We start from the raw sequence: 115,343 nt of genomic DNA on the forward strand, positions 1-115,343 counted from the left end.
GATGATGCGTGAGGCCGGGGCGTTGCGGCAGGTGGATGATGCGCAAGGGTTGGCCGAGGCCGTGCGCCAGTTGTTCGAGTTGCCGCAGGATGCGCGCAGGATGGGGCAGGCGGGGCTCAAGGTGATGCAGGCCAACCAAGGTGCTTTGAAGCGTTTGCTGGATGGCTTGGGCAAACTCATCACCCACTGACAACAGAGGTCAAATGTGGGAGCGGGCTTGCTCGCGAAAGCGGTGTGTCAGTCACCACATGTATTGGCTGACCTACCGCATTCGCGAGCAAGCCCGCTCCCACACAAGCCCGCTCCCACATTGGGTTTACAGTGTTATCAATATCCAGGGCGGGCTTTTAGCTGCTCGGCGGCAGCTTTGGCCAGATCCGGCGGCAGGAAATCCCGATCCGGGTTGTAGTCCGCCTTCAGATACCGCGCCAACTCCTGCAAATCCCCCGGGTTCAACGTCCCCGCCGCCTGCTTCAAGCGCAGGTTGTCGAGGATGTAGTCATACCGGCTGTTGTTATAGTTGCGCACCGACGAGTACAGCTGGCGCTGTGAATCCAGCACATCGACGATATTGCGCGTACCCACCTGATAGCCGATTTCCGTGGCTTCCACCGCGCTCTGGTTGGAGATGATCGACTGGCGGCGCGCCTGTACCTGTTCCACGTCGGTGTTCACCGCGCGGTGCAGGTTGCGCGTGTTTTCCACCACCTGGCGGCGCAGGCCTTCGCGTTGCTGCTCGGTCTGGTCCAGGCGTGAGTAGGATTCGCGCACTTGCGAGCTGGTCAGGCCGCCGCTGTACAGCGGGATGTTCAGGCGCAGGCCGACGGTGCGTTGTTCCACATCGCCCCGGTACGGCGTGCCGAAGGCATTCGGGTTGCTGAAACCGAGGGCGTCGTTGTCGCCTCTTTCGTACTGCGCCACCGCGTCGAGGGTCGGCGCGTGGCCGGCCTTGCGTTGCTTGAGGGTTTCTTCGGCGGCAGTCACGGCGAAGTTGCTGGCCAGCAGGTTGAGGTTCTGGCGGCCGGCGGTGTCGACCCAGGACTTGGCGTCGTTCGGCAGCGGCGGCAGCACCGGCAGGCTGTGGACGATGCCCTGGATCGAGTTGTACTGGCGGTTGGTCAGGGTGATCAGCGCTTCAAACGCGTCCTCCACCTGGCGCTGGGCGAGGATGCGGTTGGCGCGGGCGGTGTCGTAGCTGGCCTGGGATTGCAGCACGTCGGTCTTGTCCGACAGGCCGACGTCGAAGCGTTCGTTGGATTGGTCCAACTGGCGCTTGAAGGCATTTTCTTCGGCCTTGGTGGAGGCCAGGTTGTCCTGGGCGCGCAGCACGGCGAAATAGTTTTCGGCGCTCTGCAGGATCAGGTTCTGTTCGGTGGCCGACAGTAGCAGGGCGGCCTGCTCGTTGACAGCTTCGGCGGCTTGCAGCTGGAACCAGCGGTCGGCGCGGAACAGCGGCTGGCTCAAGGTCGCGCGCCACGAATGCGCGTCACGGTTGGCGGTGCCGGCTGGCTGCGCGAGCTGGGTGCGCACGTTGTTGCTGTCGGCGCCGGCCGACAGGTTCGGCAGCAAGCCGGCGCGGGCCTGGGGCACCACTTCTTTTTGTGCGCCGTATTGGGCGCGGGCGGCAGCCAGGTCGGCGTTGTTGTTCACCGCTTCCTGGTAGACGCTGACCAAGTCAGTGTTGGCGGACAAGGGCGCTTCTGCTGCCCAAACCATTCCATTGGTCGCACAAGACACGGCAAGAGCCAGTGAGAGTTTGCGCAGCATGAGGCGTTCCCTAGATTGAATATTACGGCGATAATTTAGCGCCCAAGGCTAAGGCTGGCCAATCCCGGCGTCAAGCCTTGAGGCAGTCCCCGAGTGTAGTGGCGCGATCACTGCACAACAATCCTGCAATTACGCCATTCATCATGCTGAATGCACCGCTATTGGCAATTTGCCCACGCCATGGTCTAGACTGGCCGCGTTCTTGTCGGGGTGCCTTGTTGGAAGGCTGAGATCGGTAAATACCGGATCCCGTTGAACCTGATCAGGTTAGCGCCTGCGTAGGGAACAAGATTTCTCGTCACCCGGCGAGTCCTCTTGTGCTTCGTCCGGGATGCTGTTCGACAATCGAACAGCCCTCGTGCGCCAAGCACAGCACTGGTTTCAGTGCGTCCATCCGTCACAGGTTCGCTCCGACAAAAATCCACCGCCTGGATAGAAAGTTGGAGAGCCCGTGATGACGACAAAACTAAAAAATACCGTGCATTTGAGTGAATCGGCCAAGGTCGACTCCGGCTCCGTGCAGCCCTTTACCCGCTCGCAAAAAGTCTACGTGCAGGGCACTCGCCCGGACATCCGCGTGCCGATGCGCGAGATCAGCCTGGACGTGACCCCCACCGATTTCGGCGGTGAAATCAACGCGCCCGTGGTGGTCTATGACACCTCCGGCCCCTACACCGACCCCAACGTGATCATCGACGTGCGCAAAGGCCTGGCCGATGTGCGCTCGCCGTGGATCGAAGTGCGTAACGACACCGAGCGCCTCTCGGGCCTGAGCTCGCACTTCGGCCAGCAGCGCCTCAGCGATGCCGAACTGACCGCGCTGCGTTTCGCCCACGTGAAGAACCCACGCCGTGCCAAGGCAGGCGCCAACGTCACGCAGATGCACTACGCGCGCAAAGGCATCATCACCGCCGAGATGGAATACGTCGCCATCCGCGAAAACATGAAGCTCGAAGAAGCCCGCGCCAGCGGCCTGCTGGACCAGCAACACGCCGGCCACAGCTTCGGCGCCAGCGTGCCGAAGATCATCACCCCGGAATTCGTGCGCGAAGAAATCGCCCGTGGCCGCGCGATCATCCCGGCCAACATCAACCACACCGAATTGGAACCGATGATTATCGGCCGTAACTTCCTGGTGAAGATCAACGGCAACATCGGCAACAGCGCCCTGGGTTCGTCCATCGAAGAAGAAGTGGCGAAACTGACCTGGGGCATCCGCTGGGGTTCGGACACCGTGATGGACCTGTCCACCGGCAAGCACATCCACGAAACCCGCGAGTGGATCATCCGCAACTCGCCGGTGCCTATCGGTACCGTGCCGATCTACCAGGCCCTGGAAAAAGTCGGCGGCGCCGCCGAAGACCTGACCTGGGAGCTGTTCCGCGACACCCTGGTGGAGCAGGCCGAGCAGGGCGTCGACTACTTCACCATCCACGCCGGTGTGTTGCTGCGCTACGTGCCGCTGACTGCCAAGCGCGTCACCGGCATCGTGTCCCGTGGCGGCTCGATCATGGCCAAGTGGTGCCTGGCGCATCACAAAGAGAACTTCACCTACACGCATTTCGACGAAATCTGCGAAATCATGAAGGCCTATGACGTCAGCTTCTCCCTCGGCGACGGCCTGCGCCCGGGCTCGATTGCCGACGCCAACGACGCCGCGCAATTCGGCGAGCTGGAAACCCTCGGCGAGCTGACCAAGACCGCCTGGAAGCACGACGTGCAAACCATGATCGAAGGCCCGGGCCACGTGCCGATGCAACTGATCAAGGAGAACATGGACAAGCAGCTGGAGTGCTGCGACGAAGCGCCGTTCTACACCCTTGGCCCGCTGACCACCGACATTGCGCCGGGCTACGACCACATCACCTCCGGGATCGGTGCGGCGATGATCGGTTGGTTCGGTTGCGCGATGCTCTGCTACGTGACGCCGAAGGAGCACTTGGGGCTGCCGAACAAGGATGACGTGAAGACCGGGATCATCACCTACAAGATCGCTGCCCATGCGGCTGACCTCGCGAAAGGCCATCCAGGCGCGCAGATCCGCGACAACGCCTTGAGCAAGGCGCGCTTCGAGTTCCGTTGGGAAGACCAGTTCAACCTCGGCCTGGACCCGGACACCGCGCGTTCCTACCACGATGAAACGCTGCCGAAGGATTCGGCCAAGGTCGCGCATTTCTGCTCGATGTGCGGGCCGAAGTTCTGCTCGATGAAGATCACCCAGGAAGTGCGTGAGTACGCGGCCAACCAGCGCATTGATGCGGTGGATGTGGATGTGGCCAAGGGCTTGGCGGAGCAGGCGGAGCGGTTCAAGCAGGAAGGTAGTCAGCTGTACAAGAAGGTCTGATCCGGGATTGTTGGAGGCTGTGCCGGCCTCTTCGCGAGCAAGCCCGCTCCCACATTTGGAATGCATTTCAAATGTGGGAGCGGGCTTGCTCGCGAATGCAATCTCCCAAACAACACATGTTCCTCAGAGATAACATCCTTGAGCATTCAACCGAGTACCTACTCCCCTGATACCGCAGTGCCGAGCGACAAAAGAGTCTTCGGCGCCCGCGACCTGTTCTCCCTGTGGTTCTCCCTCGGCATCGGCCTGATGGTCCTGCAAACCGGCGCCTTGCTCGCGCCGGGCCTGGGCTTGTCCGGTTCGCTGCTGGCGATCTTCCTCGGCACCCTGGTCGGCGTGTTGCTGCTGGCCGCCGTCGGCGTGATCGGCAGTGACACCGGCCTGTCCGCCATGGCCGCCCTCAAACTCAGCCTCGGCGCCAAAGGCGCGAGCCTGCCGGCGCTGCTCAACCTGCTGCAGCTGATCGGTTGGGGCTCGTTCGAAATCATCGTGATGCGCGACGCCGCCAGCCTGTTGGGCACGCGGGCGTTCAGCGATGGCAGCCTGCTGGCCAGTCCGTTGCTGTGGACGCTGTTCTTCGGTGGTTTGGCGACCTTGCTGGCCGTGAGTGGCCCGCTGACCTTCGTGCGCCAGATCCTGCGCAAATGGGGCATCTGGCTGCTGCTCGCCGCCTGTCTGTGGCTGACCTGGAACCTGTTTGCCAAGGCTGACCTTGCCGCCCTCTGGGTCCAGGCCGGTGACGGTTCGCTGCCGTTTGCGGTGGGTTTCGACATTGCCATCGCCATGCCATTGTCGTGGCTGCCGCTGATCGCCGATTACTCACGGTTCGGCAAGCGCGCCAAGAGCGTGTTCGGCGGCACGGCGCTGGGGTTCTTTATCGGTAATTTCTGGCTGATGAGCCTGGGCGTGGCCTACACCCTGGCGTTTGCGCCAAGTGGTGAAGTGAATGCGCTGCTGCTGGCGCTGGCCGGTGCGGGGCTGGGGATTCCGCTGTTGTTGATCCTGTTGGATGAGTCGGAAAACGCCTTTGCCGATATTCACTCGGCGGCGGTGTCCAGCGGCATCCTGTTGCGCTTGAAGGTCGAGCATCTAGCCCTTGCAATAGGCGTGATCTGTACGCTGATCGCCTGCTTTGCGCCGTTGGCCCAGTACCAGAACTTCCTGCTGCTGATCGGTTCGGTGTTCGCGCCGCTGTTTGGCGTGGTGCTGGTGGATCATTTCATCCTGCGCCGCCGTGGCCAGGGCGTGGTCGCCGTGTTGCGCTGGCCGGCGCTGGTGGCCTGGCTGGGGGGCATCGGTACTTACCATCTGCTGGCCAATCTGTACCCGGATGTCGGCGCGACCCTGCCGGCGCTGGTGCTGGCAGGGCTGTTGCAGCTTATTCTCGGTCGCGCCTTCAGCGGCGCGCGGGCACCAGTTCAGGCTTGAGAATGCCTTCCAGGCGCGAGTAGGGAATCTGCAGCTCGACGTGGCCCAGGGCGTACGGTGCGATGGTGGTGGTGGGGTATTTGAGGATCACGCCACCATAGGTCAGCGCCACGTTCGGGGTTTTCTGGAAGGGGTAGGTCTTCACGAACTCCGGCTCCAGGCTCAGGCGGGTGCTGATCAGCCAGCTGTTGTGAGCGACCTGGGCAGCTTTCCAAAAGGCGTCTTCCTTGCCGGGCAGCAGCATGTCGGTCAGCGACAGGGCTTTTTGCTGCTGGCGCGAATAGTTGATGAACGCGCGGCCCGGCTCGCCGTGGGTGGCGCCCTGGTCCAGGTAGCTGGACAGCTCGATGATCACCAAGCCGTCATGCTGCTCGCGTACCTTGGCCTGCAAGTACATGCTGTTGCGCGGCGCGGTGCTGCGCAGGAACTGCTCGCTGTACGTCGCCAGGCTAGTGGGCAGCGGGTCGGCCTGGGTCATTTCCAGCAGGCGCTGTTCGATCAAGGCATCCAGCTTGGGCTCCTTGGCGAAGTGCACGGTGTCGATATTCACCAGCGGGCAGTCGGCGCTGGCGCAACCCGGCTTGCTTTGCTCGGTGGCGTCGCGGGTGGCTTCCAGCGGCGTGCGCCAGCTCGGTTGAAACAGGCTTTGGCAGGCACCCAGGGTCAGTGCAATGCAGGCCACGGAGGCGATTTTTAAAAGCGACATGGATGTCCTTCGTCTAACGATAAGAGCGAAATGGTGCAGCTTCGACTACCGGCAGGGCAGTCAGTTCGCCACTAAGCTGATTAGAGGGGCGTTCTCAATTAGTTTCCCCGGCGCGACGGGGAAACTAATTGAGAGCGCCCCCCTGAGTTTGACGTTCGCCGTCTATCCCGGCAACCGGAAAGGGGCTGCACCAACCGCTGCGAGCGCGTTAGGATGGCGCGAATTGCACAGGCTTAACGAGGAAGGGTATGACGGACATTGCGAAATCGACGCCGAGCAAGATCGAGATTGTGAAGGAGGAAACCGTTTTCAAAGGTTTCTACCAACTCGATCGCCTGCAACTGCGCCACGAGAAATTCGACGGCGGCATGAGCCGGGAGATCAATCGCGAAGTCTTCGTTCGTCATGATGCCGTGTGTGTATTGCCCTACGACCCACAACGTGACGAAGTGGTCTTGAACGAGCAGTTCCGCATCGGTGCCATGGGCCGTACCGACAACCCGTGGCTGATCGAAATGGTCGCCGGCCTGATCGACAAGGACGAGCAGCCGGAGGAGGTTGCACACCGTGAGGCCGAGGAGGAAGCTGGGCTGACCTTCTCCGCGTTGTGGCCGATCACCAAGTATTTCCCATCGCCCGGCGGCAGTACCGAATTTGTCCACTTGTACCTGGGCCGCTGCGACAGCACAGGCGTAGGTGGCGTCCATGGATTGGAAGAAGAGGCAGAAGATATCCGCGTCACCACCTGGGCCTTCGAAGATGCCCTGCAAGCGGTGCGCGACGGCAAGATTTCCAACGCAGCCAGCATTATCGCCCTGCAATGGCTTGCGCTTAATCGCGCGGAAGTGAGGGGGTTATGGCAGTAAAGGCACGGGAACGTTACCGGGTTGACCTGATCGGGCTGCAAGCGGCCTGTGAGGCCAACTATGCGCGGCTGATGCGTCTGCTCCCCGATATGCGCCACGCCCCGGCGGCGCGGCGCATCGGCGTGACCCATGGCGACCAGATGCTCGGTGTGTTGACCCTGGAAGTCATCGTCAACTGCCCGTACACCACCACCCTGCGCGTGCGCCAGGAACACAGCCTGCCATGGCTGCCGGTGCCGCAACTGGAAGTGCAGGTGTACCACGACGCCCGCATGGCCGAAGTGATCAGCGCCGAACATGCGCGGCGCTTTCGCAGCATCTATCCTTACCCGAATGTGTTCATGCACCAGCCCGATGAGAAAGCACAGCTCAATGTGTTCCTCGGTGAATGGTTGAGTCACTGCCTGGCCCTGGGCCATGAGTTCGAAGCGGTGCGGTAGATGTGAACTGCGTCTGCTTCCTTGGGTTTCCTCTTTGTGTCCTGCCCCAGCATAATCGCGCTATTCGTCCATTCCTGTGATTGCCCTGGGAGAGCGCCTTGCCGAGCGTAGCCACCGTGAACCCCGATGCACCCGCGTTGCTGGTGCAACTGTCCGACAGCCACCTGTTTGCCGAGGCCGACGGCGCGTTGCTGGGCATGAACACCCGCGAAAGCCTGCAACGGGTGATCGAACTGGTGCGCGTGCAGCAGCCGCGAATCGACTTGATGCTGGCCACGGGGGACCTGTCCCAGGACGGTACACTGGAGTCCTACCAGCAATTTCGCGACATGACCCGGCAGATCGACGCCCCCGCGCGCTGGATTCCCGGCAATCACGACGAGCCCCAGATCATGGCCCACGCCGCCATGCGCAGTGATTTGCTGGAGCCGGTGGTCGATATCGGCAACTGGCGCGTCACCCTGCTGGATTCTGCCGTGCCGGGCTCGGTGCCGGGTTACCTGCAAGACCAGCAACTGCAATTGCTCGCCCAGGCCCTGAGCGAAGCGCCGAGCCGCCATCACCTGGTGTGTTTCCACCATCATCCGGTGTCCATCGGCTGTGCCTGGATGGAGCCCATCGGCCTGCGTAATCCCGACGCGCTGTTTGCCGTGCTGGATCGCTTCCCGCAGGTCCGGGCGGTGCTCTGGGGGCACGTACACCAGGAAATCGACCGCGAGCGCAACGGCGTGCGGCTGCTGGCCTCGCCGTCCACCTGCATCCAGTTCGCGCCGGGCAGCGAGGATTTCCAGGTCAGCGAACAGGCACCGGGGTATCGCTGGTTGCGCTTGCATGCCGACGGGCGGTTGGAGACGGGTGTGGAGCGGGTCCAGGACTTCGAATTTACGGTGGATTACGGCAGCAACGGCTATTAAACGCTGCAAACGCTGATCAAAAATGTGGGAGCGGGCTTGCTCGCGAATGCGGTGTGTCAGTACCAGATGCAGTGACTGACACTCCGCATTCGCGAGCAAGCCCGCTCCCACATGGGTTCTTCGGTGTCCTGTGGATTGAGGTCATCACACAGGGCCGCTATCCCTGTAAACTGCGCCTCTTTGGCCCACGTCATGGAGAGCCCGGCATGTCCGCTTCGATCCTGTATATCCACGGTTTCAACAGTGCGCCGGCGTCCAACAAGGCCAGCCAGTTGATCCGTGTGATGGATGCCCTCGGCCTGGCCGACCAGCTGCGCGTGCCGGCCCTGCATCACCACCCGCGTCAGGCAATTCCCCAACTGGAAGCGGCGATCGCTGAACTGGGGCGCCCGCTGCTGGTCGGCAGCTCACTCGGCGGCTACTATGCAACCCATCTTGCCGAGCGCCATGGCCTCAAGGCGCTGCTGGTCAACCCAGCGGTCAGCCCCCATCGGATGTTCGACGGTTACCTGGGCACCCAGAAGAACCTCTACACCGATGAAACCTGGGAATTGACCCACGACCACGTCACGGCCCTGGCCGAGCTGGAAGTGGCGGCGCCCCAGGACGCCGGGCGTTATCAGGTGTGGTTGCAAACCGGCGATGAAACGCTGGATTATCGCCTCGCCCAGCAGTATTACCGGGCCTGTGCCTTGCGCATCCAGGCCGGTGGCGACCATGGTTATCAGGGGTTCGCCCAGCAACTGCCGGCGCTCTTGAGTTTTGCCGGCATTGGCGCAGATCAGTATCAATCCTTCGATTTTTCGTCACTGTAAAAATCGCAGGTCACTTTTTAATCGAACGACTCACGACGAGACCCCATGGCCACTCCCAGCGCTAGCTCTTATAACGCCGACGCCATCGAAGTCCTCTCGGGCCTCGACCCGGTGCGCAAACGCCCCGGCATGTACACCGACACCAGCCGGCCGAACCACCTTGCCCAGGAAGTCATCGACAACAGTGTCGACGAAGCCCTGGCCGGCCACGCCAAGTCGGTGCATGTCATTCTTCACGCTGACCACTCCCTGGAAGTGTCCGACGACGGTCGCGGCATGCCGGTGGACATTCACCCGGAAGAGGGTGTGCCGGGCGTCGAGCTGATCCTCACCAAGCTGCACGCCGGTGGCAAGTTCTCCAACAAGAACTACCAGTTCTCCGGTGGCTTGCACGGCGTGGGTATTTCCGTGGTCAACGCCCTGTCTACGCTGGTGCGGGTCAGGGTCAAGCGCGATGGCAACGAATACGAGATGACCTTCGCCGATGGCTACAAAGCCACCGACCTGGCCGTGATCGGCACCGTTGGCAAGCGCAACACCGGTACCAGCGTGTACTTCGCGCCGGACCCGAAATACTTCGATTCGCCGAAATTCTCCATCAGCCGCCTCAAGCACGTGCTCAAGGCCAAGGCTGTGCTGTGCCCGGGCCTGCTCGTCACCTTTGAAGACAAAGGCACCGGCGAGAAGGTCGAGTGGCATTACGAAGACGGCCTGCGCTCCTACCTGGAAGACTCCGTCAGCGACTTCGAGCGCCTGCCCAACGAGCCGTTCTGCGGCAGCCTGGCGGGTAACAAGGAAGCCGTCGACTGGGCGCTGTTGTGGCTGCCCGAAGGCGGCGACAGCGTGCAGGAAAGCTACGTCAACCTGATCCCCACGGCCCAGGGCGGCACCCACGTCAACGGGTTGCGCCAGGGTTTGCTGGATGCCATGCGCGAATTCTGCGAATACCGCAGCCTGCTGCCGCGCGGCGTGAAGCTGGCGCCGGAAGACGTGTGGGAGCGCATTGCGTTCGTGCTGTCGATGAAGATGCAGGAGCCGCAATTCTCCGGCCAGACCAAAGAGCGCCTGTCGTCCCGCGAGGCGGCGGCGTTTGTCTCGGGCGTGGTCAAGGATGCGTTCAGCCTGTGGCTCAACGAACACCCTGAGCTGGGTCTGGCCCTGGCCGAGCTGGCGATCAACAACGCCGGCCGTCGCTTGAAGGCCAGCAAGAAGGTCGAACGCAAGCGCATCACTGCGGGCCCGGCACTGCCGGGCAAGCTGGCCGATTGCGCCGGGCAAGACCCGATGCGCTCCGAACTGTTCCTGGTGGAAGGTGATTCCGCCGGTGGTTCCGCCAAGCAAGCGCGGGATAAAGAGTTCCAGGCGATCCTGCCGTTGCGCGGCAAGATCCTCAATACCTGGGAAGTCGATGGCAGCGAAGTCCTGGCCAGCCAGGAAGTGCACAACATCGCCGTGGCCATCGGCGTCGATCCGGGCGCGGCGGACATGAGCCAGCTGCGCTACGGCAAGATCTGCATCCTCGCCGACGCCGACTCCGACGGCCTGCACATCGCCACCTTGCTGTGCGCGTTGTTCGTCCAGCACTTCCGCCCGTTGGTGGATGCTGGTCACGTCTACGTCGCCATGCCGCCGCTGTACCGCATCGACCTGGGCAAGGAGATTTTCTACGCCCTCGACGAAGCCGAGCGCGATGGCATCCTCGACCGCCTGGTGGCCGAGAAGAAACGTGGCAAGCCACAGGTCACGCGATTCAAAGGCCTGGGTGAAATGAACCCGCCGCAACTGCGCGAAACCACCATGGACCCGAACACACGGCGCCTGGTGCAATTGACCCTGGAAGACTACGCCGCCACGTCGGAAATGATGGACATGCTGCTGGCGAAAAAACGTGCGCCGGACCGCAAGTCCTGGCTGGAATCCAAAGGCAACCTTGCCGAGGTGCTGGGCTGATGCGCACAGGCTTCGCCCTGGCGATCCTGATGTGGAGCGGGCTGGTGGCTACCTCGGTAGCGGCCGCGCCCGTGGCTGAGCTGAAACTCGTCTCCGAACACCCGGTGGACGGCATGCGCGGCGGCAATCTGTCGGGCCTGGCCTTGTGTGGCAAGGAGTTGTGGACGGTTTCCGACCGTGATGACGACCAGATCTATCGCCTGGATATCAGCGCGTCGACCTGGCAGGCCGAAACGGTGAAGATCGACGTGCCGCCGGTGCCGGAGTCCGGCTTGCCTTGGGGGTTGCGTTCGCGCACCAAGGCCGCTTCGTTCATTCGCGGTGGCGACCTGGATTTTGAAGGCATCAGCTGCGATGCCGCGGGTAACCGCTATATCGTCAGCGAAGCGCATGCGGCGGTGCTGCACGTGCCGGTGAACGGTGCGCCCGAGTGGTTGAAGATTGCCCCAGGCATGGTGCGTGAAGCGCGGGCCAGCGGCATGTTGCTGCACTTCAATGCGTTGTTTGAAGGGCTGGCGATCAATCCCGAAAGCAATCAGATTTGGCTGGCAGCCGAGCGCGAAAGGCGCGGCCTAATCTCGATCAAGCGTGGGCAAAGCGTGTGGGATTGCGACGGTCCGTGTGTATTGCTCAGCGAAGCCGGCCAGGAAGTGCAGCCAGCCAAGTTCACCAATGCCAAGGCCGTGTCCAAGGACTTTGCCGACCTGGCGCTGTTCAACGGCAAGCTGTTTACCCTGGAGCGCAATGCGTTCCAGATTTGCCGGCGCGATGCGATCACGGCCAAGGTCGAGCTGTGCTGGTCGTTTGCCGACGAGACCCTGACGCCTGAGCGGCGCTATCCTCAGGCCTATGGCCTGGCCGAAGCCCTGGTGGTGGACGCAGACGGTGCCTGGCTGGGCATCGACAACAACTTCGGCCCCCGTGCCGATGGTGAAAAACGCCCGGTGGTCTATCGTTTCGCCGCCCCGGCCGGTGGCTGGAGTGCCCAGCCATGAACCCTGAATTTTTTGAATTGACCCGGCGCCGCGGCATTTCCGCCGCGCCTTACCCAATGATGAGGCCCGCATGAGTGACATCCTCGCAGACAGCTTAGATGGCGTAGAACGCCGGTCGCTGGCTGACTTCACCGAAAGTGCCTACCTCAACTACTCCATGTACGTGATCATGGACCGTGCCTTGCCGCATATCGGCGACGGCCTGAAGCCCGTGCAACGGCGCATCATCTACGCCATGAGTGAGTTGGGCCTGGACGCTGATTCCAAGCACAAGAAATCGGCGCGTACCGTCGGCGACGTGCTCGGCAAGTTCCACCCCCACGGCGACTCCGCCTGCTACGAAGCCATGGTGCTGATGGCCCAGCCGTTCAGCTACCGCTACACGCTGGTGGACGGCCAGGGCAACTGGGGTGCGCCGGATGATCCGAAGTCCTTCGCCGCCATGCGTTACACCGAGGCGCGCCTGTCGCGTTACTCGGAAGTGCTGCTGAGCGAGCTGGGGCAGGGCACCGCCGATTGGGGCCCGAACTTCGACGGCACTCTCGACGAACCGCTGGTGTTGCCGGCACGTTTGCCGAATATCCTGCTTAACGGCACCACTGGCATCGCCGTGGGCATGGCCACCGACGTGCCGCCGCATAACCTGCGTGAAGTGGCCACGGCGTGCGTGCGTTTGCTCGATGAGCCCAAGGCCACGGTCGAACAGCTCTGCGAGCATATCCAGGGCCCGGACTACCCGACTGAAGCGGAAATCATCACGCCGCGCGCCGACCTGCTGAAGATGTACGAAACCGGTAAGGGCTCGGTGCGCATGCGCGCCGTGTACCACATCGAAGATGGCGACATTATTGTCACCGCGCTGCCGCACCAGGTGTCTGGCGCCAAGGTACTGGAGCAGATCGCCGCCCTGATGCAGGCCAAGCCGTCGAAGCTGCCGCAAGTGGCCGACCTGCGTGACGAGTCCGACCACGAAAACCCGTGCCGCATCGTGATCATTCCGACCAACAGCCGGGTCGACCACGAAGTGCTGATGCAGCATCTGTTCGCCAGCACCGACCTGGAGTCGAGCTACCGGGTCAACGTCAACATCATCGGCCTGGACGGCAAGCCGCAGCTGAAAAACCTGCGCAACCTGCTGGTGGAGTGGCTGGAATTCCGCGTGCAGACCGTGCGTCGCCGCCTGCAATTCCGCCTGGACAAGGTCGAGCGTCGCTTGCACCTGTTGGACGGCTTGCTGATTGCCTACCTCAACCTGGATGAAGTGATCCACATCATCCGTACGGCCGAGCACCCGAAAGCCGAGTTGATCGCGCGTTTCCAGCTCAGCGAGATCCAGGCCGACTACATCCTCGACACCCGCTTGCGTCAATTGGCGCGACTGGAAGAAATGAAGTTGCGCGACGAGCAAGACGCGTTGCTCAAGGAACAAGCCAAGCTGCAAGCCCTGCTGGGCAGCGAGACCAAGCTGAAGAAGCTGGTGCGCACCGAGCTGATCAAAGACGCCGAAACCTACGGCGACGACCGCCGCTCGCCAATCGTCCAGCGCGCTGAAGCGAAAGCGCTGACCGAAACCGAGCTGCTGCCAAACGAGAAAATTACCGTCGTTCTGTCGGAAAAGGGTTGGGTTCGTTCGGCCAAGGGGCATGATATTGACGCCACCGGCCTGTCGTACAAGGCTGGCGACGGCTTCAAGACTGCTGCGGCCGGGCGTTCCAACCAGTTTGCGGTGTTTATCGACTCGACCGGGCGCAGCTATTCTGTGCCGGCCCACACCTTGCCGTCTGCACGGGGCCAGGGCGAGCCGCTGACCGGGCGCCTGACGCCGCCACCAGGGGCGAATTTCGAGTGCGTGCTGCTGCCGGATGACGATTCGCTGTACGTGATTGCGTCGGACGCGGGTTACGGTTTTGTGGTCAAGGGTGAAGACCTGCAGGCCAAGAACAAGGCGGGCAAGGCCCTGTTGAGCTTGCCGAACAACGCCAAGGTGATCCTGCCGCGACCCGTGGACGATCGTGAAAACAACTGGCTGGCCTCCGTGACCACCGAAGGGCGTTTGCTGGTGTTCAAGATCAGCGACCTGCCGCAACTGGGCAAAGGCAAGGGCAACAAGATCATCGGTATTCCTGGCGAGCGCGTAGCCAGTCGCGAAGAGTACGTGACTGACATCGCGGTGATCCCGGAAGGTGCAACGCTGGTGCTGCAGGCCGGCAAACGCACGCTGTCGCTGCGGCCTGACGACCTTGAGCATTACAAGGGCGAGCGTGGTCGGCGTGGCAACAAACTGCCGCGGGGCTTCCAGCGCGTGGATGCTTTGTTGGTAGAAACGCCGGTTTAACGCGTATTAGAGGCCTCGATCTACGGTTTAACGCGTAGATCGACGCTTTGGCGCTGGAGTCATGGCGCATATTCACGGATGATATGGCCTTTCCAGCGCCGGCGTGGCCGCGCGTGTTTAGGGTTTTTTCAGTATTAGTTGTGGTTCGCCTTGTGGCAGCCACCTGGATGGGATGATGACCGCTCCACGCGTTCCTTTATTTTTGATGCTCGCTGGCCTGTTGGGGTTGGCGGGTTGCAGCACGCACCAGCCGGTGTCGCTGTACCAGCTGGACAGCGGCAGCCCCGCGCAGCCAGCCCAGGCTACCGGCATGGCGGTATTGCTCGGCCCGGTCGTCGTGGCGGACTACCTGCAACGCGAAACCCTGCTGCAACGTCAGAACGACGGCAGCCTGCAAGGTTCCACCGATGGGCGTTGGGCGGGCAGTTTGTCGTCCGACATCAACCAGCTGATGCTGCGCCAAGTGGCCGGTCATCTGGACAGCCAGCGTGTGGTGCTCGCGCCTGCGCCGACTGGCTTCAGCCCGGATGTACAGGTGCTGTTGACCATCACGCGCCTGGACTCCGGCACCTCGCAGCCAGCGATCCTGGATGCCCAGTGGCGCTTGATCGACCGCCGTGGCCAGGTGCGTGACAGCCGCATCGTGCACTTGCAGGAAGAGCACGCCGGCACCACCGCGTCCCAGGTCCAGGCCCAGGGCGTGTTGTTGCAGCATTTGGCACAGCAGTTGTCGGTGGCCCTCAAACCATTGGCCAACCAGCCGCCCATTGCCGAGGCGCCACGCAAACAGGCCCCGGTGCAGGCGGCCAAGCCTGCTGAACCGCAGAAGCCGAAGATGCCGATGGCAACGCCGATTCGTACGGATATGGAAGTGTTCAGGTTCTGACCTGAATCGCTGACACAAAAAAAGGCCCGCTGACTCAGCGGGCCTTTTTGTTTGTGCGCGATCTGGATATCACTAAAGATCACCTGTGGGAGCGGGCTTGTGTGGGAGCGGGCTTGCTCGCGAATACGGAGTGTCAGTCGATACATCAGTGACTGAATCACCGCTTTCGCGAGCAAGCCCGCTCCCACACAAGCCCACTCCACAGTGGATGTTGCAGTGTTGCTTAAGGCTTGCGGGTCTCGTGCATCCGCGCCAGTTGGCGCTCCAGCATCGACGGATACGGCTCCATCAACCGCTCCACACAGCTCGCGCCTTCAGGGCTGGCAATCGGGCGGATACGCGCGCGCTGGCGGATCAATGTGTCTTCACTGATCTTGCGCTCCACCAGCAGCAAGTTGCGGCTGTGTTGCGACAAGGCCAGGGCATCCTGTGCGCTCTCGGTGAGCAGCAGGTCGATCTGGCTCATGCCAAACAGGTCGTCGCTCACCGTCAGGCCCAGTTGCAGTTGCAGGGTGATGCCGCTGTCCGCCACTTCGATCTGCAGGGCATGGCCCAGGGCGCGCAGCAGCTCGCCGCAGCAGATGGCGTTGGTCAGGTAGTCTTCGCCGCTGTCTTCGCTGTGGAACAGCATCAGCGTGCTGCCGTCGTTCAGGGTGTGCAGTTCGCTCTGGTACAGCGAGGCGGCCTGGTCGAGGCAGTCGCGGTAGCGTTCAAGCAATTCCGTCAGGCGGGTGCGGGGCAGGCGGCGCAGTTGATCCTGGGAGCCCAGTTGCACGGCCAGGACCGCACTGTGCTGGGGCTCGGCGTTCTTGACCGGGGCAGGCGTTGGCGCGACAGCCGGGCTGTTGGACGCGGTATCGCGCAGGTCGGCGAACGGGTCTTCGTCGTCCAGCTCGTCTTCATCGGCCTGGATCGCCTTGCGGGTGGCAGGCTTGAGGCCGGCGACCGGTGGGGCTTCATCAAAGCCCGGCTCACCCACGTCGAACTCAGGCTCGTCGTCGTATTCAGGCTCGGGCTCAGGCTCGCGCACGGTCGGTTCCGGGGCGAAGCTGGTGTGCAGTTGGCGGGCGAGGTCGCCGATTTCATCCTGGCGGTCGGTGGCCGGGGTGTGTTCGTCGATGTCCCGCAGCCAGATGCGCAGTTGCATCAGCGGCGTGGAGATATGCCGACCCAGGCGCAGGCTCAGGGCCAACGCCAGGGCCAGCAGGATCGCGCTGAGGATGCCCATGCTTTGCAGGCTGATGGTCATCGGCTGCTGGAATTGCTGCATGTCCAGGCTGATGCGCAGTTGGCCGGCCTTCACGTCCTGGAACGTGATGTTGCTCTGGTACAACCCTTCGGCTTCGCCCAGCAGGCCATTCTTCGGGCGCTGCCCGGCTTCGGCCATGATCCGGTTGTCCACGCTGTAGATGGCGGCGTGGGCCACCAGCGGGTTCTTGGTCAGGTTGTTGAGCAGCACGTTGAGGCTGAGGATGTCGTTGGACACCAACAGCTCGGTCGCCGATGTGGCGGTTTGCGTGGTCAGGCTCTCGCCCAGGGCGTCGGCCTGTTCGTGCATGGCCTGTTTGAACTGCAAACCCATCACGCAGGCGTAGATCACCAGGGCCAGGGCGACCAGGATCACGTTATGGCTGGCGATGCGTAATGCGATCGGTACACGGCGGTGGCGCAGTGCCCGGAAGATCAGCAGGAAGAAGTTATCGGTTTTTACTGGCGTGGGCCGGTTCACTTGCGCTCGGCTCTTGGTCCGTGAAGTTGACGCGCAGTATAGCGATAGGCCCCAGAGCGTCAAAGCGCTGGCTGTGCCCGATGGTCACTGAAAGTGGGTAGAATGCGGTTTTTTTCCAGCCTGGGGGTGCGCCTTGCGCGAAATTGTCCTGATAAACATCACTGGTGAAGATCGCCCGGGTCTGACGGCGGCGATTACCGGCGTTCTGGCCCAGGGTGGTGTGAACATTCTCGACATCGGCCAGGCGGTGATCCACGACACGCTGTCGTTCGGCATCCTCGTTGAGATCCCGAGTACTGAACAGGCGTCTTCGGTGCTCAAGGACATCCTGTTTACGGCGTACAAGCTTGATCAGCAGGTGCGTTTCACGCCGGTGTCCGAAGCCGATTACCAGCATTGGGTCGCCGGTCAGGGCAAGAAACGCCACATCGTGACGCTGCTGACCCGCAAGGTCACGGCTGAGCAGTTGCAGCGCGTCAGCTCGATTACTGCGCAATACGGCTTGAATATCGACCATATCGACCGTCTGTCGGGTCGCATGCCGCTGGACACTCCAGCTGACAAGGGCAAGGGCTGCATCGAGTTCTCCGTGCGCGGTGAGCCGGCTGACCCGCAAGCCCTGCGCGCCGAGTTTCTCAGCGTGGCCCAGGAGCTGAATGTCGATATCGCTTTCCAGGAAGACTCGCTGTTCCGCCGCAACCGTCGCCTGGCGGTGTTCGACATGGACTCCACGCTGATCGAAGCGGAAGTCATCGACGAGTTGGCCAAGGCGGCCGGCGTGGGCGAGCAAGTCTCCGAGATCACCGAGCGCGCCATGGCCGGTGAGCTGGACTTCCGGGCGAGCTTCAAGGAGCGCCTGGCGCTGCTTAAAGGCCTGGATGTCAGCGTGCTGGACTCCATCGGCGCCTCGCTGCGCCTGACCGAAGGCGCTGAAACCCTGTTCGCCGAGCTCAAGCGCCTTGGCTACAAGACCGCGATCCTGTCGGGCGGCTTCACTTACTTCGCCAAGCAATTGCAGGCCAAGCTGGGCATCGACTACGTGTTCGCCAACGAGCTGGAAGTGGTGGATGGCAAAGTAACTGGCGTGGCGGTCGAGCCGATTGTCGACGCGCAGCGCAAGGCTGACCTGCTGAAGGAACTGGCGCACAAGGAAGGTTTGCGTCTGGAGCAGACCATTGCGGTCGGCGACGGCGCGAATGACCTGCCGATGCTGGCGATTGCCGGGTTGGGTGTGGCGTTCCGCGCCAAGCCGCTGGTGAAGCAGTCGGCGAAGCAGGCGATTTCGACCTTGGGGTTGGATGGGGTGTTGTATCTGCTGGGCTTCCGCGACCGCGACGGTCAGCTGTAACTCTCCTTCCCCTGCTGGAATGGGATCAAAAATGTGGGAGCTGGCTTGCCTGCGATAGCGGTGTTGGATTCACCACCGTCATCGCAGGCAAGCCAGCTCCCACATTGATCGGGTTCCAGCTTTAAATCTATTGTGAATCAGGCTTTTGGCAGTGCCATACCCTGGCCCATCTGCACCGGCGTGCCGGCTGCCAGCTCTTCAGCCCACTTCACCTGATCCGGCCCGAACAGCACGATTGCAGTCGAACCCAGTTTGAAGCGGCCCAGCTCAGCGCCTTTCTCCAAGTGAATCGGCGCACGCGCGGCCTCATCGTAGCGGAAGGTTTTCAGCTCACGCTTCGGCGGTGTCACCAAGCCAGCCCACACGGTTTCAATCGACGCCACAATCATCGCGCCCACCAATACCACGGCCATCGGGCCGCGTTCGGTGTCGAAAATGCAGGCAACTCGCTCGTTACGCGCAAACAGCTCCGGTACGTTTTCGGCGGTGGTCTGGTTGACCGAGAAGATGCGCCCCGGGATGTAGATCATCTCGCGCAGGGTGCCGGCCAGCGGCATGTGCACGCGGTGGTAGTCCTTCGGCGACAGGTACACCGTCGCAAAATCACCGCCCATGAACGGAGCCGCCACGGCGGAATCACCGCCCAGCAGTTCCAGCACGCTGAAGCTGTGGCCTTTGGCCTGGAACACGCGACCATGTTCGATCGGGCCAAGCTGGCTGACCGCGCCATCGGCGGGGCTCAAGATCGCGCCTGGAGTTTGGTCCAGCGGGCGAGCGCCGTCTTTCAGCGCGCGGGTGAAGAACGCGTTGAAGTGCTCGTAGGCGGTCACGTCTTCAACCAGGGCCTGGGACATGTCCACTTGATAGCGCTTGGCGAACCAGCTGGTGAAGGCGTTCTTGAACCAGCGCACGCGGCACTCGGCAATGCAGCCGGCCAAGCGCGACAGCAGGTGGTGCGGCAGCAAGTACTGGCTGAGGATAAACAACTGCTTTTTCATTTACTGTCCTTAAACCTTAAATCTCAACGGGGGTGTCGGGGTGGTTGCCCCATTCGCCCCAGGAACCGGCATAACCTTTGACTCGCGGATAACCGAGCGCCTTGGCCACCAGGTAGGTGAAGCCAGAGCGGTGGTGAGTCTGGCAGTGGGTGATGATTTCTTTGTCGCGGGTCAGCCCGAGGTCTTCGAGGATCTGCGGCATGTCGCGGCGGATGCGCAGGTTGCGCGCAGGGTCCATGCCGGCGGTCCATTCGAAGTTCACGGCGCCGGGGATGTGCCCACCTTTGGCGGCGAGGACTTTCTCGCCGGAATACTCCAGCGGGCCGCGTGCGTCCCAGATGCCCAGGTCGGCAGCACCGAGGCGGCTTTGCAGGTACTCGCGGGTGGCGGTGGGGCCATCGTGCAATGTGAGGCTGACCGGGCCGCCGACGGGCGCGGGCACGTCGGTGCTGACCGGGTGCTGGCCTTCCAGCCAGGCCAGCAGGCCGCCGTCGAGGTAGTGGTATTTCTGATGGCCGATCACGTCGAGCATCCAGATGAAACGCCCGGCCCAGCCGCCGCCTTCGTCGTCGTAGACCACGTAGGTCGCGTCCGGGGTGTGGCCCAGTTCGCCGAAAAGTTTTTCCAGGTTGGCCTTGTGGGGCAGCAGGCCCGGTGCAGGCGGCTGGCCCAATTGGGTACGCTTGGGGTCAACGAAATGCGCGCCGGGGATATGCCCCTGAGCGTAGCGGGCGGCACTGGTGAGGTCCACCAGAATCAGGTGTTCGGCATCAAGGCGACCTTGCAGGTCGCTGGATTCGATCACCAGCGGCAAGCCAGAGAAGTCAGGCATGTGAGGTCTCCTGGGCACAAATGTTGGCGATAAAGGACCGCGATTGTAGCGCAAGCATCAGGCGCTGCGGTTGGTAAAGCAGTGCAGGGCCTTCTCGATGCATTGTGCCGTTTTGCCGAAGGCTTGCACGGTGGTTTCCGAGAACGGCCCGCCGCCCTGGTCGGCCACCATCAGCATCACCACCTTGCCGTTGCAGCTCAGGGAGCGCAGCAGCAGGTGTTCGCCGGTGAACAGGCGGCGCAGGATCGGCGGCAGCAAGGCCGAGAACTGCGCGTGGTTGTCCGGGGTGAGGCGCACCTGCGCGGACTTTTCCAGCAGGCGTTGCAGCAGGGTGCTGTTGGTCACGTCCAGGCTGAGGTTGGCGGCGTCCTTCGGCAAACCGTCGGCCTGATGCACACGCAAGGTGCTTTGGGCACGGTCGGTCATCAACAGCATGACCCGCTGCATGCCGCTGGCCACCAGGGCTTCCTTGGCGCAAGTAGTCAGGTGCATGGCGTTGGCAAAGCGGCTTGGCTCCACCAGCAACTCGGTGCAGCGCTTGCGCCATACGGCCAGGGATTCGGCGGTAGGTGGCGGCGCGGGCAGCAGGCCGCGATGGATTTTTTGCACATGCCACGGCCAGATCAGCGACAGCGCCGGGTGCCACAAGTCCGGCATCAGCGTGGTGCGGGCGCTGGTAACGGCTTGCTGATGGACCTGTTGCTGCACATCGCCCAGCGGCTGTTGCAGGTACAGCGCGGTGAGGTATTGCCAGCGTTCGGTGTGCGGGCAGGTCCAGGATTCCTGGGCCGACATCGCCAGGCCGTTGGCCAGCAGTACGGTGTTGGCCGGCTGGTTCAGCCAGCGCCGCAGGTTGGGTTCGGCGTCGAGCAATTGCTGTTGGCGCAGGGCGTCGTCTTCGCGGGCGATGTGCAGCGCCTTGACCAGCAAACGCTGCTCCTTGAGCAGCAGGTTGTAGCCCTGGGAGACCCAGATCGGCAGGTGCCAGGCTTCGGTCAAGCCCAGGCACAGGTCCAGCAGGCGTACGCCGAACAATTCCTGCTCGACCTGGCGCGCCGACTGGCCTTTGTGGATCACCCGCAGTTCCCATTCTTCGAGGAGCTTGGGGTAGGCGACCGCCATCGGCCACAGCGGTGACAGAAACAGCAGGCTGCCCCAGTGAATGTCCTGCCACAAACGCGCCAGGCGGCTGGCGAACAAACCGTTGGCCTGTTGCGAGGCGTGCTGGCTGACCAGCAGCAATTGGCGCAAGGCCACGGGAATCTCATGGGCCGGCACCGACGGCAGGCGCGCCAGCAGCTCTTCGGCGCGTTTCAGGCCGAGGCGGTTGAGCGCCACTTCGAGGTTTTCCGCAGGCTCCGTGAAACTGCCGTGGGTATGGCTGTTGGCCTCGCGCATCACGCTGAGCACCAGCGCCGGGCTGTTCTGCATCAGCTCGGCAATATCTCGCAACGAACTGCGGCTATCGCGGATGCCTTTGCACACGCGCTCATGGCTGGCCTGGGGGACGGGCAGCAGCACATCGTCCAGGCGCTTGATCCAAGCGGCGAGGGAAGTGGGTTTTGCAGTTGGGACTGTCGTTTCATTAGCCATGATTGGGGCGCGATCATCACTTGCGGTCAACACGCCCGGATCGGGCCGAACTGGCTTTTCGCCTTAACGGGCTATAGTCTGGCGCAGTTTTGCCGATAAGTAGAACAAGAGTTTTTCAGTTCCACCAAATATGTCCATGAACCCGACGGCGCAAGTACAGATCCCCTATGGCTAAAATTATCGGCATCATCGTCGTCTTCGCAAGCGTGCTCGGCGGGTACGTCCTGTCCCACGGTAAAATTGCCGCGCTGATCCAGCCTTTCGAGGTGATGATTATCGGTGGTGCGGCGTTGGGCGCGTTCCTGCAAGCGAACCCCGGCTACATGACCATGCACGTGATCAAAAAGTCGCTGGGCATGTTCGGTTCGCGCTTCACCCACACCTTCTACCTGGAAGTGCTGGGGCTGGTGTACGAGATCCTCAACAAGAGCCGCCGCGAAGGCATGATGGCCATCGAGGCCGACATCGAAGACGCCGCCGCCAGCCCGATTTTCGCCAAGTACCCGGCCGTGCTCAAAGATGAGCGCATGACCGCCTACATCTGCGATTACCTGCGCATCATGTCTTCCGGCAACATGGCCCCCCATGAGCTGGAAGGCCTGTTCGACATGGAATTGTTCAGCCTCAAGGAAGAGCTGGAGCACCCCTCCCACGCCGTGACCGGCATCGCCGACGGCATGCCCGGCTTTGGTATCGTCGCGGCGGTACTCGGTATCGTGGTCACCATGGCTTCCCTGGGCGAAGGCGACCAGGCGGCCATCGGCATGCACGTAGGTGCGGCACTGGTCGGTACCTTCTTCGGTATTCTCGCGGCCTACGGCTTCTTTGGCCCGCTGGCCACCTCCCTGGCCCACGATGCCAAGGAAGAAATCAACCTGTACGAATCGATCAAGGCCAGCCTGGTCGCGTCCGCTTCCGGCATGCCGCCATCGCTGGCGGTGGAATTCGGTCGCAAGGTGCTGTACCCGAAACATCGCCCAAGTTTCGCCGAGCTGGAACAAGCGGTTCGCGGTCGCTAAGCCATGGAAAACAACCAGCCGATAATCATCAAGCGCGTCAAGCGCTTCGCTGCGGGGCACCATGGTGGTGCCTGGAAAATCGCCTTCGCCGACTTTGCGACGGCGATGATGGCGTTCTTCCTGGTGCTGTGGCTGATGTCCACCGCCACGCCGGAACAAAAGATCGCCATCGCCGGTTACTTCAAGGACCCGATTGGCTTCTCGGAAAGCGGCACGCCCTTCGTCATCGACCTCGGCGGTTCGCCGCAGTTGGCGCCGGAGCGCACCATCAACCCCGAGATCAAGACCGAGTCGCCGCAGGAAAATATCCCGATCGAGCGCGATACCGTCGAAGCCATGGCCGAGCAGGTCGAGCAGGAACGCCTGGAACTGTTGCTGCAAGAGTTGCAGACCAAGGTGGATGAGAACCCGCAGCTGCTGAAGTTCAAGGATCAGATTTCGTTCGAAATCACTCCGGACGGCCTGCGCATCCAGATCACCGACGCCGCCAACCGGCCGATGTTCGATTCCGGCAGCGCGCGCCTGAAGCCGTACTTTGAAGACATCCTGCTGGCCATGGCCGACACCATCAAGGCGGTGCCGAACAAGATCAGTATCAGCGGCCACACCGACGCCAAGCCGTACTCGGGCCAGGGCGACTTCGGCAACTGGGAACTCTCGGCCAACCGCGCCAACGCCGCCCGCCGCGCGCTGGTGGCCGGCAGCTACCCGGACCCGCAAGTGGCGCGCGTGGTGGGTTTTGCTTCGTCGCAGCTGTTTGATCATGAAGACCCGTTCAACCCGATCAACCGCCGTATCGACATCGTGGTGCTGACCAAAAAGGCCCAGCGTGCGATTGAAGGTGAACAGCCCAAGCCAGTGCCAGCGCCGGGTGCGGGTGCGCCAGGTGAAGTGCCGGCTGATCCGAATGCGATCCCGCCGGGGCAAGAGCCGCTGCCGGCCCATGAACTACGGCAGAAGTTGAACCTGTTTGATGATGGTGGGGTGAAGGATCCTACGGTGCCTAAGGCTGGTTCTTAAGCCGCACAAACAAAAAGGCCGCGATGATCGCGGCCTTTTTGTTTGTGAGTGAGCTTTCTGTGGCGAGGGAGCTTGCTCCCGCTGGACTGCGTAGCAGTCCCCGGCTTTTTTTAGGGGCGCTGCGCACCCCAGCGGGAGCAAGCTCCCTCGCCACAAGGGTCAGTAAGTGCTTTCAGGAAGACTCGCAATAATCGACCGATAGCTATTCATCCGCTGCTGCTGCACACGCCCATCTTCCAGTGCCTTGAGCAACGCACAACCCGGCTCGCGGTCGTGTTTGCAGTCGCGGAAGCGGCAGGTGCCGATCAGGTCGTTGAACTCGATAAAGCCCGCTTCCACATCGCTGCGGCTGACGTGGCCGAGGCCGAATTCACGGATACCCGGGGAGTCGATCAGCTCGCCGCCGCCCGGGAAGTGGAACAATCGCGCCGTGGTGGTGGTGTGGGTGCCCTGGCCGGACAGTTCCGACAGCGGGCCCACGCGGGTTTCGACTTCCGGCAGCAGGCTGTTGACCAGCGAGGATTTACCCACGCCGGATTGGCCGACAAACACGCTGATGCGCCCGTCCAACTGCTGTTGCAGCTGTTCCATGCCATTGCCGTGATGGGCTGAAACCTCCAGCACCGGGTAACCCAGGGTGCGGTAGACCGCCAGCAGCGCATTCAGCGCCGGGGCGTTCTGTTCGTCGATCAGGTCGAATTTGTTCAGCAGCAACAGCGGGCGGATGCCGGCATGCTCGGCGGCTACCAGGTAGCGGTCGATCAGGTTGGCATGGGGCTCGGGCAGCGGCGCGAACACGATCACGATCATGTCGACGTTGGCCGCGACTGGCTTGAGCTGGCCACGGCTGTCGGGGCGACGCAGTTCGGTGGTGCGCGGCAACTGGGCGACGATCACGCCGATGCCCTGGTTGCCGGCACGCCAGACCACCTTGTCGCCGGTGACCAGCGCCGGCAGGTTGGCGCGCAGGTGGCAACGGAATACCTGGCCGGCCAGTTCGCCTTCCAGCGCCTCGACTTCGACCTGCACCCCAAAATGCGCGATCACCAGGCCCGTTTGCTCGGGGCCCAGGTCGCCGCCCTCAAGCGCTTCCACGGCGGAGGATTCACGTTTGGCGGCGCGAGCGGCGCGTTCACCTTGAATCTTTTCGATGCGCCAGTTTTGGCGACGATTGAGCTGGCGTTTGGCCATTGGTGTTCCGTGTCGATAATGCAAAGGTTGGGTAAAACGGTCGCGAGTCTAGCACGGCCCCGCCTGCTAAACTGCGCAGCTACGCCAAGGTGCCAAGAGAATCAAGCCATGCAAAACCCACAGAACCTGATTTGGATCGATCTGGAAATGACCGGTCTGAACCCCGACACCGACGTCATCATCGAGATGGCGACCATTGTCACCGACAGCAACCTCAACACCTTGGCCGAAGGTCCGGTGATCGCCATTCACCACAGCGACGCCGTACTCGCCACCATGGACGAGTGGAACACCCGCACCCACGGCAACTCCGGCCTGACCCAGCGCGTGCGCGACAGCCGTATCAGCATGGCCGAAGCCGAAGCCGAGACCCTTGCGTTCCTGGAGAAATGGGTGCCGAAGGGCAAATCGCCGATCTGCGGCAACAGCATCTGCCAGGATCGTCGCTTCCTCTATACCCACATGAAGGGGCTGGAAAGCTACTTCCACTACCGCAACCTGGATGTGTCCACCTTGAAAGAGCTGGCCGCGCGTTGGGCGCCGGAAGTCAAAGACAGCTTCCATAAAGGCAGCACCCATCTGGCGCTGGATGATATTCGCGAGTCAATCGCCGAGTTGCAGCATTACCGCAAGCATTTCATCAAGGCTTGAATGGGCGGCGCCTGAACTGGCGCCATCGCAGGCAAGCCAGCTCCCACAGTTGACTGCATTCGCAAATCAAAATGTGGGAGCTGGCTTGCCTGAGATAGAGGCGACGCGGTCTTTCGCCAGGTGCCCCCTTTTGGTGCCATCACCAAATGATTAGACTGCGCGCCTCTTTGCAAGGATCGCCACCATGCTGCTCATGCTCTACCTCATCGCCATCACCGCCGAAGCCATGACCGGCGCGCTGTCCGCCGGGCGGCGTGGCATGGACTGGTTTGGCGTGGTGCTGATCGCCTGCGTGACGGCGCTCGGTGGCGGTTCGGTGCGCGACGTGCTGCTGGGGCATTACCCGCTGACCTGGGTCAAACACCCGGAATACCTGGTGCTGACCTCGGTCGCGGCGCTGGTGACGATTTTTATCGCCCCGCTGATGCGCCACCTGCGTTCGCTGTTCCTGGCGCTGGACGCCGTGGGTCTGGTGGCCTTCACCCTGATCGGCTGCATGACTGCACTGGAGATGGGCCACGGCATGCTGGTGGCGTCGGTCAGCGGGGTGATTACCGGCGTGTTTGGCGGCATCCTGCGGGATATCTTCTGCAACGACATCCCGCTGATTTTTCGCCGTGAGCTGTACGCCAGCGTGTCGTTCCTTGCCGCCTGGTTCTACCTGCTGTGCCTCTACCTGGAGCTGCCCAGCGAGCAATCGATTTTGCTGACCCTGTTCAGCGGCTTTCTCTTACGCCTGCTGGCGATCCGTTTTCACTGGGAAATGCCCAAGTTCGTCTACAACGACGACGTGCATTAACGGCTGGTGTGCTGGTTCAGCGCCCATTCCACGTGTTCGCGCACCAGCTCCGACGGATACTCCCGCCGCGCCTTCAAGGCTTCCAGCACCGGAATGCTCGACGGCGCATTGCCCAGGCCCACCGCCAGGTTGCGCAGCCAGCGCTCATACCCGGCGCGGCGTAGGGGCGAACCTTCGGTGCTGCTGAGGAATTTGTCTTCGTCCCACATAAACAGCTCGGCCAGTTCGGCGTTGTCCAGGTTGTGGCGCGGCTTGAAATCGCTTTCGCTGGTGGCGCGGGCGAAACGATTCCACGGGCATACGATCTGACAGTCATCGCAGCCGAATACGCGGTTGCCGATGAGTGGGCGCAGGTCTTCCGGGATCGCGCTCTTGAGTTCGATGGTCAGGTAGGAAATGCAGCGCCGCGCGTCCAACACATAGGGGCCGACGAAAGCATTGGTGGGGCAGATGTCCAGGCACGCCGTGCAGCGCCCGCAATGCTCGGTGCTGTGGGGCGCGTCCACCGGCAAGGGTAAATCGACAAACAGCTCGCTGAGGAAGAAATAACTGCCGGCCTTGCGATTGAGTACCAGGGTGTTTTTGCCGATCCAGCCCAGGCCGGCCTGTTCGGCGATGGCTTTTTCCAGCACCGGCGCGCTGTCGACAAAGGCGCGAAAGCCAAACGGGCCGATTTGCGCCTGGATGCGGTCGGCCAGTTGCTGCACGCGCTTGCGGATCAGCTTGTGGTAGTCGCGGCCGAGGGCGTAGCGGGAGATGTAGGCTTTTTCCGGTTTGGCCAGCAATTGCGCCATCTGCGTGTCGCCGGGCAGGTAGTCCATGCGCAGCGAGACCACGCGCAAGGTGCCCGGCACCAGTTCGTCCGGATGGGAGCGTTTGCTGCCGTGGGCGCCCATGTAGTCCATTTCGCCGTGGTAGCCCGCGTCGAGCCAGCGTTGCAGGTGCTGCTCATGCTCGGCCAGGTCCAGGCCGCTGATGCCGACTTGTTGAAAGCCCAGCTCGCGGCCCCAGTCTTTGATCGATTGGGCGAGGGCGGGCAGATCGGAGGTAATAGCAGGCATGAGACACGGGAAACCACAGGTTAGATGCGTATAATTCTGCCAGACATCGGAGCTTGAAGACGCATGCCGCAGACAAAACACCCAATTACCGACGTTCAGCCCCTGTTGCCTGGCGATTTGCCGCAACTGCCTGCGCGTTCCCCGGATGCCCATAAAGGCCAGTTCGGCCACCTGCTGGTGATCGGCGGTGACCGTGGCCTGGGCGGCGCAGCGCTGTTGAGCGCCGAAAGCGCGTTGCGCAGTGGCGCCGGCCTGGTTTCCCTGGCGACGCGCTCGGAGCACGTGCCCGCCGCGTTGGCGCGCTTGCCGGAAGTCATGACCGTCGGCGTGAGTTCGGCCAACCAACTGATGGGCCTGCTGGAAAAAATCTCGGTCATCGTCATTGGCCCGGGCCTGGGCGATGCCGCTTGGGGCAAAAGCTTGCTGTCGGTCGCTGCCAGCGCGCGCCAGCCACAAGTCTGGGACGCCGACGCCTTGAACCAGTTGGCCACGGGTAGCATCAGCTTGCCAGCCAACTCGGTGATTACCCCGCATCCGGGCGAAGCCGCGCGCTTGTTGGGACTCTCGACAGCCGAGGTTCAGGCCGATCGCCTTAAGGTGGCGCGCGCGTTGAGTCAGAAATTCAATGCAGTGGCTATTCTCAAGGGGGCTGGCAGTTTGATTGCCAGCCCGGACGGACGTATTGCGCGCTGTGACCAAGGCCATCCGGCGATGGCAACGGCCGGGCTCGGTGATGTGCTGGCCGGTCTGGTCGGGGCGTTGCTGGCCCAGGGCATGCCCGCCTATGAGGCAAGCTGCCTGGCCGTGTGGTTGCACGCCACGGCGGGCGATCGCCAGGGCAGCTTTGGTCGCGGGCTGGCGGCCAGCGACCTGATACCCGCCATTCGTCAATTGCTGGAGGAGCAGTCACCGTGTCTGAAGTAGTTCTTTTCCTTGCCGATGAAGACGCCATGGTCGCGTTTGGTCAGCGTATCGCCCAAGTGACGGCCGGCGCGGGGCTGATCTTTCTCGAAGGCGACCTGGGGGCGGGCAAGACCACGTTGTCCCGGGGGATCATTCGCGGCTTGGGCCATACGGGTGCGGTAAAAAGCCCGACGTTCACCTTGGTAGAACCCTACGAGATTGGTGCGATCCGCGCCTTTCACTTCGACCTCTACCGCCTGGTGGACCCCGAAGAGCTGGAGTACATGGGCATCCGCGATTATTTCGATGAGGATGCGTTGTGCCTGATCGAGTGGCCAGATAAAGGCACAGGCTTTTTGCCAAAGCCGGACCTGACCATTACCATTACGCCGCATGAGACAGGACGTCAGCTGAAGTTGTTGCCCCAGAGCGCGCGCGGCCAGTCGTGGTGCGCCGCTTTGGCATTGGAATTCAAATAATTGGTGGGGTTAGGTATGCGCTTTCGCGCGTTGGTTGCTGTCGTAGGGGTGTTGCTTGCGGCAATGACTGTCAATGCTCTGGCTGCTTCGCAGGTGAAAAGTGTGCGCCTGTGGCGAGCGCCGGATAACACGCGACTGGTGTTCGACCTGTCTGGCCCGGTCCAGCACAGTGTCTTTACCCTGACGGCGCCCGATCGCCTGGTGATCGACATCAATGGGGCAACCCTGGCCGCGCCGTTGAAAGTCTCCACCGCCAACACGCCGATTACCGCCATGCGTTCGGCCCAACGTACGCCGACCGACCTGCGGGTGGTCATCGACCTGAAAAAGACTGTCACCCCGAAAAGCTTTGTGCTGGCGCCGAACGCCCAGTACGGCAACCGCTTGGTGGTCGACCTGTTCGACAACGCCGCCGATGCCAACCCGCCGCCAGCGCCGCCGCCGAGCGTCGCGACGGTGCCTGCGGTGCCGGTCAACCCGACGCAACCACAGGTGAAGCTGCCGCCGCTGCCACCGGCTCCGGCGGGCAAGCGCGACATTATCGTGGTGATCGACGCCGGCCACGGCGGTGAAGACCCGGGCGCCTCGGGCTCGCGCGGCCAGCATGAAAAAGACGTGGTACTGGCCATCGCCCGCGAACTGCAGCGCCAGGTCAACGGCATGAAGGGCTACCGCGCCGAGCTGACCCGCACCGGCGACTACTTCATCCCGCTGCGCGGGCGTACCGAAATCGCGCGCAAGAAGGGCGCCGACCTGTTCGTCTCGATCCACGCCGACGCCGCACCGTCCACCGCCGCGTTTGGCGCTTCGGTGTTTGCCCTGTCGGACCGTGGCGCCACCTCGGAGACCGCCCGTTGGCTGGCCGACAGCGAAAACCGTTCCGACCTGATCGGTGGGGCCGGCAACGTGTCCCTCGATGACAAGGACAAAATGCTCGCCGGCGTGCTCCTCGACCTGTCGATGACCGCCTCGCTGACCTCCAGCCTGAACGTCGGCCAGAAAGTCCTGAGCAACATCGGCCGGGTCACGTCGCTGCACAAGCAGCGCGTGGAGCAGGCCGGGTTCATGGTGTTGAAGTCGCCGGATATCCCGTCGATCCTGGTGGAAACCGGGTTTATCTCCAACGCCAACGAAGCCTCGAAACTGGCCAGCGCCAGTCACCAACAGGCCTTGGCGCGTTCGATCAGCGCGGGTATCCGCCAGTTCTTCCAGCAGAACCCGCCGCCGGGCACGTATATCGCCTGGCTGCGCGACTCCGGGAAAATCGCCCAGGGCCCGCGTGACCATCGCGTGCAACCGGGCGACACCCTGGCCATGCTGGCCGTGCGCTTCCAGGTTTCGGCCGCCACATTGCGCAGCGCCAACAGCCTGAAGACCGATGAATTGAAGGTCGGCCAGGTGTTGACCATCCCCGGCACCGAATTGGCAGCACAGTAATGAGTGAGTCAGTCTTGAACAACGGCTCGCGCATCGAGCTGCTCAGCCCACGCCTGGCCAACCAGATTGCCGCCGGTGAGGTGGTTGAACGCCCGGCGTCGGTGATCAAGGAGTTGCTGGAAAACAGCATCGACTCCGGCGCCAAGCGCATCGACGTGGACGTGGAGCAGGGCGGCGTCAAGCTGCTGCGGGTGCGCGATGACGGCAGCGGCATCTCGTCCGATGACCTGCCGCTGGCCCTGGCCCGTCACGCCACCAGCAAGATCCGCGACCTCGAAGACCTGGAACGGGTGATGAGCCTGGGCTTTCGTGGTGAGGCATTGGCGTCCATCAGCTCGGTGGCGCGCCTGACCTTGACCTCGCGGACCTGCAGCGCCGAACAGGCCTGGCAGGTGGAAACCGAAGGCCGCGACATGGCGCCCCGGGTCCAGCCAGCGGCGCATCCGGTGGGCACTTCGGTGGAAGTGCGCGACCTGTTCTTCAACACCCCGGCGCGGCGCAAATTCCTCAAGGCCGAAAAAACCGAATTCGATCACCTGCAAGAAGTCATCAAGCGCCTGGCCCTGGCGCGTTTCGATGTGGCGTTTCATTTGCGCCACAACGGCAAGACCATCCTCAGCCTGCACGAAGCCCACGACGAAGCCGCGCGTGCGCGCCGGGTGTCGGCGATTTGTGGTGCGGGCTTCCTGGAGCAGGCGCTGCCGATTGAAATCGAGCGCAACGGTTTGCGTCTGTGGGGCTGGGTTGGCTTGCCGACGTTCTCCCGCAGCCAGGCGGACTTGCAGTACTTCTTTGTGAATGGTCGCGCGGTGCGCGACAAACTGGTGGCCCACGCGGTGCGCCAGGCCTATCGCGACGTGCTGTTCAACGGGCGGCATCCGACGTTTGTGCTGTTCTTCGAGGTCGACCCCTCGGTGGTGGACGTCAACGTGCACCCGACCAAGCACGAAGTACGCTTCCGCGATGGCCGCATGGTGCACGATTTCCTCTATGGCACGTTGCACCGCACCTTGGGCGATGTGCGCCCGGATGATCATCTGGGTGCGCCGATCGTCACAGCCGTGGTGCGGCCGAGTGGGCCGGAGGCGGGTGAGTTTGGCCCTCAGGGCGAAATGAGCCTGGCCGGCAACCTGCTGCAATCGACGCCGCCGCAGCCATCGTTCGCGGCGCCGGGTTCTGGCGCGGGTGCGGGCTATCAGTATCAATACACGCCGCGTCCGCAATCGGCCGTGCCTGTGGCTGAAGCGCAGGCGGCGTATCGCGAGTTTTTCGCGCCGCTGCCGGGCGCCCAGCCGGGTGCTGCGGTGGCTTTGCCGGAAGGTGGCGGTGATATTCCGCCGCTGGGTTACGCGCTGGCGCAGCTCAAGGGCATTTATATCCTCGCGGAAAACGCCCACGGCCTGGTGCTGGTGGACATGCACGCCGCCCACGAGCGGATCATGTACGAGCGCCTCAAGATCGCCATGGCCAGCGAAGGCCTCAGTGGCCAGCCGCTGTTGGTGCCGGAATCCCTGGCGGTCAGCCAGCGCGAAGCCGATTGCGCCGAAGAACATGCCGCTGTGTTCCAGAAGCTCGGCTTTGAGCTGCAACGCCTGGGCCCGGAAACCCTGGCCATCCGCCAGATCCCGGCGCTGCTCAAGCAGGCCGAGGCCAACCGCCTGGTCGCCGACGTGCTCGCCGACCTGATGGAATACGGCACCAGCGACCGCGTGCAGGCGCATATCAACGAACTGCTCGGCACCATGGCCTGCCACGGCGCCATCCGCGCCAACCGCCGTCTGGCGTTGCCGGAAATGAACGGGCTGCTGCGTGACATGGAAAACACCGAGCGCAGCGGGCAATGCAACCATGGCCGACCGACCTGGACCCAAATGGGCCTGGACGATCTGGACAAACTGTTCTTGCGCGGTCGCTGATGAGTGCCTTGCCCCCCGCGATCTTCCTGATGGGCCCCACGGCTGCCGGCAAGACCGACTTGGCCATCGAACTGACCAAAGTGCTGCCCTGCGAGTTGATCAGCGTCGACTCTGCCCTGGTTTACCGGGACATGGACATTGGCACGGCCAAGCCGTCCAAAGCGCTGCTGGCCCAGTATCCGCACAAGCTGATCGACATCATCGACCCGGCCGAGAGCTATTCGGCGGCGGACTTCCGCACCGACGCCCTGGCTGCCATGGCCGAGATCACCGCGCGCGGCAATATTCCGCTGCTGGTGGGCGGCACGATGCTCTATTACAAGGCTTTGCAGGAAGGTTTGGCGGATATGCCGGCGGCCGACGCCCAGGTACGCGCCGAGCTTGAGGAAGAGGCTGCACGCCTTGGCTGGCAAGTCTTGCACGACCAATTGGCGGCGATTGACCCGGTATCCGCCGCGCGCATTCACCCCAATGATCCGCAGCGCCTCAGCCGCGCGCTGGAAGTCTGGCGTGTGAGCGGCCAGACCATGACTGAACATCGGCTGAAACAAACTGCGCAAAGTGCCGACGCAGGCGCATCTGGACGGTCACAATTGCCCTATACTGTGGCGAATCTGGCCATTGCCCCGGCGAATCGCCAGGTGCTGCATGACCGTATTGCACAAAGATTCACAATTATGTTGGAACAGGGGTTCGTGGACGAGGTCGTAGCACTGCGTTCCAGAGGTGACCTGCATCTAGGGTTGCCTTCGATACGTGCTGTAGGCTATCGCCAAGTCTGGGAGCATCTGGATGGCAAGCTGACGTCAGCCGAAATGCAGGAACGCGGCATCATTGCCACGCGCCAATTGGCGAAGCGCCAGTTCACCTGGCTGCGCAGCTGGAGCGATTTGCACTGGCTGGACAGCCTGGACAGCGACAATCTGTCACGCGCCTTGAAATACTTGGGAACGGTCTCCATATTGAGCTGAGTCCTTGCAATTGCCGTCTATCCTTGGGGGTGTGACGGCCTTGAGCTATCTATTTTCCGATTTTTTATTATTGATCCTTAAAGGAGTGCGGCACATGTCAAAAGGGCATTCGCTACAAGACCCTTACTTGAATACTTTACGTAAAGAGAAAGTGGGGGTTTCCATCTACCTGGTCAACGGTATCAAGCTGCAAGGCACGATCGAGTCGTTCGACCAGTTCGTGATCCTGCTGAAAAACACCGTCAGCCAGATGGTCTACAAGCACGCTATCTCGACAGTCGTTCCAGTGCGTCCAATCCGTCTGCCAAGCGCAGCGGGTGATGAAGCAGCTGACGCTGAGCCAGGTAACGCCTGATAGGAGTCTCCTTTGTTCTTTGAGCGCCACGGTGGTGGTGAGCGGGTAATCCTCGTTCACTTGGATGGACAGGACCCTGAGGCGCGCGAAGATCCGCAGGAGTTTCAGGAGTTGGCTAATTCGGCCGGCGCCGAGACCGTTGCGTTTTTTAACGTACCGCGTCATCGGCCAACCGCCAAATTCCTGATTGGCAGCGGCAAGGTCGAGGAACTGCGCGACCTGGTCCACGCCGAAGAAGCCGATCTGGTGATCTTCAATCACGTCCTCACGCCCAGTCAGGAACGTAACCTCGAACGTGTGTTCGAGTGTCGCGTGATCGACCGTACCGGTCTGATTCTCGATATCTTCGCCCAACGCGCTCGTACCCATGAAGGCAAGCTCCAGGTTGAACTGGCCCAGCTTGACCACATGAGCACCCGGCTGGTTCGCGGCTGGACTCACCTTGAGCGTCAAGGTGGCGGTATCGGCATGCGTGGCCCGGGTGAAACCCAGCTGGAAACCGACCGGCGCCTGCTGCGGGTGCGCCTGCGCCAGATCAAGGGCCGCCTCGAGAAAGTGCGCAGCCAGCGCGAGCAATCGCGCCGTGGCCGTTCCCGCGCGGATATCCCTACCGTGTCCCTGGTGGGGTATACCAACGCCGGCAAGTCCACGCTGTTCAACAACGTGACCAAATCCGACGTCTATGCGGCCGACCAGTTGTTCGCCACGCTCGACCCGACCCTGCGCCGTCTGGATCTTGACGACCTGGGGCCGATTGTCCTGGCCGACACCGTGGGTTTCATTCGTCACTTGCCCCACAAGCTGGTCGAGGCATTTAGGTCTACGCTCGAAGAGTCGAGCAATTCCGACCTGTTGTTGCACGTGATCGATGCGGCTGAACCGGATCGCATGTTGCAGATCGAGCAGGTGATGCTGGTACTGGGCGAGATTGGTGCCCAGGACTTGCCGATCCTCGAGGTCTATAACAAACTCGATTTGCTTGAAGGCGTTGAGCCACAAATCCAGCGCGATGAGAACGGCAAGCCCCAGCGGGTCTGGCTGTCGGCGCGTGATGGCAGTGGCCTGGAGCTGCTTGAACAAGCCATTGCCGAGTTGCTTGGCAGTGATTTGTTCGTCGGCACCTTGCGCTTGCCCCAGCGTTTTGCTCGACTGCGTGCACAGTTCTTCGAGCTGGGCGCAGTACAGAAAGAAGAATACGACGAAGAAGGTGTCAGCTTGCTGGCCGTTCGATTGCCGCGCACGGAGCTTAATCGGCTGGTCAGTCGAGAAGGCGTTGTACCGACAGAGTTCATCGAACAACACACTTTGCAATAAAAGCCTCCGAAAGCGGTTGTGCCGCAGTAGCAGGCATTCTGTAGCATTGGTCGGCGCGCCGTGGGTGCGTCTTTGCTTTATCAGATGGAGAGCGCTATGGCTTGGAATGAGCCGGGTGGCAACTCGAATAATCAGGATCCTTGGGGTGGTAAACGCCGCAATAATGGCGACCGCAAGGGGCCACCAGATCTCGACGAGGCCTTCCGAAAGCTGCAGGAAAGCCTGAATGGGTTGTTCGGTGGTGGAAAAAAACGTGGTGGTGACGACGGCGGTCGCACAAGCAAGGGCGGCGGCTACGGCCTGCTGGGCCTGGGTCTTGTCGTGCTGGCGTCCGTCTGGCTGTACAGCGCCGTCTACGTCGTGGACGAGCAGGAACAAGCCGTGGTGCTGCGCTTCGGCAAGTACTACGAGACTGTCGGCCCGGGCCTGAACATCTACTTCCCGCCGATCGACAAGAAGTACATGGAAAACGTCACGCGTGAGCGTGCCTATACCAAGCAGGGCCAGATGCTGACCGAAGACGAGAACATCGTCGAAGTGCCGCTGACCGTGCAGTACAAGATCAGCAACCTGCAAGACTTCGTGCTGAACGTTGATCAGCCTGAAGTCAGCCTGCAGCACGCGACCGAAAGCGCCCTGCGCCATGTGGTGGGTTCCACCGCCATGGACCAGGTGCTGACCGAAGGTCGTGAACTGATGGCCAGCGAAATCAAGGAGCGCCTGCAGCGCTTCCTCGATACCTATCGCACCGGTATCACCGTGACCCAGGTGAACGTACAGAGCGCAGCGGCACCGCGTGAAGTGCAGGAAGCCTTCGATGACGTGATCCGCGCCCGTGAAGACGAGCAGCGTTCGCGCAACCAGGCTGAAACCTACGCCAACGGCGTCGTGCCGGAAGCCCGTGGTCAGGCCCAGCGTATCCTTGAGGATGCCAACGGTTATCGTGACGAAGTGGTTTCCCGCGCCAAGGGTGAGGCAGATCGCTTTACCAAACTGGTCGCCGAGTACCGCAAGGCACCGGAAGTTACCCGTGAGCGTCTGTACCTGGACACCATGCAGGAAGTCTTCAGCAACACCAGCAAGGTTCTCGTGACCGGCAACAAAGGTGGGCAGAACAACCTGCTGTACCTGCCGCTGGACAAGATGATCGAAGGTGGTCGTAGCAGCACCAGCGCACCAGCCACCGGTTCGACAGCCGCTGCCAACGAAGCGAGCGCCCGTGCGGCCGCTGACTTGCTGCAACAGCAAACACGTAGCAGGGAGAGTCGTTGATGAGCAATAAATCGCTGACCGCCCTGATTGTGGGCGTCGTCGTGGTCATCGCGGCCTGGAACTGCTTCTACATCGTGTCTCAGACCGAGCGCGCGGTGATGCTGCAATTCGGTCGCGTGGTCCAGGCAGATGTCCAGCCGGGCCTGCATGTGAAAGTCCCCTTCGTCAACCAGGTGCGCAAGTTCGATGCTCGCCTGATGACGCTGGATGCACCGACACAACGCTTCCTGACCCTGGAAAAGAAAGCCGTGATGGTTGACGCCTACGCCAAGTGGCGCGTCAAGGATGCCGAGCGTTTCTACACGGCAACTTCTGGTAGCAAGTCTGTCGCCGACGATCGTTTGTCGCGCCGTCTGGAGTCGGGCCTGCGTGACCAGTTTGGTAAGCGCACCCTGCACGAGGTGGTGTCCGGTGAACGTGACGCGCTGATGGCTGATATCACGCGTTCGTTGAATGCGATGGCGGAAAAAGAGTTGGGCATCGAAGTGGTTGATGTCCGGGTCAAGGCCATTGATCTGCCGAAGGAAGTGAACCGCAGCGTCTTTGAGCGTATGAGCACCGAGCGTGAGCGTGAAGCTCGTGAGCACCGCGCCAAGGGTAACGAACTGGCTGAAGGTATCCGTGCGGATGCCGACCGTCAGCGCCGTGTACTGCTGGCAGAAGCCTATCGCGAGTCCGAAGTGGCCCGTGGTGATGGTGATGCTCAAGCCGCAGCGATCTACGCCAAGGCCTACGGCCAGGACCAGGAGTTCTACGCGTTCTACCGTAGCCTGCGCGCCTACCGTGAAAGCTTCGCGAACAAAACCGACGTCATGGTGCTGGACCCAAGTAGCGATTTCTTCCGCTACCTGGAAAAAGCCAAGTAATCAGCTCGTCACTGGGTAGGACGCACTCCGTCGGGCGGCTAAAACGCCTGGCGGGGTGATCCTTTCAGAAAACGGGTGTATGATGCGGCAGCCGGGAAATTCCCGGCTTTTTTGCGTCTGCATGTTTGATTCGGCAGGCGTGACAGGTTTTTCGAGGAAAGTGCCTGACGAGGCCGATTACAGGCCGTTCGTCACGTCGCTCTTGCGCGTGGTTTATGCAGGGGGCGGGTATTTTCTGCTTCACTCAAGGCTCGGCCGAGGGCTGGCCGCCCGGATCAAAGGGGATTGGCGTAATGGCAACGGTAGACCGCTGGCTGCTGCCAGATGGCATCGAAGAAGTACTGCCACCAGAAGCTGCGCGCATTGAAGTAGCGCGTCGCCAGGTGTTGGATCTGTTCCAGAGCTGGGGTTACGAGTTTGTCGTGACCCCCCATATCGAGTACCTGGAATCCCTGCTGACCGGCGCGGGCCAGGACCTGGATCTGCGCACCTTCAAGGTCATCGACCCGCAATCGGGCCGGCAAATGGGTTTCCGTGCCGACATCACGCCGCAAGTGGCGCGCATCGATGCGCACACCCTGCGTCGCGAAGGCCCGAGCCGCTTGTGCTACGCCGGCAGCGTGCTGCATGCACAGCCGCGTGCGTTGTCGTCTTCCCGTAGCCCGATCCAGTTGGGCGCCGAGTTGTACGGTGATGCGAGCCCGAGCAGCGACGTTGAAGTGATCAGCTTGATGCTGGCCATGCTGCAACTGGCGGACGTGCCGGATGTCCACATGGACCTGGGCCACGTCGGTATCTACCGTGGCCTGGCGCGTGCGGCCGGTTTGTCCGGTGAAGTGGAGCAGCAGCTGTTCGATGCCCTGCAACGCAAGGCCATCGACGAAGTGATCGCCTTGACCGCAGGCGTGCCGGCGGATTTGGCCGAGATGCTGCGTGCACTGGTCAACCTGTGCGGCGGTCGTGAAGTGCTGGTGGCTGCGCGTGAGCGCCTGGCCAAGGCGCCGGCGCCGGTGCTGGCTGCGCTGGACGACGTGCTGGCGATTGCCGAGCGGTTGTCGGCACGCTTCCCGGAGTTGCCGCTGTACTTTGACCTGGGCGAGTTGCGCGGCTACCACTACCACACCGGTGTGGTGTTCGCGGTGTTTGTACCGGGTGTTGGCCAAGCCATCGCCCAAGGCGGTCGTTATGACGACATCGGCGCCGACTTCGGTCGCGCCCGTCCGGCGACTGGCTTCTCTACCGATTTGAAAACCCTGGTGACCCTGGGGCGTGCTGAGGTCGAGCTACCGTCTGGTGGCATCTGGATGCCCGACAGTACGGACGCAGCACTCTGGCAGCAGGTTTGCCAGTTGCGCAGTGAGGGTCAGCGTGTCGTCCAGGCCTTGCCTGGGCAGCCATTGGCCGCCGCCCGTGAAGCGGACTGCGACCGGCAATTGATTCAGCAGAACGGGCTTTGGCAAGTATCGCCACTGGCTTCTTGAGTTTTCCTGCCGGCCATCGCCGGCACCAAGTTTGCGCGAATGAGGACAAGTGTTATGGGTAAGAATGTCGTAGTCCTGGGCACCCAATGGGGTGATGAGGGCAAAGGCAAGATCGTTGATCTGCTGACCGAACATGCTGCCGCCGTAGTGCGCTACCAAGGTGGCCACAACGCTGGCCACACCCTGGTCATCGATGGCGAAAAAACCGTCTTGCACCTGATCCCGTCGGGCGTGCTGCGCGAAGGCGTGCAGTGCCTGATCGGCAACGGCGTGGTGGTTGCACCTGACGCCCTGCTGCGCGAGATCATCAAGCTGGAAGAGAAAGGCGTACCGGTGCGCGAGCGCCTGCGTATCAGCCCGTCCTGCCCGCTGATCCTGTCCTTCCACGTTGCGCTGGACCAGGCCCGTGAAAAGGCCCGTGGCGAGCTGAAGATCGGCACCACCGGTCGCGGCATCGGCCCGGCGTACGAAGACAAGGTTGCACGTCGTGGCCTGCGTGTGGGCGACCTGCTCAACATGCCGCGTTTCGAAGACAAACTGCGTGAACTGGTGGATTACCACAACTTCATGCTGGTGGGTTACTACAAAGAGCCGGCCATCGAGTTCGACAAGACCCTGGCCGAGTGCAAGGAATACGCCGAGCTGCTCAAGCCGCTGATGCTGGACGTGACTGCTGAGCTGCACGACCTGCGTCGCGCTGGCAAAGACATCATGTTCGAAGGCGCCCAAGGCTCCCTGCTGGACATCGACCACGGTACCTACCCGTACGTGACCAGCTCCAACACCACCGCTGGTGGCGTTGCCACCGGTTCCGGCGTTGGCCCGATGTTCCTGGACTACATCCTGGGCATCACCAAGGCCTACACCACTCGCGTAGGTTCGGGCCCGTTCCCGACTGAGCTGTTCGACGAAGTCGGCGCGCACCTGGCCAAACAAGGCCACGAGTTCGGCGCAACCACCGGCCGTGCCCGTCGTTGCGGCTGGTTCGACGCCGTCATCCTGCGTCGCGCTATCGATGTGAACAGCATCTCGGGCATCTGCCTGACCAAGCTGGACGTACTCGACGGTCTGGAAACCATCAACATCTGCGTCGGCTACAAAGACGCAAACGGTAATGATGTTGCGCCAACCGACGCCGACAGCTACGTAGGCCTGCAGCCTGTGTACGAAGAAGTGCCGGGCTGGACCGAATCGACCGTGGGCGCCAAGACCCTGGAAGAACTGCCAGCGAACGCCCGTGCCTACATCAAGCGCGTTGAAGCGCTGATCGGCGCACCGATCGACATTATTTCGACGGGCCCGGACCGCAACGAGACCATCGTTCTGCGTCACCCGTTCGCGTAATAAGCTGTTGATGTAAAAAGCAAAGGGCTCCTTCGGGAGCCCTTTGTCGTTTCTGCCGTCCGGGCGGCACGACCTTTGCTTCGGTTGTCTCTTTCGCGGTGCTATCAATTTAATGGCACCCGTGGTGGAGGGATTCCCGATGTCTGCCGTTCTCTCATTGTTACAAAGCCGTCTTTTGCGGCCGGTGTTCGTTACCCTAGGTATCGCTCTTTTGGTGCAAGTGCTGGTGGCCGTCGCTCTGACGCGGAGCACCGTGACCGCGCTGGAAGCCGATTTGAGCAATCGCCTGGGCATCGACAGCCAGAAACTGTCTGGCGAATTGGCCCAAGCGGGCAAGGAAGTCACGTCCAGCCTCGACAGCTTGTCCACCAGCACGCGCCAGCGTCTGACCGCAGGGTTGTCGACGCGTCTGCAGGAAGAGCAGAAGCAACTGCGTGCGACCCTGGAAAAAGACCTGAAAGACTCCGCCAATGACATGGCCCAACTGCTGGCCTCGGTGGCGCCGCGCGCCATGTGGGACAGCGATGTGCCGACGTTGTCGGAATTCGCCCGGCGCGCCCAGCGCAATCCCAATGTGCTGTTCGTGGTCTACGACGACGCGGCCGGTGAGCACCTGACCCGCTACCTGAATCGGGAAAACCCGATCAACAAGGCCCTGCTGGAAAAAGGCCAGGGCGACCGCGCCTTGGACAAAGTGTTGAATGCTGCCAAGAACGATCCTTCGGTGTACTACGTCGAGGCCTCCATCAGCCCCAACGGCGTGGAAATCGGCAAAGTCCTGATGGGCGTGTCGACCGCTTCGGTAGAGGCCGACCTGCAGGCGCTGGACAAGCGCTTCGCCGCCTTGATCGCCAGCGGCGACCAACTGGTCGGCGACAGCCTCAAGGGCGCCGCTGCCGACAGCGCGACCGCCATGGGCGCCCGCCTGCAATCGGCGCAAGCCACCGCCACCCAGATGACCGCCAACACCACCAGTGCCGTACAAGAGGCCGCCGGCACCCTGCGCTGGCGCATCGGCATGGGCCTGGCCCTTGTTGGCCTGGGCGTATTGCTGCTGATCGCCATCGTGCTCGGCCGTCGTGTGGTCAATCGCCTGAAACTGTTGATTGCCGCCATGGACGACCTCGCGGCGGGCGAGGGTGACCTCACCAAGCGTGTGCAAATCAGCAGCAAGGACGAAATCGGCGACATGGCCTCGGCGGTCAATCGCTTTGTGGATAAGTTGCAGCCGATCGTGCGTGAGGCGGGCGACGTGGCCCAACGCACCGGCGTGGAAATCGGCGCCATGACCCTGCGCAACGCCGGCGCCGACGCAGCCGCCGGTTTGCAGCGAGACGAAGTTGCCGAGAGCCTGCGCGCGCTGTCGCAAATGGCCGACGAGGCCCAAGCCGAAAGCCATGCCATGCAGGCTGCCTTGCAACAGGTGGTGGATATTCGCCAGGCGACGGATGAAAACTCGCGCACGTCGACCGAAGTGGGCGAACTGATCGAAGCGCTGGCGGGGCAGGTGCAGGCCGGCTCCAAGGTCATCGAGCGCCTGGCGCAGCAGAGCGAGCAGATTGAAGTGGTGCTGACGGTGATCCACGGCATCGCCGAGCAAACCAACTTGCTGGCCCTCAACGCGGCGATTGAAGCTGCACGTGCCGGTGAGACCGGGCGCGGCTTTGCGGTGGTGGCGGACGAAGTGCGTGCGCTGGCCAGCAAAACCCAGAGCTCCACCGGGGATATCCAGGCGCATATCGTCGCGTTGCAGCAAGGTGCGCGGGAAGCGGTGGAAACCATCGGCAAGGCTGGGCGCCAGGCCAATGAAGGCTTGCTGGTGCTGCGTGACAGCGTGCGCTTGCAGCAGACGGTGCAGGCGTCGGTAGAGCAAGTACATGCCGCGATTGGGTTGGCGACACGGGCGGCGGAGCATCAGGCACAGGGTGCGCAGGCGGTGCGCGGGCGGGTCGAGGTGATCCATGCCCAGGCCGAGCGTGCGGCGCAGGCGGTGGTAGAGACGACCGCCAGTGGCAAGGTGCTGGATGGGTTGGCGGCGCAGTTGAAGGCCAGCTTGGGGCAGTTTCGAGCCTAGTGTTGCCTGTGCCGACGCCTTCGCGAGCAAGCCCGCTCCCACATTTGGAATGCATTTCAAAATGTGGGAGCGGGCTTGCTCGCGAAGGCGATCTCAGCGACTCAGATACATCCGCGTCGTGAGCAAATAAACCGGCAATCCCGACACCAAAATCAACAACGCCGCATACGGCGCCGCCGCCGCAAACTCCACATTCGAGGTATGCGCCCACACCGCTGTCGCCAGGGTATTCAACCCCGTCGGGCTCAGCAGCAAGGTCGCCGTCAATTCCTTCATCGCATCCAGAAACACCAACGCAAACGCCGCGCCCAACGCCGGAAAGATGATCGGCAAGGTCACCCGACAAAACGCACTGAACGACGACGCGCCCAAGGTGCGAGCGGCCTCTTCCAATTGCGGTGCAGCCTTGTTCAACGCCGTACGGATCGGCGCCTGGGCCAAAGGCAAAAACAGCAGCGCATACGCAATCAGCAACAGCGCCGAGGTCTGGTACAACGCCGGCACGTAATGCAGCGCGAAATACACCAGCGTCAACGCAATCACCAAGCCGGGCAGGGCGTGCAGCAGGTACGGCAAGCGCTCGGCCCAGATCGCCAGTTGGCCTTTATAACGCACCACCAGCAACCCGACCGGCACCGCCAGCACCAGGCACAACGCCGCGCCGCCGAGGGACAGCGCCAGGGAGGACAGCAGCGCCTCACTAATCGCAGCCACCGGGAATGCCGCCGACGAACCGACCGCCAGCCAATAGCCGAGCATCCCCAGCGGAATGCCGCTGCCGATGATCGCCAGCGCCAGGCAATAGACTTGCCCCAACGGCGCCCACTTGCCCAGGCGCACTTGCTCGGCATGTCGCGCCGCGCCCTGGCCGATGCGCACGTGCCGGCCCTTGCCGCGCACGCACAGCTCCAGCCACAGCAGCGTCAGGCACATCACTAGCAATACCGCCGAGAGCATCGCGGCGTTGGCGTTACTGAATTCCAACTCGAATTGCTGGTAGATCGCGGTGGTGAATGTCTGCAAGCCGATGATCGACAGCGCGCCGAATTCCACCAGCATATGCAGCGCAATCAACAGCGCCCCTGCCAGCAGCGACGGCCACAACAAGGGCAGGGTGACGCGCCAGAACACGCCCCAGCGATTCAGCCCCAGGGTGCGCGCGGACTCTTCCAAAGACGGATCAAGATTGCGCAGCGTCGCCGCCACCGGCAGGAACACCAGCGGGTACTTCGACAGGCTCATCACCAGGATCGCGCCGCCGAGCCCTTCGAAACTGGCGCTCAGCGACACCCAGGTAAAGCTGCTGACAAACGCCGGCACCGCAAACGGCAGGCACAGGATCACGCCCCAGATGCGTCGCCCCGGCAAGTTGCTGCGTTCCAGCAGCCACGCCAACGACAGCCCGACCACGCCGCACGTCAGCGTCACACCCACCATCAACGCCAGGGTGTTGCGCAGCAGGCCAAACACGTACGGACGCCACAACAGATGCACGGCCTCGGCCCAGCCCGCCTGCCAGGCCTTGAGCCCGACATACGCTAGCGGCAGCAGGCTCAGGCCCACCAGGAACAGCACGGGCAACAGCAGCCAGATCGACGGCCGTTTGCGCCGTGGGCTGAAACCCCCGCGCAGGGCGGGGGCGGGGAGCGATGGGTTCATCAGTTCAAGCCAACGTCACGTTCCAGGTCCAGGGCTTCTTCGGCGTTGCCCAGGTCGGCGGGGGTGACTTTTGGCGGTTGCAGCTCGCTGAACGGCTTGAGGCCACGGCTGGACTCCATGCCCTTGCGCAGCGGGTATTCGGCCGAGGTGTTGGTGATCACGCGTTGGCCTTCTTCACTGGCCATGAACGCCAGTAGTTGCTGGGCTTCCTTGGGGTGCTTGCTGGATTTGAGCGCCGCCGCCGAGGACACGGTGATCAGGCCGCCGACGTCGCCATCGGTGAAGTAATGCAGTTGCGAATCCAGATTGGTCTTTTCTTTTTTCAGGGCAAACCAGTAGTAGTTGTTCACCAGCACCGTGGCCACTTCGCCGTTCTCCACGGCTTTGAGGGCGACCATATTGTTGCTGTAGACCTTGCCGAAGGCGCGCAGGCCGGTCAGCCATTCTTCGGCGGCGTCGCGCCCGTGCAGCTTGATGATCGCCACGGCCTGTTCCTGGAACGCGCCGCTGGTGGGCACGAAGCCGACCTTGCCTTGCCACTCGGGGCCGGCGAAATCCAGCACCGACTTGGGCAGGTCTTTTTCGGCGATCAGTTTCGGGTTGAAGGCCACGACGCGGGTACGCGCGGTCACGCCCATCCAGTCGCCATTGGCGCCGACGTAGTCCTTGGGCAAGACGTCGAGGGTGCTGGCGTCGATCTTGGCCAGCATGCCCTGCTCGCCGAGTTTGTTCAGCGGCGGCGATTCTTCGGTGTAGATCACATCGGCCGGGGAGCGTGCGCCTTCTTCGACGACCTGGCTGGCGAGCTGGTTGCTGCTGCCTTTGCGCACGTTGACGTGAATGCCGGTCTTGGCTTCGAAGGCCTTGGCGAGTTCATCGCCGACTTCCTTGTGCTGACCGTTGTAGAGCGTGAGGGTGACCGGGTCGGCGGCCATTGCGGTGGAGGCGCCAAGCACCAGGCTCAGCAGAGAAGCGGCCAGGCCGCGCAGCAGGGGTTTGTTGCGAATCGTCATGCGGGTACATCCTCGCTTACGGCTACATATCTGGAAACAATGATAAACGATATTGTTTCTCAGGTGCCGTTCCGGGGGAAAACCGCCGACCGCATAGGAATTACTTCGTTATGCATACAAAGCCAAGTGAGATTCATTCGTATCTGCGAGTAGTATCACTGCGTCGCCCGAGAGGGCCTATCGCAGTGCATGACCACTACAGGTTCCCGCTATGTCTCCCCTTGGCCCGCCCCCGTCCCTAAGCCGCTTGAAGCCTTTGGCTTGCTCGATTCTGTTGGCGTTTTCCGCGCCGTATGTCTGCGCTGATACGCCGATCAAGATGGGTTCCAACCCCATCGAGTTGCCCGGCGGCGTCGAAGAGAAGGCCGAGCACGAACTGCAGGCCATCGAAGTCAACGGCGAGTTTGAGACCAAGGATGAGCGCGGGCAGAACAACGTGTTCGCCAAGGACGTCTCCAACGTCTACGTCGGCAAGACCGAGCTGGAGCGCTACAAGGGCACCAGCGTGGCGGATGTGTTCCAAGGCCTCAATGGGGTGTACAGCGGCGACTCGCGCAACAGCGGCGCGCTGGACCCGAACATCCGCGGCATCCAGGGCGAAGGGCGCATACCCGTCACCGTCGATGGCACCGAGCAAGCCACGGCGGTGTGGATGGGCTCGGCGGGCGTGGCCAACCGCAATTACATCGACCCGAACATGATCGGCAGTATTTCGGTGGAGAAGGGGCCGTCGCTGAACCCGGATATCAAGAGTGGCGTGGGTGGTTCGGTGGAGATCAAGACCCTCGACCTGGATGACATCCTGCGGCCGGGCGAAACCTTTGCCTTGGAGCTCAAGACTGAGACCGGGACCAATTCAGTGAAACCGGATGAAACCGGGATGAAGACCTTCGGGCGCGACTATAGGGATATTCCGGGTGCCTACGCCGGCTATGACGGGAACTTGATGTTTACCCAGGGTGGCGGGGGGACTGAGTTCAGTCCGAACACCGGCAAACACTCCGGCAACTTTGACTTCAATGACAACTCGTTTCGCCTCGCCACCGGCACGCGCCAAGAGAACTTCGACCTGTTCGGCGCCTACAGCTACCGCAAAAAGGGCAACTATTTCAGTGGCAAGGGGGGCGCCAAGCGCTACCAGACCAGCAGTTGGCTGGATGATGCCAAGGCAGATGCCAAGGCCGCGGGGCTTCCGGGAGACACCAACGTACAGTCTTATGTAGCGAACCTGTTCTTGCCTGGGCACGAAGTCGCCAACACCTCCAGCGAGATGCGTACCACGCTGCTCAAGGGCACGTTCTACCTGTCCGATGAGCAGAGCCTGAAGCTGTCCTATATGCATAACGAGTCGGAATACGGTGAGAGTTCGCCGTACCTGGTCAGTTACTACGTGGGGCTCGCCAAGGCCGGTGAGAACAATATCGGCCTGCAAATGCCCTACAGCGAGCTTAAGCAAGACACCTATAACCTGACTTACAACTGGAACCCGGAAAACCCACTGATCGACCTCAAGACCGGGCTGTGGATGACCCGCAGCAATACGCGGCGCCATCAGAACGGGGATGACGTGTATGCGATTGCTGCGCGCTCTTTTCAGGATCAGGACGTGGCCTGGAATAACTATGTGCAGTGCCAGGCGGGTGTGAACGCCGGTAATTGTGGGGAGACGCCGGAGAAACGGCCGAACACCAATGACCGTTATTCGATTTATGCCAAGGCGCTGCAAGTTTCCCAGCATGATCGTTGGGGGGTGAATGTCAGCAACAAGTTGCAGTTGAGTGATGAGGTTGCGTTGACACTCTCCAGCGACTTCAGTGAGGAAAAATTAGAACAGAAGGATGCTTCGGAAGGGCGGGCGACGACTCAATTTACCTGGGGCAATCGCTACATGGGGCCGCGCAGTGGCGAGCGCCAGCAATATAACTTTGCATTCAGCGCGGACTGGACGCCGACGTCGTGGTTGTTGTTGACGGCGGGGGCTCGGTACAGCGATTACAACTCGTTTGATACGGGGCTTAAGCGGCATCGGGAAAATCAGGATGCGGGTTGGCAGGTCAATTCTGGTTATGACCGAAAGTCGTTTGAATATCAGCGGGTCATGACGGATGCTGAGAATCAGCAGTATGTAGATGCCGCTTACCAGTCTGTCGCCGATGAAATGATTCCCGTAGAAGAACTACCCTTTCTGCTTGCGAAGGACACTGTAAACGGAGTGCGTTATACGACCGAGACGGTAGAGGTTCCGTTTAATGGATTTACTCTGGATCGCTCACAGAATCCTTTTTTGAATGGTGCTATAAATTTACAGGAGACGGTAAATAATCCTCAAGGTGCGTCGGGGGACTATGCTAAATATATTGTGAATCGTGCAAGCTCGGGGGGTGGTATATACGCTGCTGATCCGACCAATAAATGGGCGCTACCAAAGAAACGCAAGGATAGCGCTTGGGCGCCCATGGCAGGGGCGACGATTTTTTTAACCGAACATGCACGGGTCTATGCACGCTACACCGAGTTTATTCGGTTCCCGTCCATCTATGAGGACACGCAAGCGGCATCGGGTTACTCAGGGGCCAATATATCGAACAACAGTATGCGCCCTGAGCATTCGTATAATTGGGAGGTCGGCTACGTGCATGACTTGACCGGTTATTTCAAAAGCCTGCGTCATGCAGATTTTAAGATAAATTATTACGACAATACGATTCGTGATTTTGTTGATCGCGACTACTACTTCAATGTTGTGCAGTACGACAAGAAAATGTATTCGGGTATTGAATTGCAGACCCGTTTCGATAGTGGTAAGTATTTCAACAATTTTTCTGCGAGCTATCGTCTGAAGCAAAAGCTGTGCGACAAGGACTACGCGGCAACGTTGGATCCTTATTACAATTCGGCGATCTCTTCCTGTGTGACAGCCGGCTTTCCCACGACATTCTCTCGCAGCAGCTTGCAGCCGACGTACTCATTGAACATGGACGGCGGTGTGCGGTTGTTCAATGAAAGTCTGGAACTTGGCGCTCGCATGGTTTATCACAGCAGCGCTGTGAATAAGGATGAAGAAGACTGGATTCGAAATGGTGTGATGTACGTGGATGGTTATAACCGTCCGTTTAACTGGCACCCGATCTGGGTATTCGATACCTATGCCAGTTATCACGTCAATAAAAATGTCGACGTGGATTTCGGTGTCAACAACTTAACCAATCGCTATTACCTCGACCCGTTGGCTCGGGTAATGATGCCTGCGCCTGGGCGCACCCTGAAACTTGGGCTGACTGCCCGATTCTGATTTTTTGCTGTTTTTAATCAAAAACAGTGGTTTTTATCATTCTAACTAGGAAGTTGTTATGAAAAAGCTGTTTGCGTTTACTGCTCTTGCTTTGGCCGCTTCGGGTAGCTTTGCTGCCACTGTAACGGGTGGTTCTTCCACGACGTATGTCTCAGTGCTGCCGTCCAATATGCAGGGCGTTGGTGAGGTTGGGATTGCTATGCCGACGGCTGTGGGTGGCACGGCGGATGTCAGCAAGGTTGTCAGTTTCAAAAGCGGTCCTATCGCTCAAACCAACGCTTTGATCCCGACCGCCGGCACCACATCCGCGCACATCGTGATGAACGGCGTGAAGATCTCCGAAACCTGGAAATCGTCCGTCACCTATGGCACCCAAGTGTATTCCTATCGCCAGATCTCCGACCCGCTGCCTAACTTCCCGCAGTTTGGCGGTGAAGTGATCGCCAAGGTGCCGGGTGTCGAGGTGTACTTCGGTGAATGGGCGCCACGTAAAACCGGCGTTCAGCCAGATAAGGGCACGGATCTCAACCTGACGAGCGCCAACCGTACGGTGTTCTACGCCGGTGAAAACGCGACTACCGTCATGCCGGCCTTGGTTAACGCCAAGTACGACGTAGTCGGTATCAAGCGATTCGACCCAAGTGCGCCAAGCGTTTCCTCGGGGACCCTGAACGTCAACTACGGTGGCAGCGCCGGCACCATCGCAGGCTCCATTGCTGGCGGTGCAGGTACTGTGAACTTCAACGGTACCAATATTGCCTCGAACGGCTCCTTCCAGAACGCAGGCAGTATCATCAAAGGCCAGTTCTACGGCACCGGTGCAGAAGCCATGGCCGGTATCTACAACACTGGCAATACCGCCACCAGCGTCGCTTTCGGCGGCAAGAAGCAATAACTAAAACCCCGCGTCAGAAAAGGGAGAGTTGATCTCTCCCTTTTTCATCATCGTCCCTTCGCTGGATCTGACCCACATGCCCCTGTGCCTGCCCCTGCGGCTTGCTTTAACCCTATTCCTGAGTTCATTGGCCTGCACCGCCTGGGCCGATGAAGACGACACCCGGCAACTGCTGAACAAGATCGACCGCACCATGGCCGAGCGCGAGCGCGCCCATCTGGTGGATACCGACCCGGCGAAGGACAACGCCTCGCTGATCACCATCGAGGGCCGTACCTACAACGTGCAGAACACCCTGGAAGACCTCGGCCCTGCGATCTACGTCACGCTGAATCTGCAGCAGTGGTCCAAGGTGCACCAGTTTGTCGAGCGCTACCGGCAGTTGCCCGGTCATGAGCCGGCGTTGGTGTCGATGGCCGAGGGCATGCTAGCCCGCCAGGAGAAGCATTACCGTCAGGCAATTGCCGGCCTGCGCAGGGCGGTGGCGCAAAACCCGTCGTTCGCCCGGGCAAAGCTGGAGCTGGCGCGTGCGCTGTTTGAAGACAATCAATCCCGCGAAGCCAAGGCGTTGTTTGAAGAAGTGGCGCAAAGCACGGTGCCCGAGCAGGTAGTGCCGGTGCTGGAGGGGTATCAAGGCGCATTGCGCGAGCGCGACAGTTGGCACGGTTCGGTATCGATGGGCACTGGCTACAACAGCAATATCAACCAGGCCAACGGCATGACCACGCGCACTCAAGTGTGTGGTTTTTTCGAGTGCTTCGAGACCAATCGCAAGATGCCCTCGCCAATCAAATCCTCCAGCCTGGTGTATGACGCCGTGGCCGAGCGGCGCTTCCAGATCGAGGGCAACCACCACCTACTGGTGCGCGGGCTGAGTTACGGCAATTACTACCATCGGCACAAGGAAGACGAGCCGCAGACCTATTACGACGACAACACCAGCGTGATCTACGTCGGCTACAACTACCTGAGTGCGCTGGATGATGTCTCGGTCTCACCGCTGTTCGAGAGTTACTGGGGTGATCGACATAACAAGTATCAGGCGACGGGTCTGCGCACCGAGTGGAAGCACACGCTGACCGAGCGCCTGCAACTTACCGCCCAGGCGCAACAGAAGCATTTTCGTTTCCAGGGTGAAGAGCGCGATTACTTCGAGAATTACGACGAACGCATGCTGGGCGGTTCCGCGTCCTACCTGCTGGGCAGCCAGACCCTGGTGTACGGCGGCCTGACCTACACGCGCCGCACCCAGCCGCAGGAATCGGCCAGCAACAAGGAGTACATGGCCAGCCTGGGTCTGTATCGGATGTTTGATGTGGGGATCAATCTGAATGCCACCGCGCTGTACCGGCGTACGCGTTATGACGAGGCGGACACGTTTCTCGGCGGGCTGCGCGAAGATCGTCAGCAGATCTATATCGCCAACCTGGCCGTGCCGCGTTTCAAGTTCGCCGGCCTGGTGCCCAGCCTCTACGTGAAGCGCACGGTCAACGCGAGCAGCATCGATTGGGCATACACCTACCGCCAGACCGAAGTGGCACTCAAAGTAGAAAAGAGTTTTTAGGCGGTCAGAAACGAAAAAACCCGCTTTCGCGGGTTTGATCTGAATTTGGTGCCCAGGAGAAGACTCGAACTTCCACGACCTTGCGATCACCAGCACCTGAAGCTGGCGTGTCTACCAATTTCACCACCTGGGCATTATCAAACAACGTTGCCGCTGTTGATGGGGCGAACTATACGGCGGGCTTTTAGATCTGTAAACCCCTGATTTAAAAAAAATAAATCGGGATTTGCTTTAAAAATCAAACACCTGAAACGAAAAAACCCGCTTTCGCGGGTTTGATCTGAATTTGGTGCCCAGGAGAAGACTCGAACTTCCACGACCTTGCGATCACCAGCACCTGAAGCTGGCGTGTCTACCAATTTCACCACCTGGGCAACATCAACAACGTTGCCGTCGTCGATGGCGCGCACTATACGGAGGGCCTGATGAGCTGTAAACCCCTGCCATGAAAAATTCCTGGAATATTTCGCCAATGGTCGTGCAAGGTGCCTGGAAAGGGCGCCAAAGGGCTTTTAAACGCTTGTTGATGCCTGAAATTTCCCGTTTCAATACGCGTATGCCAAACTAACCCGCATATAGACAAGGTGAAAACTCTCTAATGGCCGATTGGCAGTCCCTCGATCCCGAGGCCGCTCGTGAAGCGGAAAAATATGAAAACCCTATTCCTAGCCGTGAACTGATCCTGGCGCATCTCGCCGATCGTGGTTCGCCTGCTAGCCGCGAGCAGTTGGTCGAAGAATTCGGTCTGACCACCGAAGACCAGCTCGAAGCCCTGCGCCGCCGCCTGCGTGCCATGGAGCGCGACGCTCAACTGATCTACACCCGCCGCGGCACTTATGCGCCTGTGGACAAGCTCGACCTGATCCTGGGCCGCATCGCCGGCCACCGTGACGGCTTCGGCTTCCTGATCCCGGACGATGGCAGCGACGACCTGTTCATGAGCCCGGCGCAAATGCGCCTGGTGTTCGATGGCGATCGTGCGCTGGCGCGCGTGTCCGGCCTCGACCGTCGTGGTCGCCGTGAAGGTGTGATCGTCGAAGTGGTGTCCCGTGCCCACGAGTCCATCGTCGGCCGCTACTTCGAAGAAGGCGGCATCGGCTTTGTCGTGCCGGATAACCCGAAGGTGCAGCAGGAAGTGCTGATCACCCCGGGCCGCAATGGCGCCGCCAAGGTCGGTCAGTTCGTCGAGGTGAAGATCACCCACTGGCCAACCGCACGGTTCCAGCCACAGGGCGATATCGTTGAAGTGGTCGGCAACTACATGGCGCCGGGCATGGAAATCGATGTTGCGCTGCGCACCTACGATATTCCTCACGTCTGGCCTGAGGCTGTGCTGAAAGAAGCCGCCAAGCTCAAGCCGGAAGTGGAAGAAAAAGACAAAGAAAAACGCATCGACCTGCGCCATCTGCCGTTCGTCACCATCGATGGCGAAGATGCCCGCGACTTCGACGATGCGGTCTACTGCGAAGCCAAGCCGGGCAAGCTGCGCCTGTTCTCCGGCGGCTGGAAGCTGTTTGTCGCGATTGCCGACGTGTCCAGCTACGTGAAGATCGGTTCGGCCCTGGACAACGAAGCCCAGGTGCGCGGTAACTCGGTGTACTTCCCTGAGCGCGTGATCCCGATGCTGCCTGAGCAGCTGTCCAACGGCCTGTGCTCCCTGAACCCGAAAGTCGACCGTTTGGCCATGGTGTGCGAGATGACCATCTCGAAAACCGGCGAAATGACCGACTACCAGTTCTACGAAGCGGTGATCCACTCCCAGGCGCGCCTGACCTACAACAAGGTCAGCACCATCCTGGAAACGCCGAAGACCAGCGAAGCCAAGGCCCTGCGTACTGAATACGCTGGCGTGGTGCCGCACCTCAAGCAGCTTTACTCGCTGTACAAGGTGTTGCTGGGCGCCCGTCATACCCGTGGCGCGATCGACTTTGAAACCCAGGAAACCCGGATTGTCTTCGGTTCCGAGCGCAAGATCGCCGCAATCACCCCGACCACGCGCAATGATGCGCACAAGCTGATCGAGGAATGCATGCTGGCGGCCAACGTGGCCACTGCCGAGTTCCTGAAGAAGCACGAGATTCCTGCGTTGTACCGTGTGCACGACGGCCCGCCGCCGGAGCGTCTGGAAAAACTGCGCGCGTTCCTCGGCGAGCTCGGCCTGTCCCTGCACAAAGGCAAGGACGGCCCGACGCCGAAGGACTACCAGGCCTTGCTGGCCAGCATCAAGGATCGCCCGGATTACCACGTGATCCAGACCGTGATGCTGCGCTCCCTGAGCCAGGCGGTGTACAGCGCCGATAACCAGGGCCACTTCGGCCTGAATTACGAGGCGTACACCCACTTCACGTCGCCGATCCGTCGCTACCCGGACCTGCTCACGCACCGCGCGATCCGCAGCGTGATCCATTCCAAGCAGAACACCCCGCACGTCAAGCGCGCCGGTGCCATGACCATTCCGAAGGCGCGGATCTATCCGTACGACGAAGCGGCCCTGGAACAGTTGGGCGAGCAGTGCTCCATGAGCGAGCGCCGCGCCGACGAAGCCACCCGTGACGTCGTGAACTGGCTCAAGTGCGAGTTCATGAAGGATCGCGTAGGCGAGACGTTCCCGGGCGTGATCACGGCCGTGACCGGTTTTGGTCTGTTCGTCGAGCTGACTGATATCTACGTCGAAGGCCTGGTACACGTCACGGCCTTGCCGGGCGATTACTACCACTTCGATCCTGTGCATCACCGCCTGGCGGGCGAGCGCACCGGGCGCAGCTTCCGTCTGGGCGATACCGTGGAAGTGCAGGTCATGCGCGTCGACCTCGACGAGCGCAAGATCGACTTCGGTATGTCTGACAAGCCAGCCGAATCGCCGGGTAGCCGCAAAAAAAATCGTGGCAGCACGCCGACTGCACCAGCCAGCAAAGGCAAGGGCGCCCCTGCGAAAGCAGCAGAGCCTGAGCCGGCCGCCAAGGCTGGTCGTCGTTCGTCCACCAAGGAAAAGGCCCCCGAAGCCTACCGCCCAAGCGACGCCGCGGCGAAAAACGCCGAGCTGCGCAAGAGCCGCGAGTTGAAGCAGCAGTTGCTCAACGAAGCCAAAAGCGGTGGTAAAGCGGCGTCTGGGGGAAAGTCCCACGGGGCGGAAAAGCCGTCGAGCAAGCCAAGTAAACATCGTAAAGGCCCGCCGAAAGCGGGTTCGGCCCCTGCCAAAAGCGGCGGGTCGCGCAAACCTAAGGCCAAGTCATGAGTCTGGAAAAAATCTACGGCGTCCACGCCGTAGAAGCACTGCTGCGTCACCACCCGAAGCGCGTCAAACAAGTGTGGTTGGCGGAGGGTCGTAGCGAGCCACGTGTACAAGCGCTGGTTGAGCTGGCCACGCAAAACAAGGTCGCCATCGGCCAGGCTGAACGTCGTGAGATGGACGTGTGGGTTGAAGGCGTCCACCAAGGCGTGGTCGCGGACGTAAGCCCGAGCCAGGTCTGGGGCGAAGCGATGCTCGACGAGTTGCTCGATCGCACCGAAGGCGCACCGTTGCTGCTGGTGCTCGACGGCGTGACCGACCCGCACAACCTCGGCGCCTGTCTGCGTTCGGCAGATGCTGCCGGCGCGCTGGCGGTGATCGTGCCCAAGGACAAGTCGGCCACCCTGACGCCGGTTGTGCGCAAGGTTGCCTGCGGCGCGGCGGAAGTGATTCCGCTGGTGGCCGTGACCAACCTGGCGCGCACCCTGGAGAAACTCCAGCAGCGCGGCTTGTGGGTCGTGGGCACGGCGGGGGAGGCTGAGGTCAGCATTTATGACCAGGACCTCACCGGCCCGACCATCCTGATCATGGGCGCCGAAGGCAAGGGCATGCGTCGCCTGACCCGCGAACATTGCGATTACCTGGTGCACTTGCCGATGGCCGGTAGCGTCAGCAGCTTGAACGTGTCGGTTGCCACCGGTGTGTGCCTGTTCGAGGCGCAGCGCCAACGTGGCGCCAAGGCCAAGCCGAAGAAGTAATCAGATCTGGCGCAAGTCAAAATGTGGGAGCGGGCTTGCTCGCGAATACGGTATGCCAGTCACTGAAATTGTGGCTGATACACCGCTTTCGCGAGCAAGCCCGCTCCCACATTGGTTTTGTGTTTGGTCTGATAGGGCGATTGTTCAAATAATCACCAATCACCTTGCACGCTTCCTCCCCCTTCTCTACAATTGCGCCCCTTGCCTTCCTGGCGGGCACTGATGTGTCCCCCTTCGGCAAGATCCATAAGTGTCATTCACTCCTTGTCTGACCGTTTTTGAGCGGCAGGCTACAACCCGTAAGGAGCATTCATGCGTCATTACGAAATCATCTTTTTGGTCCACCCGGATCAAAGCGAGCAAGTCGGCGGCATGGTTGAGCGTTACACCAAGCTGATCGAAGAAGACGGCGGCAAAATCCACCGTCTGGAAGATTGGGGCCGTCGTCAACTGGCCTACGCAATCAACAATGTTCACAAGGCTCACTACGTGATGCTGAACGTTGAGTGCACTGGCAAGGCTCTGGCCGAGCTGGAAGACAACTTCCGCTACAACGATGCAGTGATCCGTAACCTGGTCATCCGTCGCGAAGAAGCCGTTACCGGCCAATCCGAGATGCTCAAGGCTGAAGAAAACCGCAGTGAGCGCCGTGAGCGTCGCGACCGTCCTGAGCACGAAGGCGCTGAAAGCGCTGATAGTGATGACAGCGACAACAGCGACAACGCTGACGAGTAATCCACGGACCTTATTAAGGAGCCTATCAAATGGCACGTTTCTTCCGTCGTCGTAAATTCTGCCGCTTCACCGCTGAAGAAGTGAAGGAGATCGATTACAAAGATCTCAACACTCTGAAAGCCTACGTATCCGAGACCGGCAAAATCGTTCCAAGCCGTATCACCGGTACCAAAGCTCGTTATCAGCGTCAGCTGGCCACCGCTATCAAGCGCGCCCGCTTCCTGGCCCTGCTGGCCTACACCGACAGCCACGGCCGCTGAGACCGGGCAGTCGATAAGTAGTAAGGGATTGAATGCATGCGCGCCTTAGCTGAGTTCATCATGCGCGGTCGTGTGCAGGCCACTCTGGTAGTGGCTGGATGTGCGGCATTGCCGTTGCTTTATTGGTTGGGTGCTGCCGCGGGTTGCCTTGTGCTGCTGCGGCGCGGTTTGAAGGACGCCCTTGGCGTTCTTGCCCTGGGATTGTTGCCGGCCTTGATCTGGTGGCTGCAATTGGGTGATCCACGGGTACTTCTGGTACTGCTGGGGTCATCGAGCCTTGCGTTGGTTTTACGCGCAAGTGAGTCCTGGGTCCGCACGCTGCTGGTCAGCGTGGCATTGGGGTTGGTGTACTCAGTGATGCTTGGCGCGGCTTTCCGCCCGCAAATCGAAGGGTTGTCGCAAGAGATCGTCAAGATCCTGCCGATGGCCCTCGGGGATCTCTACCAGCAATTGTCGGTAGATGAGCGAGCGCGGTTTGCGTCACTGATTGCTCCGGTCCTGACCGGCCTGATTGCGGCATTGTTGCAGGTCGTCAGCGTGCTGAGCCTGATTGTTGGGCGTTATTGGCAGGCGTTGTTGTACAACCCGGGTGGTTTTGGTCGCGAATTTCGCAGTATCAGAATCCCTGCGGGGCCGGCGATGTTGCTGCTGGCGTGCATGGTTGTCGGGCCGAACTTCGGTCCACAGATGGCCTTGCTGGCGCCGATTTGCAGTGTACCGCTGGTGTTTGCCGGGCTGGCCTTGATTCATGGGCTGGTTGCGCGAAAGCGCCTGGCCAAGTTTTGGCTGGTGGGGTTGTACGTCACGCTGTTGCTGTTCATGCAGCTGATCTATCCGTTACTCGTGGTCTTGGCCATTATCGACGGCCTGATTGATTTTCGCGGTCGTCTGGCGTCGAAAGACGCCGATAACGCGAACGGTGAAGGTTAAAAGTTAGAGGATTTTCACATGCAACTGATCCTTCTGGAAAAAGTCGCCAACCTGGGCAACCTGGGCGACAAAGTGAACGTTAAGGCCGGCTACGGTCGTAACTACCTGCTGCCATACGGCAAAGCTACCGCTGCAACCGCTGCCAACCTGGCTGCGTTTGAAGAGCGTCGTGCTGAGCTGGAAAAAGCAGCAGCAGACAAAAAAGCTTCGGCCGAAACTCGCGCTGCCCAACTGGCTGAGCTGGAAGTGACTATCACTGCCACTGCCGGTGACGAAGGCAAGCTGTTCGGTTCGATCGGCACCCACGACATCGCTGATGCACTGACCGCCTCCGGCGTTGAAGTGCAGAAGAGCGAAGTTCGTCTGCCGAACGGCACCATCCGCAACGTAGGCGAATTCGACGTAGCCGTGCACCTGCACGCTGAAGTTGAAGCCACCGTACGCGTTGTCGTGGTAGCAGCTTAAGCAGCACCTAACTGACTGGCACCTCGCGTGCCAGGCGGTTAACATCGGGCACGATCCTGTTTACAGGTCGTGCCTTTTGTTTTTCTACACACCCCAAATTCCAAGTGGCCATGAACGATATTTCAGCTCCCGAGCAATACGATCTGCAAACCGCTGCCCTGAAGGTGCCGCCGCATTCCATCGAGGCCGAACAGGCCGTGCTCGGTGGCTTGATGCTGGACAACAACGCCTGGGAACGCGTGCTGGATCAAGTCTCGGACGGCGACTTCTATCGACATGACCACCGCCTGATCTTCCGCGCCATCGCCAAGCTGGCCGACCTGAACTCGCCTATCGACGTCGTGACCCTTGCCGAGCAATTGGACAAGGAGGGCCAGACCTCACAAGTGGGCGGCCTCGGCTACCTGGGAGAGCTGGCGAAAAACACCCCGTCGGTCGCCAACATCAAGGCCTATGCGCAGATCGTCCGCGCGCGGGCGACCTTGCGCCAGTTGATCGGCATCGCCACTGAAATCGCCGACAGCGCCTTCAACCCCGAAGGCCGTACCGCCGAAGAAATTCTCGATGAAGCCGAACGGCAGATCTTCCAGATCGCCGAAGCACGGCCGAAAACCGGCGGCCCGGTGGGTGTCAACGAGCTGTTGACCAAGGCCATCGATCGTATCGACACGTTGTTCAACACCGACAACGCCATCACCGGCCTGTCCACCGGCTACACCGACCTCGATGGCATGACCAGCGGCCTGCAGCCGGCCGACCTGATCATCGTCGCCGGCCGTCCGTCGATGGGTAAAACCACCTTCGCCATGAACCTGGTGGAAAACGCCGTACTGCGCAGCGAAAAAGCCGTACTGGTTTACAGCCTCGAGATGCCAGGTGAATCGCTGATCATGCGGATGCTCTCGTCCCTGGGTCGCATCGACCAGACCAAGGTACGTGCCGGCCGCCTGGAAGACGACGATTGGCCGCGCCTGACCTCAGCCGTCAACCTGCTCAACGACCGCAAGCTGTTCATCGATGACACCGCCGGTATCAGTCCTTCGGAGATGCGTGCGCGTACCCGCCGCCTGGTACGTGAACACGGCGATGTTGGCTTGATCATGATCGACTACCTGCAATTGATGCAGATCCCTGGTTCCGGCGGCGACAACCGGACCAACGAGATTTCCGAGATTTCCCGCTCGTTGAAAGCCCTGGCCAAAGAGTTCAACTGCCCCGTGGTGGCGCTGTCCCAGCTCAACCGTTCCCTGGAGCAGCGGCCGAACAAACGCCCGATCAACTCCGACCTGCGGGAATCCGGAGCGATCGAGCAGGATGCTGACGTGATCATGTTCGTGTACCGCGACGAGGTGTATCACCCCGAGACCGAGCATAAAGGCATTGCCGAGATCATCATCGGCAAGCAGCGTAACGGCCCGATCGGTACGGCGCGCCTGGCATTTATCGGCAAATACACTCGTTTCGAAAACCTCGCGCCGGGCAGTTACAACTTCGATGATGAGTAACCACGCCTAGGGCCTGGGAAACAGGTTCCGGATGCTGGTTTCGTCGTATTGATAGTTCCAGCGCAATTCGGTGCCGGCCGCAATATCCTCGCCCGCAAACAGGCCGGTGAGGATCAGCTGCTCCTGGGGGTTGTCACCTGTCTGGGTTTTAACCCGAAACTGCGCGGCTTCAACGTTGTAGCCCATGCTGGCCTGTCGGGACGGGAAACCCGCAGCGTCGTATTCGAAAATAGTGTTGATCCGTGACAGGACATTGTCCCCGGAGAGCACCAGTTGGGTGTTCACGGCGTACGGCGTGGTCTGCCTGACCTCCTTGACGGCCATCAGGTAGGGGTCTTTTCGGGCTCTGGCAATGAACAGGGGTAACAACTCCCCGCCATAGACGCCGAGTGCTTCACCTGTCGCGATGGGGCGTCGGGTGATGACGGTGGCTTGGCCGATCAGTGCTGCCTCTTGGGCACACTTCTGATGGGCGGCTGTGAAAGGCACGACCTCCAGCTTGTCTTCGTACTGCATCGCGACGTTTTCATAGCCCTCCCACTGGATGAACGGTCGAAGCCGGTTGCTCGCATGCACCTTGTCAGACGTGAGTGATTTCCCTTGTGCCTGCAGAAGGCGGATACGCATGGGGCGCCCCTCTTCGTCGCGTAATGGGTATCGACCATTGTTGGCGCGGTCATAAACGCCCCGGTAGTTCTGGCTGTGTTGGTAGCTGCGCAGAGTGCGCATATGGGTCAGTTCCTGGGGCGTGTATTGCACGCTCACCTGGCCCTCTTCGGCTGACGCGTATGGACTGGAGGAGTGTGCCGACTCAAATACGTCACTGGACTCCATGCTGTCATGTGAGGGCGCAGGAGAGCCTGCGCCGCCGAGCAGCTTGCCTTTGGTGGGATCAATCTCCCAGCCGCCCCCGGCTTTTTTGCGCAGGTAGGGTTGATAGAACCTGAACGGGCTGCGGGCATCAATCAGTCGGTAGCCCAGGGGATCAAGTTCGACTCGATAGTATTTCCCGTTGTCTTCTATGTAATGACGATAAGTGCCGTCCGTGAACAACGGCCCCTGATGGGTAGTGTCCGCCTGCACTGTCAGTCCGGCGGGAGGAGACGCTTCGGCGAACAATGGGTCGAGCGGCTGCCCTGTCGCGTTGGACGCCTGTGGCAAGCGCGGCAGGGCCCTGCAAGCCACTGGGTTCTCGGCAAGTGCACGTTGGCCGGTGCTGTGCAGAGCTTGCTCAAGGGAGGTTGTGCCCGATTGGCTGAGCAACGTACTGCGCTCGGCAGCGGAGAGTGCTTGCTCGATTGCATCAGTCAGCGGGAGGGGATAGCTCGGTTGTGCGTCTTCGGGGGCGTGGACGCTGTACAGTTCGCCCGCACGGATCAAACGATGGCGCACACTGGCATCGGCCCTGCCAATGCATCCAAGCAGCGCACCTTCGGGGCTGCCATCGTACAGTTCGAACCTGTGGGCGGTAGGCCAGCCGGGAATTTGTTCCAGGGTGTACAGCACCATGGGCACCGTTTCATGGCTGCGTAACGAGTCGAGAAAAATACTGCTGTTGAGTCGCGTGGCCGCTGCGGCGCAACGGCCTTCGTTCGCCTCCATGAGCTGCATGGCGGGTAAGCCTTCGCCCTTTTGCAGACGCTGGTGCTCGGCCTGTGAAAGCGTGGGCTCCATTGCTTCAAGCTGGTTCTTGGACAATTGCGGTATGAGTGCGCGAATGCTTTTCTCCACCGGTGTGACGGCGGTGTCACTCGCTGCTTTGAGTTGGGAAAATAACCACTGTTTTTTTCGTGGGAGGTGCTCGGTCAACGCCACGGCCAGGTTTTCGGTTTTGGTGAAGTAGTCGATGGGGGGCGTGGGCAGCAGCGCGTTGAACTCGGTTTGCGGCATCTGTTCTTGCACCACATGCAACAACTCGCCCCGCCTGAATCGGGCCTCACTGACATTGATTTCAATAGAACCACTGCCGAAGCGCATCAAGACATTCTGCTGCGCATCAACGACGTTGAGCGCATACGAAGAGGGCCACTCGGGCAGTGAACCGAGCAGGTGAAACTGTATGAGTGGCGAGTGCGCGGTAACAGCGACACCTTCGGCACGGTCAATGGTGAAGTCGCTGATTTCCTGGTCCAGGTTGAAGTGCTTGACCGTGTCGCGCAGCAGGGCCGGTGGGCGGACCATCTCTTGGTGGGCCTGGCGCAGTGTTGTGCTGTCTACTCCACTGAGCAGCAAGATGGATGTGACGCTGGGCTGGGTGATATTGGCGGCATCGGGCCCCAGGCGTTTGATCAGTTTGAGTTCGTCCCAGGCTTCGGGAGTCTCATGCATGTGGCGCCAGCCGCCGGCTTCGTTGCTGAGCAGTGGCGGGGTGTACGCCTTCGGATCGGTGGGGTGCGCCAGTTCCCATTGCTTGCCATCGGGTGCCCGTTGAACCGCATGGGGCTGGTCATCCAGTTTCAGGTAGTGCTGGCCCTTGTGCTGGTACAAGCCCTGTTTGTCTGTAATCAGATGGCTGGCAAGCGCACTCGGTTGGCGGTAGGGCTCCAGGTCTGGGTGCCACAAGCGCCATCCCTGATTGCGTACCTGTACTTTCAGCAGGCCCGCGGTGAAGCGCCCGGCTTTGATTACACCGGCGGTGGCGACGGCCATGGCGACATTGTCGATCACGTCCAACAGGTCGTTGAGTGCTGCCTGGCTATCGCCCCGACTCCAGGCGGCAAACCCGTTGTAGACGGTGCCGATCAATTGAGCGCCGGTGACAACCAGCAGCACCTCACCCACGATCGGTACGAATGAAGCGGCGAAAAACAGCAGGGATTTGCCGAGGTCGATGTAGAACTGCAAGCGTTTTTGCCGGCTGATGATGTCGGCTTGCGCAGTGGGCACCGCCACTGCGCAAGCGTCGCTTTCGATCTGCGCGAAACGCTTCAAGGCGATGGCTTGGAACAGGTTGCCGGTGATGCCGGTCAGTGTCAGCGCTTTCTCCAGGCTGGCAGGCCTGATTTTTCCAGGTGAGCCGACAGGTAACCAATCAACCCAGCTGGGCTTCACGGCCAGCAATGACTCGCGCAGGTGTACGGGGGCCAGGCCTTTGAAAAAAGCGAGGTACTGCGGTTGCATCAGGCGCGTGGCGAGTCGGGTTTCCAGCTCCTGCATCGTCTGGTGTAGGCGGATGGGGGCTGTCGGATCTTCGGGGGTGTAGAGGATTGGCTGGGTCTCGGCCCGGAGGTCGTAGATAACCAGAATGCTGGGCAGCACCACCCCGTCGATTGTCAGGTGGCTGCTGGTAAGCGCGACGTGATGGCCGCGTTCTGCCAGGCTGGCCAGGTCCTCGTAAAGGGTCTGCGGTATGTCGCCCTTGAGATAGGCCAAGTGGGCGGCCACGGCGAGTCGGTGTTGTTCGTGCTCGTGGAAGTATCCGCGCACCACCACGCTGGATTTGATGACCGCGCGAATATGGTTGAGGTATTTGCCACCCAGGTCCAGCCGACGACAGAAGCCGGCGAAGAGGGTGGGTGATTGCAATGTATCCAGGCGGCCGGAGGCGCTGGTGTTGAAAATCCCCGAACCTGCCTCCATGCCCTCGTCTTCAGCCTCCGACGCCTCGAAGTTCTGTAGCGCCGCTTCAAAAAGCGATTGCTCGGTGGTGCGTGCGTGGGTATGCAGCAGTCCTAGCAGGTGGCTGTTTTTCCACTCGCGAACCAGGATCGACGTCTTCGCATCCAGCAGAGTGAGGTACTCACTCTTCATGGCCTGCTCAAGCAGGGGGAGCGCGAACGCCTCCGGGCTCTGGATGCGATCGAAGACCGCTTGAAGCTGATGCCTGGATTGATTGCTTTTGAGCAAACTGTTGCGCAAGGCAGTGCGTATGTCCGCCGGCGCCCGGGCCAGCCATGTGGGGAGCTGGGTTTTGATGAAGTCTGCGTGGTCATCGGGGCCCGGGGCGGGCGGGGATAGAGCGGTGTGACTGTTCATCGGCATTTCCAACAGAATAGGGGGCGTTGCGAAAGCCTATTCATGGCGCCGTAGGGCAAGGGCCTAGCGGATTAGGCCCCGCACACCCGCAAATTAGGTTTGTTGCCGGATTAAACAGGGGGCGAGGTAAAAGCCGACCATTGTCGTCGGAATTGGTCAAAATTTGTGCTATATTCCGCGCCCGCGATTTTTCATCTCAACACCGGTCACCGTCATGCAAACAGCCAAGCCGTTATTTGACTATCCCAAGTACTGGGCCGAATGTTTCGGTCCTGCGCCATTCCTGCCCATGAGCAGGGAGGAGATGGATCAGCTTGGCTGGGATTCCTGCGACATCATCATCGTCACCGGTGATGCCTACGTTGACCATCCGTCGTTCGGCATGGCGATCATCGGCCGGCTGCTGGAGTCCCAGGGCTTCCGCGTCGGGATCATTGCGCAGCCGAACTGGCAGTCCAAAGACGACTTCATGAAGCTCGGCGAGCCGAACCTGTTCTTCGGCGTCGCGGCCGGCAACATGGACTCCATGATCAACCGCTACACCGCCGACAAGAAGATCCGTTCCGACGACGCCTACACCCCAGGCGGCATGGCCGGCAAACGCCCGGACCGCGCGAGCCTGGTGTACAGCCAGCGTTGCAAGGAAGCGTACAAGAACGTGCCGATCGTACTGGGCGGCATCGAAGCCTCCCTGCGCCGCATCGCCCACTACGACTACTGGCAGGACCGCGTGCGCAACTCGATCCTGATCGACGCCGCCGCCGATATCCTGCTGTACGGCAACGCCGAGCGTGCGATTGTCGAGGTTGCCCAGCGCCTGTCGTGGGGCCACAAGATCGAAGACATCACCGACGTGCGCGGCACCGCGTTCATTCGCCGTGACACGCCTGAAGGCTGGTACGAAGTGGACTCCACCCGTATCGACCGTCCGGGCAAGGTCGACAAGATCATCAACCCGTACGTCAACACCCAGGACACCCAGGCCTGCGCCATCGAGCAAGAGAAAGGCCCGGTGGATGACCCTGAGGAAGCCAAGGTCGTACAGATCCTGGCCAGCCCGCGCATGACCCGCGACAAGACCGTGATCCGCCTGCCATCGGTGGAAAAAGTCCGCGGCGACGCCGTGCTCTACGCCCACGCCAACCGCGTATTGCACCTGGAAACCAACCCAGGCAACGCCCGTGCCCTGGTGCAGAAGCACGGTGAAGTGGACGTGTGGTTCAACCCGCCACCGATCCCGATGACCACCGAAGAAATGGACTACGTGTTCGGCATGCCTTACGCACGTATCCCGCACCCGGTGTACGGCAAGGAAAAGATCCCGGCCTACGACATGATCCGCTTCTCGGTGAACATCATGCGTGGCTGCTTTGGCGGCTGCACCTTCTGCTCCATCACCGAGCACGAAGGTCGCATCATCCAGAACCGTTCCGAAGAGTCGATCATTCGCGAGATCGAAGAGATCCGCGACAAAGTGCCAGGCTTTACCGGCGTGATCTCCGACCTCGGCGGCCCGACTGCGAACATGTACCGCATTGCCTGCAAAAGCCCGGAAATCGAGTCCGCGTGCCGCAAACCGTCATGCGTGTTCCCAGGCATCTGCCCGAACCTGAACACCGACCACTCGTCTTTGATCCAGCTGTACCGCAGCGCCCGTGCATTGCCGGGTGTGAAGAAGATTCTGATCGCCTCCGGCCTGCGCTACGACCTGGCGGTCGAGTCGCCGGAGTACGTCAAAGAGCTGGTTACCCACCACGTCGGTGGCTACCTCAAGATCGCCCCGGAACACACCGAGGAAGGTCCGCTCAACCAGATGATGAAGCCGGGCATTGGCAGCTATGACAAGTTCAAGCGCATGTTCGAGAAGTACACCAAGGAAGCGGGCAAGGAGCAGTACCTGATTCCTTACTTCATCGCCGCCCACCCGGGCACCACCGATGAAGACATGATGAACCTGGCCCTGTGGCTCAAGGGCAACGGCTTCCGCGCCGACCAGGTGCAGGCGTTCTACCCGTCGCCGATGGCCACCGCCACCGCGATGTACCACTCGGGCAAGAACCCGCTGCGCAAGGTCACGTACAAGAGCGACGCGGTGACCATCGTCAAGAGCGAAGACCAGCGCCGTCTGCACAAGGCGTTCCTGCGCTACCACGACCCGAAAGGCTGGCCGATCCTGCGTGAAGCGCTGACTCGCATGGGCCGCGCCGACCTGATCGGGCCGGGCAAGGACCAACTGATCCCGCTGCACCAGCCGTCCACCGACAGCTACCAGAGTGCCCGTCGCAAGAACTCGACGCCGGCTGGCAGCCACAAGGTCGCCAAGGAAACCACGACCAAGATCCTCACCCAGCACACCGGTTTGCCACCGCGCGGCAGCGACGGCAGCAACCCGTGGGACAAGCGTGAGCAAGCCAAGGCCGCGGCCCAGGCGCGCAACAAGCAGGCGGCCAAGGAACGCAGCGATGCGGCCAAGGGCAAGGGCGGCAAGCCTGCGCGCAAGCCGGTAGTACCGCGTTGATCGACGCCTGAACATGCCAAACGCCAGCCTCGTGCTGGCGTTTTGCTTTCTATTCGGTGGCGCGCCTGTTTGTTAAGGTGGCGCCCATTCGATCGCCATCGCAGGCAAGCCAGCTCCCACAATTGATCGGGTTCACACGCTCAACCTGTGGGAGCGGGCTTGCCCGCGATGGCGTCAGTTCAGCCAACATCAATTTCAAGGAAGAACACCCCCATGGGCAACCCCCTGGCCAACATCGGCATGGACTCCAACCGCTCCCAGTTCATGGCCCGCCAGCGCATCGAAAGCGAAATCAACGTGCCCCGCCTGTTCGCCGCCATCGACGCCGACCCTGCCATTGTCGGCGCCGGCGTGGTCTACATTGACGCCGACTTCAACATCGTCACCCTGCGCGAATTCAAGCCCATCTGCAGCATCCTGCCCAAGCGCATCATTATCCGCGAGGCACAGAAGTACATCGCCCCGGCCCAGTTCGCCGACCAGGTGCTGAACAACCCGCGCGAATCGCGGCTGATGAGCGAGGCCTTCAACACCACCCTGGCCTGCACCGGCGCAGTGATCGGCTGGCTGGTGGTGTTGAGTGGCACCATCGCTATTCCGTTCACCGCTGGCGCCAGTACCGTGGTGACGGCTATCGGCTATACCGCGGCGTCTGCCAGTACCGTGTCCTGCCTGGTGGGCGGCTTTCGCACGCGCAACGAAATCAGCAACCCGGCGATGAACGACTACCTGGACAGCGAGGAGTGGTACCAAACCGCGACCAAGGTGCTCGATGGCGCCGCGCTGGTGGGCGTAGGTGCTTCGGCACTGACCACCGTCAAGCTGGTCAATGTCACCCGTGCCGCCACCGGCAAAAGCCTGCGCCAGGTGCTCAAGGGCCTGAACGGGCATGAGCGCGAAAAACTCACCAAAGAGCTGCTCAAAGTGGCCGACCCGCAAATGTCGACCAAGATGCGCAAACTGCTGCAAATGAGCGGCGAGCTACCCAAGCGCTTCACCCCGACGCAACTCAAACACGCCACCTATGTGCAATTGGGTGATGCGATAGGGGCGGGCGCGAGTGTGTGGGGGCTGAAGCGCTCGGACAACTACAAACAGGCCAAGACCTTCGCGATCGGCCTGTACGAGGAGGGCGAATAATGACTGGCGTGCCGTCCCTGAAGCCGTTTTTGCTGGCGCATTTTCCTGCGTTCATCGGCGTGATTCTCGCCGGCTGCCTGGGCGGCTCCGCTGCGATTTCCCTGGCGGCCAGTACGTATTTTGCCGACGTGCCCGTCGCCACCAATGCCACCGTGTCCTGGTTCGTCGTGCTCTTCGCCGCGCTGTTCGTGACCAACAGCAACTTCCTGGTGGTGCGCGGGCACGCGTGGGCGGTGTGGGGCATGGTTGGGTTTTTCGTGGTGTGCCTGCTGGTCACCCTGCCGACGCTGGCGTACGAGCCGCACTGGTTTATCTACAGCGAATGTCTGTTTTGGCCACTGCTGGGGTTGTTGCTGATTAACAGCAAGGGCTATCGGGTGATGGTCGGCAAACTGGTGGGCGTGCGCCGACTGCGAGAGGCAGCCAAGGCCGGGTTGTAGCCTTGGCTCGCGTGGTCAGATTTTCACGTTCTGACGAATGTTCCAGCCGTATTTCACGGCGCCGCCGTCCTTGCCGCCGTCCGCCTTCTGCGGTTGGTAGCTGACTTCGACGGTGGCGAAATTCAAGCCGATGACTTCTGTCAGTTCGTCGCTGTTTTTCACCGCGTCGGATTGGTAGGACGTCACCATCACCTCCTTCAGGGTGATCACCAGATATTCCACGGCACTGCTGCCCCCGGCCTTGCGCACCACCAGCCGCGCTTCCGGGTAATGCTTGCCGCTGGAGCAGGCCATCATCAGATTGGGTGAGGACTTATCCATTACCTTTGAGATAGAAAGGTTATCGATATTGACCTTGCCCGCACCACCGCCGCTGCCGCTATGCATCGAGCCTGTCTGCGACATGCCCCAGCCCCAGCGGCTGATCTCGATTTCATCGCGATGGGCCTGATCCCTGGATTCGCCCTTGATGTCGCCCAACTTCAAAAACATATCAGTTGCCATTGTCGTTCTCTGTACTGGTGTCCGCCGGTAGTGGCGCGGGGCGTACTTTTTCCTATTCGGGACATGGCCTACAAGACGCTACACCGTGATCAAGAAGTGCCTGTCGGGATAAAGCGAAGCTTCTGACATTTTTAAGCGATGCCCAGTCTTTACCCTCTGCGCTCTTGTGAAAAACCGGAGTAAAGGGATGGCTTCCAGTGTGTTGAAAGACGGGTTCCCCAGTGCGCACCTGACGACGCGGCAGTGGGTGGAAAGCAGTATTGATCTGCGTAAATTGTTTGCCGCCATCGATGCTGATCCGGCGATTGTCGGTGCGGGCGTGGTGTACCTCGATGGGCAGTTGCGGGCGATTGTGTTGCGCGAGTTTCAGCCGATTTGCAGCGTTGTACCGAAGAAGGTGATTTTGCGGGAGGCGCCCAGTTATGTCGGGCGGGTGGAGTTTGCGCGGCGGTTGGCGAATGAGCCGCGAGAGGCGGATGTGACGTTTGAGGCTGTGAATGCGGGGTTTGCGTGTGCTTCGGCGGTGATTAGTTGGTTCGTGATACTAGGGGGCGCAGCGCTGAGTCCTTTCACCTTTGGGGCGACGGGTGTGGTTGCTGCAATTGGTTATTCGTCAGCGATAGCCAGTTCAGTTCAATGCGTGATCGGTGCTCGTCGGACTTACAACGAAATGACTGACCCTGCTCGGAATGACGCTCTGGATAGTGAGCAGTGGTATCAGGCCGTAACGGCCGGATTGGATGCCGCATCGTTATTAGGTGCTGGTAACGCGGCGATGTCGACGGTTCGATTTGTCAGCATGCTCAAAAAGACAACGGGGAGAAACACGCATCAGGTACTCAAAGGGCTGAACCGACAGGAGCGCTCAAAGCTCACCAGGGAGTTGCTGAGTATCAACCATCCAGAAATCAGCCGGAAAATGATCAGGCTTAGACAAGCGGCTGGAGAGCTACCCAAGCGCTACACCGTGGCCGAAATAAAGCGTGGGACCATCGTGCAGGTGGTTGATGCCCTTGGCGCTATATCAAGCATCACTGGCAGTGTGCGGTCCGGAAACATGCGGACTATTGCGGTAGGACTCTACGAGGAAGCATCAGAATGAGATTTCTCGTGTCACTTCGCCCTTTTCTGGTTCGTAATTTTCCCGTGTTTATCGGCGTGATTTTTTCGGGTCTCTTCGGTGGTGCTGCCGCTGTCGTGCTGGTTGAAAACTATTACTTACCCTCCTTATCGAATTCGGCGGCTGAAGCTGCTGCTGTGGTGCTGGCCTGTTTTATCACGCATTGCAATTTCATGATTGCCTATGGGCGACCGAAGTGGGCCTGGGGCATGTACGCTCTGTTCGTTGTCTGTTTACTGATTGCTTTGCCCGCTTTTCAGTTTTCGCCACATCCATTTGTTTACGCCAGTAGTTTGTTTTGGCCGGTCTTTGGCCTTCTCCTGCTCCACAGCAAACGCCATCGAGAAATGCGCGCCAAGGCCGTAGAGCTGCGCCATATGCGCCGCAACGTCACGGTGGCCATCGAGAAACGGCGCAAACACGAGCGCGCAATAATCCGAATAAAGAAATCGAGGTGATTCACCCCCATTGTCGCTCCCTGTTCTGGTGTCCGCCGGTAGTGGCGCGGGGCGTACTTTTTCCTATTCGGGACATGGCCTACAAGACGCTACACCGTGATCAAGAAGTGCCTGTCGGGATAAAGCGAAGCTTCTGACATTTTTAAGCGATGCCCAGTCTTTACCCTCTGCGCTCTTGTGAAAAACCGGAGTAAAGGGATGGCTTCCAGTGTGTTGAAAGACGGGTTCCCCAGTGCGCACCTGACGACGCGGCAGTGGGTGGAAAGCAGTATTGATCTGCGTAAATTGTTTGCCGCCATCGATGCTGATCCGGCGATTGTCGGTGCGGGCGTGGTGTACCTCGATGGGCAGTTGCGGGCGATTGTGTTGCGCGAGTTTCAGCCGATTTGCAGCGTTGTACCGAAGAAGGTGATTTTGCGGGAGGCGCCCAGTTATGTCGGGCGGGTGGAGTTTGCACGGCGGTTGGCGAATGAGTCGCGTGAGTCGCAGGTGGCGTTTGAGGCGGTGAATGCAGGTTTTGCGTGTACGTCGGCGCTGATTAGTTGGTTATTGATCGCGGGTGGTTCTGTGCTGAGTCCGTTTACTTTTGGGGCTACTGGCGTAGCGGCGGCGATCAGCGTTGTGGGAGCGTCGGCCAGCAGTATTCAATGTTGGATGGGCATTCGTCGTACTGAAAATGAAAGGGATGACCCAGCACTCAACGACGCTTTGGATAGCGATCCGTGGTATCAGGCCGTAACGGCCGGCTTGGATGCGGCTTCGTTATTGGGGGCTGGTAATTCCGCGATGTCGACGATTCGATTCGTCAGCATGCTTAAAAAGGCAACGGGGAAAAACACGCAGCAGGTACTCAAAGGGCTGAATCGTCAGGAGCGGGTAAAGCTCACCAAGGAGCTACTGAGCATCAACCATCCGCAAATGAGCCGGAGAATGATCAAGTTGAAGCAAATAGCAGGCGAGATGCCAAAGCGCTATACCTCGGCACATATCAAGCGAGGGACTTTCATGCAGATGCTTGATGCCCTTGGCGGCGCATCGAGTGTTGCTGGCAGCATACGTTCTGGAATCATTGCGGTTGGGCTGCATGAGGAAACCTCAGAATGAGACTTATCGAAAGGAAATCACTCATACCGCGAGGCCCTTTTCTAATTCGGTATTTCCCCGTATTCATTGGCGTGATTTTTTCGGGCATCTACAGCAGTGCTGTCGTCGTGGTGATGGTGGAGAACTATTTTTTGCCGTCGCTATCGAACGCTGCTGCTGAACGTGTCGGCGTGGTGCTAGCCCTCTTCATCACACTCTGCAATGTCATGATTGCCTATGGATTTCCAAGGGGCGCCTGGGGCATGTATAGCCTTTTCATCACTTGCCTATTGGTTGCTGCGCCAGGTTTTATTTTTTTGCCGATCCCAGTCTTTTATGTAGATTGCATTTTTTCCTCGGTACTTGGCCTACTGCTACTAAGCAGCAAACGCCACCAGGAAATGCGTGCCAAGTACGTAGAACTTCGCCATATGCGCCGCCAGATCGGGGTGGCCATCGAGAAGCGGCGTAAACACGAACGCGCAATCATCAGAATAAAGAAACCAAGGTAATCCCCCACGCCCGCCACAAATATGTGCAACTGTTGCACCAAGGCACCAACGTTGGCGCCGTTTTGGTGCTGTACTGCATCGGGTCCTATGACAAAGCGCAATGACTGCCGCGCTGGCATAAGTCTTGCGCGCGTCAACCCCATGCCCTGGCTCGCAGGAGGCCGCCGTGTCGATTCATGTCGCGTTGCACCACGTTACGCATTACCGCTACGACCGCGCTGTCGAACTCGGCCCGCAGATCGTGCGTTTGCGCCCGGCGGCCCACAGCCGTACGCGGATTTTGTCCTACGCGCTGAAAGTGCTGCCCGAGCAGCATTTCATCAATTGGCAGCAAGACCCCCAGGGCAATTACCTGGCGCGCCTGGTGTTCCCGGAAAAGACTGACGAGCTGCGTATCGAAGTCGATCTGGTCGCCGAGATGGCGGTGTTCAATCCGTTCGACTTTTTCCTCGAACCCTACGCCGAAAAAATCCCTTTCAGCTACGCCGCCGATGAGCAGCGTGAGCTGGCGCCGTACCTGGAAACCTTGCCGCTGACGCCGAAATTCGCCGCCTACCTGGCCGGTATCGACCGCACGCCATTGCCGGCGGTGGACTTCCTGGTGGGCCTCAACCAGCGCCTGGCCGCTGATATCGGCTACCTGATCCGCATGGAGCCGGGCGTGCAAACGCCGGAGTTCACCCTGGAAAACGCCTCCGGCTCGTGCCGCGATTCGGCATGGTTGCTGGTGCAGATCCTACGCAACCTGGGGTTGGCGGCGCGGTTTGTGTCCGGCTATCTGATCCAGCTCACCGCCGACGTCAAGGCCCTCGACGGTCCGTCCGGTACTGAAGTGGACTTCACCGACCTGCACGCCTGGTGCGAAGTGTATTTGCCCGGCGCCGGCTGGATCGGCCTGGATGCCACCTCCGGCTTGTTTGCCGGTGAAGGCCATATCCCGTTGGCCTGTAGTCCCGATCCATCGTCTGCGGCGCCGATCAGTGGCTTGGTGGAACCGTGTGAGTGCGAATTCACCCACGAAATGTCCGTTGAGCGGATTTGGGAAGCGCCGCGCGTCACCAAGCCCTACACCGAAGAGCAATGGCTGGCGATCCAGGCCCTGGGCCGGCAGATCGATGGCGACCTGCTCAAGGACGATGTACGCCTGACCATGGGCGGCGAGCCGACCTTCGTCTCCATCGACGACCCCGACGGCGCCGAATGGAACACCGCCGCCCTGGGCCCGGACAAGCGCCGCCTGTCTGCCGAGTTGTTCCAGCGCATGCGCAAGCACTACGCGCCCAAGGGCCTGGTGCACTTTGGCCAGGGCAAGTGGTACCCCGGCGAGCAACTGCCGCGTTGGTCGCTGAACTGCTACTGGCGCCGCGACGGCGTGCCGATCTGGCACAACAGCGCGCTGATTGCCGATGAGCAAGAAGACTACGGCGCGAACGGCGCCATGGCCGGGCGTTTCCTCGCCAGCGTCGCCGAACGCCTGAAACTGCCGACACGCTTTGTCTTCCCGGCCTTTGAAGACAACTTCTACTACCTGTGGCGCGAAGGCGCGCTGCCGCAAAACGTCACGGCCCAGGACCCGCGGCTGAGTGACGACCTGGAGCGTGAACGCCTGCGCAAGGTGTTCAGCCAAGGGCTGGATAAAGTCATCGGCCAAGTGCTGCCGCTGGCGCGCACGGCGGCCAACGACCGCTGGCAGAGCGGGCGCTGGTACCTGCGCGATAGCCACTGTCGCCTGGTGCCGGGGGATTCGCCGTTGGGCTATCGCCTGCCATTGGCGTCGCAGCCCTGGGTGACGGCGGCGGAGTATCCGTTTGTGCATCCGACGGACCCTAACCAGGATCAGCCGGCGCTGCCCACCACCGCTCAGTTGAATAGCCACGGCGAACCTGCGCCGAGCGATGAGCGTACGCCCCGCGTGGACGAATCCGCCGACTGGCTGACCCGCACCGCGTTGTGCGCCGAAGCGCGGGAAGGCCGCCTCTACCTGTTCATGCCGCCGCTGGAGCGTGTCGAGGATTACCTGGAACTGGTCGCTGCCATCGAGGCCACCGCCGAAGAGTTGCATTGCCCGGTGCTGCTGGAGGGCTACGAGCCGCCGGCCGATACCCGGCTGAGCAACTTCCGCGTGACGCCGGACCCGGGTGTGATCGAGGTCAACGTGCAGCCGTCCGCCAGTTGGGACGAGTTAGTGGAACGCACCGAATTTCTCTACGAAGAGGCGCGGCAAACCCGCCTGACCACGGAGAAATTCATGATCGACGGGCGCCACACCGGCACCGGCGGCGGCAACCATTTTGTCCTCGGCGGCGCGACGCCCAAGGACTCACCGTTCCTGCGCCGGCCTGATCTGCTGCGCAGCCTGATCAGCTATTGGCATAACCATCCGTCCTTGTCCTACCTGTTTTCCGGGCTGTTTATCGGCCCGACATCCCAGGCCCCGCGCGTGGATGAAGCGCGTAACGACGCCTTGTACGAGCTGGAAATCGCCTTCGCGCAAATGCCCGAGCCGGGCGAAGAATGCCCGCCGTGGTTGGTGGACCGCCTGCTGCGCAACCTGTTGATCGACGTGACCGGCAACACCCACCGCGCCGAATTCTGCATCGACAAGCTCTACTCGCCGGACGGCGCCACCGGTCGCCTGGGCCTGCTGGAACTGCGCGCGTTTGAAATGCCGCCCCATGCGCGCATGAGTCTGACCCAACAGCTGCTGTTGCGCGCCCTGGTCGCCCGTTTTTGGCGTGAACCCTATGCGCCGCCGAAGTTGGCGCGCTGGGGCACCGAACTGCACGACCGCTTCCTGTTGCCGCACTTTATCGAGCAGGACTTTGCCGATGTGATCGTCGAACTCAATGCCGCCGGCTACCCGCTGCGCGCCGAATGGTTTGCCGCGCACCTGGAGTTTCGCTTTCCCAAGGTCGGCGACTACGCCGTCAGCGGCATCGAACTGGAGCTGCGCCAGGCCCTCGAACCCTGGCACGTCCTGGGCGAGGAAGGCGCGGTGGGCGGCACGGTGCGCTATGTGGATTCGTCCCTGGAGCGCCTGCAAGTCAAGTTGACCGGCCTGCCGCCGCAACGCTACCTGCTGACCTGCAACGGCATCCCGCTGCCACTGCAAGCCACCGGCCGCGTCGGCGAATTTGTCGCTGGCGTGCGTTACCGCGCCTGGCAACCGGCCAACTGCCTGCAACCGACCATCCCGGTGCACGCGCCATTGGTGTTTGATTTGCTGGATACCTGGATGCAGCGTTCGCTGGGCGGTTGCCAGTACCACGTGGCGCATCCGGGCGGGCGCAATTACGACAGCTTGCCGGTGAATGCCAATGAGGCGGAGAGCCGGCGGATGGCGCGGTTTTTCCGGTTGGGGCATAGCCCTGGAAAGCTTCCGGTGCCAACGGTCGTCATCAACGACGAACTGCCAATGACTCTGGATCTACGACGTTTCCCCAATAAAAATGACTGAATGCGGTTAAAAATGTGGGAGCGGGCTTGCTCGCGAAAGCGGTGTATCAGCCGATACATGTATTGACTGACCCGCCGCATTCGCGAGCAAGCCCGCTCCCACACAAGCCCGCTCCCACATTAGACTGTGGTGACTTTGACACCGCCCCCTTGCCTCTGCCGAGCGTTCCATGTCCAACTTGCTCGACCGCTACCCGCTGACTGCGGGCACTTATCACGAACTGCTAGACGGCAGTGGCGCGGTGCGTGCCCATTGGCAGCGCCTGCTCGACCACCTGCAACGCAGCACCCCCGCGCAACTGGCCCAGCGCCAGGCGCTGCTGACCCGGCAGATCCAGGAAAACGGCGTGACCTACAACGTCTACGCCGACCCCAAGGGCGCCGATCGCCCGTGGGAGTTGGACCTGCTGCCCCACGTGCTGGCCGCCGAAGAGTGGCAGCACCTGTCGGCCGGGATCGCCCAGCGCGCGCGCCTGCTCAATGCGGTGCTGGCCGACTTGTACGGCCCGCAACGCTTGATCAGGGAAGGTCTGCTGCCGGCCGAGCTGGTGTTTGGGCACAACAACTTCCTGTGGCCATGCCAAGGCATCCAGCCGCCGGACGGTGCTTTTTTGCACCTGTACGCCGTGGACCTGGCGCGCACGCCGGACGGTCGCTGGTGGGTCACGGCTGACCGTACCCAGGCACCGTCCGGCGCCGGTTATGCGCTGGAAAACCGCACCATCGTGTCCCGCGCCTTCCCGGATCTTTACCGCGACTTGCAGGTGCAGCACCTCACCGGCTTCTTCCGCACCTTGCAGGAAACCCTCGCGCGCCAGGCACCGGGTGATGACCAGCCGCCGCTGATCGTGCTGCTCACGCCGGGGCGTTTCAACGAAAGCTATTTCGAACACCTCTACCTCGCGCGCCAGCTCGGCTACCCGCTGGTGGAAGGCGGCGACCTCACCGTGCGCGACAGCACGGTATTCCTCAAGACCCTCAGTGGCCTGCGCCGGGTGCACGCGATCATGCGGCGCCTCGACGATGATTTCTGCGACCCGCTGGAACTGCGCACCGACTCGGCCCTCGGCGTACCCGGCCTGCTCGATGCCGTGCGCCAAGGCAACGTGCTGGTGGCCAATGCCTTGGGCAGCGGCGTGCTGGAGTCACCGGGGCTGCTCGGCTTCTTGCCGAAGATCAACGAGTTCCTGTTCGGCGAGGAACTGATCCTGCCGTCCATCGCCACCTGGTGGTGCGGTGAAGCGCCAGTGCTCGCCGAAGCGCTGGAGAAATTGCCCGAGCTGCTGATCAAGCCGGCGTTTCCGTCGCAGAGTTTTACGCCGGTGTTCGGTCGTGACCTCGACGACCAGCAACGCCAGGCCCTCGCCGAACGCATGCGCGCGCGGCCTTACGCCTATGTCGCCCAGGAACTGGCGCAACTGTCCCAGGCGCCGGTGTGGCACACCGTGGATGACCACCTGCAACACCGCGCCATCGGCATGCGCGTCTACGCTGTGGCCAGCGATGACGGCTACCGCGTGCTGCCCGGCGGCCTGACCCGTGTGGCGGCCGAAGCCGATGCCGAAGTGGTATCGATGCAACGCGGTGGCGCGAGCAAGGACACCTGGGTGCTCGGCGAACGCGCGCCCGGCGGCGAACAGTGGCGCGCGCAACGCACCATCGGCGCCCATGACCTGGTGCGCCGCGACCCGTATCTGCCGTCCCGCGTGGTGGAAAACCTGTTCTGGTTTGGCCGCTACTGCGAGCGCTGTGATGACAGCGCGCGCTGGCTGCGCATCGTGCTGGCGCGTTATGTGGACGGCGACGATCCCCAGGCTTTGCAAGCGGCGGTCGAGCTGGGTGAAAGCCTGCGCTTGTTGCCGGAGGAGGGCGAGCTGCCCGAGCGCCTGCTGGGGGCCATGCTCGGTGACGACTGGCCGTCGAGCCTGCGCGCCAACCTGCAACGCTTGCAGTGGGCGGCGTCCCAGGTGCGTGGCAAGTTGTCCCGGGAGAACTGGCAGGCGCTGGTTGAGCTGCAACGCGAAGCCGTGGAGCTGGAAAGCGAAGCACCGGACTTTGGCGAGTTGCTGGACTTTCTCAACCGTCTGGTGATGTCGCTCGCGGCGCTGTCCGGGTTTGCCCTGGACGACATGACCCGCGACGAAGGCTGGCGCTTTTTGATGATGGGCCGGCGCATCGAGCGGCTGCAATTTCTCAGCAGCAGCCTCGCCGCATTCCTGCGTGGCGTGGCGGTGTTCGATCAGGCCGGGCTGGAGTGGTTGCTTGAACTGGGCAACAGCAGCATCACCTATCGTTCGCGCTACCTGGCGGTGCCGCAGCTGATCCCGGTGCTCGATTTGCTGCTACTGGACGAGCAGAACCCTCACGCGGTGCTGTTCCAGTTGAAACTGGTGAGCCGCACCCTGCGCCGCTTGAATGATGATTTTGGCGTGCCCCGGGAAACCGGCCTTGGCCCGCTGGTGGAGCGCCTCGCGCATTTCGACCTCGGTTGCCTGGAGAATTCGTTGTTTGGCGACTCCAGTGTGCGCGCCGCCTTGGACGGCCTGGCCGACCTGCTGCAAGCGGTGGCCGATGAGAGCGGGCAAGTGTCGGATCGCCTGGCGTTACGCCATTTTGCCCACGTAGATGATGTCAGTCAGCAAACGGTGTCGTTGTGATGAGTGCGCGCTACCAGATTTTCCACGATACCCATTACCACTACGACAGCCCGGTGTCCCTGGCCCAGCAGTTGGCGCACCTGTGGCCACGGCCGTGCGCCTGGCAGCGTTGCAGCGCGCAGCAGTTGGATATCAGCCCCGAGCCGACGTCGCGGCGCGATGAGCTGGATGTGTTTGGCAACCCGATCACGCGGCTGGCGTTTGAACGGCCCCATGATGAGCTGTTGGTGAACGCCGGGCTGACCGTGGAAGTGCTGGCGCGGCCGGTGCCGGATTTCCAGCAGTCGCCGGCCTGGGACCAGACCCGTGACAGCCTGACCTACAGCAACCGGCCGCTGTCCGTGGAGCTGATCGAGGCGATCCGTTATCGCTTCGAATCGCCCTACGTGCACCTGAAGAAAAATTTCGTCGAGTTCTCCGAAAGCTGCTTCCCGCCGGCGCGCCCGTTATTGCTCGGCGTACAGGCGCTGATGCAGAAGATTTTCAGCGAGTTCACCTTCGATGCCGAAGCCACCCAGGTCGCCACGCCGCTGGTGGAAGTGCTGGAGCGCCGCCGTGGCGTGTGCCAGGACTTCGCCCACCTGATGCTCGCCTGCCTGCGCTCGCGGGGCTTGGCGGCGCGTTACATCAGCGGCTACCTGCTGACCCAGCCACCGCCCGGCCAGCCACGGCTGATCGGCGCCGATGCGTCCCATGCGTGGGTTTCGGTGTATTGCCCGGTGTCGGGCTGGGTGGATTTTGATCCGACCAACAATGTGCAGCCGGCACTGGAGCACATCACCCTGGCCTGGGGCCGGGATTTCTCCGATGTGTCGCCGTTGCGGGGGGTGATTCTGGGGGGAGGCAGCCATGACCCGGAAGTGCGGGTGACGGTGATGCCTTTAGAGTAGGGAGCGTTCCCACGCTCTGCGTGGGAACGATCAATTATTCAGCCGGATCTTTCGGTGTTTCAGTCTCGTCAGCTGCCACGTCGCCTTCTGCTTCCGGGTTCAGTGCACCCGCTTCTTCATCCGCAGCGGCTTTCTTGCGTTGCAGTTTTTCCTCTTTCTTCTGCTCCTTGGCCAAGTCTCTCTGACGTTTGGCGAAGGAGTAATTAGGTTTGGCCATGGGCGATCCTCTAGGGTCGAAGGTGAGGGTGGGCGGCGCGCAGCTGCCTTGGGTGGCTATGGTAGCAGCTTAGCAGCGCGCTTGGCCCTCACTTACCGCAGGCGTACGCGGCCAGCAGGCCGTTGATCAGTTGGTTGAGGTGCATGGCTCGGACTCCGGTGGGGGGTAGGCCGATCATAGAAAGGTCGTACGACTTTGGCTGTTAGATTGTGTTGATAAGTCTGATAGCCTAAAGTTGTATACAATCTGTTGATTCAGATCATAAGAATTTTTGCCTGCTTGAGGCACCCTTGCCGCAATCCGCGTTTTCTAAACCCTGCCTTGGAGATTCACATGTTCGCCAAACTCGTTGCTGTTTCCCTGCTGACTCTGGCTAGCGGCCAGTTGCTTGCTGCAGAGTGCAAGGTCACTGTCGACTCCACTGACCAAATGTCCTTCAACACCAAAGCCATTGAAATCGACAAGAGCTGCAAGACCTTCACCGTCGAGCTGACGCACTCCGGCAACCTGCCGAAAAACGTCATGGGCCACAACTGGGTACTGACCAGCGCCGCTGACATGCAGCCGGTTGCCACCGACGGCATGGCTGCCGGTATCGACAAGAACTACCTGAAAGAAGGCGACGCACGCATCATCGCCCACACCAAGATCATCGGTGCTGGCGAGAAAGATTCGGTGACCTTCGATGTGGCGAAACTGGCTGCCGGCACCGACTACATGTTCTTCTGCTCGTTCCCGGGCCATGTGTCGATGATGAAAGGCACTGTGACCTTGAAGTAAGCCGATCCTGGTCGAAAAAAAGCGCCTGTTCAGGCGCTTTTTTTGTGGGTGGTCAGTTGAACCGAGTCATCGTTCTTCGCAGGCAAGCCAGCTCCCACAGTTGACCGCATTCCCATGTTGTAACTCGGTCAACTGTGGGAGCTGGCTTGCCTGCGAAAGCGGTCTAACCGTTAACACTCATCTATCTGACACACCTCACGGCGCAAACGGCATGACCCGTTTGTGCTCGGTCTTGCGATACGTCTCGCAGATAATCCGGAACGCTTCCTCACGCACCGCTTCACCGTGCAGGAACGCATCGATCTCGGCATAGGTCACGCCATGTGACGCTTCGTCCGGTTTGCCCGGCGACAAGTCTTCCAGGTCCGCCGTCGGCACTTTCTCCACCAACGATTCCGGCGCGCCGAAGTGCCGTGCAATCGCCCGCACCTGGTTTTTCACCAGCCCGCTCAACGGCGCCAGGTCGCACGCGCCATCACCGAACTTGGTGAAAAAGCCCATCACCGCTTCCGCTGCATGGTCTGTACCGATCACCAAACCGCTGGCCGCGCCGGCGATGGTGTACTGCGCCACCATGCGCATGCGCGCCTTGGTGTTGCCCAGCACGAAATCACGGGACACCGCGGCCTTGCCTTCAAACGCCGCCACTTCATGGGCCAGGGCTTTTACTGCCGGGCCGATGTTGACGGTGTGGCGCTCGTCGGGCTCGATAAAGTCTACCGAGGCCGTGGCATCGATTTCGTCGAACTGGGTTTCGTAGGGCAGGCGCACCGCGATAAAGCGGTAGGCCGCATCACCGCTGTTTTCCCGCAGCTCTTTTACCGCGCGCTGGGCCAACAGGCCAGCGGTCAGGGAGTCGACACCGCCGCTGATGCCCAGCACCAACGTCTTGAGCCCGGAATTGCGCAGGCAATCCTGGATAAACGCCACGCGGCGGGCAACCTCGGCCTCAAGGGCGGCCTGGTCGGCGAACGGCGCTTGGACCTTGAGTTTTTCAGCTATCTCACGCTGTACGGCTTGCATGATTCACTCCTTGCTAGAGATGGCAGGTACTTTGAACACATGACGCAAATAGGCGACGAAATTCGGATCGGTGCAGTGGGTCTTGCCCGCTTCATCGGAGATCTTCGCCACGGGCTGGCCATTGCAGGCGGTCATTTTAAGCACGATGCTCATGGGTTCAACACCTGGAATATCGCAGGTCAGGTTGGTGCCGATGCCAAAGCTCACGTTGATTCGCCCGCGCAGCGCACGGAAGATTTCCAGGGCCTTGGGCAGCGACAGGCTGTCGGAGAACACCAGGGTCTTGCTCATGGGCTCGATGCCGAGCTTGTGGTAGTGGGCAATGGCTTTTTCGGCCCATTGCACCGGGTCGCCGGAGTCGTGGCGCAGGCCGTCGAACAGCTTGGCGAAGTACAGGTCGAAATCGCCGAGGAACGCATCGGTGGTGATGCAATCGGTCAGGGCGATGCCCAGCAGGCCACGGTATTCGCGGACCCAGCAATCAAGGGCGGCGATCTGGCTGTCGATCAGGCGCGGGCCGAGTTGCTGGTGGGCCATGATCCATTCGTGGGCCATGGTGCCCAAGGGTTTCATGTCCAACTCGCGGGCCAGGTGCACGTTGCTGGTGCCGACGAAGCGGCCGGGGAAGTCATGCTTGAGGACGCTGACCACTTCTTCCTGCACGCGGTATGAGAAGCGTCGACGCGTGCCGAAGTCCGCCACTTGCAGCTCCGACAATTCCTCGCTGCTGGCATTCGCCGTCAGCCAATCGAACTTGCGGTACAGCTGCTCACGGGCCTGTTCCAGGATCACGGTCTGGTAGCGGTAGCGGTTACGCACTTCGCTGACGATGGCCAGCATCGGCACTTCAAACAGGATCACATGCAGCCACGGCCCGCGCAGGCGGATGAACAGCTCGCCGTTTTCGATACCGGTCTGCACATACCGCAGGTTGAAGCGGAATAGCCCGAGGAAGCGCAAAAAATCCGGCTTCATAAAGCTGATGCGTTCCAGGAAGCCCAATTGGTCCGGGCTCAGGCTCAACTCGGCGAGGCGTTCGATCTGGTAGCGGATTTCCGCCAGGTACGGGCGCAGGTCTTCACTGTTACGGCAACGAAACTCCCATTCAACTTCCACGTTCGGGTAGTTGTGCAGCACCGCCTGCATCATGGTCAGCTTGTAGAAGTCGGTGTCGAGCAGGTTCTGCACGATGCGATCGGCAAACACACTCTCGCTCATAACGGGAATCTCCAGACGGGTCGGCGATGGGCGCCGGCCTTTACGCACAATTAAGGAAGGGGGCTAGTGGCGCATAGACCTGTGGGGTTTTGCCAGTGATTTTTTATTTTGGGATTGTTGTTGTGGCCACTGCCGTCTTCGCGAGCAAGCCCGCTCCCACATTCAACCGCTTTCCAACATGAGAATGCGGTCAAATGTGGGAGCGGGCTTGCTCGCGAAGGCGATACTCCAGGCACTAAATAACCTGCTCCATCATCCACTTCACAAACTCCCTGACCTTCGGCACCTCCGCCGAATGCTCCGGGTACGCCAGGTAATACGCATCCTGGCTCGGCATCGCATGTTGCCAAGGAATCACCAGCTTGCCGTCCGCCAGTTCCTCTTCCACCAGAAACCTTGGCAACAACGCCACGCCACAGCCCACTTGCGCCGCACGGATGCACATATAGAAGGTGTCGAAACGCGGCCCGTGGTAGCTGTGCTCGGTCTGCAAACCCTGGCTGGCGAACCAGTCGTGCCAGCCTTGCGGGCGCGAGGCATTTTGCAGCAGCACCAGTTCGCTCAGTTGCGTGGGGTCCGTGAAGGGCTGTGCGGGCAGGCTCTCCGGTGCACACACCGGTACAAGCTCTTCGCTGAACAGCTTCAAGCTCTCGGTGCCGGGGCGTGCGCCCTGGCCGAAGTAGAAGGCCATGTCGGCCTTGCCTTGTAGCAATTCATCGGGTTCCTGCTCGTTGCACAGGTCCAGGTGGATGTGCGGGTGGCGCAAGCGCCAGCCCTTGAGGCGCGGTACCAGCCAGCGGGCGCCGAAGGTGTAGGGCGTGGAGACGCGCAGCACTTCGGTCTCGCCGCCGTAGGAACGCAGGTAGTGGGTGGACATCTCCACCTGTGTGAGGATTTTTCGCACTTCCACCAGGTACAAATCCCCGGCTGGGGTCATCTGCAAACGTCGGCGTACACGGCGAAACAACAGGTGTTGCAGCAGCTCTTCCAGCTGCGCCACTTGCTTGCTCACCGCGCTCTGGGTGAGGTTCAGCTCCTCGGCGGCGCGGGTGAAGCTCAGATGACGGGTAGCGGCTTCGAAACATTGCAGTGCGGTGATCGAGGGCAAATGTCTTTTGTTCAGCACGGTGTGCCTCTTTTTATGCTTTGCATGAATAAACGGAATGATATCTCGCCTAATCGTCGTTTGTTGGCAAGTCTTGGGCCAGCTACAAATAAGCTCTGGATCGCCGTGCGGGCTGCGGCGCGAATTTTTAAGTTTGCAGATTGAAGGAGTGACCCATGGTTGCCGCATTGCTTGATCGTCTGGGGGTAAACCCGGCGCTGTACCAGTCGGGTAAACAGCCTGTGCATTCGCCGATTGATGGCAGCCGTATCGGCAGCGTGCACTGGGAAGGTGCCGCCGAGGTGGAGCAGCAGGTCAGTCGCGCCGAGCATGCGTTCGAGGCCTGGCGCAAAGTGCCAGCGCCGCGTCGTGGCGAACTGGTGCGCCAATTTGGCGATGTGCTGCGCGAATACAAGGCCGACCTCGGCGAGTTGGTGTCGTGGGAAGCCGGCAAGATCACCCAGGAAGGCCTGGGCGAAGTGCAGGAAATGATCGACATCTGCGACTTCGCTGTCGGCCTGTCCCGCCAGCTCTACGGCTTGACCATCGCCTCCGAGCGCCCTGGCCACCATATGCGTGAAACCTGGCACCCGCTGGGCGTGGTCGGCGTGATCAGCGCCTTCAACTTCCCGGTCGCCGTATGGGCCTGGAACACCGCCCTGGCCCTGGTATGCGGCAACGCGGTGATCTGGAAACCGTCGGAAAAGACCCCGCTCACCGCCCTGGCCTGCCAGGCGCTGTTCGAGCGCGTGGTGAAGAACTTCAACGATGCTCCGCCGTACTTGAGCCAAGTGATCATCGGCGGCCGCGACGCCGGCGCTGCGCTGGTGGATGACCCGCGTGTCGCCCTGATCAGCGCCACCGGCAGCACGCGCATGGGCCGCGAAGTGGCGCCGAAAGTCGCCGCGCGTTTTGCCCGCAGCATCCTGGAACTGGGCGGCAACAACGCGATGATCCTCGGCCCCAGCGCCGATCTGGACATGGCCGTGCGCGCTATCCTGTTCAGCGCCGTCGGCACCGCCGGCCAGCGCTGCACCACCTTGCGCCGGCTGATCGCCCACGAGTCGGTGAAGGAAGAAATCGTCACTCGCCTCAAGGCCGCCTATTCCAAGGTGCGCATCGGCCATCCGCTGGAAGGCAACCTGATCGGCCCGCTGATCGACAAACATGGCTTCGACAACATGCAGGACGCCCTGGAGCAAGCCTTGAGCGAAGGCGGCCGGGTGTTCGGCGGCAAGCGCCAGCTGGAAGATACGTTCCCGAATGCCTATTACGTGTCACCGGCCATCGTGGAAATGCCCGAACAGAGCGACGTGGTCTGCACCGAGACCTTCGCACCGATCCTCTACGTGGTCGGCTACACCGACTTCGCTGAAGCCCTGCGCCTGAACAACGCCGTGCCGCAAGGCTTGTCGTCGTGCATTTTTACTACTGATGTGCGTGAGGCCGAGCAGTTCATGTCGGCGGTGGGCAGTGACTGTGGTATCGCCAACGTCAATATCGGCCCGAGCGGGGCGGAGATTGGTGGCGCGTTTGGTGGCGAGAAAGAGACGGGCGGCGGGCGTGAGTCGGGTTCGGATGCGTGGCGTGGGTATATGCGTCGCCAGACCAATACCGTGAACTATTCGCTGGAATTGCCGCTGGCCCAGGGCATCACTTTCGACTAAAAAATGTGGGAGCGGGCTTGCTCGCGAATGCAGTGTGTCAGTCAACAGATTTACAACTGATCCACCGCATTCGCGAGCAAGCCCGCTCCCACATTTGATCGCATTAACAAATTGGAAGTGGTTTGTTGGGTCTCATCGGAGTCTGGCAATGGCATTACGCGAAACATGTTTATGGGAACACCTCACCCCCAGCCGGCCGGATCGTGCCGCGCTCAAGGGTGAGGTCAAGGTGGATGTGTGCGTGATCGGCGCCGGCATCACCGGTTTGTCGGCGGCCATTCACTTGCTGGAACAAGGCAAGAGCGTCGCCGTGCTGGAGGCCCATCGCACCGGTCACGGCGGTTCGGGGCGCAACGTCGGGCTGGTCAACGCTGGCCTGTGGATCCCGCCGGATGACATCGAAGCCGGTTTCGGCACCGAGGTCGGCAGCCAGCTCAATCGCATGCTGGGCGCGGCACCTTCGCTGGTGTTCAGCCTGATCGACAAATACCACATCGATTGCCAATTGCGCCGCGAAGGCACCCTGCACATGGCGCACAACGCCCGGGGCGAGGCGGATTTGCGTAGCCGGGAAGAACAATGGAAGCGCCGTGGCGCGCCGGTGGAATTGCTCACCGGCCAGGCCTGTGAGCAGGCCACCGGTACGCAGAAAATCGCCGCCGCCTTGCTCGATCGCCGCGCCGGCACCTTGAACCCGATGGCCTATACCAGTGGTTTGGCGAATGCCGCCGTCGGCCTCGGCGGGCAGCTGTTCGACCATTCCCCGGTCACCCAACTGGAACGCCAAGGTGCGCACTGGTCGGTGCAAACCGCACAGGGTTCGGTGCAGGCCGCTCAAGTGGTGATCGCCTCCAACGCCTACACGGAAGGCGAATGGACCGAACTGCGGCGCAACTTTTTCCCCGGCTACTACTACCAGGTCGCGTCAGCCCCGCTGACGGACGCCGCCGCCGCGCAGATCCTTCCCGGCGGCCAGGGTTCGTGGGACACGCGCCAGGTCCTGAGCAGTATCCGCCGTGATGCCGATGGCCGCCTGTTGCTCGGCAGCCTGGGCAATGGCAACCAGAAACCGGCGTGGTTCCTCAAGGCGTGGGCCGATCGGGTGCAGCAGCACTACTTCCCGTACCTCAAATCGGTGCAGTGGGAGTTCACCTGGACCGGCTGCATTGCCTTCACCCCCGACCACCTGATGCGCCTGTTCGAACCGGCGCCGGGCCTGGTGGCCGTGACGGGCTACAACGGTCGCGGCGTGACCACTGGCAGCGTGGTCGGCAAGGCGTTTGCCGACTATCTGTGTCACCAGAATCCCCAGGCGTTGCCGATTCCGTTCGCACCGATGCAGCCGTTGGCCGGGGTGGGCCTGCGCAGCTGTCTGTATGAGGCGGGATTCTCGCTGTATCACGCCGGGCAATGTCTGCGGATCGTGATCTGATCAGTGAAATACCGCTCAGAAGCCGGCATTTTCTTAGCAGGCTACTAATCTGTATTGGTGCAAGTCGTAGCAGTCACGCACTGTAAATGTGCAGTTCCGTTACGCCGTTTGTTACAGCTGTAGGAACTGTCGTTTATAGGCTTGGTTGCAGGTGTGACCTGCCAGGGTTGTACTTTTTCGGCGCGCAGGTTGCACCTATCGAGGTTGGAGGGTTGCACGTCCTGACGAACGGCGCCGAAACACCCGTAATAACAATGACACCGTGTCTTTTTGAAGAATAAAAACCTACTGGCACGCGCTTTGCTCAGGGCTTTCAGTGAAAAGTTTGAACGCAAGTTGTAGTGCCAAAAATCAAAAATATCGGAGCACCACTCATGTCCCAGACGTTTTACAAGAAAGGTTTCCTGGCCCTTGCCGTTGCAGCGGCGCTGGGTGTTTCTACGTTTGTTCAAGCTGATGTGAAAATTGGCGTGGCGGGCCCGATGACGGGTGCCAACGCGGCTTTCGGTGAGCAGTACATGAAGGGTGCCCAGGCGGCAGCCGATAAAATCAACAAGGAAGGCGGCATCAACGGCGAGCAGATCAAGCTGGTTGCCGGCGACGATGCCTGCGAACCCAAGCAGGCCGTGGCCGTGGCCAACCGCTTGGCGGACCAGGACAAGGTGATTGGCGTCGTCGGGCACTTCTGCTCGTCCAACACCATCCCGGCGTCCGAGGTTTATGACGAAGCGGGCATCATCGCAATCACCCCAGGCTCCACCAACCCACAGGTCACCGAGCGCGGCCTGGGCGCCATGTTCCGCATGTGCGGGCGTGACGACCAGCAAGGCATCGTGGCCGGCGACTACATCGTCGATGTGCTCAAGGGCAAGAAAGTCGCAGTCATCAACGACAAGGACACCTACGGCAAAGGCCTGGCCGACGCCACCGCTGCCCAGTTGACCAAGCGCGGCGTCAAGCCGGTGCTGGAAGAAGGCCTGACCCGCGGTGAAAAAGACTTCAGTGCGCTCGTCACCAAAATCCGCTCCCTGGGCGCCGACGTCGTGTACTTCGGCGGCCTGCACCCGGAAGCCGGTCCCCTGGTTCGCCAGATCCGTGAAGCCGGCTTGAAAGACGTCAAGTTCATGTCCGACGATGGCGTCGTGACCGACGAACTGGTGGCCACGGCTGGCGGCGCGCAATACGTCGACGGCGTCTACATGACCTTCGGCGCCGACCCACGCCTGCTGCCAGACAGCAAGGCCGTGGTGGAAGAGTTCCGCAAAAACGGCACTGAGCCTGAAGGCTACACCCTGTACGCCTACGCTTCGATCCAGGCCCTGGCTGCCGGCTTCAACGGCGCCAAGTCCAACAAGGGCGAAGATGCGGCCAAGTGGTTGAAAGCCAACCCTGTCCAGACGGTGATGGGCAAGAAGGAATGGGACGGCAAGGGCGACCTGAAAATCTCCGACTATGTGGTTTACCAGTGGGATAAAGACGGTAAATACCATCAGCTGGAAAAACAGAAATAAATACAAACACCGCGGACCCAATTTGGGAGCGGGCTTGCTCGCGAATGCGGCGTGTCAGTCTCTGAATGTGTTTCTGACACACCGCCTTCGCGAGCAAGCCCGCTCCCACAGGGGGACTGTGTCGTGATCGAGATCTGTCTTTTCCTCCAGAAGCGCCGCACACCCACAGGTGTGCAGGTGCTCACCGCGTGAGATTGCGTTATGGATGGTATTTTCCTGCAGCAACTGGTCAACGGCCTGACCCTCGGGTCGGTCTACGGCCTGATCGCCATCGGCTACACAATGGTCTACGGCATCATCGGCATGATCAACTTCGCCCACGGCGAGGTTTATATGATTTCCGCTTACCTCGCGGCGATCACCCTGGCCCTGCTCGCCTACTTCGGCATCGAATCCTTCCCGCTGCTCATTCTCGGCACCTTGATCTTCACCGTGGTCGTCACCGGCGTGTACGGTTGGGTCATTGAGCGTGTCGCCTACAAACCCCTGCGCAACTCCACCCGACTCGCGCCGCTGATCAGCGCCATCGGCATCTCGCTGATCCTGCAGAACTACGCACAGATCGCCCAGGGCGCCAAGCAACAAGGCATTCCCACCCTGCTGGCCGGGGCTTGGCGTGTCGATATCGGCACGGGCTTCGTGCAACTGACGTACACCAAGGTGTTTATCCTGGTCGCCGCCTTCGCGGGCATGGCCCTGCTGACCTACGTGATCAAATACACCAAGCTCGGCCGCATGTGCCGCGCCACCCAGCAAGACCGCAAGATGGCCTCCATCCTCGGCATCAACACCGACCGCGTGATCTCCTACGTGTTTGTCATCGGTGCCGCCATGGCCGCCCTCGCCGGTGTGCTCATCACCCTCAACTACGGCACCTTCGACTTCTATGCCGGCTTCATCATCGGCATCAAGGCGTTTACAGCGGCGGTCCTCGGCGGCATCGGCTCCCTGCCTGGGGCGATGCTGGGCGGGATCATCCTCGGCATCTCCGAGTCGCTGTTCGCGGGGTTGATCAACTCTGACTACAAAGACGTGTTCAGTTTCTCCCTGCTGGTGGTGATTCTGATTTTCCGTCCCCAGGGCCTGCTGGGTCGCCCACTCGTGGCTAAGGTGTAAACATGTCTGCTGCCAAACCCATCGATATCAAGAAAAGTGTGGTCGACACGATTCTCGCCGGGCTTATTTCCCTGGTCGTGTTCGGTCCGATCGTCGGCGTCGTCCTCGACGGCTACAGCTTCAACCTGGAACCGGCCCGCGTGGCCACGCTGGTCGCCATCGTCATGGTCGGCCGCTTTGCCCTCAGCCTGTTCCTGCAAACCCCCAAGGGCCTGAAGATCCTGCAGGGCTTCGAAAGCAGCGGCTCCGGTGTGCATGTGCTGGCGCCGGACTACAAGTCGCGGCTGCGCTGGATCATCCCGGCGCTGATCGTGATTGCCATCGTGTTCCCGATCTTTGCCAACAAGTACCTGCTCACCGTGGTTATCCTCGGGTTGATCTACGTGCTGCTGGGCCTGGGCCTGAACATCGTGGTCGGCCTGGCCGGTTTGCTCGACCTGGGCTACGTGGCGTTCTACGCCATCGGCGCCTACGGCCTGGCCCTGGGTTATCAATACTTGGGCCTCGGCTTCTGGACGGTGCTGCCACTGGCGGCCATCGCGGCGGCGTTGGCGGGATGCATACTCGGCTTCCCGGTGTTGCGAATGCACGGTGACTACCTGGCCATCGTGACCCTGGGCTTCGGTGAAATCATCCGCCTGGTACTCAATAACTGGCTGTCGTTTACCGGCGGGCCGAACGGCATGCCGGTGCCATCGCCCACCTTCCTCGGCCTGGAGTTCGGGCGCAAGGCGAAGGAGGGCGGGATACCGTTTCACGAGTTCTTCGGCATCGATTACAACCCCAACATCAAGTTCATGTTCATCTACATCGTGCTGTTCCTGGTGGTGCTGGCTGTGCTGTACATCAAGCACCGCCTGACCCGCATGCCGGTCGGCCGCGCCTGGGAAGCCTTGCGCGAAGATGAGATCGCCTGCCGTTCCATGGGCCTGAACCACGTGCTGGTCAAGCTCTCGGCGTTCACCATCGGCGCTTCCACCGCAGGCCTGGCCGGGGTGTTTTTTGCCAGCTACCAGGGCTTCGTCAACCCGTCGTCGTTCACCTTCTTCGAGTCGGCGCTGATCCTTGCCATCGTGGTCTTGGGCGGCATGGGCTCGACGGTGGGGGTGGTGATCGCGGCGTTCGTGCTGACCGTCGCGCCGGAACTGCTGCGCAGCTTCTCCGAATACCGCGTGCTGCTGTTTGGCGTGTTGATGGTGGTGATGATGATCTGGCGACCGCGCGGGTTGATCCGCATCAGCCGTACCGGTGTGACCCCACGTAAAGGAGTGGCGCCATGAGCAAGGAAGTCGTGCTCTCCGTGGAACACCTGATGATGCACTTCGGTGGCATCAAGGCCCTGAGCGATGTGAGCCTCAAGGTCGAACGCAACTCGATCTTCGCCCTGATCGGCCCCAACGGTGCCGGCAAGACCACGGTGTTCAACTGCCTCACCGGCTTCTATAAAGCCAGCGGCGGCAAGATCAACCTCAACGTGCGCGGCAAGCAGACCGACGTGATCCAACTGCTCGGCGAACGCTTCCAGCCTACCGACTTTGTCTCGCCGAAAAGCTTCCTCAGCCGTGTGTACTACAAGATGTTCGGCGGTACCCACCTGGTCAACCGTGCAGGCCTGGCCCGTACGTTCCAGAACATTCGCCTGTTCAAGGAAATGTCCGTGGTGGAGAACCTGCTGGTGGCCCAGCACATGTGGGTCAACCGCAACATGCTGGCGGGCATCCTCAACACCAAGGGCTACCGCAAGGCCGAAAGCGACGCTCTGGACCACGCCTTTTACTGGTTGGAAGTGGTGGATTTGGTGGACTGCGCCAACCGCCTGGCTGGCGAACTCTCCTACGGCCAGCAGCGCCGCCTGGAAATCGCCCGGGCCATGTGCACGCGGCCGCAGATCATCTGCCTGGACGAACCGGCAGCGGGCCTCAACCCCCAGGAAACCGAAGCCCTCAGCGCGATGATTCGCCTGCTGCGCGACGAACACGACCTGACGGTGGTGCTGATTGAACACGACATGGGCATGGTGATGAGTATTTCCGACCACATCGTGGTGCTCGACCACGGCAATGTGATCGCAGAAGGCGGCCCGGACGCGATCCGCAACGACCCGAAAGTGATTGCCGCCTACCTCGGCGCCGACGAAGAGGAGCTGGTATGAGTGCACCTATCCTCGAAATGAAGGATCTGGACGTGTTCTACGGCCCGATCCAGGCCCTGAAAAAAGTCTCGCTGCACATCAACGAAGGCGAAACCGTGAGCCTGATCGGCTCTAACGGCGCGGGCAAATCCACGCTGCTGATGTCGATCTTCGGCCAGCCACGGGCCGAGTCGGGGCAGATTCTGTACAACGGCGTCGACATTACCCACAAGTCGTCCCACTACATCGCCTCCAACGGCATCGCGCAGTCGCCGGAAGGGCGGCGGGTGTTCCCCGACATGACCGTCGAGGAAAACCTGCTGATGGGCACCATCCCGATTGGCGACAAGTTCGCCAGCCAGGACATGCAGCGCATGTTCGAGCTGTTCCCACGGCTCAAGGAGCGGCGTAACCAGCGGGCCATGACCATGTCCGGTGGCGAGCAGCAAATGCTCGCCATCGCCCGCGCGCTGATGAGCCGGCCCAAGCTGTTGCTGCTGGATGAGCCGAGCCTGGGCTTGGCGCCGATTGTGGTGAAGCAGATCTTCTCGACCTTGCGGGAGCTGGCGTCGACCGGGATGACCATCTTCCTGGTGGAGCAGAACGCCAACCATGCGCTGCGCTTGTCGGATCGGGCGTATGTGATGGTCAACGGTGAGATTCGCCTGACGGGCACCGGTAAGGAGCTGCTGGTCAACGAGGAAGTGCGCAACGCCTACCTCGGCGGGCACTGATCTAAAGTTTGACGCAAGACCCACTGTGGGAGCTGGCTTTGTGTGGGAGCTGGCTTGCCTGCGATGCAGACACCTCGGTCTATCTGGTGAACCGAGGCGATGTTAACGCAGGCAAGCCAGCTCCTAAAAAAAGCAGCTCCCACATTTTTTTGTGGTGTTCACAGGGCCGATACCAAATTGTGGAAAACAAATCCAGCCACCCTCCAAAGCGCGACATATAGCCGCCGCAAATCCCTGTTTTGTCACAGTTTTGACTTGTCCCCATCCACTGTGGAACCGGCTGTGGGTAACGTGGTAGTACTCTGCTGAAAGCCTTTAAAGCCGTGGCTTGCAGCGTGTTGATCGTTTTTCGATCAGTGGTTTTTTCGCGACCGGCCAAGGGCTTTGTCAACCTGTTTAAAGACACAGGTATATGACCGATTTATGTCCGCTCAGCCTGTGGATAAGTCTGTGACTAAACTCTGGAAAGACCTCCGCAGAGGCCGGAATGACTGGCCTGGAGCCATCGTTGGGATTTTCTCCCCGTTGATGGGCCTACATACGGCCCCGCCAAGGTCAAGCAAAAAACTTTCTAAAATCGCCTGCAAGCCCCGCATACAGCGGCCTGAGGTGTTTTGCACTTGCCCCCAAAGACTGTGGGCGCAGTTGTGGATAACCTGCGCGCACATGGCTGCAGGCCACGTTCTGTAAGGCTTTGCGAGATGTGGTTAAAAACTGATCAGCTGCACATGAAGTTCTGTGCATAGCGGTTGCCGCAACCGCGTCGTACGGGCATTCTGCTGGCTGATTTTTTCCCGATGCCCGCAAGGAGAACACCATGTCCAACACGCTGTTTATTACTGGCGCAACCTCAGGTTTCGGCGAAGCCTGCGCCCGTCGTTTTGCCGAAGCCGGCTGGAAACTGGTGCTCACCGGTCGTCGCGCCGAGCGCTTGAATGCGTTGGTCGAAGAACTTTCCAAGCAGACCGAAGTGCACGGCCTGGTGGTGGACGTGCGTGACCGCAAGGGCATGGAAGAGGCGATCGCCAACCTGCCGCCGTCGTTCGCCACGCTGCGCGGGCTGATCAACAACGCGGGCCTGGCCGTCGGTACCGACCCTGCGCCCAAGTGCAGCCTCGACGATTGGGAAACCATGGTCGACACCAACATCAAGGGCCTGCTGACCACCACCAGCCTGCTGCTGCCGCGCCTGATCGCTCACGGCCGTGGCGCCGGGATCATCAACCTGGGTTCCATTGCCGGCAACTATCCGTACCCGGGCAGCCATGTGTATGGCGGTTCCAAGGCATTCGTTAAGCAGTTCTCGCTGAACCTGCGCTGCGACCTGCAAGGCACCGGCGTGCGGGTGACCAACATCGAGCCGGGCCTGTGTGAGAGCGAGTTCTCGCTGGTGCGCTTTGGCGGCGACCAGGCGCGTTATGACGCGACCTATGCCGGCGCCGAACCGATCCAGCCGCAGGATATTGCCGACACGATCTTCTGGGTCATGAACACCCCGGCGCATGTGAACATCAACCGCCTGGAACTGATGCCGGTGAGCCAGACCTGGGCTGGGTTTGCCATCGAGCGCGGGGCCAAGTAAGGCTTTAGACCGCGCCGCCTGCTTCGCGAGCAAGCCCGCTCCCACACTTGACCGCATTCCAAGGATGTACTCGGTCCAAATGTGGGAGCGGGCTTGCTCGCGAAGGCGCCAAATCAGCCAAAACAGGCCATAAGGTACACTCCCCTCCTGAGAACCCCACCGCACCCAGCGGTTTCAAGGTTTTGACAGGAGGAAATGTGAGTAACCGAGGTGAGCAGGCACTGCTCAAACAATCGACCATCCTGATGTTCGCCGTCGCGATCGCCGGGATTGTCACGGGTGTGATATCCGGCGCCCAATCCATTCTGTTCGACGGCTTTTTCTCGCTGATCGCCACCGCCATCAAGGTGTTGATGCTGATCACGGCCAAGCTGATCGCCAAGAAAAGCAACGAACGCTTCCAGTTCGGCTACTGGCACCTGGAGCCCATGGTGCTGCTGATCGAAGGCAGCTTCCTGCTGCTGATCGCCATCTATGCGTTCCTCAACGGGGTGTTCGGCATTATCAATGGCGGGCGCGAGATCGAGTTGGGGCTGGTGATCATCTATGCGGCGGTGTTTACCGTCGTCGAATTTGCCTACTTCTTCTACGTGCGTTATCGCAATCGCACGCTCAAGTCCTCGCTGATCCAGTTCGACAACATCAGCTGGCTGGTGGACGCCATGCTATCGATCGGCTTGCTGATCAGCTTCCTCGCCGCGCTGTTGCTCAAGTCCCAGGGCTATGGTGAGTGGGCGGTGTACGTCGACCCATTGATCCTGATCCTGCTGGCCCTGAGCATGCTGGCGCCGGCGTTCAAGATCCTGCGCCCGGCATTGCGCGAGGTGCTGGGGATTGCCCCGGACCAGTTGGACGACAAGGTGCGTGAAGTGATGGACGCGGCCCAGGCCAAACATGGTTTCGACGACTACGTGTCCTACGTGCAAAAACACGGGCGGGCGCGGTTTATCGAGATTCATGTGGTGTTGCCGGCGGATTACCCGGTGGATAACGTCGCCACCCTCGATGGGCTGCGCGAAGAGATATCCACAGGGCTCGGCAAAGCGGATGCGGCGCGGTGGTTGACCATCAGTTTTACTGGGGATCGCAAGTGGATTGCGTGACAGGCAGTTAGACCGCGGTGAGGCCTTCGCGAGCAAGCCCGCTCCCACATTTAACCGCGTCCTACCTTTGGAATGCAGTCGAATGTGGGAGCGGGCTTGCTCGCGAAGGGGCCCTAACACTCACCCGAGATGCTGGATCAGCCCCTGATAACAAGTCGCCAAGTGATAAGGCGTAGTCGACGGCATATCCCACCGACTCACCACCCCCTGGGCATCCAGACATTCATTCCAGCCTTTGCCATGCAAAAAATGCTGCTGCAGCGCCAGCAACTGGCGCTGCAACACCGCCTCGCTGCCCGGGCGCAAGGTCAGCGCCCGCAGGTATTCCGCCTGGGCCCAGATGCGCTGGGTGCCATCGCGCACGCTGCCATCCAGCGCCAACATGCCGCTGACCGCACCGCTCAACTTATCCACACCCTTTTGCTCGGCGTAGGAAAAAGCCCGCGTCAGCGAGGCGTGCAACGGCGTGCCGCGTAGGACGTCGGAAGATTCCAGCAAAAAGAACCATTCGAACTGGTGCCCCGGTTCAAACCAGTTATCCACAGCGCCCAGCGGTTTTTCCATCATCACGCCATGCTGGCGGTCGATGAAGCGCTGCTGCATGGCCGTCGCCAGGCCCAGCAGTGCCGCTTGTACATCGGCGTCTTCACGCACGGCGAGGGTGGCCAGGAAGCCTTCGGCCAAGTGCATCAGCGGGTTTTGCAGCGGGCCGGACTTGAGGGATGACCAGTTGCGCTCCAGCACGGCTTCGTACAGGCCGTCGCCTGTGGCAAAGCGCTCGGCGACCACTGCCAGGGCGGCGTTGAGCACCGACTCCACCAACGGCTCGCGCACCTTGGCCCAGTAGTGGGCGCAGGCGAAGATGATGAAGGCATGGGTGTAGAGGTCTTTGCGCTTGTCCAGCGGTTGGCCGGCCGGGTCGATGCTGTAGAACCAGCCGCCGTGCTCGGCATCGTGGAAGTGCCGTTGCAGGGAACGGAACAATGCAGCCGCGCGTTCTTCGGCAAACGAGGCGCCGGGTTCGCCGATCAGGCTGGCGAACAGGTACAGCTGCCGGGCACAGGCCATTGCGCGGTAGCGTTGCGGTGGCAGTGGCTGATGGTTGGCGTCCAGTGCTTCATAGGGGAGCGCGAGGTCGGCATTCCAGCCAGGGCCCTGCCAGAGCGGCACGATCAGGGTGTGGAAGTGCGTGAGCACGGCGTTCAGGGTGGAGCTTGGAGCGGTGGGCATTGGCTGGCGTCGTCACGGCAGGGGTGTAGGCGCGCATGGTAGCAGGCTTGGGTTCTGTGGTGTTTTTGAGACCGCTATCGCAGGCAAGCCAGCTCCACATTTTGATCTGCGAACCCAATCAAATGTGGGAGCTGGCTTGCCTGCGATGAGGCCCTGACAGGCGCCGCAAATCAGCCCGCGAGCAACCAAACCCCAGTCGCCGCCGAAGCTGCCCCGGCAATCCGCACCAACGGCGCAGCCGCAGCCGGCAGGAAACGCACCACCGCATAACCGGCCGCGTGCAACACAGCAGTCGCCCCGACAAACCCGGCCGCATACGCCCACGGGCTGGACATGTCCGGCAACTCCAAACCATGGGCCACGCCATGGAACAAGGCGAACAATGCAGTCGCACCCACCGCGACAAACAACGGCGGCCGCACCGCCAGCGCCACCGCCAGGCCCAAAGCCAGCACCGACGCGGCTATCCCGCTTTCCATCGCCGGCAATTGCATCCCTTCAAAGCCCAGCACGCCACCGATCAACATGGTGCCGACAAACGTACACGGCAGCGCCCAGCGGGCCGCGCCTTTCTGTTGCGCGGCCCACAGGCCGACCGCAACCATCGCCAGCAAATGATCGATACCGCCCAACGGGTGGCTGATCCCGGCGAGCAAGCCGTTATCGCCATGGCCCGGGTGGGCGAATGCGAGGGCCGGGGCCAGCAGCAATGCGGCGGCGGTGAAGAGTTTCTTGAGGCTCATGGACAGGTTCCTTATGGGTTGATCAGGCGGCGGTCAGCAGGCCTTGGCGTTCGATAAAGGCGACGATTTCTTCCAGGCCAACCCCGGTTTTCTGGTTGCTGAATACAAAGGGTTTGCCGTTGCGCATACGGGTGGTGTCGCTGTTCATCAATTCCAGCGAGGCGCCGACCAGCGGCGCCAGGTCGATCTTGTTGATCACCAGCAGGTCGGACTTGCAAATGCCTGGCCCGCCCTTGCGCGGCAGCTTGTCGCCGGCGGACACATCGATCACATAGATGGTCAGGTCCGACAGCTCCGGGCTGAACGTCGCCGAGAGGTTGTCGCCACCGGACTCCACCAGGATCAGGTCCAGGCCGGGGAAGCGGCGGTTGAGCTGGTCCACCGCTTCAAGGTTGATCGACGCGTCTTCGCGGATCGCGGTGTGCGGGCAGCCACCGGTTTCCACGCCGATGATGCGCTCGGGCGCGAGGGCCTGGTTGCGCACCAGAAAGTCGGCGTCTTCGCGGGTATAGATGTCGTTGGTGACCACGGCCAGGTTGTAGCGGTCGCGCAGGGCGAGGCACAGGGCCAGGGTCAGGGCGGTCTTGCCGGAGCCCACTGGGCCACCGATGCCGACGCGCAAAGGTTGTGTATTCATGGGGTGGTTCTCCTAGGAACGGAACAGGCGGCTGTATTGGCGCTCGTGGGCCATGCACGCCAGGGACAGGCCGAATGCGGCGCTGCCGAAATGGTTGGGGTCGATACGCGCGGCGTCCTGCTGGGCCTGTTGCAGCAGTGGCAGCAACTCGCTGGTCAGGCGCTGGGCGGCTTGCTGGCCCAGGGGCAGGGTTTTCATCAGTACGGCCAGTTGGTTTTCCAGCCAGCTCCACAGCCAGGCGGCGAGGGCGTCGACGGGGCTGATGGTCCAGGCGCGGGCGGCGAGGGCCCAGCCCAGGGCGAGGTGAGGTTCGCCGCGTTGTTCAAGGAAGTGGCGCGCGGCGTCGTCCAGCTCAGGCAAACCATTGAGCAGTTGTTGCAGCGAGTAACCCATCTGCCGGCTCTCCTGATACAGCTCGCGGGTCTCACGGCTGGCGCGGTGTTCTTCGCACAGCTGTGCCAGCTGCGCCCAATCCTGTTCCGCGGCGGCGCGGCAATGGGCGAGCAACAGCGGTGCTTCAAAACGCGCGAGGTTGAGCAACAACTGATCACTGATCCAGCGGCGGGCGCTGGCCGCATCATTGACGCGGCCGTTCTCCACGGCCATTTCCAGGCCTTGGGAATAGCTGTAGCCGCCAATCGGCAATTGCGGACTGGCCAGACGCAACAGCGCCCAGGCTGGGTTCATAGACGTACGCCGAACTGGTGCAGCTTGGGCGGATAATTGAAATCTTCGTCGCCATGGCGCGAATGGTGATGGCCGCCGCCGTAGGCGCCGTGTTCCGGCTGGAACGGCGCTTCAAGGGTTTCAGTGGTGGCGCCCAGTTGATCCAGCATGGCCTTGAGCACGTAGTCATCCAGCAGGCGCAGCCAACCATCCCCCACTTGCAGCGCAACGTGGCGATTGCCCAGGTGATAGGCCGCGCGGGTCAGTTCAAAGGCGCTGGGGCAGGTGACGTGCAGCAGCTGTTCAGGACGTGCGCAGACACGTACGACACGTCCGTCTTCGGCCTGTAGGAATTCGCCATCGTGCAGCGGTGGCTGGCCACGCTCCAAGAACAGGCCGACGTCTTCACCGTCGGCACTGAAACAGCGCAGGCGGCTTTTGCTGCGGGCTTCGAAATTCAGCAGCAGCTCGGCAGCCCAGAGGGCTTGGGGGGCGATTCGGCGGTGGATCACCAGCATCAGAAGGCTTCCAGCAATGAGCGATGCAAGTGCTAGAGCAAGGGCCTTGCCAATCTCGGCGGTGAGTAGGAATCGCCTGTAAGTAGGCACTGTGGCGCCACTAAACAGGGCGTAGGAAAATTCTAGTGATGCGCCAAAACGGTGCTCATTTTGTATTTGTGCACTTGTCCTGAGCGTTTTCGGATTTGTCCTACGCACCCTGAAGATTCGCCGTTCATGGTGCTACTTGTTGAGTGTTTAGGATCCGCGCCGTGTTTAATTCACTGCGACGTTCATCATGTTCAAGTCATTTTTTTGCTTAGTCATCGCCAGTCTGTCATTCGTCATTTCAACGGCTTCGGCCAATTTACAACCGCGCCCGACCTTCGCCCCGGCCACCATCAGCAACGTGGTTGACCGTGCCCATGAACTGCTGGGCACGCCCTACAAGTGGGGCGGCACCTCGGTGCAGCAAGGGTTCGATTGCAGCAGTTTCCTGGTCTATCTGTTCAAGACCGAAGCGAATATCCAGATCCCGCGCACCACGGCGGCGATGCACCGCTCGACAGCCGCGACCATCCCGCGCAATGCACTGAAGCCCGGCGATGCGGTGTTTTTCAAAGCCAATGGGCGCGGCCAGGTCAGCCATGTCGGCCTTTATATCGGCGAGGGCAAATTCATCCATTCGCCGCGCACGGGCAAGACCATCCGTATCGACTCGCTGAGCAACAACTATTGGAATAAAAACTACACGACGGCCAAGCGTTTCCACTCGGCGGGTTGATCGTTTTACTCGGTGCTGCCCAGGCCTTGCCAGTGCTTCAAACCAATAAAGATAAAACGCAATTGCTGGGTGATTTTCGCCTGAGGCGTGAGGTGGGCCGGCAGGGCCTGGGCGGGCGGGTCGATGATGTCGGGCAGGGTGGCGAACACACTTTTGACGATCAGGTCAGCCATCACATGCAAACCTTCGCCGTCCAGGTGTTGCAGCTTGGGCATCAGTGTGAGGTCGGCCGCGAGGTCGCGGGTGATGTCTTCGCGCAAGGCGCCGATGGCTTGGCGCACGGCCAGGCAGCCGCCGTATTGCTCGCGGGCGAGGAACAGGAACTGCGAACGGTTGGCCGACACCACATCGAGAAAGATGCGCACGGACGCATCGATAATGCCGCCCATCACGAATTCGTTGTGGCGCACCAGGCGAATGGTGGCGCGGAAGGTCTGGCCGACTTCGCTGACCAGTACGAGCCCAAGCTGGTCCATGTCGGCAAAGTGGCGATAGAAACCGGTGGGCACAATGCCGGCCGTCTTGGCCACTTCGCGCAGGCTCAGGCTGCCAAACCCACGGCCACACTCCATCAGATGGCGGGCTGCGTCCATCAGGGCGAGGCGGGTCTGTTGCTTCTGTTCGGCGCGGGGCAGCATGGGCGGGGGCTTTGTCGGCAAGTTCAGCGACGCACTCTAGCAAAACAGCTTCATCGGCGTCGAACTTGCGCAGGGTGGGGCGTGACGCGGTCTACAGCAAAGCAAAAGCCCGATCGGCGGATCGGGCTTTTTTATCGGCCACCACAGGCTTAGCTCTGGGCTTCGTGCAGTTCTTTCAGGCGATCAGCGCCGCCTTCAGCAACACCTTCGGTGTAAGCGCGTTTGTTGGCTTGTTCAGCGCCGCCTTCGACCAGGCCTTTCTGTTCCAGGCGATCACGGCCACCTTCAGCAACGCCTTCGGTGTAGGCGCGTTTGTTGGCTTGCTCGGCGCCACCTTCAACCAAACCTTTTTCTTCCAGGCGGTTGCGGCCGTTTTCAGCGACAGCGCCTTTGGCGTAGTCACGGTTTTCTTCTTCTTGCGAACCGCTGCGTGCCAGCGTTTGGCTGGACTGCACGGCTTGGGCTTTGTTCTGTGGGGTCGCTTGTTCGGCAGCTGGCAGGGCAAAAGCGCTGGAAGCCAGGACGGACAACAGGACGGTAGCGAGTACTTGGCGTTTCATGATGGGTTGCTCCTTGGGAGGGCGATAAAGTGGGTACAGGGCTAATGCTACTCTCGATAAGTCGATATAAAAGTTCATAAACACAATGGTAATAATCAACAGAATTGATTGTTCTCGGCAGAGGCTCTAACTCGCACCTCTCAAGCCCGCGGTTTTGCACCGGGGTGGGTATTTTCGACACGAAGGTGGGTAACAATGGTGCGCCGTTGATGATTGATTCTGTCTGCTTGATCAGGAAAATGGCTTTTTGCGACTAAATCAGTGGTCGGGTTAAACCCCCGGGCGGTTTGCCAGTCGTACCCTTATGAGCTGTAGTTCAGCGGTAGTCGTATTCAGGAGTCCTGTGCAATGACGCGCACGCGCAAAATCGTCGCTTGGAGCTGTGCCAGCTTCGTTCTATTAATCGCCGTGGTGGTGTTGGTGCTGGCGTTCTTTGACTGGAACCGCATCAAGCCGCAGATCAATGCCAAGGTCTCCGAAGAGTTGCATCGCCCGTTTGCCATCAACGGCAACCTGGCCGTGGTGTGGGCCCGTGAGCCCGATCAAGGCGGCTGGCGCGCCTGGGTGCCGTGGCCCCATGTGATCGCCGAGGACCTGGCCCTGGGCAACCCCGACTGGTCGAAAAAACCGCAGATGGTCACCCTGAAGAAGGTCGAGTTGCGCATCTCGCCCCTGGCGTTGCTGGTGCAGCGCGTGGTGATCCCGCGTATCGACCTGACTGAGCCAAGCGCCGAATTGCAACGCCTCGCCGACGGTCGCGCCAACTGGACCTTCAAATTCGACCCCAAGGACCCGAATGCCGAACCGTCCAACTGGGTGGTCGACATCGGCGCCATCGGCTTTGACAAAGGCCATGTGACCCTCGACGACCAAACCCTCAAGACCCAGCTCGATGTGATCATCGACCCCCTGGGCAAGCCGATCCCGTTCGGCGAAATCGTCGGCGACGCGGATGCCAAGAAAGCCTTGGAAAAAGGCGCGGCGCCGCAAGACTATGCATTCGCCCTCAAGGTCAAAGGCCAGTACCACGGGCAGAAGCTCGACGGCAGCGGCAAGATCGGCGGCCTGCTTGCCTTGCAGGACGCGGCCAAGCCGTTCCCGTTGCAAGCCCAGGTCAAGGTCGCCGATACCAGCATCGCCCTCGCTGGCACCTTGACCGACCCGCTCAACCTTGGCGCCCTCGACCTGCGCCTGAAACTCGCCGGTAGCAGCCTCGGCAACCTGTACCCGCTGACCGGCGTGACCCTGCCGGACTCGCCGGCGTATTCCACCGACGGCCACCTGGTCGCCAAGCTGCACGAAGCCAGCGGCGCGTCCTTCACCTATGAAAACTTCAACGGCAAGATCGGCAACAGCGATATCCACGGCAACCTCGCCTATGTCGCCAGCCAGCCACGGCCCAAGCTCAGCGGCGCGTTGGTGTCCAACCAACTGCTGATGGCCGACCTTGCGCCCTTGATCGGCGCCGACTCCAACGCCAAGCAAAAGGCCCGTGGCGGTGAAAGCAAACAACCGGCGACCAAGGTGCTGCCGGTGGAAGAATTCCGTACCGAACGCTGGCGTGACATGGACGCCGACGTGGAATTCACCGGCAAACGTATCGTGCACAGTGCTGAACTGCCGTTCACCGATCTCTACACCCACCTGGTGCTCAACGACGGCCAACTCAGTCTCGAACCCCTGCGCTTCGGCGTGGCCGGCGGCAAGCTAGACGCGCAGATCCGCCTGAACGGGCGCATCACGCCAATGGAAGGCCGCGCCAAACTCACCGCGCGTAACTTCAAGCTCAAGCAGCTGTTCCCCACCTTCGAACCGATGAAAACCAGCTTTGGCGAGCTCAATGGCGATGCCGATATCGCCGGGCGCGGCAACTCCGTGGCAGCGCTGCTGGGCAGCTCCAACGGTGACCTGAAGATGCTGATCAACGACGGCGCCATCAGCCGTGGCCTGATGGAAATCGCCGGGCTCAACGTCGGCAACTACGTGGTGGGCCGCCTGTTTGGCGACAAGGAAGTGAAGATCAACTGCGCGGCCGCTGACTTCGGCATCAAGACCGGCCTGGCCACGACCCGCCTGTTTGTGTTCGATACCGAGAACGCCATCATCTACATCGATGGCACCGCGAACATGGCCACCGAGCAGTTGGACCTGACCATCACCCCGGAATCGAAAGGCTTTCGCCTGTTCTCCTTGCGCTCACCGTTGTACGTCAATGGCCCATTCATCAAGCCCAACGCCGGCGTGAAAGCGGTACCGCTGATGCTGCGTGGCGCGGGCATGGTGGCGCTGGGTGTGATCGTAGCTCCGGCAGCGGGCTTGCTGGCGTTGATCGCGCCGAGTGGGGACGTGCCGAACCAGTGCGCGCCGTTGTTGCAGCAGATGAAGGAAGGCAAGGCCCCGAAAACGGTAAAGGGCTAACTGAACATACAGGGACCAAAAAATGTGGGAGCTGGCAAGCCAGCTCCCACATTGCTATGTGTTGTTGGTTAGAGACCTTGCAGAATGTCGGCCATGTCGTCGGCGTGTTCTTCTTCCTGAGCCAGGATGTCTTCGAAGATCCGGCGTGTCGTTGGGTCTTTATCGCCGATGTACTGAATGATCTCGCGATAGCTGTCCACCGCGATCCGTTCCGCCACCAGGTCTTCGTAGACCATCTCCTTCAAATTCTTGCCCGCCACGTACTGCGCGTGGGAGTTCTTCGACAGCAGGTCCGGGTTGAACTCCGGCTCGCCGCCCAACTGCACAATGCGCTCGGCGAGTTTGTCGGCGTGCTCGGCTTCTTGCGTGGCGTGCTCAAGGAACTCATCAGCAGCGACTGCCGCCTTGAGGCCGCTGGCCATGAAGTAGTGACGCTTGTAGCGCAGCACGCAAACCAGTTCAGTGGCCAGCGACTCGTTGAGCAGGCGGATGATTTCTTCGCGGTCGGCGTCATAGCCTTCGGTCACCGCGCCGTTTTCGACGTTTTTGCGGGCGCGGCTGCGCAGGGTGGCAACGTCTGTCAGTTGAACTTCAGTCATCTCGATCTCCTGGGGCTAATCCGGTTTTGCGCCACGCTCTGCTGGCGTGATCGCTCAAAGTTGTGAGTCCCGGGCGGCGCAAAAAGTTTTATCGGATTGACCCACGGCGTCATCAGCCCGACTTGAGGTTGGGCTAGGCTTGCGCTCAGGTCAGCCGTTTCGAGGACGTTCGCCCCATGCCGCAGTCGTTAGCCACGCGTTACCCGTTGGTACTGGTACCCGGCATGCTCGGTTTTGTGCGTTTGGGGTTTTTCCCCTACTGGTACGGCATCGTCCCGGCGTTGCGCGCAGGCGGCGCGCAAGTGTTTGCCGTGCAGGTCGCACCACTGGATGCCAGCGAGGTGCGCGGCGAGCAGTTACTGGCGCACATCGAGCAGATTCGTGAGGAGACCGGCGCCGACAAGGTCAACCTGATCGGCCATAGCCAGGGCTCGCTGACCGCACGTTATGCGGCGGCCAAACGCCCGGAGTGGGTGGCGTCGGTGACGTCGGTGGCCGGACCGAATCATGGTTCGGAATTGGCGGACCATATCCACCTCCATTACCCCATCGACGGCGTGAAGGGGCGGCTGATGAGCGCGCTGTTCCATGTGGTCGCGTGGGTGATGGGCGTGCTGGAAACCGGCTATCGCGGGCCACGTTTCAAGGCGGACTTGCAGGCGTCCCACCATTCGCTGACCAGTGCCGGGGTGGCGCTGTTCAATCGTCAGTATCCCCAAGGCTTGCCCGACACCTGGGGCGGGCAGGGGGCCGCAGAGGTCAATGGCGTGCGTTATTACTCGTGGTCCGGCACCTTGCAGCCGGGCATCACCGACCGTGGCCGCAACCTGTTCGACGGCACGAACCGCAGCTGTCGCCTGTTCGCCCGCAGCTTTGTGCGGGAAAAGGGCCAGTGTGATGGCATGGTCGGACGTTACAGCTCACACCTGGGGTTGGTGATTGGTGATGATTTTCCCCTGGACCACTTCGATATCGTCAACCAATCCATGGGGCTGGTGGGGAAGGGGGCGGAGCCGATCCGGTTGTTTGTGGAGCATGCCCAGAGGCTGAAGGCCGCCGGAGTCTGAGAAGTTGACTCGGTCCAATTGTGGGAGCGGGCTTGCTCGCGAAAGCGGTGGGTCAGCCAGCTCATCTGTTACTGACACACCGCATTCGCGAGCAAGCCCGCTCCCACATTTTGAACTGCGTCTAGGCTGCTCTGACCGGCGTCGTCCAACGCTCCGACAAAATCACCCCTCCCAACGTCAGCAATCCACCGACCAAGTGATACAACGCCAACTTCTCCTTCAACACCACCGCCGCAATCAGCGCCGTAATCAACGGCAGCAAATTGAAAAACAGCGTGGTCCGGCTTGGCCCCAGGGTCTTCACCGAATGCATCCACGCCAACGGCGCCAGCATCGAAGCCAGCAAGCACGCATACATCACCAGCGGAATATTCGCCCAGCCCAGGCCGGCTTTTTGCGAGAACAAAAACAGCGGAAACAACACCACCACCGCCACCAGCACCTGCAAATACAGCAACACCAACGGCGGCAGGCGCAGCTGCCATTTTTTCAGCAGGGTGCTGTAGACCGCGTAGGCCAGGGTGGCGACCAGCATCATCGCGTCGCCCAGGTTGACCCCATGTTGCAGCAACGCGCCCAGGCTGCCGGACGACACCACCACGACCACGCCAGCAAACGACAGTACCGCACCGGTGAGGGCGCCGTAGGTCAGGCGCTGGCCGAGGCTGATGATTGCCGCCGTCAGCGCCATCAACGGCATCAGCGACAGGATGATGCCCATGTTGGTCGCCGTGGTCAGCGACGCGGCGTAGTACGCCAGGCTCTGGTATACCGCCATGCCCAGCACGCCAAGGATGACGATCTTGCCCAGGTTCGGGCGGATCAGCGCCCAGTTGGCGAGCACCGGCTTGAGCATGAACGGCGTAAACAGCAGCGCCGCCAGCAGCCAGCGGTAGAAGCCGATCTCTGCCGGGAAGATGGTGCCGACGGCCAGCTTGTTGACCACGGTGTTGCCGGCCCAGATGAAAATGGCCAGCAGGGGATACGCGTATTGCATCGAAAGAAACCAGATGTGTTGATGAGCCGGGATTATCCCTTGTCTGGATCGAAGCCTATACTGCGATCCAGACAAACGACCTATGTATCCAGACAACATGGCCAGACATACCGTACGCCTCGCGGATTTTGCCAGCCTGCCCAGCCCGGTCTACTTCCGCTACTCCGATTTTGCCCCCGACACCGAATGCACCCCGCACCAGCACGGCTGGGGTTCGCTGGATTATTCCGCCAGCGGCGTGATGCGCATGGAAGTGGCCGGCAACCGTTTTATGTCGCCGCCGCAGTACGCGGTGTGGGTGCCGCCGCACACCGAGCACAGCTCCTACAACGCCGAGGCCATCGTCTACCACTCGGTGGGCCTGGCCCCTGAACTCTGCGCCCAGTTGCCGCCGCAGCCGTGCACCCTGGCGATCAGCGAGATCCTCAAGGCGATCCTCAGCGACTTCGCCCAACGTGACGTGAACATCCCCGAAAGCGAAGCCGATATCCGCCTGGCCCAGGTGCTGGTGGACCAGCTCAAGCAGGCGCCGATCCACGAGTGCTTTCTGCCCTACGCCCGTCATCCCGGCCTGCTCGGTGTGCTGGAGGGCATGCAGGCCGATCCCGGCGACAACCGGCCGCTGGCCCATTGGGCGGCGCAGGTGCACGTGAGCGAACGCACCCTGGCGCGCCAGTTTGTGCGCGAGCTGGGCATGAGCTTTGGTGAATGGCGCCAGCGCCTGCGTTACCTCGCGGCGATTGAAGCGCTCGACAGCGAGCACAGCGTGCAACATGTGGCGTTCGACCTTGGCTACAGCACCGCCTCGGCCTTTATCGCGATGTTCCAGCGTCATGCCGGTTGTACCCCGGAGCAGTACCGGCGGACGAATATCCGAAGTCGGTGAAGATGTAACAGGCTTTGACTACACTGCTGGGTAGGCTGTGCCCCTCGGCACAGTAACAGGGAGAAAACTCCATGAAGATGCTGCGAATTCCGTTGTTGATGATGGGCCTGCTGCTGTGTTCCCAGGGCTTTGCCGCCACCGCCCAGCAGAACAAAATGACCACGTGCAACGCCGAAGCCACCACCAAGACCCTAAAGGGCGACGACCGCAAGGCGTTCATGAAAACCTGCCTGTCGGCCCCGGCGGCCAATGACGCCAAGACCCTGACGCCGCAGCAGCAGAAGATGAAAGACTGCAATGCGTCGGCGAAGACCAAGGCGCTGGCCGGCGATGCGCGCAAGACCTTTATGAGCACTTGCCTCAAAGGCTGATCGCGATTCTGTGGGCCCTGCAAATCAAATGTGGGAGCTGGCTTGCCTGCGATGCAGGCACCTCGGTCTATCAGTGAGACCGAGGTGATGCTATCGCAGGCAGGCCAGCTCCCACAAAAGCCAGCCCCCACACAAACCACACACACTTGATCGCATTAGCACCCTGAACTCTCGCTTGATTCCCTCAAGGCTGGCAGACTGCCCATCCTTTAACGCCGTTTGTTTTGAGGCTGTATGCCAACGTTTTCTCAGCGTCATGTGTTGTTGCTGGCCAGCTACATCATCATTTTCGGCGGACTGCTGCTGGTACTGCCGCTCAAATTACTGCCCAGCCTGCTGGCGGGCCTGTTGGTGTTTGAACTGGTCAACATGCTCACCCCGCAACTGCAACGGCTGATCGAAGGCCGGCGCGCTCGCTGGCTGGCGGTGGCCTTGCTGGGCACCTTGATCGTCAGCGTGCTGACCCTGATCTTTGCCGGTGCCATCAGCTTCCTGCTCCACGAAGCGGAAAATCCCGGTGCTTCCCTCGACAAATTCATGGGTGTGGTCGACCGCGCACGCGGCCAGTTGCCGCCGTTTATCGACGCCTACCTGCCCGCCAGCGCCGCCGAGTTCCGCGTGGCTATCGGCGACTGGATGAGCAAGCACTTGAGCGAACTGCAGCTGGTCGGCAAAGACGCCGCCCACATGTTCGTCACCCTGCTGATCGGCATGGTGCTCGGCGCCATCATCGCCCTGCAACGCGTGCCCGACCTGACCAAACGCAAACCCCTGGCCGCCGCCCTGTTCGACCGCCTGCACCTGCTGGTCCAGGCCTTTCGCAACATCGTCTTCGCGCAGATCAAGATCGCCGCGCTCAACACCGCCTTCACCGCCGTGTTCCTCGCCGTGGTGTTGCCGTTGTGCGGGATTCACTTGCCGCTGACCAAAACCCTGATCGTGCTGACCTTCCTGCTAGGCCTGCTGCCGGTGATCGGCAACCTCATGTCCAACACGCTGATCACCATCGTCGCGCTGTCGCTGTCGATCTGGGTGGCGGTGGCGGCGTTGGGTTACTTGATCGTGATCCACAAGATCGAGTACTTCCTCAATGCGCGGATCGTCGGCGGGCAGATCAGTGCCAAGTCGTGGGAGTTGTTGCTGGCGATGCTGGTGTTTGAGGCGGCATTCGGGCTGCCGGGCGTGGTGGCGGGGCCGATTTATTATGCGTATCTCAAGAGTGAGTTGAAGCTTGGGGGGATGGTTTAAGGCTTGTGTTGCCTGGGCTGGCCTCTTCGCGAGCAAGCCCGCTCCCACACTGACTGTGTTCACAGGTCGAAATGTGTAAACACAGTAAATGTGGGAGCGGGCTTGCTCGCGAAGGGGGCGCCACGGTCTTTCAGGTGAAACTCAGTGTCCGTACCGCTTGCTGGCCTCAATCGCCAGACCACTGCCGATACTGCCAAAGATATTCCCTTCCACATGCCGCGCATTCGGCAACATCGCCGAGATGCTGTGGCGCAGTGCCGGAATCCCGCTGGAACCGCCGGTAAAGAACACCGTGTCCACCTGCGCCACGCTCACCGAAGCGTCGTTGAGCAACTGCGTCACGCTACCGCGCACGCGCTCCAGCAAGGCGTCGATGGACGACTCGAACAGTGCGCGGCTCAGGTCTACGCTCAGGCCTGCTTCGATACGGTCCAGCGCCACGTGGCGGCTGTCTTCGTGGGTCAGCTGGATCTTGGTTTCTTCCACTTCCATGGCCAGCCAGTGCCCGGCACGCTGTTCGATCAACTTGAACAGGCGGTCGATGCCGCCGGTGTCTTCGATGTCGTAGCGCATGCTGCCCAATGCCAGCTGGGACTTTTGCGAGTACACCGAGTTGATGGTGTGCCAGGTCGCCAGGTTCATGTGGTGGCTGGTGGGCATGTAGGCGCCGCTCTTCATGCGGCTGCCGTAGCCGAACAGCGGCATCATGCCGTTCAGCGAGAGCTGTTTGTCGAAGTCGGTACCGCCGATGTGCACGCCGCCGGTGGCGAGGATGTCGCTCTGGCGGTTGTCGTTGTGACGGCGGTCCGGCGACAGGCGCACCAGGGAGAAGTCAGACGTACCCCCGCCGATGTCGACGATCAGCACCAGCTCTTCTTTCTCGATGGTGGACTCGTAGTCGAACGCCGCCGCAATCGGCTCGTACTGGAACGAAATGTCCTTGAAGCCGATCTTGCGCGCCACGTCCACCAGGGTGTTCTCGGCTTCCTGGTCGGCCATCGGGTCGTCATCGACGAAAAACACCGGGCGGCCCAGCACCACTTCTTCGAACTCACGGCCGGCGTTGGCTTCGGCGCGGCTCTTGAGCTGGCCGATAAACAGTGCCAGCAGGTCGGTGAACGGCATCGCCGTGCCGAGCACGCTGGTGTCGTGCTTGATCAGCTTGGAACCCAGCAGGCTCTTGAGCGAGCGCATCAGCCGGCCTTCGTAGTTTTCCAGGTACTCGTGCAGCGCCAGGCGACCGTACACCGGGCGGCGTTCCTCGAAGTTGAAGAACACCACCGACGGCAGCGTGATCTTGTCGTCCTCCAGCGCAATGAGCGTCTCCTCGCCGGGGCGGATCCAGCCGACGGTGGAGTTGGACGTGCCAAAGTCGATGCCGCAGGCACGGGCTGGGGATGGGTTTTCCATGACAATCAGGTTCCGGTTGAAAAACGGCCGCGCAGTGTATGCCAGTCGACGGCGGATGCGTAGGCCGGCTATCTATAAATGCGCCTTGAAAGTGGGGAATTCGCCCCCACATCTTCTGCATACGGCGAATGCCGATAACACTTTGACGCACCCCCAGGCCACATCAATCAACAGGTGCAATGCAGCGCACGTTGTGCCCCGGGCTGTGCGATCTCGATTAAGGATGGTGAACCGCCGATGGATTTCAAAGACTACTACAAGATATTGGGCGTAGAGCCGACGGCCGACGACAAGGAAATCAAGGCGGCCTATCGTAAGCTCGCACGCAAATATCACCCCGATGTGAGCAAGGAAAAAGACGCTGAAGCCAAGTTCAAGGACGCGTCCGAAGCCTATGAGGCGCTTAAAAGCGCCGACAAACGCGCCGAATATGACGAGTTGCGCAAATACGGCCAGCATGGCCAACCGTTCCAGGGGCCACCGGGCTGGCAGAGCCGTGGCGGCTTTGGCGGCGGTGGTGGCGGCGAGGACTTCTCGGACTTCTTCAGCTCGATCTTCGGCTCACGCGGAGACGCCTTCGGTGGCGGCCAACGCCGTCCTGCCGGGCGCAAGGGCCAGGACGTGGAGATGCAACTGACGGTTTCCCTTGAGGATACGCTGTCCACCGAGTCCAAGCAGATCAGCTTCCAGGTGCCGCAATACGACGCCTCGGGCCGGCATGTGAGCAACACCACCAAGAGCCTGAACGTGAAGATCCCCGCCGGCGTGGCCGACGGCGAGCGCATCCGGCTCAAGGCGCAGGGCGCACCGGGCATTGGCGGCGGAGCCAATGGCGACCTGTACCTGATCATCAAGTTTGCGCCGCATCCAAAATTTGAAGTGGACGGCGAAAACCTGGTCATCAACCTGCCGCTGGCACCGTGGGAACTGGCGCTGGGCGCAGAAGTAGCGGTGCCGACCTTGACCGGCAAGATCAACCTCAAGGTGCCGGCCGGCAGCCAAAACGGCCAGCGTATGCGCGCCAAGGGGCATGGTCTGCTGAACAAGGCAGGGGAGCGTGGGTTCCTGTACATCCAGCTGAAGGCGGTCATGCCCAAGCAGGCTGATGACGAGACCATCGCCCTGTGGCAGGAATTGGCCAAAAAGGCCGCGTTCAACCCTCGGGAGAATTTCTGAGGCCTCCGCGCCTGCGCTAGTTATCTAGCGCAGGCCACTCTGTCGGGCATGGTGTGCTAACGCTCTCAACCAAAGGAGCAGCACCGTGTCCGACTTCCCCCCCATCGCACCTTCCAGGGTGCGGGCGCATCCGCCCATCTCCCGTAGCCTGCACGGTGACTTCATTGAACAGGCGATCCCCGACTGGCTCATCAACGCCACTCCCGAGCGCCTCGCGGCCTTCAAGAGCGCGCCCACTCAACCGCCGAGCTGGTATCGGCAAGCCACCGCGGCACAGCGTCAGGCCCTGAATGCCCAAGCCACCGCGAGCTTCACTGCGCAGACGCGGCTGGATAAAGCCATGGCCAGCCTGCTGGATATCGATCACTTCGCCGAGCCATTGCTGGTCAAGGCTTTGAAGGATCAATTCAACGTCACCCTCGACGTCAACACCACCTTTGCACAGCTCAGGCAAGCGGTGGAGGTGGGCATCCTGGGTATTGATATCAGCAGTTACGACGTGCTTAAACTGCCGTTGTTGCAGGCTGCGCTTCACAACTTTGAAGCGACGGAGTGTGAGGCGGGAGCCTTCCATGAGTCCTCGGGGTTTATCGAGACAGATGCCACTTCCGGTGCTTTCAAACCCGTCACTACCACACTGACGGTCACGCAGTTTACTGAGCTGTGCCGCACCCTGGACATCGGTGCGAAGTACCAGGAATACCTCAAGGAGTACCTGTACCCCAAGGACGCAGCCACCGAACATGTCCTGTTCGAAAAATTCACCACCGCACAAAAGTCCGCACTACGTGCCGCAGCGGAATTGGCCCTGCTGAAACAGGATATCGAGCCTGGCGACTACCGCATGATCCTGTCAGTGGTCGCGGGTGAGCAGTTTCCGACGGTGGGTGGCAAGCCCGTGTGGTTTCGCGACTTGGCCCTGATGAAGCACCGCTTGACCGGCTGCGTAGCCTTTGTGATCAGTGAAAAGTACCGGTACACCGACGAAGTCATTATCTACATTCCCCATGATCCGCAATCGCCGCTCAAACGCTACACCTTTGCGACCCTGGCGCATGTGTTCAAGCAGCGGTTTACCGAGCGTGACGCCAATGCTCCGACTGACGGTAGCCCCACACCCTATCAGCGGTTTTTCAGCCGCTTTGTCGCCTATGCCGACCTGCCTGATTATTTCAGCCAGCTCACTGAACCCGTACCGGTCAAGTCCATTGCGCGCAAAGCGGCAGGCTATGCGCCGTTACTCAATGACATAGTCAACGGGTTCAACCCGTTCTCAATCTTTACGGGTATCCAGCATCTGCCACCAGGTCTGCCGCCCAGCAGGCGGGCCAATGCCGATCCATTCCTCGCGCCCGGCGCCTGGCCGCGTGCCGGACACGGCTTGTGGGTCGAAAATACAGACTTGTGGGCCTACTTGTACGATCAGCAACGCACCAAGCTGATCGCGGATGCCCGCGCCCATGCCGTGCCCACGGCGGATGTGGACGCCAAGGCACGCTCGGAGAAATTCGCCCGCCTGCTGAGCATTGGCATGTTGTTGCTCACTGGCGTGGCGATGTTCGTGCCGGGCCTGGGGGAGCTTATGCTGGTGGTCATGGCCGGGCAGTTGCTGTACGAAAGTTTCGAGGGCGCCATCGAGTGGAGCGAAGGCGACCGTCAGGCAGCCAAAGCCCATATGCTGGACGTGGCGCAAAACCTGGCGTTGCTTGTGCTGACGGCAGGGGTGGGCAAAGGCGTGGCCAAGCTGGCGGCGGTCAAGGCAGAACCGGTGATCGAGAATCTTGAACCGGTGACTCTACCCAGTGGCGAAACCAGGCTGTGGAAACCGGACCTGAAGGGTTATGAACAGACCGTTGCCCTGCAAGGCCACCCCAATTCACTCGGCCAATATCATCTTGACGGCAAGACCTACATCCGGCTTGACGGCAAAGCCTACGAAAAAAACTGGGATGAGGCGCTGCAAAGCTGGCGCATTCGCCATCCCAGCGACGCCGACGCCTATCAGCCGGTGCTGAGTCATAACCATGCCGGGGCCTGGCGCCACACTCTGGAGCGCCCCCTGGACTGGGACCGCCTCACACTGTTGCGACGCATGGGGCCGGTGACCGAAGGGCTGAGTGACGAAACGCTGCTCAAGGCGGCGGATATCAGCGGTGTTGAAGAGGGCGCCCTGCGCAAGATGCATCTGGACAATGCCTTGCCACCCCCGGCATTGACCGATGTGTTACGTCTGTTCGAAGCCGACCGGGGCGTCGAAGAGGTGATCGAACAGTTGGAGAGCGCCCAGCCGATCAATGGCCGCTACCTCTTCAGCCTGCCTCTGGTCACGCAAATGCCACGCTGGCCGTTGGGCCGGGTACTGGAAGTGTTCGAGGGCCCGCAACTGTCCGGGCCGTCTATCAAGTACGGTTCCGAGCGCCTGGCGGGCCTGCGCCAGCGCAAGGCAGCGATCCGCGTGAGCCGTGCCGATGTGCTCAGTGGTGAGCTGCCACGACGTATCCTGGCGCAACTCGATGAGTCGGAAATCACTGGCCTGCTGGGCGGCGAGCCGGCCCGAGTAGTCACCGCCCGCCCGCAGGAGTTGGGCAGGCAACTGGCTGATTTTGCCCGTACCCATAAACCGGCGATTTTCGACAGCCTCTACCACGGCACCGAGCCTCGTGCGCCTTGGGTCGCCCGCTTGCAGCGCGAATGCCCCGGGCTCAGCAAGCCCGGGGCGCAAGCCGTACTGAGCCATGCCAGCGCCGAGGAAGTCGCTCGGATGCAGGCCGGCAACACCGTGCCGCTGCGCCTGTTGGAGCAGGGCCGCTGGTATGCGCAGCAGGGTCGGTTGACACGGGCTTTCGCCGGTTTGCAGGGGGAGAACATGGCGTCGGCCGACAGCCGGCATCTGGCGTTGCAGACCCTTGGCCAATTGCCTGGCTGGCCGCAGGGCCTGCGTCTGGAGGTGCGTGAGGGAAACGTTGGCGCCGCCGTATTGGATGCAATTGGCAGCGAAGGGGCAGCCCAGCGCAAAGTCCTGGTCAAGCGCGGGCCGGCCTATCAGGCATTCGATGAGCGTGGCGAGGCACTCAATAGCCTGCCGACCGAGGGTGATAACTTTTACCCGTCGCTGATGCACGCCTTGCCGGATGAAGCTCGCCAGTCCCTGGGCGTTCCACACGTCAGCCAGCATGCGACGTTGCAGCGTGCGATCTTCGACTACGCCATTGAGCACCGACAGGCATCTGCCCAACTTGTGGCGGGCCGTTCTCGCCAGAAGCCCTGGTTCAAGCCACCCCAGCGTATCGCGGATAAGGTCTTCGGTTACCCCGCCAGTGGGCGTGGGGCAGGCGAGTCGCCCGACCTTATTGCGCGCGTCAAGGCGGTGTATCCGCGCCTCTCCGATGACCAGGCCAACGGTTTTATCTTGAAGCAGTTGCTAGATGGCAAGACCGACAGAGGCATCGTCCACCTGCTCAATAATCGCCTGCGGGAGTGGCAAACCCTCGAATCGACACTGGACCAGTGGGCCGGCGTACGACCGCATTCACTGGCCGGGCAGAATATGTGGACCCTGGGCAAAGGCGGTGTGGCGCAGAACATAAAAGACAGTTGGCATCTTGCGCCGTTGGCCCAGGACCCAAGGTTTGCTGCCTTGAACCTGTTTTGCAATGAGCCGCTGCCGTTGCTGGAGGCGGATTTTTCCCATGTCCGCCACCTGCGGATGGGGGGCCAAGGGTTGACGGATGCCACGTTCGAACCGTTGCTGGCAAAATTTCCCAATGTGCAGAAGCTCGACATCACGATGACCAGCCAGCAGCTGCGTGTTGTGCCGGATGCACTGGCGAACCTGAGTGACCTGACGGACCTGACCATCACCACGAGTATGCCCGCGGAGCCGTTTGCCGATGTGCAGGTCGCCAAACTCGGACGCTTGGCGCAGTTGCAGTCCCTGACACTGAACCATGCGATGGAGCTGACCCACGCATTGGATGTCAGCGGCCTCACCCAATTGCGCCGTTTGACGCTCTCGGGCGGTTTTCTCGCCACCTTGCCACCTGGTGTGGTCGAACTGCCTCATCTTGAGCGTCTGAATCTCAAAGGCATGACGATACGAGGCCTACCGCCAGAACTCCTCACGCCAGACCATGAACGCATCTGGCGCGGCCTGTCTTTGGATTGGTCGAGGATGGACGCCGAGCAGTTTCGTGCGGCTTTCGACTTTGTGCGTGCGCAGCCCGAACACTGGGTCGACCAGGAAGAGATGGTCCGAGAATACTGCCAGTCTGAACTGACTCGGCTCGCTGCGCAGAGCCGCACGGTGATCGACTATTCACGGTCTACGGAGCAGGCAACGATGTTGCGCAACGCATTCATGAACCGATGGGTCGGTGCCCAGGCCAGGTTCGAGGCCATTGAGCAATTGCGTGCGCAGCATGTCGAGCTGACTGACCGGCTGAATACATGGACGGGGATGCCGGCGTTTTCCGCAGAGTACCTGGCGCGCAATCGCGTGGCCGAGACGCTCGACATCGCCTGGTACAACGGGCTGCTGCAACGCTACGACGCAGGCAGCTATGCCACGCGTGTCGAGTTGCGGGCCCTGTCTACGCATGAACTGCCCGTGCTGCCCGCGCAAGGGTTCATCCATGTGCAAACGCTCAGCTTGGAGGGGGTGCGCGCACCGGTCGCAGAAGTGCGTAAGTTCATCGGCAGTTTTCCCGCGTTGCGCAGCCTGAACCTGAGCGACAGTGCGCTCAGCGAACTGCCGCTCCAGGCGGACACCTTGCCGCAGCTCGAGAACCTGGACCTGGGCAAGAACCCGCTGACCCTCGTTGACGTCAGCGGCATGAACCCGCTCAAGACACTGAACCTCAGCGGCACTGCGTTGCACGCCTTGCCCTCCGGCGTTGAGCAGCTTGCTCAACTGCAGTGGCTGGACCTGCGTGACACACCGCTGACCACCTTGCCACCTGCCGCATTGGCACAGGACAGGCTGCTGCTCAGCCTCAATCTGCAGGGTGTGCCTTTGGATGCGCCGACCCAGCGCGCACTGACGCAAGCCTTGCAACGCGTCGAGCGAGCCCGTGGTTTGCCTGAGGGAGGGCTGGCACGGTTTTTTGCGCAGGCGCCGGCCGATTTCCCACCCTTTGAAACCGCTACCACGGTTGCCCGCAACCTCCTGCCCTTGGCGCCTGCGGCACCGGTCGGTGAACGCACCCTACAGTTGCAGCGGCTGCGTCCGGATTTCTCCGCCGATCAGGTCCGCCAAGCGCTTGAATCGCTGCGCAACGAGGGGGTGTCGGAGCAATTGCTTGATAGCCGGTTGCACCAATGGAACCAGACACTCGATGCCCTGACTGTCGAACTCAACGGCTGGGTGTTTGTGCCTCAAAGCGTCGGTGAAAACTGGCAGATTACGTCGCAAGGTCGAGCCGTGGGTGCTTCGCGAATACTCGCGTGCTGGCGCCAGGGTGTCGCCGGCGGACCGGTCCCGGCGTACGACAGCCTGGACTTCAATGGCTTGCAACTGGGGGACCTGCCGCCGTTACCGGGCGATTTTTCCCATGTCCACCAGTTGGACCTGACGGGGGTACGGATTACGGCCCAAGGTTCTAACGCTTTTCTGCAGTCATTCACCCAACTGCGTCGGCTCATCCTCAACGGCCAATACCTGCCGGAGCTGCCTGAGGCCGTGATGGGGATGGCGGGCCTGGAGCAACTCGACCTGGCAACCGTTGAGCTCAGCGACGCCCAGCCGCTGTACCCCACCCTGCGACAACTGGCGAACCTGCGCGCGCTGGACCTGGGCTACAACAATCTGCAAGCCTTCAGCGTCGAGCAATTGAATAGCCTCGACACCCTGGACCTGAGTCATAACGTGCTGCAGGACTGGCCCCAAGGTGTACTGCAAGCCCCGCGCTTGCGCAGGCTTGACCTGTGCGCCAACGAGATCACCTCCATACCGGCGCGAGCCCTCAGCGGTGAGCATGACGCCCTGATGGCAGGTACCGATTTGAGCATGAACGCCGATTTATCCAACGCCAGCCTGGAGGCACTCAGGGAGTACGCCGACCGGCAGGGGCGGGACAGCGTATTGGAGATTGACCTGGCTGAAATGGAAGCGCGCAGCGACGACGAACCCGGAAGTGACGAGCCGGATGAGCACATTGCCGATGAAGAGACCCAGGCGATTCCCGAGCAACTGGCGCCCTGGCTGGACCCCATCCCTGCGGCGGAGGCCACCGGTTATCATGCCCTCTGGCAGCGGCTGGCCGCCGAATCGGATAACGCGGCATTCTTCCACTTGCTCCTGACCCTGCGCGACACCCAGGAATTCAGGCTGTTTCGCGCCGACCTCACGCGCCGTGTCTGGGGCGTACTGGAGGCCGCCGAGCGCGACACCGAGCTGCGCGAGACCTTATTCAGCATGTCGCGCACCCACGACACTTGCGTGGATGGGCGCACGCTGGCCTTCAGTGAATTGGAGGTCAAGGTCTTCGAGCACAACGCCCTGCGCGACATCCCGCCCGGCCTGGAACACCGGGGGCGAGCGCTGTTGAAGCTGTCTCGCCAGTTGTTCCGCCTGGATCAGGTGGAGCGCCTGGCCGCTGAGCGTGCGCGATCGAGCGGTGATCCCGCCGAAGTACGACTAAGC

92 protein-coding genes, 2 tRNA genes and 1 riboswitch (2 of these 95 running past the window's edge) are annotated in these 115,343 nt (G+C 61.2%); of the genes, 66 read left to right on the forward strand and 28 right to left on the reverse strand.

Annotated elements, in window-relative coordinates:
* Nucleotides 1–190: the final stretch of a lipid IV(A) 3-deoxy-D-manno-octulosonic acid transferase gene (gene waaA / locus DBR46_RS06780; protein WP_124525529.1), read on the forward strand. It extends 1,088 nt beyond the left edge of the window; 190 of the gene's 1,278 nt are visible here — the last part of the coding sequence; its start codon lies off the left edge, out of view; it ends in the stop codon at nt 188–190.
* A gap of 137 nt (nt 191–327) precedes the next feature.
* Here the strand turns inward: waaA and DBR46_RS06785 are convergent, their stop codons facing one another.
* Complete coding sequence (locus DBR46_RS06785; RefSeq protein ID WP_124525530.1) at nt 328–1,767, reverse strand: TolC family outer membrane protein; 1,440 nt, start codon at nt 1,765–1,767, stop codon at nt 328–330.
* A gap of 196 nt (nt 1,768–1,963) precedes the next feature.
* Nucleotides 1,964–2,069: riboswitch (TPP riboswitch) on the forward strand.
* Between the two features lie 152 nt (nt 2,070–2,221).
* Here DBR46_RS06785 and thiC point away from each other — a divergent pair.
* Nucleotides 2,222–4,111: a phosphomethylpyrimidine synthase ThiC gene (gene thiC, locus DBR46_RS06790; RefSeq protein WP_124525531.1), complete on the forward strand. Its 1,890-nt coding sequence runs from the start codon at nt 2,222–2,224 to the stop codon at nt 4,109–4,111.
* A gap of 138 nt (nt 4,112–4,249) precedes the next feature.
* The gene (cytX, locus tag DBR46_RS06795) at nt 4,250–5,539 is read left to right on the forward strand and encodes a putative hydroxymethylpyrimidine transporter CytX (protein ID WP_124525532.1); all 1,290 of its coding nucleotides are present in this window, start codon (nt 4,250–4,252) and stop codon (nt 5,537–5,539) included.
* On the opposite strand, the gene DBR46_RS06800 is transcribed toward cytX, so the two are convergent.
* Complete coding sequence (locus DBR46_RS06800) at nt 5,508–6,245, reverse strand: RsiV family protein (protein WP_124525533.1); 738 nt, start codon at nt 6,243–6,245, stop codon at nt 5,508–5,510. The two genes, cytX and DBR46_RS06800, sit on opposite strands and share 32 nt — an antisense overlap.
* A gap of 248 nt (nt 6,246–6,493) precedes the next feature.
* Here DBR46_RS06800 and DBR46_RS06805 point away from each other — a divergent pair, with 248 nt between their 5' ends.
* The 8 genes from DBR46_RS06805 (at nt 6,494) to DBR46_RS06840 (ending at nt 15,446) form a co-directional block, all read left to right on the forward strand.
* A complete protein-coding gene (locus tag DBR46_RS06805) occupies nt 6,494–7,111 on the forward strand; it encodes an NUDIX domain-containing protein (protein WP_124525534.1) in 618 nt (205 codons plus the stop codon).
* Nucleotides 7,102–7,551, forward strand: coding sequence for a DUF1249 domain-containing protein (locus DBR46_RS06810; RefSeq protein WP_017734937.1), 450 nt, complete (start codon nt 7,102–7,104; stop codon nt 7,549–7,551). The genes DBR46_RS06805 and DBR46_RS06810 overlap by 10 nt, the downstream gene beginning before the upstream one ends.
* A 98-nt stretch (nt 7,552–7,649) precedes the next feature.
* Nucleotides 7,650–8,465, forward strand: a complete 816-nt coding sequence (gene cpdA, locus DBR46_RS06815) for a 3',5'-cyclic-AMP phosphodiesterase (RefSeq protein ID WP_124525535.1) — start codon at nt 7,650–7,652, stop codon at nt 8,463–8,465.
* A 206-nt stretch (nt 8,466–8,671) separates the two neighbouring features.
* Nucleotides 8,672–9,280, forward strand: coding sequence for a YqiA/YcfP family alpha/beta fold hydrolase (locus DBR46_RS06820; protein ID WP_124525536.1), 609 nt, complete (start codon nt 8,672–8,674; stop codon nt 9,278–9,280).
* A 45-nt stretch (nt 9,281–9,325) separates the two neighbouring features.
* On the forward strand, nt 9,326–11,230 hold the full coding sequence (gene parE, locus DBR46_RS06825) for a DNA topoisomerase IV subunit B (RefSeq protein WP_017734940.1): 1,905 nt from the start codon (nt 9,326–9,328) through the stop codon (nt 11,228–11,230).
* Nucleotides 11,230–12,225: an esterase-like activity of phytase family protein gene (locus DBR46_RS06830; RefSeq protein ID WP_124525537.1), complete on the forward strand. Its 996-nt coding sequence runs from the start codon at nt 11,230–11,232 to the stop codon at nt 12,223–12,225. The genes parE and DBR46_RS06830 overlap by 1 nt, the downstream gene beginning before the upstream one ends.
* A gap of 70 nt (nt 12,226–12,295) precedes the next feature.
* Nucleotides 12,296–14,560: a DNA topoisomerase IV subunit A gene (parC, locus tag DBR46_RS06835; RefSeq protein ID WP_124525538.1), complete on the forward strand. Its 2,265-nt coding sequence runs from the start codon at nt 12,296–12,298 to the stop codon at nt 14,558–14,560.
* A gap of 175 nt (nt 14,561–14,735) precedes the next feature.
* Nucleotides 14,736–15,446, forward strand: coding sequence for a membrane integrity-associated transporter subunit PqiC (locus DBR46_RS06840; RefSeq protein ID WP_177414006.1), 711 nt, complete (start codon nt 14,736–14,738; stop codon nt 15,444–15,446).
* 223 nt (nt 15,447–15,669) lie between these two features.
* Here the strand turns inward: DBR46_RS06840 and DBR46_RS06845 are convergent, their stop codons facing one another.
* Nucleotides 15,670–17,175, reverse strand: coding sequence for an AhpA/YtjB family protein (locus tag DBR46_RS06845; RefSeq protein ID WP_124525540.1), 1,506 nt, complete (start codon nt 17,173–17,175; stop codon nt 15,670–15,672).
* Nucleotides 17,176–17,308: 133 nt separating this feature from the next.
* Between DBR46_RS06845 and serB the strand changes: the two genes are divergently transcribed.
* Nucleotides 17,309–18,523, forward strand: coding sequence for a phosphoserine phosphatase SerB (serB, locus tag DBR46_RS06850; protein WP_017734945.1), 1,215 nt, complete (start codon nt 17,309–17,311; stop codon nt 18,521–18,523).
* Nucleotides 18,524–18,660: 137 nt separating this feature from the next.
* On the opposite strand, the gene asd is transcribed toward serB, so the two are convergent.
* Genes asd through DBR46_RS06865 form a run of 3 tightly spaced genes read right to left on the reverse strand, consistent with a single transcriptional unit; the run spans nt 18,661 to nt 21,946 of the window.
* Nucleotides 18,661–19,521, reverse strand: coding sequence for an archaetidylserine decarboxylase (gene asd, locus DBR46_RS06855; RefSeq protein WP_124525541.1), 861 nt, complete (start codon nt 19,519–19,521; stop codon nt 18,661–18,663).
* Nucleotides 19,522–19,537: 16 nt separating this feature from the next.
* The gene (locus DBR46_RS06860; protein WP_124525542.1) at nt 19,538–20,353 is read right to left on the reverse strand and encodes a rhodanese-like domain-containing protein; all 816 of its coding nucleotides are present in this window, start codon (nt 20,351–20,353) and stop codon (nt 19,538–19,540) included.
* Between the two features lie 57 nt (nt 20,354–20,410).
* Entirely contained in the window at nt 20,411–21,946 is a 1,536-nt protein-coding gene (locus tag DBR46_RS06865) for an HDOD domain-containing protein (RefSeq protein ID WP_124525543.1), read from the reverse strand.
* 167 nt (nt 21,947–22,113) lie between these two features.
* Here DBR46_RS06865 and motA point away from each other — a divergent pair, with 167 nt between their 5' ends.
* Nucleotides 22,114–22,965 (forward strand): flagellar motor stator protein MotA, encoded by an 852-nt coding sequence (motA, locus tag DBR46_RS06870; protein WP_010213623.1) that lies wholly within the window; start codon nt 22,114–22,116, stop codon nt 22,963–22,965.
* Nucleotides 22,966–22,968: 3 nt separating this feature from the next.
* A complete protein-coding gene (gene motB / locus DBR46_RS06875) occupies nt 22,969–23,985 on the forward strand; it encodes a flagellar motor protein MotB (RefSeq protein ID WP_124525544.1) in 1,017 nt (338 codons plus the stop codon).
* A gap of 159 nt (nt 23,986–24,144) precedes the next feature.
* Here the strand turns inward: motB and rsgA are convergent, their stop codons facing one another.
* On the reverse strand, nt 24,145–25,176 hold the full coding sequence (gene rsgA, locus DBR46_RS06880; protein WP_122485460.1) for a small ribosomal subunit biogenesis GTPase RsgA: 1,032 nt from the start codon (nt 25,174–25,176) through the stop codon (nt 24,145–24,147).
* A 108-nt stretch (nt 25,177–25,284) separates the two neighbouring features.
* Between rsgA and orn the strand changes: the two genes are divergently transcribed.
* Together orn and DBR46_RS06890 are read left to right on the forward strand one after the other, a co-directional pair.
* Nucleotides 25,285–25,827 carry an oligoribonuclease gene (gene orn / locus DBR46_RS06885; protein WP_124525545.1) on the forward strand — a complete coding sequence of 181 codons (543 nt, stop codon included), beginning with the start codon at nt 25,285–25,287 and terminating at the stop codon, nt 25,825–25,827.
* 184 nt (nt 25,828–26,011) lie between these two features.
* The gene (locus DBR46_RS06890) at nt 26,012–26,626 is read left to right on the forward strand and encodes a trimeric intracellular cation channel family protein (RefSeq protein WP_124525546.1); all 615 of its coding nucleotides are present in this window, start codon (nt 26,012–26,014) and stop codon (nt 26,624–26,626) included.
* Here the strand turns inward: DBR46_RS06890 and queG are convergent.
* Entirely contained in the window at nt 26,623–27,687 is a 1,065-nt protein-coding gene (gene queG / locus DBR46_RS06895) for a tRNA epoxyqueuosine(34) reductase QueG (RefSeq protein ID WP_124525547.1), read from the reverse strand. The genes DBR46_RS06890 and queG overlap by 4 nt on opposite strands.
* 63 nt (nt 27,688–27,750) lie before the next feature.
* On the opposite strand from queG, the gene DBR46_RS06900 reads away from it, so the two are divergent.
* The 12 genes from DBR46_RS06900 (at nt 27,751) to DBR46_RS06955 (ending at nt 42,099) form a co-directional block, all read left to right on the forward strand.
* Complete coding sequence (locus DBR46_RS06900; RefSeq protein ID WP_124525548.1) at nt 27,751–28,611, forward strand: NAD(P)H-hydrate dehydratase; 861 nt, start codon at nt 27,751–27,753, stop codon at nt 28,609–28,611.
* On the forward strand, nt 28,599–29,069 hold the full coding sequence (tsaE, locus tag DBR46_RS06905) for a tRNA (adenosine(37)-N6)-threonylcarbamoyltransferase complex ATPase subunit type 1 TsaE (RefSeq protein ID WP_124525549.1): 471 nt from the start codon (nt 28,599–28,601) through the stop codon (nt 29,067–29,069). The genes DBR46_RS06900 and tsaE overlap by 13 nt, the downstream gene beginning before the upstream one ends.
* Nucleotides 29,070–29,084: 15 nt before the next feature.
* Complete coding sequence (locus DBR46_RS06910) at nt 29,085–30,506, forward strand: N-acetylmuramoyl-L-alanine amidase (RefSeq protein WP_026136555.1); 1,422 nt, start codon at nt 29,085–29,087, stop codon at nt 30,504–30,506.
* A 14-nt stretch (nt 30,507–30,520) separates the two neighbouring features.
* On the forward strand, nt 30,521–32,422 hold the full coding sequence (gene mutL / locus DBR46_RS06915) for a DNA mismatch repair endonuclease MutL (RefSeq protein WP_177414013.1): 1,902 nt from the start codon (nt 30,521–30,523) through the stop codon (nt 32,420–32,422).
* A complete protein-coding gene (gene miaA, locus DBR46_RS06920) occupies nt 32,422–33,393 on the forward strand; it encodes a tRNA (adenosine(37)-N6)-dimethylallyltransferase MiaA (protein WP_124525551.1) in 972 nt (323 codons plus the stop codon). Before mutL ends, miaA begins: the two co-directional genes overlap by 1 nt.
* A gap of 94 nt (nt 33,394–33,487) precedes the next feature.
* Nucleotides 33,488–33,748, forward strand: coding sequence for an RNA chaperone Hfq (hfq, locus tag DBR46_RS06925; RefSeq protein WP_016976904.1), 261 nt, complete (start codon nt 33,488–33,490; stop codon nt 33,746–33,748).
* 12 nt (nt 33,749–33,760) lie between these two features.
* A complete protein-coding gene (gene hflX, locus DBR46_RS06930; protein WP_017734959.1) occupies nt 33,761–35,062 on the forward strand; it encodes a ribosome rescue GTPase HflX in 1,302 nt (433 codons plus the stop codon).
* A 96-nt stretch (nt 35,063–35,158) separates the two neighbouring features.
* The gene (gene hflK, locus DBR46_RS06935; RefSeq protein ID WP_017734960.1) at nt 35,159–36,334 is read left to right on the forward strand and encodes an FtsH protease activity modulator HflK; all 1,176 of its coding nucleotides are present in this window, start codon (nt 35,159–35,161) and stop codon (nt 36,332–36,334) included.
* Nucleotides 36,334–37,200, forward strand: a complete 867-nt coding sequence (gene hflC / locus DBR46_RS06940) for a protease modulator HflC (RefSeq protein WP_124525552.1) — start codon at nt 36,334–36,336, stop codon at nt 37,198–37,200. Before hflK ends, hflC begins: the two co-directional genes overlap by 1 nt.
* 293 nt (nt 37,201–37,493) lie before the next feature.
* A complete protein-coding gene (locus tag DBR46_RS06945; RefSeq protein ID WP_124525553.1) occupies nt 37,494–38,681 on the forward strand; it encodes an ATP phosphoribosyltransferase regulatory subunit in 1,188 nt (395 codons plus the stop codon).
* A gap of 54 nt (nt 38,682–38,735) precedes the next feature.
* Nucleotides 38,736–40,025, forward strand: a complete 1,290-nt coding sequence (locus DBR46_RS06950; protein ID WP_124525554.1) for an adenylosuccinate synthase — start codon at nt 38,736–38,738, stop codon at nt 40,023–40,025.
* 139 nt (nt 40,026–40,164) lie between these two features.
* Nucleotides 40,165–42,099, forward strand: a complete 1,935-nt coding sequence (locus tag DBR46_RS06955; protein ID WP_124525555.1) for a methyl-accepting chemotaxis protein — start codon at nt 40,165–40,167, stop codon at nt 42,097–42,099.
* A gap of 93 nt (nt 42,100–42,192) precedes the next feature.
* Here the strand turns inward: DBR46_RS06955 and DBR46_RS06960 are convergent, their stop codons facing one another.
* Both DBR46_RS06960 and DBR46_RS06965 read right to left on the reverse strand, forming a co-directional pair.
* Nucleotides 42,193–43,758, reverse strand: a complete 1,566-nt coding sequence (locus tag DBR46_RS06960) for an iron ABC transporter permease (protein ID WP_124525556.1) — start codon at nt 43,756–43,758, stop codon at nt 42,193–42,195.
* Complete coding sequence (locus DBR46_RS06965; protein ID WP_124525557.1) at nt 43,758–44,771, reverse strand: extracellular solute-binding protein; 1,014 nt, start codon at nt 44,769–44,771, stop codon at nt 43,758–43,760. The genes DBR46_RS06960 and DBR46_RS06965 overlap by 1 nt, the downstream gene beginning before the upstream one ends.
* Before the next feature lie 211 nt (nt 44,772–44,982).
* Here DBR46_RS06965 and DBR46_RS06970 point away from each other — a divergent pair, with 211 nt between their 5' ends.
* The 3 genes from DBR46_RS06970 to DBR46_RS06980 are packed head-to-tail and all read left to right on the forward strand — an operon-like array spanning nt 44,983 to nt 50,522.
* Nucleotides 44,983–48,063, forward strand: coding sequence for a TonB-dependent receptor (locus DBR46_RS06970; RefSeq protein ID WP_256659243.1), 3,081 nt, complete (start codon nt 44,983–44,985; stop codon nt 48,061–48,063).
* A 58-nt stretch (nt 48,064–48,121) separates the two neighbouring features.
* On the forward strand, nt 48,122–48,958 hold the full coding sequence (locus DBR46_RS06975; protein ID WP_177414008.1) for a Slam-dependent surface lipoprotein: 837 nt from the start codon (nt 48,122–48,124) through the stop codon (nt 48,956–48,958).
* 28 nt (nt 48,959–48,986) lie between these two features.
* Nucleotides 48,987–50,522, forward strand: a complete 1,536-nt coding sequence (locus DBR46_RS06980; protein ID WP_256659244.1) for a surface lipoprotein assembly modifier — start codon at nt 48,987–48,989, stop codon at nt 50,520–50,522.
* A gap of 46 nt (nt 50,523–50,568) precedes the next feature.
* Here DBR46_RS06980 and DBR46_RS06985 read toward each other — a convergent pair.
* Nucleotides 50,569–50,655: transfer RNA gene (locus DBR46_RS06985), tRNA-Leu, on the reverse strand.
* 154 nt (nt 50,656–50,809) lie between these two features.
* Nucleotides 50,810–50,896 (reverse strand) — tRNA-Leu (locus DBR46_RS06990).
* A gap of 224 nt (nt 50,897–51,120) precedes the next feature.
* Between DBR46_RS06990 and rnr the strand changes: the two genes are divergently transcribed.
* The 7 genes from rnr to dnaB all read left to right on the forward strand — a co-directional run bounded on the left by rnr (nt 51,121) and on the right by dnaB (nt 58,404).
* Nucleotides 51,121–53,757 (forward strand): ribonuclease R, encoded by a 2,637-nt coding sequence (rnr, locus tag DBR46_RS06995; protein WP_124525558.1) that lies wholly within the window; start codon nt 51,121–51,123, stop codon nt 53,755–53,757.
* Nucleotides 53,754–54,509, forward strand: coding sequence for a 23S rRNA (guanosine(2251)-2'-O)-methyltransferase RlmB (gene rlmB, locus DBR46_RS07000; RefSeq protein WP_038851248.1), 756 nt, complete (start codon nt 53,754–53,756; stop codon nt 54,507–54,509). The genes rnr and rlmB overlap by 4 nt, the downstream gene beginning before the upstream one ends.
* Before the next feature lie 312 nt (nt 54,510–54,821).
* Nucleotides 54,822–55,244, forward strand: a complete 423-nt coding sequence (gene rpsF, locus DBR46_RS07005; protein WP_003217491.1) for a 30S ribosomal protein S6 — start codon at nt 54,822–54,824, stop codon at nt 55,242–55,244.
* 29 nt (nt 55,245–55,273) lie between these two features.
* Nucleotides 55,274–55,504: a 30S ribosomal protein S18 gene (gene rpsR / locus DBR46_RS07010; RefSeq protein WP_003171373.1), complete on the forward strand. Its 231-nt coding sequence runs from the start codon at nt 55,274–55,276 to the stop codon at nt 55,502–55,504.
* 36 nt (nt 55,505–55,540) lie between these two features.
* Entirely contained in the window at nt 55,541–56,434 is an 894-nt protein-coding gene (locus tag DBR46_RS07015) for a hypothetical protein (protein WP_124525559.1), read from the forward strand.
* An 18-nt stretch (nt 56,435–56,452) separates the two neighbouring features.
* Nucleotides 56,453–56,899, forward strand: a complete 447-nt coding sequence (gene rplI / locus DBR46_RS07020) for a 50S ribosomal protein L9 (RefSeq protein ID WP_003171376.1) — start codon at nt 56,453–56,455, stop codon at nt 56,897–56,899.
* A gap of 110 nt (nt 56,900–57,009) precedes the next feature.
* On the forward strand, nt 57,010–58,404 hold the full coding sequence (gene dnaB / locus DBR46_RS07025; RefSeq protein ID WP_017734974.1) for a replicative DNA helicase: 1,395 nt from the start codon (nt 57,010–57,012) through the stop codon (nt 58,402–58,404).
* Nucleotides 58,405–58,410: 6 nt separating this feature from the next.
* Here the strand turns inward: dnaB and DBR46_RS07030 are convergent, their stop codons facing one another.
* On the reverse strand, nt 58,411–62,379 hold the full coding sequence (locus DBR46_RS07030) for a DUF6543 domain-containing protein (protein WP_124525560.1): 3,969 nt from the start codon (nt 62,377–62,379) through the stop codon (nt 58,411–58,413).
* Nucleotides 62,380–62,593: 214 nt separating this feature from the next.
* On the opposite strand from DBR46_RS07030, the gene DBR46_RS07035 reads away from it, so the two are divergent.
* The 3 genes from DBR46_RS07035 to DBR46_RS07045 all read left to right on the forward strand — a co-directional run bounded on the left by DBR46_RS07035 (nt 62,594) and on the right by DBR46_RS07045 (nt 66,477).
* The gene (locus DBR46_RS07035) at nt 62,594–64,897 is read left to right on the forward strand and encodes a YgiQ family radical SAM protein (RefSeq protein ID WP_124525561.1); all 2,304 of its coding nucleotides are present in this window, start codon (nt 62,594–62,596) and stop codon (nt 64,895–64,897) included.
* A gap of 213 nt (nt 64,898–65,110) precedes the next feature.
* Nucleotides 65,111–66,037: a hypothetical protein gene (locus DBR46_RS07040; RefSeq protein WP_017734976.1), complete on the forward strand. Its 927-nt coding sequence runs from the start codon at nt 65,111–65,113 to the stop codon at nt 66,035–66,037.
* Nucleotides 66,037–66,477, forward strand: a complete 441-nt coding sequence (locus DBR46_RS07045; protein WP_124525562.1) for a hypothetical protein — start codon at nt 66,037–66,039, stop codon at nt 66,475–66,477. Before DBR46_RS07040 ends, DBR46_RS07045 begins: the two co-directional genes overlap by 1 nt.
* A gap of 15 nt (nt 66,478–66,492) precedes the next feature.
* Here DBR46_RS07045 and DBR46_RS07050 read toward each other — a convergent pair whose 3' ends face one another.
* Nucleotides 66,493–66,981: a type VI secretion system tube protein Hcp gene (locus tag DBR46_RS07050; protein WP_124525563.1), complete on the reverse strand. Its 489-nt coding sequence runs from the start codon at nt 66,979–66,981 to the stop codon at nt 66,493–66,495.
* A gap of 187 nt (nt 66,982–67,168) precedes the next feature.
* Between DBR46_RS07050 and DBR46_RS07055 the strand changes: the two genes are divergently transcribed.
* The 7 genes from DBR46_RS07055 to DBR46_RS07085 all read left to right on the forward strand — a co-directional run bounded on the left by DBR46_RS07055 (nt 67,169) and on the right by DBR46_RS07085 (nt 77,157).
* The gene (locus DBR46_RS07055; protein WP_124525564.1) at nt 67,169–68,083 is read left to right on the forward strand and encodes an NAD synthetase; all 915 of its coding nucleotides are present in this window, start codon (nt 67,169–67,171) and stop codon (nt 68,081–68,083) included.
* Nucleotides 68,080–68,559: a hypothetical protein gene (locus tag DBR46_RS07060; RefSeq protein WP_124525565.1), complete on the forward strand. Its 480-nt coding sequence runs from the start codon at nt 68,080–68,082 to the stop codon at nt 68,557–68,559. Before DBR46_RS07055 ends, DBR46_RS07060 begins: the two co-directional genes overlap by 4 nt.
* Nucleotides 68,560–68,757: 198 nt before the next feature.
* Nucleotides 68,758–69,663, forward strand: coding sequence for an NAD synthetase (locus DBR46_RS07065; protein ID WP_124525566.1), 906 nt, complete (start codon nt 68,758–68,760; stop codon nt 69,661–69,663).
* Nucleotides 69,660–70,154 carry a hypothetical protein gene (locus DBR46_RS07070; protein WP_124525567.1) on the forward strand — a complete coding sequence of 165 codons (495 nt, stop codon included), beginning with the start codon at nt 69,660–69,662 and terminating at the stop codon, nt 70,152–70,154. The genes DBR46_RS07065 and DBR46_RS07070 overlap by 4 nt, the downstream gene beginning before the upstream one ends.
* A 166-nt stretch (nt 70,155–70,320) precedes the next feature.
* The gene (locus DBR46_RS07075) at nt 70,321–73,611 is read left to right on the forward strand and encodes a DUF2126 domain-containing protein (protein WP_124525568.1); all 3,291 of its coding nucleotides are present in this window, start codon (nt 70,321–70,323) and stop codon (nt 73,609–73,611) included.
* A 169-nt stretch (nt 73,612–73,780) separates the two neighbouring features.
* Nucleotides 73,781–76,267: a circularly permuted type 2 ATP-grasp protein gene (locus DBR46_RS07080; RefSeq protein WP_124525569.1), complete on the forward strand. Its 2,487-nt coding sequence runs from the start codon at nt 73,781–73,783 to the stop codon at nt 76,265–76,267.
* On the forward strand, nt 76,267–77,157 hold the full coding sequence (locus DBR46_RS07085; RefSeq protein WP_124525570.1) for a transglutaminase family protein: 891 nt from the start codon (nt 76,267–76,269) through the stop codon (nt 77,155–77,157). Before DBR46_RS07080 ends, DBR46_RS07085 begins: the two co-directional genes overlap by 1 nt.
* 34 nt (nt 77,158–77,191) lie before the next feature.
* Here the strand turns inward: DBR46_RS07085 and DBR46_RS07090 are convergent, their stop codons facing one another.
* On the reverse strand, nt 77,192–77,374 hold the full coding sequence (locus DBR46_RS07090; RefSeq protein WP_017734984.1) for a hypothetical protein: 183 nt from the start codon (nt 77,372–77,374) through the stop codon (nt 77,192–77,194).
* Nucleotides 77,375–77,707: 333 nt separating this feature from the next.
* On the opposite strand from DBR46_RS07090, the gene azu reads away from it, so the two are divergent.
* On the forward strand, nt 77,708–78,154 hold the full coding sequence (azu, locus tag DBR46_RS07095; protein WP_124525571.1) for an azurin: 447 nt from the start codon (nt 77,708–77,710) through the stop codon (nt 78,152–78,154).
* Nucleotides 78,155–78,349: 195 nt separating this feature from the next.
* Here the strand turns inward: azu and nadE are convergent, their stop codons facing one another.
* The 3 genes from nadE to DBR46_RS07110 all read right to left on the reverse strand — a co-directional run bounded on the left by nadE (nt 78,350) and on the right by DBR46_RS07110 (nt 81,521).
* Nucleotides 78,350–79,177 carry an ammonia-dependent NAD(+) synthetase gene (nadE, locus tag DBR46_RS07100; protein WP_124525572.1) on the reverse strand — a complete coding sequence of 276 codons (828 nt, stop codon included), beginning with the start codon at nt 79,175–79,177 and terminating at the stop codon, nt 78,350–78,352.
* Nucleotides 79,178–79,180: 3 nt separating this feature from the next.
* A complete protein-coding gene (pncB, locus tag DBR46_RS07105) occupies nt 79,181–80,395 on the reverse strand; it encodes a nicotinate phosphoribosyltransferase (protein ID WP_017734987.1) in 1,215 nt (404 codons plus the stop codon).
* Between the two features lie 235 nt (nt 80,396–80,630).
* The gene (locus DBR46_RS07110) at nt 80,631–81,521 is read right to left on the reverse strand and encodes a LysR family transcriptional regulator (RefSeq protein ID WP_124525573.1); all 891 of its coding nucleotides are present in this window, start codon (nt 81,519–81,521) and stop codon (nt 80,631–80,633) included.
* Between the two features lie 155 nt (nt 81,522–81,676).
* On the opposite strand from DBR46_RS07110, the gene DBR46_RS07115 reads away from it, so the two are divergent.
* The 9 genes from DBR46_RS07115 to DBR46_RS07165 all read left to right on the forward strand — a co-directional run bounded on the left by DBR46_RS07115 (nt 81,677) and on the right by DBR46_RS07165 (nt 92,776).
* A complete protein-coding gene (locus DBR46_RS07115) occupies nt 81,677–83,167 on the forward strand; it encodes an aldehyde dehydrogenase family protein (protein WP_124525574.1) in 1,491 nt (496 codons plus the stop codon).
* Between the two features lie 148 nt (nt 83,168–83,315).
* The gene (locus DBR46_RS07120) at nt 83,316–84,599 is read left to right on the forward strand and encodes an FAD-binding oxidoreductase (protein WP_124525575.1); all 1,284 of its coding nucleotides are present in this window, start codon (nt 83,316–83,318) and stop codon (nt 84,597–84,599) included.
* Nucleotides 84,600–84,973: 374 nt separating this feature from the next.
* Nucleotides 84,974–86,110, forward strand: a complete 1,137-nt coding sequence (locus DBR46_RS07125; protein WP_124525576.1) for a branched-chain amino acid ABC transporter substrate-binding protein — start codon at nt 84,974–84,976, stop codon at nt 86,108–86,110.
* A gap of 201 nt (nt 86,111–86,311) precedes the next feature.
* Complete coding sequence (locus DBR46_RS07130; RefSeq protein ID WP_017737486.1) at nt 86,312–87,226, forward strand: branched-chain amino acid ABC transporter permease; 915 nt, start codon at nt 86,312–86,314, stop codon at nt 87,224–87,226.
* A 2-nt stretch (nt 87,227–87,228) separates the two neighbouring features.
* Complete coding sequence (gene livM / locus DBR46_RS07135; RefSeq protein WP_017737487.1) at nt 87,229–88,506, forward strand: high-affinity branched-chain amino acid ABC transporter permease LivM; 1,278 nt, start codon at nt 87,229–87,231, stop codon at nt 88,504–88,506.
* Complete coding sequence (locus DBR46_RS07140) at nt 88,503–89,378, forward strand: ABC transporter ATP-binding protein (RefSeq protein WP_124525577.1); 876 nt, start codon at nt 88,503–88,505, stop codon at nt 89,376–89,378. The genes livM and DBR46_RS07140 overlap by 4 nt, the downstream gene beginning before the upstream one ends.
* Complete coding sequence (locus DBR46_RS07145) at nt 89,375–90,091, forward strand: ABC transporter ATP-binding protein (protein WP_124525578.1); 717 nt, start codon at nt 89,375–89,377, stop codon at nt 90,089–90,091. The genes DBR46_RS07140 and DBR46_RS07145 overlap by 4 nt, the downstream gene beginning before the upstream one ends.
* Nucleotides 90,092–90,908: 817 nt before the next feature.
* Complete coding sequence (locus tag DBR46_RS07160; RefSeq protein ID WP_124525580.1) at nt 90,909–91,673, forward strand: SDR family oxidoreductase; 765 nt, start codon at nt 90,909–90,911, stop codon at nt 91,671–91,673.
* A 197-nt stretch (nt 91,674–91,870) separates the two neighbouring features.
* Nucleotides 91,871–92,776, forward strand: a complete 906-nt coding sequence (locus DBR46_RS07165) for a cation diffusion facilitator family transporter (protein ID WP_124525581.1) — start codon at nt 91,871–91,873, stop codon at nt 92,774–92,776.
* A 120-nt stretch (nt 92,777–92,896) separates the two neighbouring features.
* Here the strand turns inward: DBR46_RS07165 and DBR46_RS07170 are convergent, their stop codons facing one another.
* From DBR46_RS07170 to ureE, 5 genes are all read right to left on the reverse strand, one after another.
* Nucleotides 92,897–94,006, reverse strand: coding sequence for an AGE family epimerase/isomerase (locus tag DBR46_RS07170; RefSeq protein WP_124525582.1), 1,110 nt, complete (start codon nt 94,004–94,006; stop codon nt 92,897–92,899).
* 170 nt (nt 94,007–94,176) lie between these two features.
* Nucleotides 94,177–94,749 (reverse strand): HupE/UreJ family protein, encoded by a 573-nt coding sequence (locus tag DBR46_RS07175; RefSeq protein ID WP_124525583.1) that lies wholly within the window; start codon nt 94,747–94,749, stop codon nt 94,177–94,179.
* Nucleotides 94,750–94,771: 22 nt separating this feature from the next.
* Nucleotides 94,772–95,386 carry an urease accessory protein UreG gene (gene ureG, locus DBR46_RS07180; protein ID WP_017737493.1) on the reverse strand — a complete coding sequence of 205 codons (615 nt, stop codon included), beginning with the start codon at nt 95,384–95,386 and terminating at the stop codon, nt 94,772–94,774.
* Between the two features lie 12 nt (nt 95,387–95,398).
* Nucleotides 95,399–96,073: an urease accessory protein UreF gene (locus DBR46_RS07185; RefSeq protein ID WP_124525584.1), complete on the reverse strand. Its 675-nt coding sequence runs from the start codon at nt 96,071–96,073 to the stop codon at nt 95,399–95,401.
* Nucleotides 96,070–96,570, reverse strand: a complete 501-nt coding sequence (gene ureE / locus DBR46_RS07190) for an urease accessory protein UreE (protein ID WP_017737495.1) — start codon at nt 96,568–96,570, stop codon at nt 96,070–96,072. The genes DBR46_RS07185 and ureE overlap by 4 nt, the downstream gene beginning before the upstream one ends.
* Nucleotides 96,571–96,847: 277 nt before the next feature.
* Between ureE and DBR46_RS07195 the strand changes: the two genes are divergently transcribed.
* Nucleotides 96,848–97,333, forward strand: a complete 486-nt coding sequence (locus DBR46_RS07195) for a C40 family peptidase (RefSeq protein ID WP_124525585.1) — start codon at nt 96,848–96,850, stop codon at nt 97,331–97,333.
* Nucleotides 97,334–97,338: 5 nt separating this feature from the next.
* On the opposite strand, the gene DBR46_RS07200 is transcribed toward DBR46_RS07195, so the two are convergent.
* Both DBR46_RS07200 and DBR46_RS07205 read right to left on the reverse strand, forming a co-directional pair.
* Nucleotides 97,339–97,971 (reverse strand): TetR family transcriptional regulator, encoded by a 633-nt coding sequence (locus tag DBR46_RS07200; protein WP_017737497.1) that lies wholly within the window; start codon nt 97,969–97,971, stop codon nt 97,339–97,341.
* A gap of 149 nt (nt 97,972–98,120) precedes the next feature.
* Nucleotides 98,121–98,531, reverse strand: coding sequence for a hypothetical protein (locus DBR46_RS07205; RefSeq protein WP_017737498.1), 411 nt, complete (start codon nt 98,529–98,531; stop codon nt 98,121–98,123).
* A gap of 348 nt (nt 98,532–98,879) precedes the next feature.
* On the opposite strand from DBR46_RS07205, the gene DBR46_RS07210 reads away from it, so the two are divergent.
* Nucleotides 98,880–100,949 carry an AsmA family protein gene (locus DBR46_RS07210; RefSeq protein ID WP_124525586.1) on the forward strand — a complete coding sequence of 690 codons (2,070 nt, stop codon included), beginning with the start codon at nt 98,880–98,882 and terminating at the stop codon, nt 100,947–100,949.
* Between the two features lie 68 nt (nt 100,950–101,017).
* Here DBR46_RS07210 and DBR46_RS07215 read toward each other — a convergent pair whose 3' ends face one another.
* On the reverse strand, nt 101,018–101,548 hold the full coding sequence (locus DBR46_RS07215) for a bacterioferritin (protein WP_124525587.1): 531 nt from the start codon (nt 101,546–101,548) through the stop codon (nt 101,018–101,020).
* A 176-nt stretch (nt 101,549–101,724) separates the two neighbouring features.
* Here DBR46_RS07215 and DBR46_RS07220 point away from each other — a divergent pair, with 176 nt between their 5' ends.
* Nucleotides 101,725–102,615 (forward strand): triacylglycerol lipase, encoded by an 891-nt coding sequence (locus DBR46_RS07220; RefSeq protein ID WP_124525588.1) that lies wholly within the window; start codon nt 101,725–101,727, stop codon nt 102,613–102,615.
* A 121-nt stretch (nt 102,616–102,736) separates the two neighbouring features.
* Here the strand turns inward: DBR46_RS07220 and DBR46_RS07225 are convergent, their stop codons facing one another.
* Nucleotides 102,737–103,612: a DMT family transporter gene (locus DBR46_RS07225; RefSeq protein WP_124525589.1), complete on the reverse strand. Its 876-nt coding sequence runs from the start codon at nt 103,610–103,612 to the stop codon at nt 102,737–102,739.
* 97 nt (nt 103,613–103,709) lie between these two features.
* On the opposite strand from DBR46_RS07225, the gene DBR46_RS07230 reads away from it, so the two are divergent.
* The 3 genes from DBR46_RS07230 to DBR46_RS07240 all read left to right on the forward strand — a co-directional run bounded on the left by DBR46_RS07230 (nt 103,710) and on the right by DBR46_RS07240 (nt 106,117).
* Nucleotides 103,710–104,498, forward strand: coding sequence for a helix-turn-helix transcriptional regulator (locus DBR46_RS07230; protein ID WP_124525590.1), 789 nt, complete (start codon nt 103,710–103,712; stop codon nt 104,496–104,498).
* A 71-nt stretch (nt 104,499–104,569) separates the two neighbouring features.
* Nucleotides 104,570–104,869, forward strand: a complete 300-nt coding sequence (locus tag DBR46_RS07235; protein ID WP_116627296.1) for a PsiF family protein — start codon at nt 104,570–104,572, stop codon at nt 104,867–104,869.
* A 234-nt stretch (nt 104,870–105,103) separates the two neighbouring features.
* Nucleotides 105,104–106,117: an AI-2E family transporter gene (locus tag DBR46_RS07240; protein ID WP_017737507.1), complete on the forward strand. Its 1,014-nt coding sequence runs from the start codon at nt 105,104–105,106 to the stop codon at nt 106,115–106,117.
* 141 nt (nt 106,118–106,258) lie between these two features.
* Here DBR46_RS07240 and DBR46_RS07245 read toward each other — a convergent pair whose 3' ends face one another.
* Nucleotides 106,259–107,527 (reverse strand): Hsp70 family protein, encoded by a 1,269-nt coding sequence (locus tag DBR46_RS07245; RefSeq protein ID WP_124525591.1) that lies wholly within the window; start codon nt 107,525–107,527, stop codon nt 106,259–106,261.
* Between the two features lie 237 nt (nt 107,528–107,764).
* Between DBR46_RS07245 and DBR46_RS07250 the strand changes: the two genes are divergently transcribed.
* Both DBR46_RS07250 and DBR46_RS07255 read left to right on the forward strand, forming a co-directional pair.
* Nucleotides 107,765–108,703, forward strand: coding sequence for a DnaJ C-terminal domain-containing protein (locus tag DBR46_RS07250; RefSeq protein ID WP_124525592.1), 939 nt, complete (start codon nt 107,765–107,767; stop codon nt 108,701–108,703).
* An 85-nt stretch (nt 108,704–108,788) separates the two neighbouring features.
* Nucleotides 108,789–115,343 carry the 5' portion of an NEL-type E3 ubiquitin ligase domain-containing protein gene (locus DBR46_RS07255; protein ID WP_256659245.1) on the forward strand. 441 nt of this gene lie beyond the right edge of the window, so the window shows 6,555 of its 6,996 coding nt (coding positions 1–6,555); it begins with the start codon at nt 108,789–108,791; its stop codon lies off the right edge, out of view.

Origin of the sequence: Pseudomonas sp. KBW05 (assembly GCF_003852405.1) — a bacterium.
In the GTDB taxonomy this organism is placed as follows: Bacteria; Pseudomonadota; Gammaproteobacteria; order Pseudomonadales; family Pseudomonadaceae; genus Aquipseudomonas.

Coding starts and splice junctions, on each gene's coding strand:
- DBR46_RS07050 (WP_124525563.1), bottom strand. CDS start 66,981: ATGGCAACTGATATGTTTTTGAAGTTGGGCGACATCAAGGGCGAATCC.
- DBR46_RS07200 (WP_017737497.1), bottom strand. CDS start 97,971: ATGCTGCCCCGCGCCGAACAGAAGCAACAGACCCGCCTCGCCCTGATG.
- asd (WP_124525541.1), bottom strand. CDS start 19,521: ATGAAAAAGCAGTTGTTTATCCTCAGCCAGTACTTGCTGCCGCACCAC.
- DBR46_RS07195 (WP_124525585.1), top strand. CDS start 96,848: ATGTTCAAGTCATTTTTTTGCTTAGTCATCGCCAGTCTGTCATTCGTC.
- DBR46_RS07055 (WP_124525564.1), top strand. CDS start 67,169: ATGGCTTCCAGTGTGTTGAAAGACGGGTTCCCCAGTGCGCACCTGACG.
- DBR46_RS07065 (WP_124525566.1), top strand. CDS start 68,758: ATGGCTTCCAGTGTGTTGAAAGACGGGTTCCCCAGTGCGCACCTGACG.
- rpsR (WP_003171373.1), top strand. CDS start 55,274: ATGGCACGTTTCTTCCGTCGTCGTAAATTCTGCCGCTTCACCGCTGAA.
- DBR46_RS06910 (WP_026136555.1), top strand. CDS start 29,085: ATGCGCTTTCGCGCGTTGGTTGCTGTCGTAGGGGTGTTGCTTGCGGCA.
- DBR46_RS06805 (WP_124525534.1), top strand. CDS start 6,494: ATGACGGACATTGCGAAATCGACGCCGAGCAAGATCGAGATTGTGAAG.
- motA (WP_010213623.1), top strand. CDS start 22,114: ATGGCTAAAATTATCGGCATCATCGTCGTCTTCGCAAGCGTGCTCGGC.
- DBR46_RS06960 (WP_124525556.1), bottom strand. CDS start 43,758: ATGAACCCATCGCTCCCCGCCCCCGCCCTGCGCGGGGGTTTCAGCCCA.
- rsgA (WP_122485460.1), bottom strand. CDS start 25,176: ATGGCCAAACGCCAGCTCAATCGTCGCCAAAACTGGCGCATCGAAAAG.
- DBR46_RS07015 (WP_124525559.1), top strand. CDS start 55,541: ATGCGCGCCTTAGCTGAGTTCATCATGCGCGGTCGTGTGCAGGCCACT.
- DBR46_RS07175 (WP_124525583.1), bottom strand. CDS start 94,749: ATGAGCCTCAAGAAACTCTTCACCGCCGCCGCATTGCTGCTGGCCCCG.
- pncB (WP_017734987.1), bottom strand. CDS start 80,395: ATGAGCGAGAGTGTGTTTGCCGATCGCATCGTGCAGAACCTGCTCGAC.
- orn (WP_124525545.1), top strand. CDS start 25,285: ATGCAAAACCCACAGAACCTGATTTGGATCGATCTGGAAATGACCGGT.
- DBR46_RS06865 (WP_124525543.1), bottom strand. CDS start 21,946: ATGGCTAATGAAACGACAGTCCCAACTGCAAAACCCACTTCCCTCGCC.
- dnaB (WP_017734974.1), top strand. CDS start 57,010: ATGAACGATATTTCAGCTCCCGAGCAATACGATCTGCAAACCGCTGCC.
- DBR46_RS07030 (WP_124525560.1), bottom strand. CDS start 62,379: ATGAACAGTCACACCGCTCTATCCCCGCCCGCCCCGGGCCCCGATGAC.
- rpsF (WP_003217491.1), top strand. CDS start 54,822: ATGCGTCATTACGAAATCATCTTTTTGGTCCACCCGGATCAAAGCGAG.
- DBR46_RS07080 (WP_124525569.1), top strand. CDS start 73,781: ATGTCCAACTTGCTCGACCGCTACCCGCTGACTGCGGGCACTTATCAC.
- DBR46_RS07235 (WP_116627296.1), top strand. CDS start 104,570: ATGAAGATGCTGCGAATTCCGTTGTTGATGATGGGCCTGCTGCTGTGT.
- DBR46_RS07120 (WP_124525575.1), top strand. CDS start 83,316: ATGGCATTACGCGAAACATGTTTATGGGAACACCTCACCCCCAGCCGG.
- DBR46_RS06785 (WP_124525530.1), bottom strand. CDS start 1,767: ATGCTGCGCAAACTCTCACTGGCTCTTGCCGTGTCTTGTGCGACCAAT.
- DBR46_RS07220 (WP_124525588.1), top strand. CDS start 101,725: ATGCCGCAGTCGTTAGCCACGCGTTACCCGTTGGTACTGGTACCCGGC.
- DBR46_RS07230 (WP_124525590.1), top strand. CDS start 103,710: ATGGCCAGACATACCGTACGCCTCGCGGATTTTGCCAGCCTGCCCAGC.
- DBR46_RS07130 (WP_017737486.1), top strand. CDS start 86,312: ATGGATGGTATTTTCCTGCAGCAACTGGTCAACGGCCTGACCCTCGGG.
- DBR46_RS07040 (WP_017734976.1), top strand. CDS start 65,111: ATGGGCAACCCCCTGGCCAACATCGGCATGGACTCCAACCGCTCCCAG.
- DBR46_RS07045 (WP_124525562.1), top strand. CDS start 66,037: ATGACTGGCGTGCCGTCCCTGAAGCCGTTTTTGCTGGCGCATTTTCCT.
- DBR46_RS06955 (WP_124525555.1), top strand. CDS start 40,165: ATGTCTGCCGTTCTCTCATTGTTACAAAGCCGTCTTTTGCGGCCGGTG.
- DBR46_RS06830 (WP_124525537.1), top strand. CDS start 11,230: ATGCGCACAGGCTTCGCCCTGGCGATCCTGATGTGGAGCGGGCTGGTG.
- ureE (WP_017737495.1), bottom strand. CDS start 96,570: ATGCTGGTGATCCACCGCCGAATCGCCCCCCAAGCCCTCTGGGCTGCC.
- hfq (WP_016976904.1), top strand. CDS start 33,488: ATGTCAAAAGGGCATTCGCTACAAGACCCTTACTTGAATACTTTACGT.
- miaA (WP_124525551.1), top strand. CDS start 32,422: ATGAGTGCCTTGCCCCCCGCGATCTTCCTGATGGGCCCCACGGCTGCC.
- nadE (WP_124525572.1), bottom strand. CDS start 79,177: ATGCAAGCCGTACAGCGTGAGATAGCTGAAAAACTCAAGGTCCAAGCG.
- DBR46_RS07210 (WP_124525586.1), top strand. CDS start 98,880: ATGACGCGCACGCGCAAAATCGTCGCTTGGAGCTGTGCCAGCTTCGTT.
- DBR46_RS06945 (WP_124525553.1), top strand. CDS start 37,494: ATGGCAACGGTAGACCGCTGGCTGCTGCCAGATGGCATCGAAGAAGTA.
- hflC (WP_124525552.1), top strand. CDS start 36,334: ATGAGCAATAAATCGCTGACCGCCCTGATTGTGGGCGTCGTCGTGGTC.
- DBR46_RS06950 (WP_124525554.1), top strand. CDS start 38,736: ATGGGTAAGAATGTCGTAGTCCTGGGCACCCAATGGGGTGATGAGGGC.
- DBR46_RS06820 (WP_124525536.1), top strand. CDS start 8,672: ATGTCCGCTTCGATCCTGTATATCCACGGTTTCAACAGTGCGCCGGCG.
- DBR46_RS07160 (WP_124525580.1), top strand. CDS start 90,909: ATGTCCAACACGCTGTTTATTACTGGCGCAACCTCAGGTTTCGGCGAA.
- hflK (WP_017734960.1), top strand. CDS start 35,159: ATGGCTTGGAATGAGCCGGGTGGCAACTCGAATAATCAGGATCCTTGG.
- DBR46_RS07085 (WP_124525570.1), top strand. CDS start 76,267: ATGAGTGCGCGCTACCAGATTTTCCACGATACCCATTACCACTACGAC.
- DBR46_RS07215 (WP_124525587.1), bottom strand. CDS start 101,548: ATGACTGAAGTTCAACTGACAGACGTTGCCACCCTGCGCAGCCGCGCC.
- DBR46_RS06890 (WP_124525546.1), top strand. CDS start 26,012: ATGCTGCTCATGCTCTACCTCATCGCCATCACCGCCGAAGCCATGACC.
- azu (WP_124525571.1), top strand. CDS start 77,708: ATGTTCGCCAAACTCGTTGCTGTTTCCCTGCTGACTCTGGCTAGCGGC.
- DBR46_RS06800 (WP_124525533.1), bottom strand. CDS start 6,245: ATGTCGCTTTTAAAAATCGCCTCCGTGGCCTGCATTGCACTGACCCTG.
- parC (WP_124525538.1), top strand. CDS start 12,296: ATGAGTGACATCCTCGCAGACAGCTTAGATGGCGTAGAACGCCGGTCG.
- livM (WP_017737487.1), top strand. CDS start 87,229: ATGTCTGCTGCCAAACCCATCGATATCAAGAAAAGTGTGGTCGACACG.
- DBR46_RS07060 (WP_124525565.1), top strand. CDS start 68,080: ATGAGATTTCTCGTGTCACTTCGCCCTTTTCTGGTTCGTAATTTTCCC.
- DBR46_RS06900 (WP_124525548.1), top strand. CDS start 27,751: ATGCCGCAGACAAAACACCCAATTACCGACGTTCAGCCCCTGTTGCCT.
- DBR46_RS07245 (WP_124525591.1), bottom strand. CDS start 107,527: ATGGAAAACCCATCCCCAGCCCGTGCCTGCGGCATCGACTTTGGCACG.
- DBR46_RS07185 (WP_124525584.1), bottom strand. CDS start 96,073: ATGAACCCAGCCTGGGCGCTGTTGCGTCTGGCCAGTCCGCAATTGCCG.
- DBR46_RS07140 (WP_124525577.1), top strand. CDS start 88,503: ATGAGCAAGGAAGTCGTGCTCTCCGTGGAACACCTGATGATGCACTTC.
- parE (WP_017734940.1), top strand. CDS start 9,326: ATGGCCACTCCCAGCGCTAGCTCTTATAACGCCGACGCCATCGAAGTC.
- ureG (WP_017737493.1), bottom strand. CDS start 95,386: ATGAATACACAACCTTTGCGCGTCGGCATCGGTGGCCCAGTGGGCTCC.
- DBR46_RS07170 (WP_124525582.1), bottom strand. CDS start 94,006: ATGCCCACCGCTCCAAGCTCCACCCTGAACGCCGTGCTCACGCACTTC.
- DBR46_RS06975 (WP_177414008.1), top strand. CDS start 48,122: ATGAAAAAGCTGTTTGCGTTTACTGCTCTTGCTTTGGCCGCTTCGGGT.
- thiC (WP_124525531.1), top strand. CDS start 2,222: ATGACGACAAAACTAAAAAATACCGTGCATTTGAGTGAATCGGCCAAG.
- DBR46_RS07090 (WP_017734984.1), bottom strand. CDS start 77,374: ATGGCCAAACCTAATTACTCCTTCGCCAAACGTCAGAGAGACTTGGCC.
- DBR46_RS07145 (WP_124525578.1), top strand. CDS start 89,375: ATGAGTGCACCTATCCTCGAAATGAAGGATCTGGACGTGTTCTACGGC.
- DBR46_RS07125 (WP_124525576.1), top strand. CDS start 84,974: ATGTCCCAGACGTTTTACAAGAAAGGTTTCCTGGCCCTTGCCGTTGCA.
- DBR46_RS06860 (WP_124525542.1), bottom strand. CDS start 20,353: ATGCCTGACTTCTCTGGCTTGCCGCTGGTGATCGAATCCAGCGACCTG.
- queG (WP_124525547.1), bottom strand. CDS start 27,687: ATGCCTGCTATTACCTCCGATCTGCCCGCCCTCGCCCAATCGATCAAA.
- DBR46_RS07035 (WP_124525561.1), top strand. CDS start 62,594: ATGCAAACAGCCAAGCCGTTATTTGACTATCCCAAGTACTGGGCCGAA.
- DBR46_RS07225 (WP_124525589.1), bottom strand. CDS start 103,612: ATGCAATACGCGTATCCCCTGCTGGCCATTTTCATCTGGGCCGGCAAC.
- rnr (WP_124525558.1), top strand. CDS start 51,121: ATGGCCGATTGGCAGTCCCTCGATCCCGAGGCCGCTCGTGAAGCGGAA.
- rlmB (WP_038851248.1), top strand. CDS start 53,754: ATGAGTCTGGAAAAAATCTACGGCGTCCACGCCGTAGAAGCACTGCTG.
- DBR46_RS06810 (WP_017734937.1), top strand. CDS start 7,102: ATGGCAGTAAAGGCACGGGAACGTTACCGGGTTGACCTGATCGGGCTG.
- DBR46_RS06840 (WP_177414006.1), top strand. CDS start 14,736: ATGACCGCTCCACGCGTTCCTTTATTTTTGATGCTCGCTGGCCTGTTG.
- DBR46_RS07205 (WP_017737498.1), bottom strand. CDS start 98,531: ATGAAACGCCAAGTACTCGCTACCGTCCTGTTGTCCGTCCTGGCTTCC.
- DBR46_RS06970 (WP_256659243.1), top strand. CDS start 44,983: ATGTCTCCCCTTGGCCCGCCCCCGTCCCTAAGCCGCTTGAAGCCTTTG.
- DBR46_RS07240 (WP_017737507.1), top strand. CDS start 105,104: ATGCCAACGTTTTCTCAGCGTCATGTGTTGTTGCTGGCCAGCTACATC.
- DBR46_RS07250 (WP_124525592.1), top strand. CDS start 107,765: ATGGATTTCAAAGACTACTACAAGATATTGGGCGTAGAGCCGACGGCC.
- rplI (WP_003171376.1), top strand. CDS start 56,453: ATGCAACTGATCCTTCTGGAAAAAGTCGCCAACCTGGGCAACCTGGGC.
- DBR46_RS07115 (WP_124525574.1), top strand. CDS start 81,677: ATGGTTGCCGCATTGCTTGATCGTCTGGGGGTAAACCCGGCGCTGTAC.
- DBR46_RS06965 (WP_124525557.1), bottom strand. CDS start 44,771: ATGACGATTCGCAACAAACCCCTGCTGCGCGGCCTGGCCGCTTCTCTG.
- DBR46_RS07070 (WP_124525567.1), top strand. CDS start 69,660: ATGAGACTTATCGAAAGGAAATCACTCATACCGCGAGGCCCTTTTCTA.
- motB (WP_124525544.1), top strand. CDS start 22,969: ATGGAAAACAACCAGCCGATAATCATCAAGCGCGTCAAGCGCTTCGCT.